Origin of the sequence: Methylocystis iwaonis (assembly GCF_027925385.1) — a bacterium.
Taxonomy (GTDB): Bacteria; Pseudomonadota; Alphaproteobacteria; order Rhizobiales; family Beijerinckiaceae; genus Methylocystis; species Methylocystis iwaonis.
In genome coordinates this window covers 2,897,450-3,012,792 of record NZ_AP027142.1, presented here as the reverse complement: position 1 = coordinate 3,012,792, position 115,343 = coordinate 2,897,450, and the positions used below count along the sequence as shown (strand labels likewise).

Below are 115,343 nucleotides of genomic sequence, written 5' to 3'. Positions count from 1 at the left end.
AATGAGCTTGGCCTGCGCGATCTTGCGGCCGTCGGCCGGGGTCGGCTGATAGACATGGGCGTCGCCGTCGGGACCTACGAGGGTCGTCACCGTGACGCGATCGCCGCCGACCTGCCGGACGAAATCGCCGATGATCGAGAAGCTTGCGACGACGGGGAGGCTCTCCGGTCCCGCGTAAGCCGGGACCGCGAGCGCAGCGGCGAAGGCGGCGACAAAGGCGCGGCGTGTCAGCATGAATATCATCCTTCGAGATGCCGGCGCGGCCGCTTGAGCCGCAGCGCGCCGCCGGCGGAGCCAAAAATAAGCGAAGCGAAATAAACGAGGCCGGCTGCGAGAATGATCGCCGGGCCGGTGGGCGCGCCCGTCTCATTGGAAAAGACGAGGCCCGCATAGACGCAGACCGCCGCGACGCCGGCGGCGAGCGGCAGAGCGACGGCAAGCTCATGGGTCCAGAGCCGCGCGGCGGCGGCGGGCAGCATGATGAGGCCGACCGCCATCAGCGTGCCGAGCGCCTGAAAGCCTGCGACGAGATTGAGCACGACAAGGCCGAGGAACAGGAAAGGGATGAATTCGCCGAGCCGGCTCGTCTGGCGCAAAAAGAGCGGGTCGAGCGTGTCCATGGCGAGTGCGCGATAGAAGACGGCGAGAGCGACGAGCGTCAGCGTCGAGACGCCGGCGAGCATGACGAGCGCGGAATCGTCGAGGCCGAAGACCGAGCCAAACAGCACATGCAGAAGATCGACGCTCGAGCCTTTCAGCGACACCAGAACGACGCCCAGCGCAAGCGAGACGAGGTAGAAGGCGGCGAGCGAGGCGTCTTCGCGCAATGTGGTGAAGCGTGAGGCGGCTCCTGTGGCGATGGCGACGACGAGCCCCGCGACAAGCCCGCCGAAGGTCATGGCCGGCAGTGAGAGGCCCGCGACGAGATAGCCGACCGCCGCGCCCGGAAGCACAGCGTGCGAGAGCGCGTCGCCGGCAAGCGACATGCGGCGCAAAATGAGAAACACGCCGAGCGGCGCCCCGGAAACCGCAAGCGCCAGCGAACCCACGAGCGCGCGGCGCATGAATTCATAGTCGAGGAAGGGCGAGACAAGGATCTCAGTGAGCATGAGCCGCTTCTTCGTCTCTCAGACATTCGCGCGCCTGCCGGTCATAGGCTTCCGACATGGCCCGCGCGCGGGCGAGGTTGTCGGCGCAGAGCGTCGCGCCGGTTTCGCCCCAGGCGATGCGCTCGCGGGCGAGCAGCAGGGTCTGCGGGAAGGCGCGGCGGGCGAGATCGAGCTCATGCAGCACGGCGACGATGGTGCGCCCCTCGCCGCGCCACTGCGCGATGAGGCCGAGGAGATCGTCGGTCGTCGCTTCGTCGATGGCGCCAAAGGGCTCGTCGAGCAGAATCACGCGCTGGTCCTGGACGATGAGCCGGGCAAACAGCACGCGCTGCATCTGGCCGCCGGAAAGCGTGTCGATCGGGCGATCCTCCATGCCGGCGAGGCCGACGCGGTCGATGGCCTGCGCGGCGCGCTCCCGCTCTCCGGCGTCGAGGCGGCCGAACAACCCGACCCGACGCATGGCGCCCATGGCGACGAAATCGCGCACATTGATCGGGAAGGAGCGGTCGATGTCGACGAGCTGCGGGAGATAGGCGATCTCGCGCGCCGTTGCGCCGCCGCGCTCGATGCGCCCGCCAAGCGGCGGGAGGAGGCCCGCGAGGGCTTTCAACAAAGTGGATTTGCCTGCGCCGTTCGGGCCGCAGACGGCGAGCGCGGCGCCGGGCGCAATCTCGCCTTCGAGGTGATGGACGGCGGGGCGGCGGTCATAGCCGAGCGTGAGATTGACGAGGCGAATCGGCCCCGGCGACGCCATGCTCCTCAATGGAGCGCCCAATAAACGCCGGCCCAAAGGGCGGCGATGGCGAGCGAAACGCCGGAAAGACGCGCGACGGCTGAAGCTTCGAGCAGCGACGCGCGCGCGGGGGGCGCGCGGTCCGCCGATTGGGCAAGCCCTTGCGCGCGCAGGACCGCGTGGTCGTGGGCGTGGCGGTGGCCTTGGGTCGCGTCGGTCATGCTTGATGTTATAATATAACGCCTGATAAGAACAAGGGCTGCTTTCGCTTTGCGCCTGGTTTAGCGCAGATGATGAGCACTCCTTCTCCCGTTTACGGTCGCAAGCGGGGAGAGGAGTCGCAGTGTGTTTATGAGCAGCGTGCAATCCACCCGTCATTGCGAGCGAAGCGAAGCAATCCAGGGCCGCAGTAGCTGCTCTGGATTGCTTCGTCGCTACGCTCCTCGCAATGACGACAGTGGTCGCCCTGGCTTCCCGGTCGGTGAGGGCCGTTGGGTGGAGCGTCGTCACTCAACGATCACCCGCACCGGGCGCGACGCCACGGGGGCCAGAGCCAATCTCGCCTGAATACGATGCGCGCCGGGCGTCATCGGCCAGAAGACGGTCTCATCCGCCTGCGCAACCGTGAAAGGCGCGCCGTCGACCAACCAGACGATTTGGGCGTCCTTTCCGCCATCAGCGAGCTTCAAAGCGAGCTTGTTCAAGGGAGCCGGCTGCTCCGGATTGCGCCAGATGTGCATATTGTGCTCGGGCGTCGCGATGACGAGCGCGCCGCTCTCCGCTGCGAGCGCCTCTTCGACGGCCGCCGGGGCGTGCGCGGCGGGCCGGGCGGAAATCTCGTCGGGCCGCACCCATTCGCGCAGCGTCTGCGGGCACTCCGGCCCGGCGTCCGCACGGCAGAGATCGATGGCGACCCGCCCAGGCGGCGGCGCGAAAGCCTCGGGCGCGAGGTCGCCGGGTTTCGTCCCATGCAGCTTCGTCATCATCGCATGCGCCAACCGCGCCGCTGAGCTGGCGCCCGTGAGGGCGCGCATGCCGCTCGCGTCGCCGCGTCCGATCCAGACGCCGACAATGAATTTGTGCGAGAAAGCGAGCGCCCAGGCGTCGCGATAATTTTGCGAGGTGCCGGTCTTCACGGCGACGGCGAAAGGATATTCGAGCGGCCCGTAGCGCGGGAAGGAGGGCAGGCGCGCCTGTGGATCGGCGAGGAACGACGTGACCAGCCGCGCCGTGTCGAGCGACATGACGCGGCGCGGGGGCGCGCGTTCTTCGTCGCGCGCGAAAGAGAGATCGCGCATCACGCCGTCGTCGGCGAGCGCCGCATAGGCGCGCATCAGGCGTTCGAGCCGCGTCGGCAAGGCGCCGATCGCCATGGAGACGCCGAAGCTTTCCGGCGTCGCTTCGAGATCGTGCAGGCCGAGCTCGTGCAGGAACAGGAAGTTTGCCTCGAGACCCACGCGGCGCAGCAGGTTGGTCGCCGGCACATTGCGCGAATTGGCGAGCGCCTGGCGCGGCGTCAGCGGCCCGAGGTAGAGGCCGTCGGCGTTGGAAACGCCCGAGGCGCCTTCGGGAAGATCGTCGAGAAGGTCGGTGGGCTTCAGCGCGCCGCGCTCCAAAGCGAGCGCATAGATGAACGGCTTGAGCGTCGAGCCGGGCGAGCGCGGCGCGCGGGTGAAATCGAAGGCGCCGGCGCGCGGATCGTTATAATCGGCGGAGCCGACATCGGCGATGATGGCGTTGGAGCCGCGCTCCGCCACCATGATCGCTACCTGCCGCGCGCCGGCGTTGCGAAAGATGGAGAGGTAGCGGCGCGCGAGCTGCGTCGCCTCGCGCTCGATGGAGAGGTCGATGGTCGCATGGATGCGCGGATCATATTGCGAGGTCGCGCGCACGCGGCCTTCGCGCGCAAGGCGTTCGTAGCGCAAGGCGAGATGCAGCGTCTCCGGGCGGCGCTTGGGCGCGAGCGGCCGCATGGCGGCAAGCTCGCGCCGCGCCAATTCGGCCTGGGCGGCGTCGAGCGCGCCCTCTTTTTCGAGCTGCGCAATGGCGTAGCGCGCGCGTTCGACGGCGAGCCGCAGGCCGCTCTCGCGCGTGACGTTCATGCGGCCCGGCGATTGCGGAATAGCGGCGAGCAGCGCCACCTGCGCCCAGGAGAGATCATCGACCGGCTTGTCGAAATAGAAGCGCGCAGCGTGCGAAATACCGTGGCTGCCGAGCCCATAGGGCGCAAGGCGCAGATAATGGGAGAGCGTCGCCTCGCGCCCCTGGCGCGCAACGATCGCGAGCCCTGTCGCCGCTTCCCAGAATTTGTTGGCGTATGTGCGCGGCCCCGGCCGCTGCATGCGCGCGACCTGCATGGCGATGGTCGAGGCGCCCTCCATTTGGCGGCGATGGGCGAGATTGTTCCACAGCGCCCGCGCCACGGCGCGCGGATCGACGCCGGAGTGCGCGTAAAAGCGCCGGTCTTCGAGAATGAGCGTCGCGCGGGCGACGCGCTCGGGGATGCGCTCCAGCGGCCAATAGCCGTAGTCGACGCGCTTCTCGCCTTTCTCGCCCTGGGTCGCGTTGCCGATCTGCGTGAGAAAGGCGCCGTTGCGGTCATAGACGATCTGGCTCGCGGGCGGCGCAGTAAGATCGGCGCCGCGCGCGGCCTCCTGCCAGATCATGAGCCCGCCGCGTAGCGCCGTCGCGACGAAAGCGAGCGCGACGAGAAGCGCTAGGCGGCTCATGGCTGCTTGGCGATTTCCACGCGCGCGCCGGCGCTCTGGCCGCGCAGGCCTTTCTTGTACATCGTCTCCACAAGCGCGGGCGGTTGCGTATAGGCCCCCGCCGTTTGCGCCTTGAGGCGGAAGGCGAAGCGGTAATTGCCCTTGGGCAGCGAGTCATACGCATAGAGCACGCGATCATCGCCATACGAGACCCAGGTCGGCGCGAGCGTTGGCGCGCTGGAGGGCTGGGCTTCGGCGGGCGCCGTCGCGATATTGGGATTGAGCGGCTCATAGCCCGCCGCGAGCGGCAAAGAGATCGCGACATAAGTGCGATCTTCAGGGTTCACGACTTCCGCCGTCTCCTCGATGACGTCGCCCTGGTTCACGCGCAAGGCGCCATTGGCCGCCTCTAACTTCTCCGGGGCCAGCCCGTTTTTCACGCGCCAACTCTGCCGCGTAATGACGAAGCCTTCGCTTGCAGCCTGCGCTTTGGCGCCGGTCTCGGCGGGCATGTAGCGCGTCTCTACGAGCGCGATCAGTGGCGCGTTCGATGTGTTGGCGATGGTCAGCGGCGCGTCCTTGTCGCTCGCATGGCGCGCCACGGGATTGTTGGCGTCAATCGTGACAGTCTCGGGCGCGCCGCCTTGCGCGAAGGCGACGGTGATCGGCGTCACGGGGCGGCGCCAACCTTCGGCGAGCGCTTCGATGGCGCTGGCGTTGGCGTTTGTGCTGCCCCAGCCGTCGCCTTCGCCCAGCCGCAGCAGCGCGTCGCGTAGCACCGGCGCGCGCGGATCGGAGGGCGCGGCGAGCGCCGCCGCGCGCAGCATCTCCGCGAGGCTGCGCGTCTCGGAGGGCAGGATGACGTCGGAAGCGCTTTCGCCCGCCATGCCCGCATAGACTTGCGCGCCGCCGCGGTTCGCGAATTTCACGCGGCCCCACATGGTCTCCATGAGAGAAGCGAGAATGCGCTGATCGACATTGGCAAGGCGCGCAGCCGCCGCCGCCATTTCGGCGACGCTTTCATTCGGCAGGAAATCGGCGCGGCGCGCGAATTCCGCGACGTAAGATTCGTCGAGCTTGCCGCCTTCCGCAAGCGCTGCGAGCGCCGCCGCGCGCTCGCGCATTTCTTCGCCGCCGAGCAGGCGCGCATAGTCGGAACGCAGCGAGAGTTTCAGAATGTTGGCCAGCCGATCCATCAGAGTCTTGTCGACCGGCTCGCCCGCGCGATCGGCGTGCGCGAGGAAGGCGTAGGCCCAGGCGGTGAGCAGCACATTGCCGCGCGCGCGCGGCCAGAAGGCCACGAGCCCGTCGCTGTCGACCGATTGCTCGATCTGCATCGCCGCGTTTCGCACGCTCGCGGAGACGCGATCCTGCAGGCCCGCCGCCGAGAGGATTGGCGAGAAGCCCTTGAGCGACAGGCTGGCGCGCGCCAGCGCAAGCCGCTGCTCGGTGCAGCCGTAGGGATAATCGACGAGCATGTCGAGGCCGGCGACCAGCTTGACGATCGCCGGATCGGCTGCGACGACGATGTTGCGCGAGAAGGTCTTGGGGCGGCTTGCTTCGCCCGTTACGGCAAGCGTCTTGGTTTCGCCCTGTGCGATTTCGACAACCTCATAGCGGCGCGTGGGCTCGCGATCGGGCTTCACGGGAAGGTCGATCTCGACAGCGTCTTTCGCACGGTCGACGTCGCGGTCGATACGGAAGTTGAGCTTCACGCTGTCTTCGAGCGAAGCCGGCGCCTCCGCGCGCAGATCGACGCGCACCGGCTTGTTCTGCGCCCACTCGATCTTGCGGCTCGTCTCACCTGCGAGTTTCAGCGTCGGCGCAAAGATCGCCGCCTTGCCGGCGCCGCCGGGGCCCTCCACGACGCGCGCCACGAGGCCGATGTCGAAAGAATCGCCGGGGCGGATGAAGCGCGGCAAAGCCGGCTGCGCGACGAGCTCCTGCTGGATGAACATCTCGCCGCCCGCGGCGCCGAAACGATCCGGCCCGCTCACCGCCTTGGCCCGCAGCTTGAACACGGTGAGCGTATCGGGCAGCGCAACCTTGATTTTTACGACGCCGTCGTCGCCAACTTTCACGCTGGGCAGATAGATCGGCACGGGCGTGAAATTCTTGCGCACGGAGATGTTGTTCTCCGCGCCCCATTCCTGAAGCTCGGCGTCGCCGCCCGCAATCTCTTCGAGCGGAATGACGCCGAAGGCCATGTTGCGCGTGTCACGCGCCGCCATTTTCGTCTCGCGCGCCACGATGAAATCCGGCAGCGGATCGAGCGGGCGCTCCTTGGCGAGCGAGAGCACCGCCTGATCGACCATCCAGAAGGTCGCTTCGCCCGCGATCGGCTTGCCTGTGTCGTCGGCGAGCTTCAATGTCACCTCGACCTCCTGGCCGGGGCGCGCCTTTGCGGGGGCTTCCAGCTTGACGTTCACGATGTTTTTCACCGGCGTCACCTCGACCCATTTGGTCGCGGCGATGGTGACGGGCTTGCCCTGATCGAAATTGCTAGAGGGCAGCGGCGCGCTGTCCTTGAGGCGCCCGCGCATGATCAGGAAATGCACGGCGAGCTTGGGCGTCTGCTCCTTCTTCACCGGCAAAGTAAAGCGGCCGAAGCCATTGGCGATGTCGACGTAGCTGTAGTCATAGACGCCGTTCGGCTGCTCGACGATGGCGAGCGCGCGCGCGTTCTGAAACGGCGACTGGATGACCAGCGTGGCCGTCTCGCCGGGCGCATATTTCTCCTTGTCGGTGGTGATCGTGGCCGAGGCGGCCGGCGGGCGCGCGAAGGTGACGGGCGTGTCGCCGCCGACGAAGAAATCGACGCTCACCTGCTGGCGGCGCTTCAATTTGTCATAGGCTTCTAACTGCACGACATAGACGCCCGCGTCCTTCGTCGTCAGCTCGATCTTCTGGGCCTCCTTGGCGCTCGTCACCTTGCGCTCGAAGACGGTCTCGTCCTGCACCTGCGTGACATATTTTGCGGCGCCTTGCGCGAAGTCGCTCGCCTGCAGCGTCGAAATCCAATTGCGCTTGATGAGCCGCAGCGTCATCTCGACGCCCGCGATCGTCTCTCCCTTGCCGTCGACCGCGATGAGCTCCGGCGTCACGGCGCCGGGCTTTTCGACGTAACGCGGCGTCTTCACGCCGAGCACGAAGGGCGGCAGTGCGATGACGTTCTGGACGTTGCGCACTTCGATTCCATCATCGCCCGTCACCGTTGCTTCGATCGAGTAGCGGCGCGGCTGCGCGGTTGGCTCGATCGTCGTGTCGAAGGTCATGCGCGCGGCGCCGCCGGCGTCGGTGCGCGCGTCGCGTTCCAGCACGGCCGTCGATTTGAATTTGCCGTCGCTCGAAAAGCGTGCGTCAGTGGAAAAGAGAAAGCCCTCGCGGTTCGGCGGCGTGAACACATGCGGGAATTGCGCGGCGCGCCATTTGATGGGCCGATCCGCCGCGAGGCCGCCGGCGAAATAGCGTGCGAGAAGATCCACGTCGAAGGTCCCGTCGAGCGCGACTGTCTGCGGCGCGTTGAGCACGACCTCGAAGGTCGGCAGGCGGTAAGCCTCCTTTTTGAAGGTGAATTGTCCGCAGGACGTATCCTGCGCGACTTCCGCCGTTTCGCCCTCGGCGGAGTCTGCCTCTTCGCTCTTCTCAGGCTTTTTTGCTTTCGGCGCATCGGGCTCGAACTTCACCGAATAATCTCCGGTCGCCTGCGTCTGCGCGTCGAATTTGTGATAGAAGCTGCCGCTGGCGTCGAGCTTCACCGGCACGCGCCATTCCTGATTGTTCGGCGCCGTGACGACGAGCGTGCCGCCGGTTTTCGTGAGCCTCAACGCGCCACCGACATAGCTGCGCACAAAGCCCTTGATATGGGCGGGCTCCTCCGGCCGATAGATCGGCCGCTCCGAAAACACATGGCAGAGCGTGCGCGGTTTCTCGGCGCGCTGCGAATCTGTTTCGGAAACCCAGGAGAGCCATTGCGCCTCGGGCTTCGACCATAGTTCCCTGGAATATTCCGATGGCGCGCTATCTGGATCGATCACCAGCGTGTCGAGCCCCTTGCTCACGACCACGCGGCGCAATTCGCCGTCGCCGCGCTTGATCGGACTCCATGAGAAAAAGCCGTTCGCGTCGGTCACGCCGTTCGCGAGCGTAGTGAATTTGTCGTCCTTCACGCCTTCGACGCGGATTTGCGCGCCGCTGATCGGCTGCGCCGTGGCGAGCGACGTCACGGCGAAACGCACGCGCGTGGGCTCCTCAATGGCGGAAAGCGAAAGATCCGTCACCTGCACGCGCAGCCATTTGCGCTTGTCGCTGTCGACGGCGCGAAGCCCGACGAGATAGGTTCCCGGCTGCTCGCGGCCCGCAACGCGCGCGAAGTCGTCTTTCAGATCAACGCCGAATTTGGCGTCCACGCCATTGCGCTTGATCGGCAGATCGACAAGCCGAGAGACCGCCGGCGAGCCGAACATTTTAATCCGCTCCTTGATGGCCTCGGCTTCGATATTGCCGCTCTCGCTCCAGCGCGAAGGCTCATTGCCGGGAAGCGGCGGCGTTTCGGCGTCGATGGTTTCGGCGCCATGCTCCGGGAAGGGCCAGAAGTCGCGCGCGAGCGGATCGATAGCGTGGATGCGGATGTCGGCGCGGTCATAGCCGCGACCGCGCAACGGCAGGAGCTGCGCGCCGAAACGCTCGACGACGCCATAGCCCGCGTCCCATTGCAAAGCCGGATTGTCGCGCGTGAAGGCGAAGCGCTGCGTGAATTGCGCGGCGAGCGGACGGCCGCGCTTGTCCTTGATGGCGCCGGGCGCGATCGACAGCTCATAGGCTTTGTCGGAGAGGAATTTGCCGGTGATCTTGAGATGGCTCGAGTCGGATTCAACGGCAAGATCGTCGACCGGCGGCGTGATGCGCAAGGCGTCGCGCGCGCGCAAAATATCAAGCGTCTCGGGCTCGGCGTTGAGGCTCAAGGTGAGGCGGCGTCTGGCTGTGGGATTATAGGTCGAAGCGGCGTCGCCGCCTTCCTCGTCGCCGCTTTCGGGCGCCGGCGCATCGCCATTCGCCGCGCAGCGCAGCACGCCGCCGAGCCTCTCGTCGCTCCAGCCGCGCCCGCATGTCGTTTCCGTCACGGCGAAGGGAAGGGCGGTGCGAATGCGCAGCTCGTAAATTTCGTCGTCGAGACCAGGCTCGTCAGAGAGCTTCAGTCGCAAAATCGCAACGCGGCCATCATTGATGCTGTCGCGCAGCCGCAGCACATAGGTCTGTTCGGCGGCGGCGCCTGCACGCTCCAGGGGGCGAATATCATAGGCGGAGGGGCTTAGAATCTGTCCGCCCTGCGCCGAGACGCCGGGCGCGGGACGCAGCTCGACCGTCATGAGCCGCGCGAGCGCGGCGACATCGACGGGTTGCGCAAAAGTGAGGGCGACCTGCGTCAATTCGGGCGTCGGATCGTCGCTCGCTGAAGGATTGTTGGAAACAGGCGTCGGCAGCAATGCGACGAGCTTCTGCTCGGCGCCGCCGCTTTTCACTGTGATATGCGAGAGCGGCTTCCAGGGCTCGGCCGGGCGGAACTGCAGGGCGCGCGCGCCAATCCAGCGCCATTCGCCGGCGGGTTGTGGCGTGATGGAAGCGTATTTCGCGGGCAAGTCCTCGGGGCCGCCGGCTTTGGGGCCGACGTCGCCGGGGAAAAAGATCGTCAGCGGATCATAGGCGCGCAGGAAACGGTCGGGCGTAATGCGGGCGCCGTCGGCGCGTTGCGCGCGGTCGAAAACCGGCGGCGCTTCGGCGCGCAGCGGCGCAGCGAAAGAGACCGCCGCCAAAAAGCACAGAGCAAGAGTCTTTTTCATCGCTGCGACTTTCATTGGCTCAATCATGCAAAAATTGGGTTGAAGGACGGGCGTTCGGCGCGAGTTGGACCGCGAGCCTTCAGGCTCGCACCTCTCCGGCGAGCCTGAAGGCTCGCGGTCCAAATGTTCGGCCGACTCATTTGCTCTTCCTCATGCCGGCCTTGTCGAGGAGGTCGGCGACGGCTTCTTCCGGCGGCGTCGCAGGCGGGGGCGATAGGCCAACAATCGCAGCGCGAATGGTTGTCGCGCTGGCGTCGGCAGGGACGCGCGCTTCCACGAAATAGCGGCTCGGCGCGAGCTTCGTGATTTGGTTGACGCCTTCGGAGAGCGTCTTGCCGCTCGCGTCGAGAAGCCGTGCGCTCACGCGGTCGGGCTCGGCGCGTATGCCAATGCCGACGTCGGCGTCGCGTTTCGTCTCGAAGGAGAAAAGCGCGCTGGCGCCGGGTGCAACGGCGATGGCGTCGTTCACGCCTTCATGCGCCTCAATCACCTTCTGTGCGGCGAGGTCGAGCGCACCCGAAAGCGCGCCCTCATTCGGCGCATAGATGTCGAGCGCAGCGTCGCCCGCCGCCGCATAGTGGCGGAATTCGACGCCCGCGGGGAAGGCGAAGGTTTCGCGCTTGCCGTTCTGCGTGAAGGAGATCAGCGCGGGGGAGCCGCTCGACGCGGTGAGCATCGCGGGCGCCTCGCGCTTGATCGCGAATCGCATGGCCTGGCCTTCGAGCGTGACGCGTTGCGGCAAGTCGATCGCGTGCGCAGTTGGAAGCGTCCAAGGCGCGGCGCCGTTGCGTTCGATCCAGGCGGCGACGAGGCCGGGCTTGTAATCGAGTATGGCTTCGCCGGCGCCGTCGAGTGAGAGGTCGCGCCCACGAAGAATGCGCCCGCTCTGCGAGACGAAGGTCGCGTCGGCGCCGATAACGATGAGGCGATCGCCCTTCTGCGCGTCGGCCGGGAGAGAGAGCTGGCCGGCGACGCCGAAGAAGCGCTTGAGTGCGGTCTTCGTGTTAAGAGTGACGCTTGCTTCGGTTGCGCGCGCAATGCGGGCGGGCAGCGGCGCATTCGTCGTGTTGACGAGCAGCACATGCGCGCCGGCGCCGTGGATCGTTCGCGAGACGGAGGCGCCGTCGCCGAAGACGCCGCGTTTGTCGATGAAGGCTGCGAGGCCGCCGGCGAGGTCGAGGGCGAGCGGCGCGTCGGATTTCTCCATGTCTACAGGCTGCGCGCTCATCGGCGGAATGACGCCCGCAAAGAGCGCGCCGCCATTCAGCGCCGGGCGCGTCTCCACGTCCATCGCCGAAAGCGTGGCGCGCATCGCGCTGGCGTTGCTCGCGTTCCACAATTGTGGGGCGGCGTCGCTTGCAAGGGCCAGCGCGGCGCCCTCAGCGACGCCCATGCCGTTTGCGGCGTCGATCGCCGACTGCGTGAAGGTCGAGCGCGTCAGCCACAGCCGCGTCTTGCCGCGCGGCGCGCCGAGCGGCGGCAGGAAGGCGCGTTCGCCTTCGCCGATGTCGAGCGCGATCTCCTCGCCGAGCCATTCGAAGGCGGCGACGCGGGGTTTTGTCTTGCAGTCGCGCGTCATCAGCCACAGCGCCTGCGATTGCGGCGCGAGCGCGCCCGAGCGCACGGGGCGCAGCAGGCGGCCTTGCGTCGAACCGGCGATAAGGGCGTCGGTCGTCGTCACGTCGACGAGCGCCGCGCTGGGCGTGTCGATCTTGGCGACGCAGAGCTGAGGCGCGACGTCGCTCACCGTTTCGAAAGCAATGTCGCCGGGGCTGCGCGCGCGGCGGTCGATGGCGCGCGCCGCAATCGTGATGGGCTCCGCGCCGCCGCCGACGGGCCATGCGGTCACGCGCCATTCGCTCTTGTCGCCCGTAGACGGCCATGCGGCGACGGGCGCGAGGCCGCGGTCGGCGCCGATCACGTGCCACTCGCCATTGGTCTCGCGATGCTCGATGGAAATGGCGACTTCTGCGGTCGAACGCGCGGCGACAAGCGCCAGCGCGCCGGCGGGCGTGGCGGGCAAAGCGAGCCGCTGCGCGCCGGCGCCCGTCAGAACCGCCTCGCCACTCGCGGCAAGCGGCGCGCCATCCGTCTCGCTCATGATCGCGAGACGAACCTCGACGCCGCTGTCATCCTCTTCGCTTTCCGTCTGCGTGTTTTCGTCGGAGGCGGCGTTGTCAGTCGAAGCGGATTCCTCGCCCGAATCCGCTTCCGAATCGTCGGACGCCTGCGTGTCGCTCGCCGCGTCCGACGCGGCCTTGCGCGTTGCGCCAAGTTCCTCCAGCTCCAGCTTGTAGGCGCCGGCGGGCAAGCGGCGGGCGAGCGCCACATTCCAGTCACTGGCGCGCGGTTCGAGGCGCTCCACCAAGTCGCCTGCGGCGGTTTTCAGAACTCCGATCGTTTCCTTGTCGCCGAAAGTCGAGAGATCGACGACGCTTTCCTTGGCCAGATTGAAGTCGAGCGTCGCCGGCAGGTCGACGCGCTGCGGCGCGCCGGGCTGCAACTGATCGGACGACAGCGTGATCTCGTAATCGAGCCGGTCATCATGCGCGAGGCTGCGCGCCTCGACCCGATAATCGCCGGCGCCGAGCTTGCCCTTGAAGGGACGGTCGCCCACCACTTTGCCAACGTTCTCGGCGTCGCCCTTCACGATATCGCCGATCATGCCTTCGCCGATCGAAAGCTCGATGTCGGAGTCGCCCAGCAGGGTGAAGCGCCAGACGTCCGGCGCGCGCGGCGCGTCCTTCGCCTGCGGCTCGCGCCATTGCAGCTTCTGGGGCTTCTCGAAGGGCAGGGGATGCGGGCCATGGCCTTCGAGCGCCGCCTCGGCGACGATCGGCGTCACGCGCGCGATCATTCTTGCTTCGGCGTCGGCGGGGCTCACCACAAGGCGATAGGCGCCGGGCTCCAAATGTTGGGTCTCGCGCTTGAAGGCGCCGGGCTTGGTCAGCGGCCAGCCGTCGGCGTCTTCGAGACGCGCCTGCCATTGCTGCGTCAGGCTGAAAAGCTCCAGGCGATAATCGCCCGCGCGGGTGATCTCGATCGGAACGATGGCGCCGTTCGCCGGCGCGAGTGTCGCGCGCGCAACGCCCTTGTCGGTGATCTTGGGGGTTGGCGTCAGCGACGCCGGCGCGACCGAAAGGCCAAGATGGCCGGCGGAGTCTTTTGCCGTGACGACGGCGCGATAAGCGCCTGCGCGCAGAAAAGTGGTGACCAGCGCATTATTGCCGGGGCCGTTGGCTTCTCCTTCGGCAAGCTTGGGCGACATGATCGCGCCGATGCGCAGCGCCGTCTTCATGCGTCCGAGCGTTTCGAGCCGATAGAGCCCGCCCTGCGCGACATCGAAGGGGACGTTTTTTGTTTCATCCCGCTTGAGATCGAAGAAGGCGGGGCGACCAGAAGCCGCGCGCGTCTTGGCGATCTCGGCGCCATCGGGCGTCTCCGGCATGGAGACGAGCGTCTCGGGCAGATAGATGATGGCGAGCGCGCGCTCCTTGGCGGCGGGGGCGATCGTCGCCGTGAGGATGCGGTAATCCCGTTCCGCCTTTTCCTGCGGGAAGGAGAGAGGCACATCGGCGCCGGTGGCGTCGCGCGCGACGATCTTTCCGCCATTGGGCGCGCGCAGCGTCACCGAGATTTCCTGCCCGGCCGCTTGATGCAGCGCGAGCGGCGCTTTGGTCAGATCGGCGGGCAGCGGGACGACGCGCGGGCCGGTGAGAAGCTGCGGCGCGACATTCGTGAGGATGAGATAGGCGCCGTTCGAATCCAACGTCTGCTCGCCGAAGGAGAGAGACGCGCGCGAGGGCAAAGCCGTGGGCTGGGGCGCGGTGAGGCCGGGGGGCCCGAGCGTGACGTCGACCACGCCGCCGGCGCCGTTCACGGGCTCCAGCGTGAGCAGATAAAAGCCCGCGACGAGATCGTAGACGTTCGAATCCTTCGCTGTCGCGTGTGGGGCGAGATTGCCCAGCGCCGGCTCGACGCTCGCATGCAGCCGCACGCCCTTTGCGTTGATCGCGACCTGGCCGTCGCGCGTCGCCTCGAAGAGCAGCGACACGGGACCGAGCAGATTGAACTTGCCGCGCCACGCCTTACCGGCGCCGATGCGCGGCATATCCGAGGCGAGAACGCGCGTGCGCCCGTCTCTCTCGATGCGCGCGAAGAGCGCGGTGAGAGGCGCCTCGTCGCCGCCTTCTCCGGCGACGTCGATCGAGACGAGATGCGGGCCGGCGCCCTCGAAAGTCTCGCGGTTCGATTGATGAACGGCGTGCAGCGTGTAGGACTGGCCCTCATAGCCGGTCACTTCCAGGCGCGCGGGCGAGACGCTGTCGCCGGCAAGACGCAGCGTGGCGACGGGCGCACGGCTGGATTTGCCGATCGAGGCGACATCGCGCGCGCCGCCGCGTTTCGCTTCGAGGCGCGCCGAGGCCTGTTGCGGCAGTTCGAGACGGAAGGAATCATAGCTTGCCGGCGCCTCGAAGCGCGCCGAGCCGGAGGGGCCGATCACGCCCTCGGCGACGCCGGCCGCAAGCAGCGCGGGCTCCGCCATGTGCAGCGCGAAGGGTTGCGCAGGGGAGCCGTCCGGCCAGACGAGCTTCTCGCCGCCATAGGCGGTGACGACATAGCGGCCGGCGGGGAGCTTCCCTTCGAGTCGTACGCGGTTCACGGAATGGCCCGGCCGCGTCTCGATCGTCGTGCGCTCGAAGGCGAGATCGGCCAGCGCGCCATCGGCCTGCCAGACGCGAAGATCCTGCAGGGCGCGACCGACGGCCTCCAGATAGACAGGCTTGTCGGTCGTTACGTTGAGCTCATAGGAGCGCTGCTGCAGATCGCCCAGCTCGCCGCTCTGCGTCACGCCGGGGCCCAGCGTCGGGCGCGCGGTCTCGACTTCGGCGAAGGGCTCGACGGCGACGCTCGCCTTGCCGCTCGCGTTCTTCACGGCGCCGATGCGCAATTTATAGACGCCCTTGTCGAGCAGCGCATCGATCCGCCCGTCGCGCAACCCCGCCGCGCCGGCTGATTCCAGCGGCCCTGCGATCATGTCGACGAGCTCGATGCGCGCGCCTGTCGGGCTTTTGGCGCGGATGGAATAGCGGCCGGGCGCGGGGATCGTCAGCAGGCTGGCGCCGTCCTTGTCGAGCGCAACCTCTTTTGGCGAGACCGTTATGGCGGCGGCGGCAGGCCGGACCTCGGCAATTTTGTCCTTGGCGAGGGAGAAGCTGGAGGAGAAGAAATAGGCTGCGCCCGCAGCCAGAAGGGAAAAAGCAATGCGCCGCATGAGGCCACCATAATAAACGCGCGCGGCGCAGCCGCCGCGACAGGAAGATAGGACCAGCTTTGCGCAGGAGTCGAGGCCGTCCGACGGCTTGTTCCCCATTGCCATGACGCGCTCCTTCGTCCGAATTTGAGACGAGCCGTTTTTCTTCTAGACTATGTGAGGAAGAGAGAAGTTGCGCTGGCGCACAGGCCGGCGTCCTGGTGCGTCGTCCGCGTCATTGGTCCGCGTGCGCCGCCCGGTTGCACACCGTTGTCATTCCCGACGCTCACGAAGCGAGCGATCGGGAATGACGGCGCCCGACGAGCCGTTCGAAAGGGAGCGGTTGTCAGTTTTTGTTTGACGACGCCTTAGGAGACAATATGCGGCGCTTCATTTGCACACTGGCTTTTATTGTCGCTCTCATCGCCCCGATAAGCGCGGCTTTCGCGGGGGCGCTGACGCTTCATGACCCTGTGGATTTGCGAACGCGGCCGGGCGCCAGGCGTCCCATTGCGCTGACCGTCCCCGCCGGCGCCGAACTCATTATACTTGGCGAGGGCGACAAATGGGTTCCGGTCGCATTCGAGGGACGGCGTTTCTATGCGCCCTACGCGCAGCTCGTCGCTGCGTCGCCGAGCGATCAGCCGTCGCCGGATCCGACCTGCGACTATGGCTATCCTTATTCGGGCAGCAATGACTTCTTCACGCGTCCGCTCGCGCAATTGCGCCATAGCGAGCCGCTGGGGGCGCTTCTCGGCTACCACCGATTCTACCCCTGCTGAGCGGGCCGATTCCGGCCTCTCGCGGCTGCGACATATAGGCACAAAGCGTTGTTCAGGCGCGTTGGCGAAATGTCGCCATCGCAGTGTTTGCTGCACGAAAATGCTGGCGCGCCTGAGACAATCGCCTTTACATAGATTTGATCTGTGACAATTGCGCGCAGAAGCTGTTCGACTTGAGTTTTTTTGACGCCCGTCAAATTCGGGCGATTGTTGCGCAGTACAATACCCAATGTGAATCGATGAAAGCGCAGTGAGACTTTGTCACGCCCTATTGGCGTCGGCGAGTTCTCGCAAACGCGGAAAACATGCGGAAACCTCCAGAGGACAAGATCATGGAGCGTACCCTCCCCATCCCCAAGCAAATGACTTTCGGCGAGATATCTCTCAGCGCCGTTTTCGTAGCCTTGGCCATTGCCTCGGCCTTCATCGCCGTCAAGGCTTATACGCCCGCTTACGCTTTCCACGCGGCGCTTTTCGCGGTTGGGTCGCTCGGCGCCGTCGTCGCGATCGTTTTGCGTTTCCGCGCCAGGGACGCGGCGCCGCCGCCGCTTCTGATCAACGGCCGGCCGAACTATAATTACGGGCCGATCAAATTCACCTCGATCGCCGCGCTGTTCTGGGGCGTCGCGGGCTTTCTCGTCGGACTCTATCTCGCTCTGGAGCTCGCCTATCCGGCGCTCAATCTCGATTTGCCCTGGACCAATTTCGGGCGTCTGCGGCCGCTGCATACGTCGGCGGTAATCTTCGCTTTCGGCGGCAATGTGCTGCTCGCGACGTCCTTCTACATCATGCAGCGCACGAGCCGCGCGCGCATCGCCGGCGATCTCGCGCCCTGGTTCGTCGTGCTGGGATACAACTTCTTTATCCTGATCGCGGGCACGGGCTATTTGCTCGGCGTCACGCGCGGGCATGAATATGCCGAGCCCGAATGGTACGCGATCCTCTGGCTCGTCGTCGTCTGGGTGGTTTATCTCCTCGTCTATCTCTTCACGCTCGCGCGTCGCGCCGAGCCGCATATCTATGTGGCGAACTGGTTCTTCCTCGCTTTCATCGTGACGGTCGCCGTGCTGGTGCTCGGCAACAATGTCGAGATTCCGATCTCGGTCTTCTCGCCGAAATCGGTCATCGTCTGGGCCGGCGTGCAGGACGCGATGATCCAGTGGTGGTACGGCCACAACGCCGTGGGCTTTTTCCTCACCGCCGGCTTCCTCGGCATCATGTATTACTTCATTCCGAAGCGCACGGATCGGCCGATCTATTCCTACCGGCTGTCCATCGTGCATTTCTGGGCGCTGATCTTCCTTTATATCTGGGCCGGTCCGCATCACCTGCATTACACCGCGCTGCCCGATTGGGCGCAGACGCTCGGCATGGTGTTCTCGGTCGTGCTGTGGATGCCCTCCTGGGGCGGGATGATCAACGGCGTGATGACGCTTTCGGGCGCCTGGGACAAGTTGCGCACGGACCCGGTGCTGCGCATGCTGGTCGTGTCGGTGGCCTTCTACGGCATGTCGACCTTCGAAGGCCCGCTAATGTCGGTGAAGGCGGTGAATTCGCTGTCGCACTACACTGACTGGGGCATTGGCCATGTGCATTCGGGCAGCCTCGGTTGGGTCGCCTTCGTGTCCTTCGGCGCGCTCTACTGCCTCATTCCCTGGGTGTTCAACAAACGGCTCTATTCGCTCAAGCTCGTGAACTGGCACTTCTGGATCTCGACGATCGGCATCGTCTTCTACATCTCCTCGATGTGGGTGGCGGGCATCATGCAGGGGCTGATGTGGCGCGCCTATACGCCGCAAGGCTTCCTCGAATATTCCTTCGTCGAGACCACTGAGGCGCTGCATCCTGAATATGTCATCCGCGCTATCGGCGGCGGGCTGTTCCTCATCGGCGCGCTGATCATGGTCTACAACATCTGGCGCACGCTCGCCTCGCCCGCGCTCGAATCCGCGCAAGACGTCGCCGCCTCTCCCCTGCCTGCCGAGTGAGGACGAAAGCCATGTCGCAATCCGCTCAACATGCGCCCGCCGGCGGCGGGCTTCAGAAAATCTTAGAGACCAATTCGATCCTGCTCATCGTCGGCATCCTGCTTCTCGTGTCGGTCGGCGGCATCGTCGAGATCGTGCCGCTGTTCTATCTCAAGAACACGATCGAGCAGGTGGAAGGCGTGCGGCCCTATTCGCCTCTGGAGCTCGCGGGCTACAATATTTACATCCGCGAGGGCTGCTACACCTGCCACTCGCAAATGATCCGACCCTTACGCGACGAGGTCGAGCGCTACGGCCATTATTCGCTCGCAGCGGAGAGCATGTACGACCACCCGTTCCAATGGGGCTCGAAGCGCACGGGGCCCGATCTCGCGCGTGTTGGCGGCAAATATTCGAACGATTGGCATCGCGATCATTTGCGCAACCCGCGCTCGGTGGTGCCGTCCTCGATCATGCCGGGCTACGCCTTCCTCTCGCAGACGCCGCTCGACGGCGAGCATCTCGCCGAGCAGATGCGGACGCTGCGCGTCGTCGGCGTGCCCTACACCGACGAACAGATCGACAACGCGCCGGGCGATCTCGCCGCGCAGCTTTCCGCTGACGCGCAGGGCGCGAGCGAGATGCAGAAGCGTTATCCCAACGCCGCCTTCACGGACTCGCCGTCGAAATCCGGTGTGACCGAGGAGGATGCGCTCGTCGCCTATCTGCAGCATCTCGGCGTCTCGGTCGATTTCAAGATCTACGACGATAAAGCGAATGTCAGGTGATCCGATGAACGCTGGAAACGCCGAAGTCATCTCGACCTATGAAAGCTTGCGCGCCTTCGCGGCCTCCTGGGGTCTGATCTTCTTCGGCCTGATTTTCCTGGGCGTCATCGTTTACGTCTTCTGGCCGTCGCGGCGGAAGCAATTCGAACATGACGCCCGAATTCCCTTTCGAGAGGATGACGACGATGTCTGACGACACGTTTGAGAATGGCCAGGCAAGAACAGGCAAGGTCAGAATCGACCCGGCGAGCGGCGTGCCGACCACGGGCCATGAATGGGACGGCATAGAGGAACTGAACACGCCGCTGCCGCGCTGGTGGGTGTGGACCTTCTGGATCACGATCATCTGGGGCGTCGGCTATACGATTGTCTATCCCGCCTGGCCGACGTTGTCGGGCGGAACACAGGGTCTTTTCGCCTGGAGCTCGCGCACACAGGTGGCCTCCGACGTCGCCGATCTGCAAACAACGCGTGGCCCCGTCCTCGGAAAGATCGCCGCTGCGCCGCTCGACAAGATCGAGTCCGATCCCGAGCTTCTCGCTGCCGCGCGCATGGTGGGCAAGGTCGCATTCGCCACGAACTGCGCGTCGTGCCATGGCGCCGGCGGGCAGGGCGCCAAGGGCTACGCCAACCTCAACGACGACGATTGGCTGTGGGGCGGCAAGCTCGCCGACATAAAGCAGACGATCGAGCATGGCGTGCGCTGGGACGCCGATAAGGCGACCCGCTCCTCCGCCATGCCGGCCTTTGGGCGCGACGGCATTCTGACGCCGGAGCAGATCGCGATCGTCGCCGATCACGTGCGCACCTATGCCGAGACGCCGGATTCGGATGCGCCGACGCCGCAGGGCGAGAAGCTCTACGCCGAGAACTGCGCGAGTTGCCACGGCGTCGAAGGCAAGGGCAATCCCGAGATGGGCGCGCCGGCGCTTTACGATCAGGTCTGGCTCTATGGCGCCGACAAGCCGACCATCGTCGCGCGCATCGCCAATGGCGGCGGCGCGGTGATGCCGGCCTGGAAAGGCAGGCTCGACGACACGACGATCAAAGCGCTCGCCGTCTATGTGCATTCGCTCGGCGGCGGGCAGTAAGGGAGGATTCTCCTTCTCCCCCTTGCGGGAGAAGGTGTCGCCGCGAAGCGGTGACGGATGAGGGCCCTCACCCAACCCTCGCTCACGCGAGGGCCGCCCTCTCCCGCAAGCGGGAGAGGCCGCCCTCTCCCGCAAGCGGGAGAGGGGGAGCCCGATCATCTGAACCAGTGAGTTGAAGCCATGTCCAGCGCGGAAACCCAATCAATTCTTCTCGACGACCCCATCGTCGAAGCGCCGCACAAGGTCTATCCCAAGAAGGTCGACGGACAATTCCGCCGCATCAAATGGGGCATTCAATTCGCGACGCTCGCAATCTATTATTTTCTTCCCTTCGTGCGCTGGGATCGTGGGCTCAACGCGCCGAGCCAGGCCGTTCTCGTCGATTTCCCGCACCGGCGCTTTTATTTCTTCTTCATCGAGATCTGGCCGCAGGAAGTCTATTACGTCACCGGCCTTCTGATCCTCGCGGCGCTGGCGCTTTTTCTCATGAACGCCGTCGCCGGCCGCATCTGGTGCGGCTATATGTGCCCGCAGACGGTGTGGACCGATTTCTATCTGACGACCGAGCGTTGGATCGAGGGCGATGCGCGCGACCGCGTCACGCTCGACGAAAGTCCGTGGACGCGCGATAAAATCCGCAAAAAGGTTTCGAAGCATTTCTTGTGGCTGCTCATCGCCTGGTGGACCGGCGGCGCCTGGGTGCTCTATTTCACCGACGCGCCGACAGTCGTGTGGAAATTGGCGACATTCCGAAACGGCGCCTTCGACACCTATCTCTGGATCGGCATTCTCACCTTCACGACTTACGTCTTCGCCGGCGTGATGCGCGAGAAGCTTTGCCTGCACGCCTGCCCCTGGCCGCGCATTCAGGCGGCTCTGACGGACGAATATGCGCTGAATGTCACTTATCGCTACGATCGCGGCGAGCCGCGCATGTCGCTTAAGCAAGCGACCGCGGCACGCGCGGCCAATCTGCCGTCGGGCGATTGCGTGGATTGCGGCCAATGCGTCGCCGTCTGTCCGACGGGCGTCGACATCCGTAAGGGGTCGCAACTCGGCTGCATTCAGTGTGGCCTCTGCATCGACGCCTGCGACGCGATCATGGAGAAAATTCATCGCCCGGCGCGGCTCATCGGCTACGATACGGAGATGAACGTCAAGCGCCGCCAATGCGGCGAGAGCGCGATCTACAAGCCGTTCCGCGTGCGGACCGTGCTTTACGTCCTGCTCATTCTCGGCGTCGCCGGCTTCATGTCGGTAACGCTCGCGACGCGCGACGACATGCATGTGAGCGTGCTGCACGATCGCAATCCGCTCGCCGTGCGTCTGAAAGACGGCGGCGTGCGCAATGGCTATACGCTGCGCTTCGCCAATAAGAAGGCGGAGGCGCGGAGCTTCACCATCGCCGTCTCCGGCGTCGCGGGCGCGCAGTTGGAGATCGTCGGCGTGACGCCGGGCAACAAAGGCAAGGCCGTGATCGAGGTCGGCCCGGATCAAACCCGCGAAGCGCGCGTTCTGCTCTCGACCCACGGCGCGGGCGGGAGCAAGGGACAGGCCCCCGTTACCTTCACCACGACCGACGCCGTAAGCGGCGAGGCGACGCAGGTGACGGACGTTTTCATCTGGCCGTGAGGAAGCGACATGAGCATGGTCATGAGCAATCCGCGCAATATGAAATCCGACTACGAGGCCGGCGGCAGGCCGCTCAGCGGGCGGAAGGTGCTGGCGATGATGGTCGGCTTCTTCCTCTTCGTCGGCGCCGTCAATGGCGTGATGATCTACAAGGCGCTGAAGACCTTTTCGGGCGAAGTGGTGGCGCGTCCTTATGAGCGCGGCCTCGCCTATAATCGTGACATTGCGCATGCGAGAGAGCAGGCGATGCGCGACTGGAAGGTCGACGCGCGGCTGTCGCGCCTGGCTTCCGGCGAGACGGAAATCCGCGTCGTCGCGCGCGATGGCGACGGGGCCGACGTGTCCGGCGCGCAGATGACAGCGCTGTTCGCGGCGCCCGCGGATCTCTCGAAGGATGTGCGCGTGAAGCTCGAGCAGACCGCGTCGGGGCGCTATGCGGGCAAGGCCGTAATCCCCGCGGGGCAACGCGATCTCGTCTTGACGGCGTCGCGGGGCGGCGATGAAGTGTTCCGCTCGAAGAACAGGATCGACGTGGAGTAAGGGTATTGGCGACGGTGGGCGTGAGCCCATCCCTTCCCTTTACGGGGAGGGTGGCGCGCGTAGCGCGACGGGTGGGGCCCGCCCCAACCCCAGCCGTAGCGGCGAGAACCCCACCCGGCGGTCTACGACCGCCGACCTCCCCGTAAAGGGGAGGTAGAGGGGCTCACCCCCAGTCTGGTTGATTCAAAGAGGCTCGCATGACCGCCGCTTTCGATCTCGACTCTCTCGTCACCCGCAGCGAAAATGGCGCGCGCCGCTTCGAGGCGGCAATCGACGGCATGACTTGCGCCGCCTGCATCGGCGAGATCGAGCACGGCTTGAGCGATCTTCCCGGCCTCGATCATGCCCGCGTGAATTACGGCAACCGTCGTCTGGCGTTGGAATGGCGCGGCGACTCCTTCGATCTCGCCGCCGCCTTCGAGCGCCTGCGCCGCATGGGCTATACGCTGCATCCTTTCGAACTCGCGCAGAGCGAGCGCGAGGAGATCGAAACCTCGCGCTTCCTGTTGCGCTGCCTCGCCATCGCCGGCTTTGCGGCGATGAACATCATGCTGCTCTCCGTCGGCGTCTGGGTCGGCGGCGACATCGATCCGGCGACGCGCGATCTTTTCCACGGCGTTTCGGCGCTCATCGCGCTGCCGGCGGCGGCTTTCGCCGGCCAGCCTTTCTTCAAGAGCGCTTTCGGCGCGTTGCGTGCCGGGCGGCTCAATATGGATGTGCCGATCTCGCTCGGCGTGTTGCTGGCGCTCGGCATGTCCGTCTATGAGACGCTGACGCATGCCGAGCACGCCTATTTCGACAGCGCGACCATGCTGCTGTCCTTCTTGCTGCTGGGCCGCTTCCTGGATCACGCCATGCGGCGCAAGACGCGCGCGGTTGCGGCCAATCTTGCGGCGTTGCGCGCGCCGCTTGCCTGCCGCCTGTCCAGCGACGGCGCCGAGACGCTCGTTCCGCTCGCTAAAATCGCCGCCGGCGACATCGTGCGGGTGAAGCCGGGCGAGCGCCTTCCCGTCGACGGCGTGATCGAAACAGGCGCGTCGCAACTCGACGAAAGCCTGATCACCGGCGAGACGAAGCAGCGCGCGGTTCTATCGGGCGACCAAGTCTACGCCGGCAGCATGAATTACGACGGTGCGCTCACCATCCGCGTTGAAGCCGGCAATGGCGAGACATTGCTCGACGACATCGAGCGGCTCTTGGAAAAGGCGACCAATGCGCGCTCGCGCTATCGGCGCCTCGCCGACCGAGTGTCGCGGCTTTATGCGCCCATGGTTCATCTCGCGGCGCTGTCCACGGCGCTCTTTTGGATGTGGCATGGCGCAAGCCTGCATCATGCGCTCATTACGGCGATCTGCGTGCTCATCATCACCTGCCCCTGCGCTCTGGCGCTCGCCGTGCCGGCGGTGCAGGTCGTGGCGAGCGGCGCGCTGTTTCGCGCCGGCGTGCTGCTCAACAGCGCTGACGCCATCGAGCGTCTTGCAGAGGCCGACACGATCGTCTTCGACAAGACCGGCACGCTGACCACGCCCGAGCCGCGCGTTGTCAACGCTCGTGAGATCGATGCGGGAGTCATCGACCTAGCGGCGCGTCTCGCGCGGGCGAGCAGCCATCCGCTCGCGCGCGCCGTCGCGCAGGAGCGGCCACGCGCAACGGCGCTCGACGCGCGCGAGGATCATGGGCAGGGCGTCTGCGCCATGGTCGCGGGCGTCGAGGCGCGGCTCGGCTCGCCGCATTTCTGCGGGCTCGATCACGAGGCTGCGCGTCTCGATGCGCTCGACGGGGATGTCTCGCTCGTCGCCTTCCGGCATGGCGACGCGCAGGCGCTTTTCCAGATCCGGCAGGTCTTGCGCAGCGACGCCGTCGAGGCCATTACGGCCCTGAAAGAGCGCGGCGTCGCGATCGAAATCCTGTCCGGCGACCGTGTTGAGGCTGTCGAAAAAATCGCCCGCGCGCTCGGCGTCTCGACCTGGTCCGGCGCCTTGAAGCCGGCCGGGAAGGTCGCGCGGCTCGAAGCCTTGCGCGCCGAGGGCCGCAAGGTTTTGATGGTCGGCGATGGATTGAACGATGCGCCGGCGCTCGCATCGGCCTATGTGTCCATCTCGCCGATCGACGCCACGCAGATCACCCAGGCGGCGGCCGACGCCGTGTTTCTCGGCGAACGCCTCGCGCCTGTCCTCACCGCGCTGGAGGTCGCGCGTCGGGCGCGCGCCTTGATGCGCGAGAATCTGGCGCTCTCGGTGATCTACAATGTTTTGGCTGTGCCGCTCGCCATGGCGGGGCTTCTCACGCCTTTGATCGCGGCGGCGGCGATGTCGGGATCGTCGATCCTGGTGACGTTGAACGCCTTGCGGGCAGGGGCAGGTGGCGAACGATCGCCATCTCCCCAAGCGCCCCCTCTCCACCTCTCCCCCGCTTCGCGGGAGAGAGAGCAGGATGTCGCCTCCGCCGATGCGCGGGAACACGTGACCAGATTGGAGGCGGCGGAATGACGGTGCTTCTCTTTCTCATCCCGCTCGCATTGTTGCTCGGCTTGCTTGCGCTCGTCGCCTTCATGTGGTCGCTCAAGCGCGGGCAGTTCGACGATCTCGATGGCGCGGCGCATCGCGTGCTGATGGATGACGACCTCGAGGGTAAAAAGTGAGTGTTAATCTCGATGATCTCGTTCTGGGGTCGGCTTCGCAGGACGAAGACGGCGCAACGGCCATGCGCGCCGGCCAGATCGTCTGCGCCTGTCCGGCCTCGCTGCCGCGCGCCGACATCACCGATCATCGGCTGACGCTGGCAATGGGCTTCGGGCTCGCTGTGCTGGCGCAGGCGCTGGTTCTCACCGTTCTCCCCGAGCAAAGTCGCCTCATCGCGCCGAGCGCCGAGCGCGTTGGCTGGCCCTTCACGCTCCTCCTCATCGGCGCGGCGATGGCAAGCTTTCCCGCTGCAATGCTCGTCGACTCTTTCGGGCGGCGCGCGGCTTTCGGACTTGGCGCGAGCCTTGGCGCGGCAGGCGGGGCGCTGTGCGCTTTCGCCATCAGCAAAGGCAATTTCTTCGGCCTGTGCCTCGGCGCCTTCTGGCTCGGGCTCGCGCAGGGCTTCGCGCTCTTCTACCGCCATATCGCCGCGCAAGGCGCGCCGCGCGACGGGCTGATCGTACTAGCCGGCGGCGCCGGCGCGGCGTTGCTGACGCCGCTCTTCGTGTCGCTCTTAGAGAGTCCGGGCGCCATGCTGCTGGCCGCCGCAGGCCTGCATATCGCGGCGCTCGCGCTCTCGGTGCGCATGCCGCATGCCCGCTTCGGCAAGCCGGGCCCAGTCGAAAGGCGCCTCTCGCGCGCTTTCGTGATTGCGACGATCGCGGGCGCTCTCGCCTGGTTCGTGATGTCGGCGGGCATGTTGCACGGGCCGCTGACGCTCGCCGTCTGTTCGGCCGCGCCTGCCTTCATCGGCGGCGCCATGGGCTGGCATCTCTTCTCGATGTATGGACCGGCGGCGCTTGCCGCGCGTTGGCCGGCGCTTTTCCCGCCGCTGCCGATCGTTGGAATCGGGCTTGCCGCCATGCTTTTGGGCGCCGCCGCAGTGCTTTCTGCCGCATCGGTCGCGAGTGTGACTGCGGGGCTGCTTGCGATCGGGATGGGATGGGGCGCCGTGAATGTTGCGGCTCTGCGTCTTCTGCATGAAGGCGCGCGCCCGTCGCGGCTTGCGCTCGCATTACACGATGTATGCCTGCTTGGCGCGGCGGCCGCAGGGGCTTTGGTGTTTTAATGGTCAAAGTACAGTAAAGCGCCACAAGCAGACTCCGGTCGCGGGTTTGCGCACGACCGCTTTGGACATAGCGTAGGGACACGCGCGTGCGTAGCGCAGCCGTGTTGACGGTGATTATGGAACGGCCCACCCCTCGCCTCGGGCGATGTAGTCTCGCCGGAGACTCGATGAGAGGGAGGGAAGGCTCGTTGAGTTTTTACAGGAATTTCTTATGCTTTCAGGAGGACGGCAATGTTGAACCCAAACCAAATTGGTGAGCTCGTTAAGAACAATATCTCTCCACTGATCGGATCATTAAAAGATCCAGAACCGAATAAATCCGTAGGGATCCTCGTCGGCGTGACCTATGGCGGCGTTCGATACTACTACCACTACGGTCAAGTTGATCTGGCAAGCGGAAGCGCCCAAATAAGGGAGAGCGTCCACATCAAGGATATCGTGTTTTTCATTGGCTCGAACAGCAAGGTCTTTACAGCGACCTTGCTGGCGCTCGCGGCTTCGTCGGCGAATAATCCCGTCACACCCTCAACATCTGTCGCGAGCCTTCTGCCATCGAATGTCAGCATCAACCAACCGTATGGCGAAATTCTCCTTTGGCACCTGGCCACGCACAGCGCCGGATATCCGGACGGGACGTGCGGCGCTCACCCGTTCGGCGACTATTCATTCACATTGATGGGGCGATTTCTGAGTAACTTCGAGCCGTCTTATACGCCGGGCAAATATTGGGTCTACAGCAATCAAGGCTTCGCTCTTCTGGGCGTTTTGCTGTCACATGCCTATGGCGGCGGCGCGAGCTCGGACTGGGACGCCACATATCAGAACTGGCCGGCAGTGGTGGTCGACAACATCTCCGCGCCGCTCGGGATGGCAAGTACACAAGTCGACTACAGCAATGTATCTGGGCGGGTGGCGCAGGGCCATATCTATACCGACGCTGCCGGCGGGCCAGCGTATAATCGCGTCGATCCGCCCAATTGGGCGCTGACGTCTGCGGGCCTCGGCGCGGGCGCGCTGTCATCGACGCTTGAGGACATGCTGACGTTCTTGGAGGCTTCCATCAGCCCGCCGCCCAATCCCCTCGGCGCAGCAATGACCGAGACCCAGCAAGCCTACGCCGGATCCGAGGGACTTTCCATGGGCCTTGGGTGGCAATTGTCGAATGACTACCTCGACAAGAACGGCGGCCTCAGCGGCTATGAAACCTACATGGCCTTTGATCAAGGCGCCAAAATCGGCGTTTTCTTGTTTGGCAATACGAGTGGTGGGAACAAAGCCGCGCACCCAGGGACCGCTCTCGATCAAGCAGGACGTCGTTTGCTGGGCGCGCTCCGCGAAAGCGTGGCCAATCCCTCGAGATTCCCGCGCCCGCCAACGACTCCCCAGTGCCCATAGGATGGGGCAGGCAAGTTGCGCGGACATTGAGGCCCCTGGGATGTCTCCTGGGGGCCCATACGATACCGTCCGGCAGGACGTCCATTTGATTGGACCAAGATCCCCTTCCCCAATGCTGAACTTTAAACTGAGACACTGCCAATGGCGGCTTCCGGGTCAAGAGCAGCCTTCCGCACTGGACCGCGTGGCGCCAAAAATGGCCCCTCCTATGAAAGGCTTGATCGCGACTGCAACCAAGATGTGCGTCCGAGAACTTGTGTAACGAGATTGTTCGGCGCGGAAGCGGATTCTTCACAAATTCGCCTGGTTTGCTTCTTCCTTTCTCCAGGTAGCAGCTTTCGATCTGAGTAATGAAAGTTGAGAAGCGCTCTCCGTGTCCGACGGCGGCGGAAGTTGTTCCGCGTCTGACAGAGACGTAGAGTTGATAGGAGCTCCAACTGCAACGCCAGCGCTTTGCATCTTGCGGGGCAAAAAAGCCGGAAGTTCAATCTGGCAAGTCATAAGAAACTGACGAACGGGAGTGACGCATGAAAAAAGCTTTCCTCAGCGACTGGACTCTCGACGCTTTCGAACAAAGAGAGGAAGAGCGCCGCAGCAAGGAGCGGGACGAGGCGGCTCACGTCCGGTCGAGCGAGGAAAAGCAGCGCGGCAATGAAATACTTTGCGGCGAGTGGACCGTCGCCGGTCTACAAAAAAGATTCGCTTCTATAGAGCAAAGGCTCGCAGCTCTGGAAAAAAGAGAAGAAGAGCGGCGTCAGAAAGAACAGCCCGAGCCGCCTCAGGCGGCGCGCCCCCAATTGCTGGAGGAAAAGCACGGCAACAGGGAGGCGTTTCTCAACGACTCGACTGAGCTTGGCGAAGCGAGGATCGTGCGCCAACAGGCAGAAGCCGTCCGCCACGCCGATGAGCGAGGGCTCGAGCCAGAGGCGGCTGCAACTGTGACGCTCGACGAACAAGTCAGGCTACAGAGGGCTCGTTTGAAAAACCGCACCCTCGAGGAGGCGGAGAATGTTCGAGTTGGAGACGCGCATAGTATGCTGCGCGGTTTGTTTTCTTTCGTGATCATTGCTTCTATTGCCGGAGCGATCGGTTTTGGGATTGGCCTTTCCATAGTGCCGATCGACAAAGCCGTTCAATTTCGCTCTCTGGTAGAGCGGGGGCTCGACTCCATCCATGGAACGATAGTGACCTTCGAAGAACGACTTCGGCAGATATCCAAGTGAACTGAACCGGCAGGCTTTCACAGACGCGTCATCCGAAATCCGCTTGATTGGTTCGGTGTCATACCATTTGCGTTTGAACAGCTCGCATCGGGCGCGTGTCATTCCCGGCGGGCAGCCACAAGAGCGCTGGTTTTGCCCAGAGCCCGTCATTGCGAGCGAAGCGAAGCAATCCAGGGCGGCGATGCGGCCCTGGATTGCTTCGTCGACTCCGCCTCCTCGCAATGACGGCTGTTCAAATGGAATTGCTCACAGCCGCACGCCCGCATGCGCGAGCTCCACCTGCGGGGCGCGCGTGTCGCGGTCGCCGAATTTGGCGCGATAGACCACGAAATTCTCCATCACGCGTTGCACGTAATTGCGCGTCTCGGAGATGGGGATGCGCTCGACCCAGTCGATCGGATCGACGCCGGGCTTGCGCGGATCGCCATAGGCGTCGATCCATTGCTTCACACGGCCGCCGCCGGCGTTATAGGCCGCGAAGGTAAGGAGATAAGCGCCTCTATATTCGCCGAGCAGAATGCCGAGATGCGCCGCGCCCAATTTGGCGTTGAAGGCGGGCTCGCTCAGCATGCGCGGGAGATCGAAGGCGACGCCATGCGTATAGGCGGTGTGGCGCGCGGTCGAGGCGATCATCTGCATCAGGCCCATTGCGCCGGCGGACGAAACCGCTTTCGGATCGAAGGCGCTTTCCTGACGCGCGATGGCGTAGACGACCGAGCGCGGCGCCGAATTCGGCAGCGCGTCGAAATTCGGGATGCCATAGGAGGGGAAGGCCACGTCGTCGAGCGGCACGCCGCGGTAGGAGGCGCTCTTGCCGAAGACGAGGGACATTTTCGCGTCGCGTTGTTTCGAGACGACCTCGCCGAGCGCAGCGACCTGCGCGATGTCGCTCATGTTCTTGGCGGCGTCGAGCGCGAGCGGCGCGGCGACGTCCTTGTCGCCGGTGGCAAGCAGCAGCTCCACCACTCTCACGGCCTCGTGGCGGTCAGTGTCCTTTGCCGCCGTGGGGGCAGGGCGCAGCGGGCGATCTTCCGCGCCGAGCTTGGCGCAGGCGAGCTGGCCGTAGAAGGTCGTCGAATGGGCGGCGGCCCGGCGGTAGAAGTCGCGCGCGCTCGCGTCGTCGTCCGGCGTGCGATAGGCTTCCGCCGCGCGGCCGCGCCAATAAAGCGCGCGTGACTTCTGCAGCGGCGTTTCGGCGACCTGCTCGAGCGCCGCGAAATGGCGGGCGGCACGGGAGGGATCGTCCAGGAAGCGCAGGGCAATCCAGCCGGCCTGGAACTCGGCTTCCACCTTGTTGCTGGTCGAACGGGCGTTGTGCTGGGCGGCGACGATATAAGCGCTGTCCGCATCGCCGAGGTCGAGCAGCTTGCGCGAAGTCTGACGCCGCTCGGCCCACCAGGCGTCGCCGTCGATCACCTTGCCGGGATCAGTGGGCGCCTTCTTCAACAGCGCGCCCGCGTCGGCGAATTTCTTGGCGTTGTTGAGCATGCGCGCGCGAGAGAACAACAGGCCGGGATCGTTCTGCAGCGCCGGCGGCACGGAGGCAAAAACCTTGTCGCCGGCGGCGCCGACATTCGCCGCGATGCGGGCGCGGGCCAGCAGGGTCACATCCTTGCCGGCCAGCTCCGCGGCGCGCAGGGCTTGGGCGTTCTTGCCGGCGTAGAGCAGCCGGTCGGCGCGATATTTATGGTCGGTGGGGGTGAGAAGCTCGCCGAGCTCTTTGAGGAACTGGTTTTCGAAGCCGCCGAGATCGTCTTCCCGCCAAGCGTCGCGGGCGTAGAAGGCGGCCGTGTCGAAATCGCCGTCGCGGCCGAGCGCCTTGGCCAGCGCATATTTGCCGTAAGGCGTGAGCGGCGGCTTGTCCTCGAACCAGGATTTCGCGACCTTGTCGGGCTGGTGCTCGGCGACGAGGGCTTCTTCGGCGCGGCGGCGCAGCCAGTCTGCCGCCGGCCAATCTGGATGCGTTTCGAGAAAGGCGGTGATCCGCTTGAAGCCGGCCTCGCGCGGGTGGCGCTTGAGCGCCGTCCAATGAACCGCCGTATGGGCGAGCCCGCTCGTGAGATTGGCGGCGGCGGCGTCGCCCGCCGCGAAGTCGGCGCTCTTGAAGGCGGCGAGCGCATGGGAGAAGGCTTCCCAATCGCCGCCGAGGATCGTCGCCGGGTCGAGCGCGGCCGTCGTTTCGCGCAGCCAGCCCTCCGGCGGCGCGTAATCGGCGAGGGGCGTCGATGTGGGGTCGTCGGAGCCAAAGAGCGCCGGCTGCGCGGGATGCGCCGCCTCCGTGTGTGGCGGCGCGCCCGTGACAAATCCGCGCAGCGTTTCTTCGAGATTGCCGACGCGCGTGCGCCAGGCGCCGAGGCTGAAGGGGATATAGGGAACCCAGCGCGCCGTCCTTGGCGCCGCCTCCTTGTCGCGCAGGGCGTCAAGACCCGTGAAAGCAGGCGTGATGACGGCGATGGCGGTCGCCGTCGCGAGAATATGGAGGCGGATCGAGACGCGTGGAGGCAACGTCATCAGCGTGGGTCCCCGTTGCGCAGAAGCTGCTCTCTAATCATTTACGAAGCGTCAACCATACTTCCCGCCGCCGCGCTCCGGCCTCGCCCGAGACATGTAGGGCGCAGGTGGGGCTTTTCTCCCAAGCGCCCAGCGGCTATGAAGGGCGCTTCCATGATACGGACGCGAATACGGCGGCTGTGAGGCGCAGGGAAGTTCCTGATTCTATGAGAACAAAGCCTATTTTTCACGGGTCGAACACCGCTCTCGTCACGCCATTCGCCAATGGAGAGGTCGATTTCGAGGCGCTCCGGGCTCTCGTCGAGTGGCAGATCGAGCAAGGGACTCACGGGCTCGTGCCGGTCGGCACGACCGGTGAAAGTCCGACGCTCTCCCACGAAGAGCATGGCCGCGTCATCACCGAGACGATCCGCGCCGCGCGCGGGCGTGTGCCGGTCATCGCGGGCGCCGGCTCGAATAATACGCGCGAAGCGATCGCCATCGCCGGCCATGCCGAGCGCGCCGGCGCCGACGGCTTGCTGATCGTCACGCCTTATTACAACAAGCCCAATCAGGAAGGGCTTTATCAGCACTTCAAGGCGATCAACGACGCCGTCTCGATCCCGATCATCATCTATAATATCCCGCCGCGCTCGGTGGTCGATATGAGCGTCGAGACGATGAAGCGGCTCTCCGACCTCAAGAACATCGTGGGCGTGAAGGACGCGACCGGCAATATCGGACGCATTTCCCTGCAGCGCGACGCGATGGGGCCGGAGTTCATCCAGCTCTCTGGCGATGATCTCACCGCGCTGTCCTGCATGGCGGCGGGCGCGCATGGCTGTATTTCCGTGGTCTCCAATATCGCGCCGCGGCTCTGCGCCGATCTGCAGAACGCCTGCCTGGCCGGCGATTACGCCAAGGCGCTGGAAATTCAGGATAAACTTGTGCCGCTTCACGTCGCGACCTTCCTGGAAGCCGGCGTGACGGGCGCCAAATATGGTCTGTCGCTGCTCGGCAAGGCGCGCGAGGAAGTGCGTCTTCCGCTCGTTCCCTCGACGCAGCCGACGAAGGACCGCATCCGCGCCGCAATGATCCACGCCGGCGTGCTGCCGGCTTGAAGGTAATCCGTGGCCGCTAAGCAAGAGCCAAATCACAAGGTCGTCGCCGACAACCGCAGAGCCCGCTTCAATTATGAAGTCGGCGAGACCTTCGAGGCCGGGCTTGCGCTGACCGGCACGGAGGTCAAGTCGCTGCGCAGCGGCAAGTCGACGATCGCCGAGAGCTACGCCCATGTCGACCGGCATGGCGAAGCCTGGCTGGTGAACGCCAATATTCCGGAATATCTCTCGGGCAATCGTTTCAATCACGAGCCCAAGCGGCCGCGCAAGCTGTTGTTGAAGACGCGTGAACTCGCCAAGCTGTCGCAGGCCATTGAGCGCGAGGGCATGACGATCGTGCCGCTCAAGCTCTATTTCAACGACAAGGGCCGGGCGAAGCTGCTGATCGCGCTGGCGCGCGGCAAGAAGATCCACGACAAGCGTGAAGTCGAGAAGAAGCGCGATTGGAGCCGCGAAAAGGGTCGGCTCATGCGCGAGAAGGGGTGAGCCCCTCTCTTCTCTCCCAATAGGAATGCAAAAAGCCCGGCCTAAGACCGGGCTTTTTTGATGAGAAATCCGTTTGCTGGTACTTTCCCGGTCGGGCCGCCGCTTGCCCGCCCGGAATGACGCGGCTCGAGTGAGCCGCTCACGCGAAAACAGGATTACTCCTCGTCTTCCTCGTGTCCGACCGGAGCCGTCGCAGGCATGGGGCGGCGTTCCTGATAGCGCTGCATGCGCTCGGCGCGCTCGCCGGGATCGCGGCCGATCTTGCCGACGAGATGGATGAGGTCGATGAACTCGTCCGCCTGGCGGCGCAGCTCGTCGGCGATCATCGGCGGCTGGGTTGTGATCGTCGAGATCACCGAGACGCGCACGCCCTTGCGCTGCACGGCCTCGACCAGGGAGCGGAAGTCGCCGTCGCCGGAGAAGAGCACCATGTGGTCGATGTGCTCGGCCATCTCCATCGCGTCGACCGCGAGCTCGATGTCCATATTGCCCTTGACCTTGCGGCGGCCGAGAGAGTCGACGAATTCCTTCGTCGGCTTGGTCACGACGGCATAGCCATTATAGTCGAGCCAGTCGATCAGAGGACGGATCGAAGAATATTCTTGATCTTCGATCAGCGCCGTATAGTAAAAGGCGCGGATCAGGCGACCCTTGCCCTGGAATTCGCGTAGGAGACGTTTATAGTCAATATCGAATCCCAGCGATTTGGCGGTCGCATAGAGATTCGCGCCGTCAATGAATAGCGCAATTCGTTCGATATCTGCCATTTTTTTCTCGCGTTCAAGCTGTGTGTAACATTGCCTGATCTCTGTCGCCCGCCACGCGACTTTCGAGATCGTGGTGAGTGTTGGGCGTCCAATTTCAGCGCAACTGGCTCGGCTCTCGGGCCGACTTCAAATCTTTTAGGTTTGAAAGCGGCTTACCGTCGACTCACGTCGCCGGCGCGACCGCCATAGCGATTATTTGTCGAAGTCGAGACGCCAAAGCGTCATGTTCGATAAATTGCCGCTCTCGGGCGCGAGGTCAAGAGGATAGATACACTTTTACCATAAATGATTGCCCAAAAGGCGAAAAACTTCCAGCCTCGCTACAGTCGAGTTCGATTTCAAATGAAGGCGGGCGATCCGGAAGCGGCGCAAATGTGATTGATTAATCTGCATAGCTGTTGTAGCAGCGCTCTTCCCCCTCTTCAAGTAGGAGCCAGAGAAAAATGGCGCGCGTCACAGTCGAAGACTGCATCGACAAGATTGAAAACCGCTTCGATCTGGTTCTGCTCGCGGCGCATCGTGCGCGGCTGATCTCCTCCGGCCAGCCGATCCTGGTCGATCGCGACCGCGATAAAAATCCCGTGGTCGCCTTGCGCGAAATCGCCGAGACTCATCTTTCTCCGGAAGATCTGTCGGAAGATTTCATCCATTCGTTGCAGCGCCATGTCGAGGTCGACGAGCCGGAGGCCGAGGCCGCTCCGGCGCTCACCCCCGCCGTCGGCGGCGATATCGAGGGCGAGGCGCAGTTCGACCGCATGACCGAGGAAGACTTGCTGCGCGGCCTCGAAGGCCTCGTTCCGCCGGCCGAAGTCGAAGAGGACGGCGAGTAAGTCGCGTCTTCTTCAAGACAATCGGGTCAATAGCAATTGGCGTCGCGCCCAACGATGGCGGTGGGGCGCGAACCTCACCCGACCCCGCTGACGCGGGGCCACCCTCCCCGTAAAGGGGAGGGATGGGCTCATGCCCGGCGCTCGCCCGATTGCCCACCCTCTTTTTGCGCCGCACTAGAGGCGGCGGCGAAGCTGGGTTACACTTCTTCTTGGATCCCTGCGGCCTCGCGCCGCTTTGTCGGGCGAAGCCGCGCGCTGAGCGCGCCATGCGGCGCCCGCGTTGCACTGCCGTGGCTCTCGCCCATGATGCGTCAATACGAGCTCGTCGAGCGCGTTCGGAAATATAATCCGAACGTCGACGAGGATTTGCTGAACCGCGCCTATGTCTACGCCATGAAGGCGCATGGCCAGCAGACGCGCGCCTCCGGCGACCCCTATTTTTCCCATCCGCTCGAAGTCGCCGCGATCCTCACCGATCTCAAACTGGACGACGCGACAATCGTCGCCGCGGTTTTGCACGACACGATCGAAGATACGGAGACGACGCGCGAGGAAATCGATCGTCTCTTCGGCGTGCAGATCGGCAAGCTCGTCGACGGCCTCACAAAGATCGAGAAGCTCGACCTCGTCTCCAAGCAGGCGCGGCAGGGGGAGAATTTCCGCAAGCTCCTGCTCGCCGTCGCCGACGACGTGCGCGTGCTGCTGGTGAAGCTCGCCGACCGTCTCCACAATATGCGCACGCTGCATTATGTGCCGCCGGAAAAGCGCGCGCGGATTTCGCAGGAGACCCTCGATATTTACGCGCCGCTCGCCGGGCGCATGGGCATGCAGCGCCTGCGTGAGGAATTGGAGGGCCTGGGCTTCCGGCATCTCATGCCGGAGGCGCATCGCACGATCGAACAGCGCCTGCATGATCTGCGCACGAAAAACGGGCGCATCATCAAGCGGATCGAAGAAGAGCTGACGGGCGAGTTTTCTCAGCGCGGCATCGAGGCGGCGGTCACCGGCCGGCAGAAGACGGCCTATTCCGTCTGGCGCAAGATGGAGCGCAAATCTATCTCCTTCGAGCAGCTTTCGGATATTTTCGGCTTCCGGATCATCGTGGGTTCTGTCGAGGACTGCTATCGCGCGCTGGGCGTCATCCACACCAAATGGCCGAGCGTGCCGGGCCGCTTCAAGGATTACATCTCGACCCCCAAGCAGAATGATTATCGCTCGCTCCACACCACGGTGATCGGCCCCGGCCATCAGCGCGTCGAGCTGCAGATCCGCACCGCCCAGATGCACGAGATCGCGCGCTTCGGCATCGCTGCGCACGCGCTCTACAAAGACGCCACCGGAGACGAGGGGCGCGAAGAGCTCGCCAAGGAGAGCCGCGCTTTCCGCTGGCTGCAGGAGACGCTGGAGCTGCTCGCCCATGGCGACAGCCATCCCGAAGAATTTCTCGAGCATACGCGGCTCGAGTTGTTTCAGGACCAGGTCTTCTGCTTCACGCCCAAGGGCGGGCTCATCGCCTTGCCCCGCGGCGCGACGCCGATCGATTTCGCTTACGCCGTGCATACGAAACTCGGCGACTCGGCGGTCGGCGCCAAGATCAATGGCCGGGTCGCACCCGTGCTGTCGCATCTTCAAAATGGCGACGAGGTGGAGATCATCCGCGCCGAGGGCCATGTGCCGCCCGCCGCCTGGGAGGCCGCAGTCGCGACCGGCAAGGCCCGCGCCGCCATCCGCCGCGCCACGCGCGAGGCGGTGCGTCAACAATATGCCGGGCTCGGGCGTCAGATCGTGGAGCGCGCCTTCGAGCGCGCCGCCCGACCCTATTCGGAGGACAAGCTGAGGGCGGCGCTGACGCGTCTGGCGCGGCCTTCGGTCGAGGACGTTCTGGCGGCGGTCGGGCGCGGCGAAATCTATTCGGGCGATGTCGTGAAGGCGGTTTATCCGGATTTCACCGAGGAGCGTAAGGCGCCGATGGCGCCGATTGCGCCGGGCGAGCCCGGCTGGTTCGGCGTGAAGGCCAACGCCAATGTCGTCTTCAAGGCGCCGGGCGCCGTGGGGGACGGCGCCGCCGGGGCCATCCCCATTCGCGGGCTGCGAGGGGATTCGCCGGTGCGTTTCGCGCCCGAGGGCGGCGCCGTGCCGGGCGACCGCATCGTCGGCATTTTCTCGCCGGGCGAGGGGATTACGATCTACCCGATCCAATCCCCCTCGCTCATGGCCTTCGACGATCAGCCCGAGCGCTGGCTCGACGTGCGCTGGGACGTCGACCCCGAAACCCGCGCACTGTTCCCGGCGCGCGTCATCGCCACCGCGATCAACGAGCCGGGCACGCTCGGCGCCCTCGCGAGCCTCATCGGCGAGACCCACGCCAATATCGACAACATCACTTTCCGGGCCCATTCGCCGGATTTCCGAGAGATGACCTTTGATCTCGAGGTCGCGGATCTGAAGCATCTGACGGAGGTGCTCACCCGGCTGCGAGGATCCCCGCTGGTGAGCAAAGTTGAGCGCGTGATCGGATGACGCGCGCATTATAGGCTGAGAAGCGACACCCGCCGTCATTGCGAGGAGCGTAGCGACGAAGCAATCCAGAGCTACGCTACGGCCCTGGATTGCTTCGCTTCGCTCGCAATGACGAGTTCCTATTCGACAAGAGAAGAGCGCCCGCTTAGCGAGCGGACGCTCTCATCATGCTCAGCGCTCAGCGCTCATACGGCCCCGGGTCATTGGACGACACGCGCGGATCGCGTCCCCAGATTGGATAGCCGTCGGTCAGCGTTTTCAGAAATGCGACGATCGCGGCTTCCTCTTGCGCGGTGAGACCAAGGTTTCCGATCGAACTTGCGTTGACGTTTTGGGGAACCTCGGGAAGCGGCCAGCCTTTGATCCCGAAGCCCGGGTCGCGGTTGTCGGCCACGCGCCCGAGCGTGTCGCGCGTGTTGTAGAAATGCGTGATCTGCTCGAGTGACTTGAAGACGCCATTATGCCCATAGGGCGCCGTGATGGCGATGTTGCGCAGGGACATTGTCTTGTGCTTGCCGATTTCGAGCCCCTGCGGATCGCGGGCCGCGATGTCGGGCCGGCCGCCCAATCCCTTATTGGGTTCGGGATTGCCGGGGATGTCCAGATTTCGCGGCGCGCCGATGTTGTCGTAGCCGTAGTCGGTGAACAGCGCCGGCGTCCACGTCCCCTCGCGGTTCTTCTTGGGCGCGCTGACATGGCAGCTCGCGCATTGGGCTTTATTGTTGAAGAGATCGAGGCCGAGCCGTTCTTGCGGCGTCAATTCGATTCTGCCGGCCAAGAAGTAATCATATTTGGACGTGAACGGACCGAAGGAGCGCGTCCGCTCGAAAGCGGCGATCGCCTTCCCCATGGCGTTATAGGCGACGTCCGTTTCCGCAGCGGATAGCAGGCCGGCGATATTCAGCCGATAGGCGGCCCAGAAGAGTGCGCGATAGGCGGCGTTCTCCTTCAGCCGCTCGATGACCGCGGCTTTGCTGGGCATCGCCATTTCCGCCGGATTGAGCGGCGGCCCGCCGGCTTGTTCGGCGGGCGTGGAGGCGCGACCGTTCCAGAATTGGCCGCCGACATAAGCCTTTTGCGTCTGGTCCCAATGAAACGGCGGGGTGAAGGAGGCGTAACCGGCGCTGGGCGCATTGAGGGCGCCGAAGGCTCCCGCAACCGAGCCATCTGATACGGGCGTGCCTTTCTCGACATTATCGGCGTCGACAAACCCAGGCGCCTGGTAGGGTTGCCCGGTCTCCGGATTGATTGCCGGCGTGATCTGATGACACGTCGCGCAGGACTGGTTTCTTTGGAGGGAAAGATTGTTGTCCGAATATAGCTTCTCGCCGAGAAGGCGCTCCGGCCAGTTTCGCGTTTCTTTGTCCGGGTTGAAGGGCAAATGCTGGAGGTCGTCCTGAAGCTCATGCCGGATCGATTCAAATTCGCCCGGCGTCAGCAAACGCTCCAAAGCCGCCGCGGGTTGCGAGGATGTTGCGGCGAGAATTGTCCACAGCTTGAGCGGGAAGAAATACGCTTTATATTTCGTCATAATACGCCTCCGCTAGTCGGCGTTGCTTCGAAAAGGCTGCTCATAAAACCTCGAATGATGTCGAATCTTGAAAAAGATCAAAAAGAGGCTCTTAAACGAGCAACCTTGCGTGATAATGCAACTTTATGAGGCGGAGTCATGGCGGATCGCCGTCGTTTTATTCGACGACAAAGAACTGCTGCGCTTTTAATGCACATTATTCTGAGACGCCGGCCCAGTTCGACTTGATCTTTCTCAATTCGAACAGTTCCGGCGCCCATGCCTTCGAGCAAAAATGCTTTTAGGCTTCTATCTCGACAGCATCGCCGCGCTTCAACGCGCCGCCCGAGAGCACTCTCGCATAGACGCCCGCCGAGGGAAGCGCTTTGCCGGCGAAGGGGACATAGACCTTGTTCTGCAAGACCCCCTTGTGAAGGATGCCCAGGTCCTTCGGCAGATCGCCCTGGGCGAGCGTCGGCATGACGCAGCGGGGGCAGGGGTCGGTGATCTGCAGGCGAACCTCGCCAATGCGGATGGTTTTACCGACCCAGTCATTTTCGACAAATTCAGCCGCCGCGCCGGTGTCGATAACGATATTGGGGCGAAAGCGCCGCGCTTCGAAACGGCCTTCGGGATAAAGCTCGCGCAAGCGATTGATCGTTCCGGTGGTCAGCAGATGCACCGTGGCGTAATCGAAAAAGGTGCCCGCCGGTGCGTCTGCGGCGACGGCTTCCTCGCTCACTTCGTTGGCTTCGCCCTCATTCTCAGGCCAATATTGCTCCAGCGTCGGTTTCTGATGCGCCGAGGCGCTGAGACGCACGCGGCGCGACAAGGCCGCCGAGAGCACGTCCTCGACGTCGGGAGCGTCGGTGCGGACCATTTGTCCGGACGGCAGGCTGATCCAGACCGGCGGAATGGACTGCGCATCGAGCGGCGACGCATAGGCGGCCCGGTAGAAGAAGAAATCCGGCCATTTCTTGGGATTTTTGGCGCTGACCACCTTGCCGGTCTCGACGTCGACGAGCGCGAAGGCGTGATCGCCGAGCAGGCCCGCGGGCGTGACGACGGAAGCGGTCAGCTCCTCGCCCATCATGGATTTGACCGGATATCTCCAGACGGTGGAAACGGATAATGAGGGGGAAAGAGTCATGGCTGTCGCCCATCTTAAGTTGAGGCCGTGGGCGTCAATTGAAGCGACTTCGCTCGAACTCCTAGCGCCACACAGGGTAATTTCGGTTGGTCCAGCAGGGAGTTTGGCGCGCCAATCACGGCGCGGGCGCTGGCTCCGAGAGCGGACGCCCGTTCCGCTTGGACAGCGCGCATGGGGATTTGTCATTCCCGACGGGCCGAAGGCCCGATCGGGAATCCAGAGCCCAAAAGAGCGATGGTTGCTCTGGATTCCCGATCGCCCGCTGCGCGAGCGTCGGGAATGACAACGAGCCATTCGAGCGCAATGATATTACTTGAGAGGCAAATAAATTTCGGTCAGATGGCTCTGCTCTGGCGTATCGTGGTCGAGATTGAGATAGTGGAAATAGACCGGAAAATCGCGAAGCTCCTCGCCGCTTTTCGGTAGCCACTCTCGATAGAGCGCATAGACGCTGTCGCTGATCCGCTCCCGCGAGCCGGCGTGGATGGTCAGGGCGCAGCGCCCGCCCGGGATTGTCTTCGTTACGATCCCTTGCGGATTGGCGGGCGCGGGTTCCGTCAGCGAAGCGCAGATGTCGAAACGGAATTCGTCTGGCGGCGTGACGTTCGGGTCATTGTACGGAACGCCGTAGGTTTCGCATTCGTTGATCGGGGAGAGGCCGAAGGCCTTCCGCCATTCGATGAAACGCTGCACCGAGGCGTTGAGCAAAGTGTGGGGGCCGCGATGTTCCAGCGCCGCGACCAAGACAGGTTCGACTTCAACGATTTTGACCTCCATTTCATTGGTCCTTTCACGAGGGGGGAGGGGAATGCGATAGCGTTCGCTCCACGAGGCCCAATCGGGCTTTTTGCGGAACGCGCTTGGGGTTTGGCCCAGACTGTTCTTGAAGGCGCGGGAGAAGGACTCCGGATTTTCGAACCCGGCGTCGAGCGCAATGTCGATAATCTGCGCGTGCGGATTGAAGGCGAGCCGATAGGAGGCGCGCTTGAGCCGCATGAGCTGAACGTAGCGGGAGAGGCTTATCCCGCAATATTCGGAGAATTGCCGGTGAAAGTGGAATTTCGAAAAATTGGCGACCGCGCTCAGGCGGTCGACCGAAAGCTTTTCATCGAGATGCTTGTCGATGTAATCGAGCACGCGATTGATGCGTCGCGCATAATCTCGTTCCTGGCGGGTCGCTTCTTGTTCCATACGCATACAGTAATGGAACCGGGCTTTCGCTTCCTGACCGAGATTGCTTTTTGCGTAGCAGGTTGCCAGCCCAGATGGACCTGCGATCCACTCAGTTGGCCGCTGTCATTCCCGACGCTCGCGCAGCGAGCGATCGGGAATCCAGAGCAGAAGCAGCGCTTCTGTGGCTCTGGATTCCCGGTCGGGCCTTCGGCCCGCCGGGAATGACAGGAGCCCGATGCGGGCGGTCCAAATGGATTGATTCCGCCTGCGTCTACTGCGTGAGGATCGAAGGATAGAGTGATTTCCAGAAGCCGCATTTATGCGCGCTCGACGCGTCGAAAAGTGCTGTCTCGCCGGGCGCGAAGCGCATCACGTCGCTGTCCGCGGTGAAGAGTGGCCAGGTTGGCGCGTTGCCCGCGACCGGACGGCCGGTCTTTGCGAAGCTCGTCCAATAGGCGGTCATCTGCTCGGCGATCAGCTTCGACCCGCCTTGGAGGTCCGGCCCCGCGACTTGGCGCGTGTTGTCGAAATGCGGGAAGAGATAAGGCAGCTCCGACGAGTGCACGGCGCCCATCTCGAAACCCGGATTGGTCGTGACGGCCGGCGCGTTGCGGTCGGCGAAAACGAACTCGTAGACGGGGACGGACTTTCTCAAAAGCTTCGCGGTCTGGAGATAAATGCAATTGTTGATGCCGACATCCGGGCGGAAATCCGACCACACCGTGCCGAGAGCGGCAGGGGCCGAGGAGTAGTCGGCGAGCGGATATTTGGCGGCGATCGCGTCTGCGTTCTTGCCATAGGTCTGCGTGAGCTCAGCGACGTAATTGTCTTTCGTCACGGATAGGCCCGCCTGAATTGCGTAAGCGACATAGAGGCGAAGCTCGTCGCGCGTGCCGCCCATTATCACCGGCACATGCACGAATTTCCCTTGAGGGATCGCTTCGGCGCCTGGCAGGGGCACAGTCTTCGTGCCGGTGACTGGCAGGAAGGTCACGATATTGCCGCCGGCGATCGTCACGCCGGCGTCGAGTAAATCCTTCACGGGCTTCTTTCGAAGGCAGGCAAGGGCGGTCGACTCGTCCTTGCAGTCGACGAGATCGGACATCTTCTTGCCGATCTCCTTGCCTTCCGCGACGGTCGGGAGCGGCGTGACGCAGCCCGCGCTTTGAACGATCGCCTTGTTATAGAGGCCCGTCGTCTCTTCGGGCGCGAGAAGATGCATGCAGACGCCCGCCCCGCCGGCGGATTCGCCGGCGACGGTGATATTATTCGGATCGCCGCCGAAGGCCGCGATATTGCGCTTCACCCAACGGAGCGCGGCGCGCTGATCCTCCAACCCATATCCGCCGTTGTGATCCGGTGCGAAGGCGGGATGGGCGATGAAGCCGAAGACGCCGAGCCGGTAATTGAAGGACACGACGACCGCGTCGCCGGATCGCGCCAGATGATCGAGCGGATAAAGCGCGCTCGATCCGCCCACAAAAGCGCCGCCGTGAATCCACACGATGACCGGGCGCTTGCGCTTGTCGGCCTTTCCGGCCCAGGGCGCCGTCACATTGGCGTAGAGGCAGTCTTCGTCGTCGCTGGCTTCGGGGATGCCATAGCGCGCCGCCTGCGGGCAGGCGCTCTTATATTTGGTCGCGTCCAGAATTCCGCTCCAGGCGCGCGCCGGCTGCGGCATCGCCCAGCGCAGCTCGCCCGTGGGCGGCGCGGCATAGGGGATTCCCTTGAATTCGCGCAGCCCGTCATGCACGACGCCGCGCACGCCTCCTTTATCGGTTTTGACGATCGCAGGGTCTTGTTGTGCCGCGAGCGCGCGCGGAGCCGGCGCGGCGGCCAGGAGTGAAAAAGCGATAAGGCTCGCAAGCCGACCGAAGGTAAAATTCATGCTGACCTGCCGCTGATTGTCTGGAGACTTGCGCGGCATTCAAGGCTGAAAGGATGCAGATTCGGTAAAGCTGACGTTGTCGCTATCTGGCTGCTGTAAAGCGGCTGTCAGGCGAGCGGCGCGACCCATGGTTATAAAGTTGGAGGGCGGTTGTTCCGGCGCGTCGCGCTCCACCCACGCCCCAATGACAAGCGCGCCATCCCTGCGCTATGAAAGCGCATGAGCGCCAAACCCCTCCGTCTCGGAATCAACGTCGACCATGTCGCCACCATCCGCAACGCGCGCGGCGGCCCCAGGCCCGACCCCGTGCGCGCGGCCTTGCTCGCGATCGAAGCCGGCGCCGATGGGATCACCGCCCATCTGCGCGAAGATCGCCGTCATATCCTCGACGCCGACATGGCGCGGCTGAAGGCGGCCATCTCCAAGCCGCTCAATTTCGAAATGGCGGCGACCGGGCAGATGCTCGACATCGCCCTCGCAACCGCCCCGCACGCCGTCTGCCTCGTGCCCGAGAAGCGCACCGAGCGCACGACGGAGGGCGGGCTCGACGTCGTCGGCGGGCATGATTACCTCGTTCCCTATGTCGACCAGCTCGCGCGCGGCGGCATTCGCGTGTCGCTCTTCGTCGAGCCGTCGATCGAGGCGATTGACGCTTCCGTCTCCATCAAGGCGCCGGTCGTGGAGCTGCATACGGGCGCCTGGTGCCATGCGGTCGAGGTCGGCGATGCGGCGCTGGCCGAGCGCGAGTTTGCGCGGGTGACGGCCGCCGCGGCCTATGCGGGCGAGCGCGGGCTCGAAGTCCACGCCGGTCACGGCCTCGATTACGAGACCGCGCGGCAGGTCTCCGCGCTGCCGCAGGTGGTCGAACTCAATATCGGCCATTTCCTGATCGGCGAGGCGGTATTTGTGGGCCTGGTCGAGGCGATCCGCCAGATGCGCGAGGCGATGGACGAGGGGCGGGCGGGCTGCTGACAGAGTGGCGTTGACGCCCCTCGTGCTTCGAGACGCCTGCTGCGCAGGCTCCTCAGCATGAGGGGCTTCTGCATCTATGCCAAACACTTAGGCCTCATCCTGAGGAGCGAGCGAAGCTCGCGTCTCGAAGGACGAGGCCGCCTCGGGAGTTGGCCAACAAACTGGCGCGCCTGAAGGCGCGCGGTCCAAGCGCGCGGCCCCGGACCGCGCGCCTTCAGGCGCGCATTGATCACGCCGCGATCTGCATCAGCTCCGCTTCGAACGCCACGAGATCAATGAGCGGCGCCGAACGGGCCGGCACGCCGGAGAAGGCGGCGGGCGCCGTAATCTCGGGCGCTTGCGCCTCGGCGGCGATGCGCGCGGCTTCCATCCGGGCGTCGTCGAGCGCCGCTTCCATCTCAAAGCGGCGCAGCAGCGCCATCAGCCGATCGAGTTCGCCGCCGTTGATTTCGTCGCAGGCGGTCAGCACGCGTTCGATCATCATGAGCGAGAGACGCGTCTCGCCGCCATGGATATCGGCGTATTCGCGCTGGGCTTCGAGCGCGGCGCGGAAGGCCGGCAGGAATTTCTCCGGCAGCCCGGCGCGAAGGTAGAGCGCGGCGAAGCCGGCGCCACGGAAGTCGCGCAGCAACCCCGCGACTTTTTCCTCGCGCAAGCCGGAAAGCTCAACGAGCGCCGCCTCGAAGAGGTCGCGATTGCCGCTGAGCAGCGCGCGCAGCACAAGGCCGGCGGTAAGCTGCTGCGAGGCGCGCAGATGTGAGACGAGATCGCGGACGCCCTGACGGCCGTCGCGCTCGGCGGTCTGCGTGACGATGATGACATTGGCCTTGTCGCGCTCCTCCCGAGAGAGGCGCTCGGCGCGCTCATGGGTGAGCCAGCCGCAGTCGACGACAAAGGCGGAAAGGCTCGCCGCTGTGGCTTTGACGAGGTCGTTCCTCACTGTCGCCGGCAGCCAGGGGCGGGCGAGCAAAGCTTCACGCATTTCGGCGTCGTCGCCGAAGCGCTCGATCATGCGGCGCATGGAAAATTCCGGGAGGTCGGCGCCGGGGTTGACCGCGAGCGAAATCGCCGCCTCGCGCGCGCCGACTTCCGCCAGCGCCGCGCAGACGCCGGCCGGCACGCGGGCGCGCAAGGCGATGGCGCTCTGGGCGAAAGCGTCGCCGATGGCGGCGCAGTCGATCAGCTCGGCCTCGGTGAGGAGCGGCGAGCGTGACAGAATCGGCGCGGCAATATCCGACTGGTCGGCGGCGAGCGCGGAGACGATGGCGTGGGGCGCGTCGACGGCGCTCGCGAGATTATCGGCGAGGGCGCGGCGCACCAGCGGCGAGGGGTCGTCGAGAAGCGACATCAGCGCGATTTCCGCCGCGCGCCGCTCCTGGGGCTCGATGTCGCCGTAGAGATAGGCCCGCGCCAGCGCCCCGGCGCCCTCGGCCCGCTGCGCCGCATTCGCCGTCTGCGCCCAAGACAGGAAATTACGCACGATCATGGACGCCTCGGACCTCCGTTAACGCAGCGGCTTACGTAAACGAACAATGGCGATTTATGGTAAATTCTCGCTTAAACCTCGGCCTCGCTTCTGAAAAATCTTGGCAAATGCGCTCTGTGCTCATTCTCTCGGCCGATGGGCCGCTTCCAATGCGCGCGCTGGAATGCGGCGCTGCCGCGCTGCTGCTGCGCCTCGGCGGCGCGCATTCCCGCGACGATGCGCGGGCGCGGGCGCGGGCCTTTGTCGAGGCGGCGCGGATGCGCGGCGAGCGGCCGAGACTCTTTGTTCAAGTCGCGCCTGTAGAGAGCCGGGAGATCGACGGCGACCTCGAAGCAATCGTATGCGCGGGCCTCGACGGCGTTTTCCTCGAAGGCTGCGAGGGGCGCGGCGACGTTCAGGGGCTTTCCGTCAAGCTTTCTGTCAGGGAGGCAGAGGCCGGCTTGCCGGCCGGCGCGCTGGCGATTGTTGCGCTGGCTGCGCAGACGCCGGCCGCCGTCTTTCAGCTTGGCTGCTACAAGGGCGCCTCGCGCCGTCTTGCCGCGCTGGCGATGGACGAGAGCGCGCTGCCGGGCGGCGCGCAGGCCCGGGCGGCGGCGCGGGCGCTTCTTGCTCTCGGCGCTGCGGCGGCGGGCGTTTCCGCCCTCGATATGGCGCCAGTGTCAGGCGAGGGCGCGCTCGCGGCTGCCCGGCGCGAGGGGTTTGCGGGCGTCATCGCCTTTTCCGAGGCGGAGATCGCAGCGATCGAGGCGATCTTTGGGGGCGCAATCGACAAAAGGCCATGATCGGCGCAATAGAACGGGCGATGAGCAAGAGAGACTTCCGCAGGATTGGCCCTATTCTCGCCGTGGCGCTTGCCCTGCCGGCCGCGACCGATCAGGCGCTTGCCCGGCGCGGGCAGCTCCCGCCCGCGCCATCGGCCCCGTCGCAATCTCCGGCGCCGGCGGCGCCCGCGAATACGGAAGGCTTAGCGACGCTGCGCTTGAGCGCGACGCTCGGCGCCAATGATTCGCAGACGATCCGCTCCGGCATGGTGTGGCGCGTCTTCGAGGAGGCGGCGCAGCCGGACGGCTCCCACAAGCTCATCGCGCAATCCGACGAAGCGACGCCGACCCTGCCACTGCCGGACGGCGCCTATGTCGTGCATGCGGCCTATGGCCTGGCGGGCGCGACGCGGCGCGTCGTCGTGGAGGGCCACAACGTCGCCGAGCGGCTGCCGCTCAACGCCGGCGGCCTGAAGCTCGTCGATATGCTCGGCGAGACGAAGATTCCGTCGCAGCGCCTGGCGATCTCGATCTATGTGCCCGAGCGCGGAAACGCAGAAGCCAAGCTGGTGGTCGCCAACGCAAAAAGCGACGAGGTGATCTGCCTGCCCGAGGGGGCCTATCATATCGTCTCGACCCTGCTCGATACGAGCCAGGGCGCGCAGGGCGGCAATAATACGACAAACTCCGTCGTCACTGCCGATCTGAAGGTCCCCGCCGGCAAGCTGATCGAGGCGACGCTCAAGCATCACGCCGCCGCCATCACCCTCAAGCTCGTGAAGGCGCCGGGAGGCGAGGCGCTGGCCAACACCAGCTTTTCTGTGCTGACGCCGGGCGGCGACGTCATTCGCGAATTGATCGGCGCTTTTCCCTCGCTCGTCCTGGCGGAAGGCGAATATGTCGCCATCGCGCGGCACGACGGTAAAACCTATCAGAACACCTTCCGCGTTCAGTCGACCAAGGACGCCGACGTCGAGGTCGTCATGAAGGAAGAGGCCGCGCCGCAGGATGAGCGGCCGCAATAGCGAACGAGGTCCGCTCGATTGGTTCGGCGCCATTCCCGACGCTCGCGCAGTTTGGACACACAGGAAACCACCGTCGTCATTGCGAGGAGGCGGAGCCGACGAAGCAATCCAGCGCCGCATCGCCGCCCTGGATTGCTTCGCTTTGCTCGCAATGACGGGCTCTGGGCAAAACCAACGCTCTTGTGGCTCTGGATTCCCGGTTGGGCTTTCAGTCCGCCGGGAATGACAAATGGCGATCCGAGCTGTTCAAACGGAAACGATAATCACTTTTGAGGAGCGACCATAGCTCGCGTCTCGAAGGACGAGGCCGCCGCGGAGATTTGTCAAAAAACAAGGCCGGCGACCGAAGGTCGCCGGCTGATTTTTTGGTGTCCCCGCCGCTCGCTTCACGAGCGCCGGGGGAGGCCTCTCGCTCAGAGCAGCGAGAAGGGGATGATCACGTCCATGTTGAACATGCCCTGCGAGGAGCTGCGAGCGATCCCGTTGCCGGTGTTCTGGCCCCGGAAGAACGGCTGCGTGCCGTTGACCGAGGTGTCCCAACGGAATTCCGGACGCAGGATCAAGCCGGTGATGATCGGCAGCTTCGGCAGCTCCGGGGTGATCGTCGCGCCGAGGGTGAGCGCCAGATAGCTGGTGCCGACATTGGCGGGCCCGAACTGGCAGGAGTAGCAGGGGTAGCCGTGGAGGAAGTTCGCGGCGTCGAAGTAGCCGGGGAAGCCCGCGACGAAGAAGTTCTTATTGTCGCGGTAATATTCGATGCGGCCGTTGATCTTGAGGAGGTCATTGACCTTGTAGGACGCATATTGCGCGATCGCGTAGGACTCGGCGCCCTGCGGCTTCTGCGGGAGCGCAGCGAGGCCCGGCCACGCCGGATTCACGCCGGCCGCGAGGGTGTCGAAGCTGCCGTAGAGATTCTGCGGGATGCCGGTAACCGTGGAAATCGGGTTCCAGCCGCTTTCACGATTATACGCCATATCCGTGATGAGCGTGAGGTTCTCCGTCACCTTCCACGTCGTCGTGAGGTTGGTGTAGGTGCGGTTCGCCGTATTCGGATCGCAGACGCAGGCGATCGGCGTGTTCGGCCAGGTGAGCGGCGTCATGCCGGGGAGGGGCGCGAAGGCAATCGCGGGATTGCCACGCTGCACGGGGTTTTCCGGGCCATGGTGAACAATGCCGAGGATGGTCAGATTGCCGTCGAGCAGGTTGAGGCCGAAACCGCCATGGAAGGACGGCGAGTTGTTGTTGTCGCCCGGCCAGCCGATGAAGGTGTTCACGCCCGTGGTGACGCCCGCATAAACATCGAGCCAATCGCGCACATGCGTCGTGGTCATCAAGCCGGTGTGAAGGAAGGGCCCGAAGTTGAAGATGTACGAGTGCGAGTAGAAGAGGTTGTCCTTCGCATACATCACCTCGGCGCCGTTATACGTCGGGAATATGCCGGCCTTTACGTCGACGCCGCCCTGCGAAATGTAGCTCGTCCAGGGAAGATGCGCCTGGACGTTGGCCTCCAGGAAGCCGAACTGCGTGCGGTCGTGGATCCAGTAATCGGTCGTGCCGATGGTATGGTTGTAGCGCATGTCCTCGCCGATCTGGGCTTGGACTTTAAAGCCGAAGTCATAGGACGTCGCTTTGGGGTCGATCGGGCGCTGCACGGTCAGAACAGCGCCGTTGAACGTCGGCCAATTGGCGCGATCGGTGTAGAGATGGCCCCAGTTCAGCTTGTTGTAGGGCTGGTTGAAGTTGATGGCGATGCCCCCCTCGACATAACCGTCGATGGTGAGCGTATCGAGCCATGCCGGAGGCGGCGCGGGAACTACGGCCGCTTTCTTGTTCGGCAGGTCGGCCGCGAGGGCCATGCCGGCCGCGAGCGACGCCGCAGTCACAACGGGAAGACTATACCATTTCATGCCAGGAACTCCGGTCTGGATAAAAAACCTGCATGAATATCAGCTCCGGCGAAGACTTCGTTCAAGCTTATCCAAATTGCATTTGCCTAATGAATAGGCAAAGCTGACGGATTGTCCGGATATGTTGCTGTGATGTCACATTTTGACAGGACTGCAATCTTGAGAAATTTGCCTTTTGTTAACCGGCGTCGCTGCGGCAATGGCCTCGACGACGCCGAGACGCGCTTCTTAATGATTGATTCGGCGAGGCGATTACAAAGGCTCGCTTGCCGGCCTGCTTCGCCGTCCCACTTTCCCTTATGGGCGGCCACGTTCAGGTCCGCGCAAAAGGGAGGCACAAAATGTCTGAAAGCGGACAGCCAGAGCAGCCGGATTTCGCCAAGGGCGTGGCGCTGAGCGCGCTCGATGAGGGCGTCCCGTTATCCGGCTCTATCGACGGCGGTGCTGCGATCATGGTCCGCAAGGGGGCGGATGTCTTCGTCGTCGGCGCCGAATGCACGCATTATCATGGGCCGCTCGCCGAAGGGCTCGTCGTCGGCGAGACGATCAGATGCCCCTGGCACCATGCCTGTTTCAGCCTGCGCACCGGCGAAGCGATTCGCGCGCCGGCTTTCGATTCGCTGCCGCGCTGGCGGGTGGAAGAGGTCGACGGCAAAATCTTCGCCCGCGAGCGATTAGCCGCCCCGATGACCAAACCCGCTCCAACGCGCGCGCCCAAGAAAATCGTCATCGTAGGGGCTGGCGCGGCGGGCTTTGCGGCGGCCCATAGGCTGCGCGCGGAGGGCTATGACGGCGCGCTGGAGATGATCGGCGCCGATTTACTTGCGCCCTATGATCGGCCCAATCTCTCCAAGGACTATCTCGCCGGGTCGGCGCCGCCCGAATGGCTGCCGCTGCGTGAACCCGCCTGGTATCACGACAATGGCGTCGTGCTGCATCTGGGACGGCAGGCGACGGCGCTCGATGTTTCGCAAAAGCTGCTTACACTCGATGACGGCTCCAGCGTCGGTTTCGACGCCTTGCTGCTGGCGACGGGCGCCGACCCCGTGCGCCTCCCCATTCCGGGCGCCGACCGGCCCAATGTCTTTTACCTGCGCCAACTCGCCGACGCCGACCGAATCGCCGCCGCTTGCGGCGGCGCATCCCGCGCTGCGGTTGTGGGGGCGAGCTTCATCGGCTTAGAGGTCGCCGCGTCGCTGCGCACGCGCGGCCTTGCGGTCGATGTGATCGCGCCGGAGGCTGTTCCTATGGCGCGCATCCTCGGCCCCGAGCTTGGCGCGCATATCCAGCGCCTGCACGAGTCGCATGGCGTCGTCTTCCATCTCGAGGACACGGTGACGGAGATCGGCGACGGCGCGTTGACGCTGAAGAGCGGCGCTGCGGTCGCCGCGGACTTCGTCGTCATCGGCATCGGCGTGCGGCCGAACCTCTCGCTCGCCGAGCGGGCCGGGCTCGCCGTGGATAAAGGCGTGCTGGTCGACGAATATCTCGCGACGAGCGCGCCGGGCGTCTATGCGGCGGGCGATATTGCGCGCTGGCCAGATCGGATCACGGGTGAGCGCATCAGAGTCGAGCATTGGGTCGTGGCCGAGCGCCAGGGGCAGACCGCGGCCCGCAATATTCTGGGCTTCAACGAGCGTTTCGACGCCGCGCCCTTCTTCTGGAGCCAGCATTACGATCAGACCATCTCCTACGTCGGCCATGCGCCGCAGTGGGACCGTTGCGAGGTCTCGGGCGATCCGGCCTCCGGCGATTGCGCCGTCGCCTATTGGCGGGGCGCCCGCAAGCTCGCGGTGGCGACGCTGGGGCGCGATCTCGACAGCCTGCGCGCCGAGGCGGCTTTCGAAAAAGCACTCGGCTAGGGCGGGCAATAAAAAAGCGGCCATTAGTTGGAGCGAATGGCCGCTGGGGGCAAAGTGGCGATGACGCCCCTCCTGCTTCGAGACGCCTGCTGCGCAGGCTCCTCAGCATGAGGGGCTTCTGCATCTGCGCCAAACACTTAGGCCTCATCCTGAGGAGCGAGCGAAGCTCGCGTCTCGAAGGAAGAGGCCGCCTCGGGCGTTTGTCGACAACCGAGCCGGCCGCTTGGAAACGCTGGCGCGGGCTGTTCCCCGCGCCGCGCCGTTTTAGTCGAAGCGTCCGGCGGCGTGGCCCAGCATGGTGTAGACCTTGCCGGCGTCGCCGGTCAGCAGATCGAGCGCCTTGGCGCCTTCGCGGTCGCCGCGGCTCGTCTCCACCAGAAGCTCCTCGAAGTGGCGGACATAATGATCCACCGTCGCGCGGAACTCCGGATCAACGCTGTAGCGGCGACGGATTTCCTCGAAGGTCTGATGGCCTTGCGCGGTGTAGAGGCGTCGCCCGAACAGGCCGCCCTTCTCGCCGCGCTGATAGCGCCGCCACAGCTCCGCGACCGCTGCGCTGTCGACCATGCGCGCGATGTCGAGCGTGAGGCTGTCGAGCGCGCCGCCGTTCTGCTGGCGCGTCGGCCGTAGAGAAGCCGTCTGGGCGGGGGCGGCGGGCTTTTGCGGCGCTTCCTCGCGCGATGCGCGGGCGAGGAGGTCCGTCAGCCAGCCGCCTTGCCCGTCGCGCGCCGGTTGGGCGGTGCGGGGAGCCGGGGCGGGGGCGGGCGCCGCCGCGAGCCGCGGCTTCGGCGCTTCGGCCTGTTGCGCCGGCTCGAATGTCCGTCGACCGGCGGGGGGCGCCTGCTCGGCGACGTCATAGACGCGGCCCGAACGCGCGACGATGTCCGTCAATTCGTTCAGCGCCTTCACCTGATCGCCGACGACGCGGCGGAGCGCCGCGGCCTGCTCGGCGGTCTCGCGCGGCAGCTCGGTGGCGCCGCGCCGCACTTCCTCGCGCGTCTCCTCCAGCTCGCGATGAATCTCGCGCGACAGGTTGCGGATGTCGGCGGCCGTCGACTGGAAGCGCGCATTCGCTTCGGAGAACAGGCGGTTGATCTCCTCATTGGCGTTGCCGAAGGCGGCGCGCAGCGCCTGTTCGGTCTCCGTGCGCTGGCTTTCCGCGGTGGAACGCAGATTGGCGAAGCGCGTCTCGACGAGATTGGCCGTCTCATTGGTCGCGGCGGACAAAGCGCCGCCGATCTCCTGCGAGCGGTTTTCGATCGCCTCGAAGGTCTGCTCCATCTTCTGCGCGAAGGTCACCATCACATTCTCGACCTCGCTTCGCTTCTGCTCGACGAGGGACATGACGCTCTCCAGCGACCGCTGACGCGCGTCGAAGGCGGTGTCGAGCGCCTGCTGGGTCCGCGCGAGCCGCTCAGTGCTCTGCGCCAGCGCCTGCTCGCGTTCGCCCAAAGCGTCGACGAGATCGCTTGCATTGTTGACGGTCCCGCCCGCCACGTCGCCCATCCGCCGAACCTGGTCGGACACGGCTTCGACGGCCTGCTGGAATTCGCCGACCCGGGCGCCGAGCTCGCGCTCGAGAGCGACGAGATTGCCGCCCGTCTTGTCGATGATGGCGTGCAGCGACGTGTTGGTCTGGCCGAGCTTGTCGAGCAAGGTCGGCAGCTCGGCGCGGATCTTCTCGTTCATTGCGACGAGGGCGCCGATCGAGCTCTCCGCGCCGGCGTCGAGCGCCGCCGTCAGCGAGGACGTCGATTGGTCGATCGCCTGGGTCAGCTCCTCGCGCTTGTCGCCGAGGTGGCGCACGATGGCGGCGCCGCGCGTCTCGATCGTCTTGGCGACCAATTCGCCGACGCTCGCCAGCTCCTGCGTCACCGCGCCGCCGCGTTCGCCGAAGGTGGTCTCGATCTGCGCCATGCGCGTGTCGAGCGCGGTCTGAATCTGCGTGAGCCGCTCATCGAGGGCGCCGCTGATCTCGCCGACCCGTTCTGCGAGCGCCTGGCCGAGGTCGCCGGTGCGCGCATGCATGGTCGTGTCGAGCTCGCGGCGCGCTTCGGCCAGCGTGTGGTTGATGTCCTGCAGACGCGACGTGACCGACTCGATGACTTCGCGGCCGCGATCGTCGATTTCGGACGACACGGCCCCGAGACGCGCGACGACATTCTTCTCGAACAGTTCGATGCGGCCGTCGAGCGTGTTGGCCAGATCCTTGGCGCGGCCGTCGAGCGTCTCGTTGATCTCCGACGCCTTGGCGGACAGCGTCTGCGCCATCTCGCTGGAGCGCGCGACGAGCGTCGAATCGACGTCCTTGATCTTCTCGTCGAGCGTCCTGACGACCTCGCGGCCGCCTTCGCCCATCACGCGGGCGATCTCGAGCGCATGATTGGCGAGCGATTCTTGCAGCTTTTGGCCGCCGACGCCCAGGCCCGCGTCCATATGCTTGACGAGTTCCTCGATGCGCTGGGCGGCCTCGCGGGTGCGCGCGTCGCTGACGGTCTCGAAGGCTTCGATCTTGCTCGACATCGTCGCGGCGATGTTCTCGGCGCGCGCGCCGAGCTTCTCGACGAGCTGCTCGCCTTTCTCGCCGAGCGCATTGTCGATGGCGTCGAGCTTGGAGGTGACCTCGTCGGCGAGCTTGCCAACCTGCTCGCTGAGCCGCGAGAAGGCCGTGACCGTGGTCGAGTCCAATTCGCTGAGCAGCTTGCCGCCGCGCACCGAAATAGCGTCGTCGATCGTCTCCAGGCGCGTGTCGATCTCCGTCGCGAAGTGGTGGGAGTTGTCGCCGATGCGCGCCGAGAACTGGTCGATCTGCTCGGCGATCCGGTCGGCAAAAGCGCCGCCCTGGGCGTTGACCGTCTGGTCGAGCTCGCCGAGCTTGGCGTCGATCTGCCGCGCGAGCTGCTGCGAGGTCTCGCCGATGCGGGCCGTCATCTCGTTGGACCGCGCGGCGATCTGCTCGACGAGCGCGGCGCCGCGCAAGGAGACGGCGTCGTCGAGGGCGCTCAGCCGCGCGTCGATCTCCGCTGCGAAATGGCGCGAATTATCGCCGATACGGGAGGTGAACGCATCGGTCTGCGCCGTGAGGCGATCGACCAGCGCGCCGCCTTGCGTGGCGATCGTCTGGTCGATGGCGTTGAGGCGATCGTCCACACTCGCGACGAAGCGTTCGGTCTGCGCGCCGATGCGCGCGTCGGCGTCTTCAGCGCGCGCCGCGAGATGTTCGACCAACTCGCCGCCGCGCGCCCCGATGACTTCCTCGATGGTCGTCAGCCGCGCCGCGACGTCCTGGCTCAGTTTAGCGGCATGATCGGCGACGCGATCGGCAAGGACGCCGCCGTCGCGCAGCAAAGCGCTCTCGAACTGACCGAGCTGGTCGCCGAGCGTCGCGGCGATTTGTTCGCTATGCGAGGCAAGTGCGCCGACGACTTCCTGGCCTTGCGAGAGGACCGAGTTTTCGAAGGCCACGAGGCGCTCGGCGAGCGTTTCGTTGAGGCGCTCGCCCTGCACGGCGATGGCGAGAACCGCGTCGCTCGCGGTCGTCGTGAAGCGTTCCTGTATCGCGTCGGTATTTTCAGCGAGAACCGTCGTCGCCTCCTGGACGCTACGCTGCAAATTATCGCGCAAGGCGGCGCCATGGGCCTCGAACGCCTCGACCGCGCGCTCCCGCGTTTCGTCCATGCTTCGCGCCAGGAACTCGCCGGCGTTTTCCAAAGCGCTCATCCGCTCCATGAGCAATTCGTCGACGCGCTTGGCATGTTCGGCCACCAGCGTGGAGACGCTGTCGCTATGGCGCTTCACAGTGTCTTCAAAAGCGCCGACGCCTGACGTGAGCGTGCCGGAAATACGGGCGCTTTCCTCTTCGAGGCGCCGGGCGGTTTCGGCGTTTGCCTGCTGCACGGCCGTCTCGAAGGCCTGCAACTGCGCGGCGAGATTGTCGCCTGTCGCCGCGGTTTGATCGAGCACGCGGCGGGCGATCTCGTCCTGGCGCAAGAATGTGTCGTCGAAGGCGGCGAGCCCCTGTGCGAAGGCCGAGCTGACCTCCTCGCTCTTCGAAGCCACGCGCGCGGCGGCTTCGCCGCTCAAGCGGGTCACGGCTTCCGCGAAGGCGGCGAGGCCTTCGGTGATGGCGGCGGCGGCCTGGCCGCCATGCTGCGCGACGCTGGCCGTCACATTCTCGCTCTGGCGCAGTATCGCGTCCTCCAGAGACGCCAGGCCGACCGATAGATTGTTCAGCGCGCGGTCGCCATGTTCCGAGACGCGCGCCGCGGCCTCTTCGCTCCGACGGACGAAGGTCTCTTCGAAGGCGGCGATCTGCCGTCCGAGCTCGCTCGTTGCGAGGTCGCCATGCGAGGACACGAGAGAGGCCAGTTGCTCGCTGCTGCGGGCGACCGTCTCCTCCAGCGCGGCGATCTGGCGGTTGAGTTCCGACGACGCCTTCTCGCCATGCGCCGCGGCGAGCGCCGTGGCCTCTTCGCGGCTGCGCTCGACCGTTTCCTGGAAAGCGGCGATCTGGCGGGTAAGCTCCTCATTGGCGCTGTCGCCATGCAGCGCCACAAGAGCGGAAATATCCTGCGTGCGGCGCGCGACGCTTTCCTCGAAAGCGGCGAGGCGATCGACGAGAATCGTCGTGGCGCGCTCGCCATGCTCGGCGACGCGGGCGGCGACATCCGCGCCATGATGGGCGACGGCGGCCTCGAAGGCGGCGATCTGCTCGGCGACCTCGGAGGAGGCGCGGCCGCCCTGTTCCGCAAGACGCGCGGCGATCGCTTCGCTACGCTGGAGCACGGCGTCCTCGAAAGCGGCGAGTCCGACCGACAGATTGCCGAGCGCGCGATCGCCATGCTCCGTGACGCGGGCGGCGACTGACTCGGTCTGAGCCGCCACCGCTTCCTGGAAAGCGGCAAGTCTTTCGGCCAGCGCCGCCGTCGAGCGCTCGCCATGCTGCGAAACGCGCGAGGTCAACTCCTCGCCATGCAGCTCGACCGCCGTCTCGAAATTCGCGAGCTGCTCGGCGATCGTCGCCGCGGCGCGCGCGCCATTCTCGGAGAGGCGCGTGGCGGCCTCGTCGCTGCGCTCGGCGACGGCGGCCTCGAAGGCCGCAAGGCGATCCGACAAAGTCGTGGTCGCATATTCGGCGCGTTCGGCGACGCGGGCCGCCATGTCTTCCGCGCCCCGGGCAATGGCGCCCTGGAATTCGTCGAGCTGCGCCGTCAACGCGCTCGCAGCGCGGTCGCCATGTTCGGCGATATGGGACGCAAGCTCGTCGCCGCGCGTGGCGAAGACCTCTTCGAACGCCGCGAGCCGCTCGGAAAGCGCAGCGGCGTTTTGCTCCGTGCGCTCGGCGATGCGGGCGGTCATTTCGTCGCCCTGGCGCGTGAAGGTCTCCTCGAAAACCGTGAGGCCCTCATTCAGGGCGGCGCTGACGCGGTCGCCATGCTCGGCGACGCGCATCGCCGCCTCGGCGCTGTTTTTCACCACGGCGTCTTCGAAAGCCGCCAGCCGCTCGGCGAGCGTTGTTTCGAGCTGGCCGCCGCGTTCGGAAACGCGGTCAATCATCTTCTCGCCGCGGTCGAGCACCATGCGCTCGAAATGTTCGAGCCGCTCGGCGAGCGTCTCGTTCACTCGGTCGCTATGCGCGCCCAGCGCAGAAACCGCGTCGCCCGCGACGCCGATGAAGCGCTGCTGCAGCGTTTCGGCCTGTTCTGTGAGCGTCGCCGCGGTCTCGCCGAGGCTCTGCGTCAGCGAGTCGTAGAGCGCCTTGCCGCGCTCCTCGAAGGTCTCGTGGGCCCTGGCGTTGGTTTCCTCCAGCAGGGCGACCAGACGGGTTTCGGCGCCTTCGAAAGTGGATCTCGCTTCGTCGACCTGTTGCGAGACGTTGGAGGTGAGACGCTCAGTGGTCTCCGCCAGCGATTTGTCGAGCGCGCCGCCCTGAACGCGGATCGTTTCCTCTATGGCCGAACCGCTCTCGGCGAGACGAATCGCCAGCCGGTCGCCCTGATCGCCGATCGACTCGGCGAAATGCACGCCCAGCTCCTCGAAACGCTCCAGAAGCGCCGCGCTGCGCGCGCCGAAATCGATCGCCAGCGCGTCGCCCGTCGTTTGCAGCCTGACGCCGACGTCTTCCACGCCTTCGGTGAAGCGCCGGGTCACCTCGTCGCTAGCGCCTGCAATCTTGAGAGCGACGACGTCGCCGGTTTGGGTCAGGACGCCGACGACCCTGTCGCCATGGGAGGCGAGCGTCGATTCGAAATTGTCGCCCGCATTCTCGAGCGCGAGTTTGATTTCCTCGCCCTTCGAACCGAGCGAGGAGGTAACGCGCGCGCCGGCGTCGCTCACCGCCTCGGCGAGATGCGCCGATGTCGCGGCGAGTTCCTGCGAAAGCGCATCGCGCGCGCCGAAAAGGGCGGTGCGGGCGTTGTCGGCGTTGACGACGATGGCTTCGCGTTCGCGCGTCAATTCGTCGATGAGCTGGCGGAGGCGGCGCTCGTTTTCGGTGTAGGAGCGTTCGAGGTTGGTGACCTCAGTGCGCACGATCACTTCGAGCTCGCCGGCGCGCGCCAAAGCGCGCTCGATGCCGTCGCCCATGGACGCCGCCTCGCGACGGATCGCCTGCGACAGCGACACCACTTGCTCGGTGGCGATGGTCTCGGGCTCGATCAGGCGGATGGCGACTTCCGTCATGGAATTGGCGATCAGCCGCATTTCATGGGCGCGGCGCGCCATGAGGCCGGTGATGAAGAGGAAGATCGTCGGCCCGAGAAGCGCTGCGATGGTGAGAAGCGGCTTGGGCGCGAAGAACGAGCCGTCGGCGTCGAGTATCTCGCCGCGATGGAAATAGACATAAAGAGTCCAGCAAACCGCCCAGAGCGCGATCGACATGAAGGTCATCGCCAGAATGCCGCGGTTCGGCTGAATCTGCAGCGCGGCGCGCAACTCGCCCACTGTGCGGCGGTCGTCATTGGCCGGCGCGATGGCGGGCGCAACGGGCGAGGGCTTGGGCGGCTCGCTGCGCTCGGGCTTGCGCGACGACATGGCCAAGGCGATGTCGGCGGCGCTGGCGGTCGCAGGCCGGTACTCGCTCGTGGCCGATTCCGTCCTCGCGTCGATCTTGGCCGTTTCGATCCTGGGCGTTTCAATCTTGGGCGCCGCCGTCTTGGGCGCAGCGCTTTCCGCGGCCGGGGGCGCGCCCAGGTCGAGCGCCTCCTCGATCGCGGAAAGAGCGGCGGCGGCCGCATCCTGAATCTTGCCCGATTTCGACATCGTCCGTCTCTCCGAGCAGCCACCGAGGCGGCCGCCCCCTGCCACGCCCGATCGCCCGGGCGCCAAAAAGAATTAACCAAACATTACAGCCCATCACCAGCAATTGAAACACGGCCTGCAGGCGTAATCCGAAACTTCGTTAACGCCGGTTTCAGAACTGCTGGCCAATCTTCTTTGCCGGACCCTTGGGAAGCGATCTTCGGTCTCGACGGATTCGCCTTAAAAGTGCGGCTTTTCAGCGGCTGGAAAGCATAAGCGAGCAAAAGCGGAGCCCAAGCGAATGCCCAAGTCTGCGGCCGTTAACCATGTGGACAATCGCCAAGAGGGCGATGACGCGGCGCCGGCGCTCGATCTCGTCCATCTTTCCCGCCAGACGCTCGGAGATCAAGCGCTCGAAACCGAACTGCTTAAGCTTTTCGATAGCCAAAACGCGCAATTCGCGGCCCGCCTGCGCGCGCCGCGCCAGCCGGGCGACGCGCGCGCGCGGGCCGATCTGGCCCATACTTTGAAGGGCTCCGCGCGCGCCGTCGGCGCTTTTGCGCTGGGGGAGGCGGCGGAAGCCTATGAGGAGGCGCTGCGTCGCGGCGATGTTAGAAGCGCGGCGCTATGCGAAAGGCTCGTGGCCGAGATCGAACGCACGCATCGAGAGATCGGGGCTTTGCTCGATAACGCCGAACGCTAATACTTGGCCAGACAGTATTCGAAATCGAAATCGCCGCGTGATGCTTCCACGATCCAAGCCGCGTTCAGTCCCGGATGTTGGTCTGGATCGAAAAAATGTCGTAAGGCGGGGCGTTTTCGCCATTGGCGTAGCCGAGCGGCGGCGAGGACGTTCCGTCCGGCGCGAGCTGGCGGCGGCTGAGCCCGCCAATCGCTCCGCCATAGACGTGGATCGCGATCGAGAGCTGATCGTCGAGTGCGTTGGACAGACGTGAGGCGTCGCCGCCTTTCGATCCGAGCGTTTCCGCCGACCCCGCCCGCAGAAGCCGGCCGCCGCGATCGATCGCCCCCGTGAGCACGCCCATGATCTCCCAGGCGGCGGGTTGCGCGATCGAGAGGGCCGCGCCGCCCGCCAGGATCGTGCTCACGACGCAAAAGCGCTCCATGGCGTCGCTGTAGAGCTGGAATTGGCGCGCCGCGCCTGGAGGCGTCGCGGAAAAGGCTGCGGGCAAGGCGTCCGCTTCGCAGATGAGGCGGGCCATCAGATCGCGGCCGATAAGGAGAATCTCACGCTCGCTGTCGGCAAGCTCGACCATGGACTGAATGTCCCAAATGAAACGCTTCAGCGCCGACGGGATCGGGCCCCGTTCGTCCGTTGGCGAAATCTGTTCGGCGGCGCTCATTGCTGTCCCGGCGTTGATTCTTCGCCCGGTTAAAAAGCAAGCATCGCGCCAAGCTGCGTCCTCAGGCCGGCGGCACGAGAATTGATGGGCGCTCAAAACGTGCGGGCGGAGCGTGGCGACATTGAAGAAAGACTACATTCCCGAGCTCAGCGAGGTCCGCATGGTGCGCCGCGCGCCCGAGCGCCCCTTCGCCCTGAGCGGCGAAGACGCCCGTTACATCGAGGCCTGCCTGCGGGACGTCGAGGCGTCGTTCGGCTTGGAGGCTTTTCCGGGCGTTCCCTTCACGAGAATACCGGGGCGGGCGTTGATCGGCCGTTTCATCGATTGGTGGCGCGCCCTGGCGCCCGCGGATGAGCGCCAGCGCGACGCCCATGCGCGCCTGCCCGCAGCGATCCGCTTGCTGGACACCGTCTCGTCGCTGATGGAGGAGAGAGCGCAGCGCGAGAGGACGAGTTCATCATGAAGACTGCCGCGCGTGCGTAAGGATCGCGTGAGAGATGAGACACTCATGCCTGATCGCGACTAGCCGGGGCCTTGCCATCGACCATATTTCCACTATATTCGAAATATGGAAAAGAAAGAAGCCATAACCGCCTTTGTCGCGCTCGGCCATGAGACGCGTCTCGATATTTTTAGACTGCTGGTCCAGGCCGGACCCAAAGGGCTTCCTGCGGGGCAAATCGGCGAACGGCTGGGGCTTCCGCCGGCAACGCTGTCTTTTCACCTCAACCAGCTCAAACACGCGAACCTCGTGACCTTCCGTCGCGAAAGCCGGTCGCTGATCTACTCGGCCGCATATCCGGTCATGAACGCCTTGCTCGCCTATATGACCGAGAATTGCTGCCAGGGCGACGCCGATGGATGCTGTTCTTCAACCTGCTAGCCAAAGGAACGCCATGAAACGCTTGCACGTGCATGTCTCCGTTGACGACCTCGCGGCGTCCATCAGCTTTTACAGCGCGCTTTTCGGCTCCGAGCCGACAGTCGCGAAACCTGACTACGCCAAATGGATGATGGATGATCCGCGCGTAAACTTTGCGATTTCGGCGCGCGGCGGAAAGGTGGGCGTCGATCATCTCGGGATTCAGGTCGAAACGCCTGAAGAGCTGAAAGAAGTCTATGGCCGCCTGCAACGGGCCGAGCGGCCTGTGCTGGAAGAGAACACGACAACCTGCTGCTATGCCGAGTCCGAAAAAGCGTGGACCTCGGACCCGCAAGGGCTTTTGTGGGAGTCGTTTCTGACCACCGGCGAAAGCACAGTCTTTGGCGATGATACGAGGCTCGCGGGATTTCGCACCAGCGGCGGGAAGGCGGCGCCTTCGCCCTGCTGCGGCTCGAAACCTGCGCCTGTCGTTGAAGCCGCTTGTTGCTCTGGCGCGGCGCGCCACGATGCGGAGGCGTGAAGGTGTCGGTCACGATCTATCATAACCCCGCCTGCGGCACCTCGCGCAACACGCTGGCGATGATCCGCCAAAGCGGCGAGGAGCCGGTCGTCATCGAATATCTGAAAGACCCGCCGACGCGCGCGCAGCTCGTCGAGTTGCTCAAAGCCATGGGCATTTCCGCGCGCGAGCTGCTGCGGCAGAAGGGAACGCCTTATGAGGCGCTCGGCCTTGCCGATCCCAAATGGACGGAAGACGAGCTGATTGGCTTCATGCTCGAACACCCGATCCTCATCAATCGGCCGATCGTCGTGACGCCGAAGGGCGCGCGCCTCTGCCGCCCCTCCGAGGCGGTGCTCGATATTTTGCCCAATCCGGACATTGGCGAATTCACCAAGGAAGATGGCGAAGTCGTCATCGGCAAGACTGTTCAACCTCAATCCTGAAAGGACTTCCATGACAACCATTCACGTTTTCGATCCCGCCCTTTGTTGCAGCACCGGCGTTTGCGGCGTCGAAGCCGATCAGGCGCTTATCACTTTCGCAGCGGATGTCGATTGGGCGAAAAAGAACGGCGCGCAAATCGAACGCTTCAATCTCGCCCAGCAACCGACGGCCTTTGCAGACAACGCCACGGTGAAAGGCTTTCTCGAGCGCTCGGGGCAGGAGGCGCTGCCGCTGATCCTCGTCAACGGCGATATTGCGCTTGCCGGACGCTATCCCAGTCGCGCCGAGCTGGCGCGCTGGGCGGGCGTCAAGGAAGCCGCCGAAACCGCACAGGGCTCGTGCTGTGGTGGCAAGACCTCCTGCTGCTGAGATGACGCAATGAAATTCCTCGACAGCGCGCCGCGTTTCCTCTTCTTCACCGGCAAGGGTGGGGTCGGCAAAACCTCGCTGGCCTGCGCCACGGCGATCCAGCTCGCCGAAGCGGGACGCCGGGTGCTGTTGGTCAGCACCGATCCGGCCTCGAATGTCGGCCAGGTTTTCGGGGTTTCTATCGGAAACAAAATCACCCCGATCAGCGACGTTCCCCGGCTGTTTGCCCTTGAGATCGACCCGGAGGCGGCGGCGCAAGCCTATCGCGACCGCATCGTCGGCCCGGTACGCGGCAAACTGCCGGAGACCGTGGTCAAAGGCATTGAGGAACAGCTTTCGGGAGCCTGCACGACGGAAATCGCCGCCTTCGACGAATTCACAGCGCTGCTGACTGATTCCCAGATCGCCTCGGCTTATGATCACGTTGTTTTCGATACCGCGCCAACCGGCCACACCATCCGGTTGCTGCAACTGCCCGTCGCCTGGTCCGGCTTCCTTGAGGCGGGAAAAGGCGACGCCTCGTGCCTCGGGCCGCTGGCAGGACTCGAAAAACAGCGCGCGCAATACAATGCCGCCGTGCAGGCGCTCGCGGACGGGCGACGCAGCCGTCTTATCCTCGTCGCCCGCGCCCAGAATTCAGCGCTGCGCGAAGCGGCGCGCACGCATGGCGAGCTGGCGGCGATCGGCCTCACCCAGCAATTCCTGATCGTCAATGGGCTGTTGCCCGAGACGGAAGCGACGCTCGATCCGCTCGCCAAGGCGATTTATGGACGTGAGCAAGCGGCCTTGGCCGCGATGCCGGACGAACTGCGCGCCTTGTCCCGCGATGATGTGCCGTTGAAGCCGTTCAACCTCGTCGGCCTCGCCGCCCTGCGCCAGCTCCTTGTTGAAACCGCGCCTCAGCCGGACGCGGCGGCGGGGGAGTCGGTCGCGCTTCGTGCGCCAAGCCTCTCCGATCTCATCGATGACATTGCCGCCGAAGGCCATGGGCTGGTCATGCTGATGGGGAAGGGCGGCGTCGGCAAGACCACACTGGCGGCGGCGGTCGCCGTCGAGCTGGCGCGGCGCGGGCTGCCGGTTCACCTCACAACCTCCGATCCCGCCGCACATCTCACCGAGACGCTGCACGGCTCCATGGCGCATCTGACAGTCAGCCGTATCGATCCACACGGCGAAACGGAGCGCTATCGGCAGGAAGTGTTGCGGACGAAAGGGGCGCATCTCGACGCCCAAGGGCGCGCGCTGCTCGATGAGGATTTGCGCTCGCCCTGCACTGAAGAAATCGCGGTCTTTCAGGCCTTCTCGCGCGTCATTCGCGAGGCGGGCGAGAAATTCGTGGTCATGGACACCGCGCCAACCGGCCATACGCTGCTGCTGCTGGATGCAACGGGAGCTTATCACCGCGAGGTCGCACGCATGCTCGACGCCAAAGGCGCGCATTACACGACCCCGATGATGCAGCTTCAGGATCCGAAGCGGACGAAGGTCCTTCTTGTCACTTTGGCGGAGACAACGCCCGTCCTCGAAGCCGCTAACCTGCAAGCTGATCTGCGGCGCGCCGGGATCGAGCCATGGGCATGGGTCATCAATAACAGCGTGGCGGCGGCGCGCCCGCGCGCGCCCCTCTTACGCAAGCGCGCTCAAAATGAGCTGGCCGAAGTGGAGAAGGTGGCGACGGTCCATGCCCGCCGCTACGCCGCCGTGCCGCTGCTCGAGGAAGAACCCGTCGGCGTCGAACGCCTTCTGAAACTGGCCGACCACGATCCTTGACGCCCATCACCAGCGCTGCGGCCCGGAGCTTGGCGAGGGCGCCATTCGAAAGTTCGAACAGAGAATAAGAATTCCCGACGGTCTTATTGGCAAGGAAGAAAGCGCAAGGAAATCAGTGGCTGGGGGACCTGGATTCGAACCAAGATTAACGGAGTCAGAGTCCGCTGTTCTACCGTTGAACTATCCCCCAACGGTCGGCGTGTCGCCGTGACCGGACGTGATCTAGAGAGAGCGGCGCGCGCTGTCAACAGCTTGTCGCGTGGTCCAGCGAACTTGTCTATTCGAGCGGCGCATATCGGACGACGCGCGCGCGTGTCTCTCGCAAGCCATCACATCCCGCCGCCGTTCGCAGCGGGGGAGGGGCGCTAGAGGCGGTCGATCGTGTCGAAAATTGCGGCGGCGCGCTGTCGGTCGAACTCCGGCGCCGAGGCTGGCGCGAGCGGATCGCCCCCGGCCAGCCATTCGCGCGCGGCCATCGGGGCGTCGCGAACGATTCGCAAGCCTGCGGCGATCTCGTACAGACCCCAGGACATCCCTTCGTAACGAAGCGCATTCATCATCGCGTTCTGCACCAGGCTACGCACGACGAGATGGGGCTTCGAGAGCGACGCTTCATTGTCTTCGCCGTTGTCGGCGGCGCAGGCGAGCTTGTCGCAGTCGCGCGCGCCGAGACAGGCGAGGCCGCGACAGGCGAGCGGGCGCAGCTTATGGGCGCGGCAGAGGCGGTTTTCGACGAGGGGGCAATGCGAGGGATGGTCTGGGCGTTGCGCCTCGTCATCGCTCTTGGCCGCGCCGCCACGCTCCACGCCGTAAAGGAAATGCGCCAACAGAAATATCTCCGGGCCCGTGGCGACGGCGCGCAGCCGGCTGCAGCCTGAACACTCCCTTTCACAGGCAAGCCCCGCAGCGTGCGGCAGCGCCGGGACCGTCTTGTCGAAACTCTCGAAAGCCTGCGCGCAGAGGACGCCGATGAGGCCCGCCTGGCCGCGACGGGCTTCGATCGCATCGCGGAAGCGTCGAGAGGCCGCCCTGAAAAAGGCGGCAGGACCATTTTCGCGCATGGCAAAAGTCCTTTCTCGCGATTGCTGAATCAAAGAAGTCGGACTCTGAACAGATACGGCAGTCGGAAACCAACAGAAGCTTAACAGAAATGCGTCTCTCGGGCGAGACCCTTGCCGCGGACGACGTTCGACGCGCCGCCGTAGGCCGTGAAAATAAAAATGCCCGCCAGGAAGACCCGGCGGGCAAGTCGCACCAACACGCGGAGAAGAGGAAGAGTAGCCGCGTGAAGAGCTGTTCAGCTTAGAGCGCAGCGCCAAGCTGGAATTTCGGGATCACCGGACCGCCGATCTCCACCTGCTTACGCTCGCCCGACGGGCTGAAGAGGAAGAGGAGGCCGCCGAACTGGCTGTCCGTGTCGTAGGCCAGATCCGACAGACGCTCGACGTCGAAGCGGGCGTCCTGCACGGTGACGACCACATTCTTGGTCTCGCCGGGCTGGATCGGCGTCGAGTCGTCGAGCGACAGGCCGCGATCCGCCAACAGATAGTCGGGGAAGTCGGGACGGCTGGTGAACACGTCGGGGTTGAGGAAGCGCAGACCCGCCGTGGTGAACTCACCGATCCGCAGCGGCTCCTTGCCATTGTTGGTGATGCGGAGATTCACGGTCAGCTCGCGGCCCGGCACCTTGTAGGAGCCGCCCGAATAATGCGCCGTAACGGTGTCCTGTCCGAGGTAGAGCGGCGAGATGCCCGTGAGCAGACCGGCCTGCATCGGCAGCGTGCGCGGGAACTGGCTGTTGGCTTGCGCATAGAAGAAGAGCAGCGCGAGCATCGAGCCGGCGAGCCACAGACCGCCGAAGCGCTTGTCCGCCGTCGTGATGATCTCGTTCTTCTTACCGGCCGCAACCTGCCAACCGCGGACGATGATGCCCTTCTGCATGAACCAGTAGAGGATCCACACAGCCGCAGCGCCCATCCACAGGAAGTGGTATGCGTACGTCCAGTTGATGCCGTAGGATTCGAGGTCGATCGTCGAGCCGTCGAGGAGCGTCACCGGATTGGTGAAGTCCTTCATGTCGCCCTTGATCTCGATCCACTGGCCGGGGCCGACGATCGGACCGCCGTCCTTCACATTGACCTGGACGTGGACGTGGAAGCGGCCGGGACGGCGCGCCTTCAGGACGATTTTGTAGTCATAGTCCTGACCGACATCCAGCGAGAAGGTGCGCGGCACCGGCACTTCGCCGACGAAGGCGCTCTTGCGGATCAACACCGGGCCGGGTTCGCCGACGTTGAGGAAGGCTTCCTGCGGCTTCGCGACGGCCTGCGGCCAGCCGGAGAAGACGTGGACCTTGCCGGTGAGCTCCATCTCTTCATTGACGTTCAGCGTCGTCTTCGACCACTTCACGTCATACCAGTTGAGCGTGCGCATGCGCAGGAAGGCCTGCTGCGAGCGTTCGCCATGCGCCGCGGCCGGCGTCGCGGCGAAGGTCGTGGCGGCGACGATCGCAGCCGCGCCGACGGCGAGCAGACGGCCTGCGCGGCCCGACGCCGTTCTTGCCAGTTTCTGGAAGAAAGATTGTTTCATCTGTATTCGACTCCCTTTGTCGTCTTCTGCGCCGGGGCTCTGCGCCCCGGCCGTTGTTCGGTGTTTCGATTAGATGTCGTCGTTCTCGAGATACTTCGTCGTGGAGAACCAGCCGCCGACCTTCCACCAGAGGAAGTAGACGAGCATGGAGACGAAGCCGGAGAAGAAGGCCGCGACCGGCACGACGTCCTTACCGAAGGTGCGCAGCGTGCCGCGCTCGATCATGCGGATGTATTCCGGCGTGCCCGTGCGGACGTAGTTGAAGCCGATGAGATCCGCGAGCGTCAGCAGAACGCCGTCGACCTCGGTGGCCTGGTGGAACTGCGCCAGAACCGGCCAGTTGCTCGGATAGAACAGCAGACCCCAGCCCATCGCGCCGAGCACCGCCGTGACGATCCAGCTCCCCGAGAGCAGCAGGATCACATCGAGCCAGAAGCCCATCGGGATCAGCGCGGACGGGAAGACGAGATTGATCGGGAAGAAGGTCCAACCCCAGAAGTTGTCGTAGCGGTTGATCCATTCGCCGACGAGCAGCGCAAAGCAGGCGACCGTCGCGCCGAAGGGCAGGCGGAACTTCTGCCAGAAGAAGGACTGCGCGGCGGCGGCGAAGCACATGGCGACGATCGGCGCCACGGTCGGCCACATACGGCGATCCTTGAAGTCGATCCAGAAATCCCAGTCGCCGGCGAGCAGCATGTAGTGGATGTGGAACGAGCCGAGCAGCACCAGGAAAAGGACGAGAAGCAGGATCCAGTCGGTCAGCTTGACGCAGCCGAGGAATTCCTCCTTCGACGCCCAGGCCCGGCCTGCCGCCGGAGCCGTTTCATTCGAAATAGACATATCTTGTCTCTCCTTGATTGTTCCTCCCGGCGATGCCGCCGGGTTTTGTTTTTGCCGAGCGCTTTTCTGCGATCGGGCCGCAGCGCTCTTGGCGTCGGCCGGAAGCGGCCGCTCGCGACATCAGAGGGAGAAATTGTCGAAAGCGGCCGCTTCTTCTTCGGTCTCGCGCGCGCCCTGGGAGCGATGCGCGCGCCACCGAGAGCGACACTCGCGATCAGATCGCGAGCACGTCCTTTTCGTACTCCTTGCTGAGCTCGATCACGCGGCCGAGGATCTGCAGCACGGTGCCGAACATGGCGAGGCCGAACCAGCCGAAGAACACGAAGCCCCAATGCAGCGGCGCCGTGAACAGTTCTTCCATGAACCAGAAGGTGTGGCCCCATTCATTCAGGCCGACGTTCGGGAAGATCATGAACGGACCGGCGAAGAACAGCAGGAAGGCCAGCGAGATGCGGTTCGCGAACTGCGGAATGCGCGTGCGGCCATACATGAAGGCGCCCCAGCCCGCGATGATGTAGATCGGGTAGCTGAGGTAGAACTCCAGGATGTGAGACGGCGTGAAGTCCGTGTCGCGAATGACGGTCTGATGCCAGGTGCCGTCCTGCTCGGTGAAGTAGCTCGCGCCCCAGTAAACCGTGAAGGCGTAGACGAGCAGCCAGCCGATCAGCGTGATGAGGCGACGCATTTCTTCGCGCGGCGCGACAGCGTTGATGTTGCGGTCGCGGGTCTTCCAAAGATAGCCGCCGACCGCACAGAAGGCGATGAACTCGAGCGGCAGCTCGGTCCACATGATGTTGAGCCAGTAGGTCTGAAACTCCGGCGCGAAAGAATCGAGGCCGGCTTTCCAGCCGAAATACTGCTCATAGATTCGGATGCCGACGTAAAAGGTGCCCAGCGCCGCCATGGCGAGATAGGCCGGACGGTAATTCACGATCGAGTCCGTCTGCGCCTTGGCCGCTACCCCTGCTTTTTCTGTTAGTGACATTCCTCTCCTCCAGTTTTCAGTTTGAACTGGGTTCGCGCACCCACGCGAAGCTTTCGCGCCGTTTTTGGGCGAAAGATTCCCGCGAAGTTGCGTGTCCTTTCATGTCTATCAGGCAGACTTTCAATGCTTTCTAAGCACTTTAGGCTATGGAGAAAGCATTCCTGACAGGGTCGAAAGCTATCATGGACAGGATGAGCAACGTCAATTGCCCAGTTGATGCCAAAACTGCGTCAATTGAGCGCATTGCATTGAATTGTATCAAATACATGTATTTTAAACTGAGATTCTTGCGTGTGCATTTAAATATGAGACTGATGTATATTATGATGATACTTGTGAATCGCGACTTTCTGCCGCACCAAAGTCTGTTGATTTGAAGCTTCGTCCGACGATTATGTGCGCTTGGCTGAACAACGGCCTTAGAAACTAGGGAGGCGCCAAGCAATGAAAACATTTCACTCCGCCAATGAACTCGGCTGGGTCGCGTTCTGGATCGGATTCATCATCTTCCTGTTCGCCGTCTTCATCCCGACGGTGAACCGCATGCTCAATCTCTGAGCGCGCAAACCAACCCTTTCTCCCAGCGATTTTGTCCCGGCTCGAGAAATCGAGTCGGGACATTTTTGTTTGTGCGACGCAATGGCGGTAAAAGGTCCGGCATTTCAGCGAGAGTCCACTGAATGTAAAAATCGCGCCTGTGGATGAGTCCGGCGTGCGACACTTTGAAGCAGAGCATGTATAAAATTGTCTCACTGCACAAAAATCGTCGGTTCAACTTTTGAACATTTCTATTTTTGGCAAGAACCCCTTGAATATTCGACATCCGTTCCCGTTGTTGCAGGGGGCGCGGGTGAGACGCTGGCCCCCCGGTTCTGGCGCGCGGCCCGTCAGGGGCGGAAAATCAAACATTCCCTTAGCTTTGTATTTATGAGAGAAATGATGGCCTGGCTTCCGGTTGCCACTCCTGGAGCCGATATCGGAAAAGCCCTAAATCGCTCCGTCAGGCACACGGCCGCCGTTGAAATGTCAGAAAATCACAAGAATAAACAAAATGTAGACGACGCCATGGATAGTAGAGAAGACAGGCAAAATCTCACGTTGCAGCGCAGGCGGGAAGACGCGCTGCGCTGCCTTCTGGCCCATGTGAATCGTGCGCCGACGCGGACGATCGTCGATGAGCTGAAGAAAGATTTGGGCGTCTCCCGCGCGACGGCCTATCGCATGATGAAGTCGTTTCGCACCTGCGGCGCCATCGCTCCGTCGTCCGCGCGCTCCGTGGGGCGCCCGAAGGGCACAAAGGGGCTCGATCCCAAGCGCGAGCGCATCATAGAAACGGCGTTGGCGGCCTTTGTCGCCGAGCCGGAGCGGCCGCGATTCAGCACGCTCGTTCAAGAGATTGCGCGCCAGTGCAAAGAAGAGGCGCTCCCTGTCCCCAATTGGCGAACGATTCGGGCGCGCCTTCGCGAACTCGAAAATCAGCAGGCCGGCGGCGGCAATTAGCCAGCCCTTGCGACCATCAAGTCATACGAGATCCGCTTGATTGGTTCGGTGTCATTCCCGACGCTCGCGCAGCGAGCGATCGGGAATCCAGAGCCAAACCAGCGCTTTTGTGGCTCTGGATTCCCGATCGGGCCTTCGGCCCGTCGGGAATGACAAGCCGCAATCCGAGCAATTCAACCGGAAACGGTATCATTCCAGGTGCTCGCGACGCGAGCCGTAGAGCAAAACCAGGGTCATTGAGAGCGACGCGAAGCAATCCAGGTCCCTGATGTGGCTCTGGATTGATCCGCGTTCTGGACGAAGGCCACGCTCTGCCCCCTCTCCCGACATAGGGCGTCGAAAGACGCCCGTCTTTCGACGGGCTTTGGCGGGGGAGGGTTGGGGAGGGGGTCTCTCAATCCGCCGCGAGAATTACATTCTGCGGCGCGAATTGGGCGACGACATTGCCCCCTTCCGAGAGTCCCATCGCTTCGACGTCCTGTCTCGGCAGGACAGCGGTCATCGTCTTTCCAGAGCCGATGTCGATCAACAGCTCGCAGTTGCGCTCGGCGTCGATGCGGCGCGTGATCACGCCGGCAAAGCGGTTACGGGCTTCCTTGGGCGTTTCCTGCGGCGCGCTCAATTCGATAAAGGAGGATTTGACCAGAGCGGCGACCTTACGGCCGGGTTTCAAATCGAGCTCCTCAGTCGCTTCATTGGTGATGATGGCGAGGAGGGTGTGCTCGCCGGAGATTCGCAAAGTGACCTCGACGTCGACGGGCCACTTCTTGATCGAGACGACCTCCGCCTGGAAAACATTGCGGGCCGAGATGCGCACCGCGACGCCCCACAGCAGAAAATCCTCCTGCCCGTCGAGGCCCACTTCCGCAATCATCGAGGAGATGCTCGACAATCTGTCCTCGAGCCTGTGAAAGGTCTCGATCAGCTTGCGGCCCTCGGGCGTCACTTCGGCGCCGCCGCCGCTCTTGCCGCCGGCCTTCGTAACGAAGGCGGGGCTCGGCAGCAGATTGTTGATGGCGGCGACGGCGTCCCACGCCGCTTTGTAGCTGAAGCCGGCCGCTTTCGCCGCCTTGGAAATGCTTCCATGCTGCGCAACGGCCTCGAGCACCTTGATTCGGTCCCGCCCGATGAGAAATTTGCCCTCGCTGCGGAGCGCAAGAAGCGCGTCTATCTTTTTGGCTGTCGTCATCCGTCTCGCGCCCGCTGACAAGTTTCACGTCACGTCTATCATATCCTCGGTCGACGCCTCACTCATAAAGAAAGGCGGCGACGCGCGCCGGCGCGGCGGAGGCGCCCTTCAAACGCAGCGGAAAGATCGCCACGTCGAAGCCATGGCTCGGCAATTGGTCGAGGCCGCGCAATTGCTCCATCTGCCAATAGGGCTTGCGACGGCCGACGAGATGGCCCTGCCAGAAGAGATTCTCGTCGTTTTTCTCTTTGGAGACGCGGATTTGATGATGGAACGGAAGATCCCAGCCCCATTGATCGATGCCCATCACCAGAACGCCTTTGTCGATCAGCCATTCGGTCGCCGGCGCGCTCATGCCGGTTCCGCGTTTCCAATAGTCTTTCGTTCCCTGCAGGCGGTCGCGGCCAGTGTGGATCAGGGCGATGACGCCGTCGCCGAGCGCCGCGCCGCTGTCGCGCAGGTTTTGCTCCATATCGGCGACAGTGATCTCCTCGCCGTCGGCCTTGTGGCGCATGTCGAAGACGACGCCGGGGCCGAAGCACATGTCCAAGGGCATTTCATCCACCGTCGCGGGGCGGCGGCCGTCGGAAAGCTCCGGGCCGTAATGCCACGGCGCGTCGATATGGGTCGTGGAATGGACGCCCATGCGCGTGATCGTGTCATCGGCCCAGCCGGCGAAATCCTTGGGGAAAAGCCGGAAGGGAAGCCCGAGCGCCCGCACCAGCCAACGCGCCTTGCGATGGCCGTGGTGTTTGATCTTCACGCGCATGAAGAAGGGGTCGTTCGGGTTATCGACGATTTCCTTGGACAGATCGACGATGCGCTTTGGTTTGAGACGGGTCATGGAAATTCTCTATGCAAATTCTCTGAGGCGTCGTGGACCGCGAGCCTTCAGGCTCGCCAAACGATTGCGAGCCTGAAGGCTCGCGGTCCATGCGCGGCTCTAGTGGCGCTAGCCCCAGTCCTCGAAGGAGAAGGGCTTGATTCCCTCATTCTCCAGTTCGATCGCGAAGGAAGCGGCGCGCGCAACGAGTTGACTTCGGCGGCTGACGCCGGCGACCCGCGCCGTCACATTCTCCGCGATCTCCGCGATGGGCGCGCCTTCGGCCACCGCCTGCTCCCTGCGGGCAATGCCGACGATGCGTCCGCCGAGCGGCGCGGGAATCGGCGTTTCCCCGATATATCCGATGGGCGCGCCCTGCGTCGCCAGCGCGCCGATCGGCATGTCGGCGCGAAACTGCCCCGAGACGGGAGCCGAGACGACGCTATGTTGCGTTTCCGGCCATTCCTTTGGCCAGCCGTCGCCGGCGCGCAGAATCGCGCCTGGGTCGGGTCCGTGGGTGGCGATGGCCACGTCGCAATCGACGCCCGGCGAGAAGCTCGATCCGAGGCCGATCGTGAACTCCGCGAGATTGAGGAAGGAGCCGACGTCATCTTCCTTGTCTTCCCGCGCCGCGATGATGACGTGCCAAGGCCAGCGCTCGATCACATCGGCGAGCTGCCCGCGCAGCAAGGGGATGAAGGCGCGGCTTTGCAGTCCGAGCATAAATTCCGACGCCACATCGGCGCGCCGGGCTTCGACGCCGTCGAGGACGGCGTAGCCGTCGTACCAGGCGTCGGCGAAGCTCATGCGGCGTCGCAGGGTGAGCGGGCTCGCGCATTTGTGCAAAGCGACCGCATAGCCTTCGCCAAAAAGCCCACGCGCCACGGCCGAGGCGTCTTCGCCGATGCCGCACACCAAGACGGTTAATTCACTGGACATTGGACCCGCTCCCCCGCCTGATTAAGCCCCGTGTGGCCCGAATTGGCAAGATTGGGCCGACGCATCGCTCGACCGCTCGAGGGATTCTCAGGGGCCGTTGAAGTGGACGGTTCCGAGGTTTGCGCAATCATAGCCGCCGAGAGCGGCGGCCCGGTCGCGGAAGGCGTCGCTGGCGCAAAAGCGGATCAGCTTCTGGAACGGCGGGTCGAAATAGGCCTTGCGCCACACGAGGATATCGAAACGCTCGACCACCAGCGGCGCAAAAGCGAGCTTGAACTGATTCGCCGCGGCTTCGATCCCGAGCCCGACATCGGCGCGGCCAGAGGCGATCGCCATGGCGAGGTCGGTCTCCGACCGTTCGATCGCCTCGATCGCGTTCAGGTCGGTTTTTCGCATCTTCTCCTTCGCCAGCAGTTGCGAGAGCACCAGCTCGCTGCCGGCCTCCGGCTGGCGCGACTGGAAGCGACGATCGCCGATATCCGCGAGCGATGTGATCGACTGGCCGGGGGAGGGGCGATACATGAGGCCCCGACTGCGCTTGGCCCACTCCAACAGGACGACGGGCTCGCGGCCCATCGCCTCCTGCACGGCTGCGACGTTCCAATCGTCGAGGCGCGCTGAGGGAATATGCAACCCCGCCGCGACGCAGTCTTTCGACTTCAACCGGGCAAGACCATCGAGCGCGCCATCGAGCAGCGCCGCAATGCCCGACCGCGATTCGCGCAGCGCCCATTCGAGGAGCGGGTCGTGTCCGCCCGCCATGACGAGCGGGAAATGTGCCGCGGCCGACTCTCGCTCCATCGACGCGCTCTCCTCGCCGCTGCCGGCGATCCAGGCCTCGATCTCCTTTTTCGGGAAGAGCAGCTTTCCCGTCACGCGCCGCACCGGCAGCGCCTTTTCTGAAACCAGATCGTAGACCTTGCGCTCCTTCACGCGCAGCAGCGCCGCAAGCTCGCGGGTCGTGAAGTAATCGGACATCCGCAAATTCCTTTCCGCGATTCGCGGAAATTTTGCATAGATTAGACAGGCGGGAAACGTCCTGGCGCCGTTCGGAGTGCATAAAAATACAGCACGTTTGGGGGTGCGGGGGGCAGAGGATGCGCCGCGACGTTTTGAAATAAAGACGCATGATTGCAGGGCGAGTCGGCCGAGGTCGCCTCCTGGCGCTAGCTTATTACCGTTTCCGTTTGAATAGCTCGGATTGGGGCTTGTCATTCCCGACGGGCCGAAGGCCCGATCGGGAATCCAGGGCCACAAAAGCGCTGATTTGGCTCTGGATTCCCGATCGCTCGCTGCGCGAGCGTCGGGAATGACACCGAACCAATCAAGCGGATCTCGGATTACTTATTTTGATGCCCGATCGCCCAGACATAGGCCGCCACAGCCGCCACGTCCGAGTCGCTCAGTTGTGCGCCGCCTTTGGGCGGCATGGGGCTGCGATATTCCTTCGGCTTGGCGACGCCTTGGGCGATCACCTCCCGGATCGACTCCAGACTCCCGTCCGACCAGAGCCATTTGCCGCTCGTCAGGTCGGGCGCCAGCGGCGCCCCCTTGCCGTTCGCGCCATGGCAACTGGCGCAGGTCCCGCCCGCCGCATGGCCGTTGAAAATGCGCTCGCCCAAAGCGACTTGCGCGTCCGTTGCGCCCGGCGGGACCGGCAGGCTTTTCCCTTCCAGGGCCCCGGCTTCCGGATTGACGCCCTCCGGCGGGCCGGCTTCCTTCGCGCGCCCTGCGGTCTGCGCGGGCGCGGGCGCGGCTTCGAGGCCCTGCGCAATGTCGCCATGGTAGGTGATGCGCCAGATGCGGCCATTGGTGTCGTCGGAGACGTAAAGGGCGCCGTCCGGCCCCTGCGCGAGACCCGAGGGCCGGTGCGCCGCGCCGCCGGGCTCCTTGGCCCCGCCCGCGAAACCATCGGCGAAGGCGATGAAATCGCCCGCGGGCTTGCCATTCTTCGCGGGTTGGAAAACGACATTGTAGCCGCTCTGGGGGAAGGGGGCGCGATCCCACGAGCCATGAAAAGCGATGAAGAAGCCGCCGTGATAGGCGGTCGGGAATTGCCCGCCGCGATAGGCGAGCAGCGCATTCGGCGCCCAATGGGCCGGAAAAGCGGCGATGGGCCCTTGCTTATCCGCGCAGACGCCCACCTTCTTGCCGCCGTCGCCGCCATATTCGGGCGCGAGCACGAGCTTCTTCTGAAAGCCGTCATAATAGCATTCGGGCCAGCCGTAATCGGCGCCCTCACGCAGCTCGAGAAGCTCTTCGGCGGGAAGATCGGCGCCTTGCTGCGGCGTGTAGAGCTTGGGCCAGTTTTCCGCGAGCTGATCGCGTCCGTGCTGGGTCGCGTAGATGCGATCCCCTGCAACAGTAAGGCCCTCGGCGTTGCGGATGCCCGTCGCGAAGCGCTCAGTGGGCGAAAATTTCTGGTCGCGCTTCTTGGCGTCTCGAGCTCCTTGCAGGGCGAGAGGCCCGGCGACTCCGGCATGCGGTTTTCGGCTTGGCAGGAATCGGTCGCCGAGGCTGAACTGAGATAGAGATTGCCGCCCGCGTCGATGACGAAAGGATGCATCGGATGGTCGCCGGTAACCGGCAGGCCGGAGATCACTATTTCGGGCTTGGCTTTCGGCGCGATCTCGCCGGTCGACAGCGCGTAACGGACAATGCTGTCGCGTTCTTCCGCATAAACGGCGCCGTCATAGAAGCCGACGCCGGTGCCGCCCGAGCCGCCGCTCTCAGGCGTCTCGCCGAAGCGCTCGATAACATCCGCTGCGCCGTCGCCGTTCTTATCCTGAAGCGCAACGAGGAAGCCGCCCTCATGCGTCTTTCCCCGCTTCCCGTAATAGCGCCCGCTCCATGTATTGACGTAAACGACGCCGTTGTCGGCGACGGCGATGTGGCGGGCGTGGCCGATCTTATCGGCGAAGATCGTGGCGCAGAAACCCGAGGGCAGCGTTATGCCGGGGTCGCCGCCGGGGCAGGCAGGCTTGTTCTCGCTTTGCGCGGCGCGCGCGCCAAGCGCCGGGAAAGACGCCAAAACGGCCAGGGAGATTGTACCGAGCAATCTTCGACGCATCGACGCCTCATCGGTTTTCATGCTGAAAAATTTGCGCGCTGCGCTACCTCATTTAGAGCGACACTGGCGTGCGGCTAGCTGGGTGGGCGACAGGCGCGCGCCTGTCCGTCACTCTCTAGCGCTTGTCATTCCCGATCGCTCGCTGCGCGAGCGTCGGGAATGACAACGGGGCCCCACATGAAACGCTTTAGACGCCCTCAGGGCCAGAAAGCTCGCGCCAAAGCGCCATCAGCGCCGCCATGACGGCGGGGCCGATGAAAAGCCCGAGTAGCTGAAAACTCTCCGCGCCGCCTAAAATGCCGAGCAGGACCCAGATGAAGGGCAGCTTGATGGCGCTGCCGATGAGATTGGGCCGGACGAAATGGTCGGCGGCGAAGACGACGACGACTCCCCAGGCGGCGATGATGAGCGCCGGCGCCATGCCGGCGGTCGCCGCCGCCAGCAGCGCCGCGAGGCCGATGGCGAAGGCCGCCGCGAAGGGGATCATGGCCGCGAAAGCCGTCAACACGCCCAGCAGAATCGGATGCGGCGTATGGGTGAGCATATAGGCCGCGCCCATGAGGACGCCTTCGCCCAAGGCGACGAGCACGAGCCCGATCAGCGTGCCATGCACGGAGGCGATCATCTGCGCCGCCAGCAACTCGCCGCGCGCGCCGAAGAGTTTCGTCGAGGCGATGCGGCATTGGGAAACAAGGCTCTCGCCGCTGCGGAACAGGAAAAACAAAGTCAGCAGCGAAATCGCAAACAGAATGGAGCGATGGGCGATATTGGCGGAGAGCGACGCGCCGATCTCCCGCGCCGAGGACGTATTGAGCTGCTGGGCAAGCTCCTTCGCCCAGCCCGCATGCGAGAGATGCTCCGCCCACCATTGCGACGCCCAGGCCCCGACGCCCGGCAGGCGCGCGAGCGCGTCGGGGACCGGCAGGCCGGTTTCCTCGGCGGCGCGGGCGTAGTCGAGAAGCTGGCGGACCTCTGCGGCTGCGTCGACCGCGAGCCCGGCGATCGGCGCCAATATGACGAGCCCGACAAGCAATGCGAACAAGGCGGGCGCAAGCTCTTTCGAGGCCGAAGGGCCGAAACGGCGTTTGAAGCGGCCGTAAAGCGGCCAGACGGCGACGGCGAGAACCAGGGCCCAAAGCAAAGCGTGGAGATAGCCCGAGAGGATATAGACGCCCAGCCCCAGCAGGATCGCGCTGGCGGCAAGGGACGCAACGCCTTGGCGCCAGGACAAGGTTTCGAGAGGGGCGGCGCTGTCTTGCGGTCTCGCGGGCTGGTCCATGCGGCAATTCTCCGTGGGCGAGATTATCGCCGAGTTTCTTTGCGCGCCAATAGACCGGCAGTCGGTATAATTTCCGCCATGACCAGGCGCGAGGCGGATAGCGGGAAGATCGAGGAGACGGGCGACGCCGCCCGGCCGCGCAAGATCATCCATATCGACATGGACGCCTTCTTCGCCTCCGTCGAGCAGCGCGACAATCCGGAGCTGCGGGGCAGGCCGGTGGCGGTCGGCGGCGCAAGGGAACGCGGCGTGGTGGCGGCGGCAAGCTATGAGGCGCGCAAATTCGGCGTGCGTTCGGCCATGGCTTCCGTCACCGCGCGGCGCAAATGCCCCGAGCTGATTTTCGTGAAGCCGCATTTCGACGTCTATCGGCAGGTCTCGCTGCAAATCCGCGCGATCTTCTCTGAGTATACGCCGATCATCGAGCCGCTCTCGCTCGACGAAGCCTATCTCGACGTGACCGACAATCTGAAAGGAATCGCTTCGGCGACGCAGATTGCAGAGGAAATCCGCGCCAAGATAAAAGCGGCGACACGCCTGACGGCCTCGGCGGGCGTCTCCTACAACAAATTCCTTGCGAAGATCGCCTCGGACTATCGCAAGCCCGACGGGCTATTCGTCATCACGCCGAAGATGGGGCCGAGCTTTGTCGAGACGCTCGAGGTCGGCCGCTTTCACGGCGTGGGGCCGGCGACGAAAGAGAGAATGAATCGCTTAGGCATAGAGACGGGCGGCGATCTCAAGGCGCAGACGCTCGACTTTCTGCAAAGGCATTTCGGCAAGGCCGGCGCCTATTACTATTGGATCGCGCGGGGCGTGGACGAGCGGCCGGTGCGCGCCAATCGCATCCGCAAGTCGATCGGCGCGGAGAATACATTTGCGGAAGATATTTTCACCTATGAGGCCGCTTGCGCGGCGCTCGCGCCGATTGTCGCCAAGGTCTGGCGCGCGATCGAAAACGGCCCGGTTCGCGCACGCACGCTCACGCTCAAAGTGAAATACGCGGACTTCCGCCAAATCACCCGCGCGCGCACCCATGCGAGCCCGATTGCGTCTCTTCAGGAGTTCGAAGCCCTTGCCTTTTCGCTGCTGGGGCCGGTCTTTCCCCTGGAAAAGGGGATCAGGCTGCTCGGCGTGAGCCTGTCGTCGCTGAGCGCTGAGGAGACGAAGGGTGATGGGCAGTTGAAACTGGAAATTTGAACGCGCCGGTCGATCCACGGTGTCATTCCCGACGCTCGCGCAAGCGAGCGATCAATCCCAGAATCCAGGTCAACAAACCCTGCGCAACCGCGTCATGCCCGCGCTTGTCGCGGGCATCCACGCCGGGACATTGCGACACGGGGGAAGAAGAAGCGGCGTCGTTGCGCTCATGTTCTCAGCTTTCCGCGTCGGCGCGGCGTGGATGGCCGCGACAAGCGCGGCCATGACGCTGGAACTTGTCTACGCGAGCTGGTCAAACGGAGACGGTGTTACTCCTCGAAGACGCCTTCGAGCGCATAATGCGAGATCGTCTTGCGATTGGCGATCAGCTCGTCGATCGTCGGCTCGCCCTTCAGCGCGCGGGAGATTGCGAGCTTCGTCGCCTCGTAATTGGTGCGGTAGAGGTCTCTCTTGTCGAGGTTCTCGTCCTTGGCGCAGCGCGGGTCGAGCCAGACCATGATGATCATGCACAGCTCATTGGTTTTATCCTTGGGGATAATCCCTTCCGCCACGCAATCGACGATGGCGTCGGCGGTCGCCGCCTGCAACACGCCGCCGAGCAGCTCGACGTAATCTTCCGACTTCACCGTCATCTTGGTGGTCATCATGGTCGCCGGGCGAACCTGCTGGTTCAGATCGCGGATGACAAACATGCGGGGATGGCCGGCGACCTGGCCGGTCATCGAGGCGAAAGCCTGGCCCACCGGACCCTTGACGCTGCCGATCAAGACTTCCGGCATGGCGTCGGTGTATTGCCCGTCCGCCGCGAGAACCGTCGCTTCGCCGGTCGCAAGCCAGATTTCGTCGCTCATCTCATGTCCTTTGGTTACGGTATGGCGCGGGGAATAGCATTCGCGCGCGGCCTGCGAAAGTGGCGCGCCAGTCTATGGGCCGCGCCGCGTCAACGCGCGTCGGCGGCGATGTAGGTCGAGGTCAGCGAGGCTCCCGACCACTCGGCCGTCATCGACAATTCCAGCTCGTCGCCGCGCGCTCTGAGACGCACCTGCAGAGGGCCGCCCCATGCGCCTTGCGTATTCCAGGAGCCGCCGCCAACCGCGCCATGCGGCCCGCCGATCACTCTAGCCGACCAGCCGTTGCTGCTCGAGACCAGATAGCCGTCGCCATCGCGGCGGATGGCGATCGAGCAGGTGGGGCATTGGCCGGCGGTGGAATAGGTTTGGAGCCAGGTTCCCGTCAGCGGACGGCCGCCGCCGTAATCGCCATAATCTTGCGCTGCCGCGCCGAGCGGCGCGGAGAGGCAGGCGAGAAGACCGAGCGTCCGCAGGATTGATCGCATATTCAGGAAGCCTTCGCTTAGGTTTGCGCCGTGTGGGCACGGCTCCGCCTAAGTATGCATTTTCCACGGCGGCGCAAAAGCGCCGGACCCGTGCCTGCGGCTTGGGCTTCAACCGCGCGCTGCAAACGCCTCGGCCTTGCGCCCGACGAGCGCGGCGAGGGAAATATTTTCCTGTTCGAGCCGCAGGATGAGGCCTCTTTTGATACGCTCGACGAGGCCGGGGCCTTCATAGACCAGCGCCGAATAGAGCTGCACGAGGGTCGCGCCGGCTTCAATTTTCTTCCACGCGGCGTCGGCGCTGTCGATCCCGCCAACGCCGATCAGCGGGAATTGCCCTTCGACGCGCAGATAGGTTTGTGCGAGCATCGAGGTCGAAAGATCGAACAATGGCGCGCCGGAGAGGCCGCCGGTTTCCTTAGCGAGCGACGAGCGCAGCGTGGGGGGCCGGGAGATCGTTGTATTGGAGACGATCATCCCGTCGATCCGCCGCGCACGCGCTACCCGCACGACGCCGTCGAGCTGCGCGAGAGAGAGGTCCGGCGCGATCTTCAGGAGCAGCGGCCGCCGCACGGGCGCGGCGTCGCGGGCCTCGATCACGCGTGCGAGAAGATCGGAAAGCGCTTCCGGCTCCTGCAAATCGCGCAGGCCCGGCGTGTTGGGCGAGCTGATGTTGATGGTGAAGTAGCTGGCGACATCCGCGAAGGTCTTGGCGCCTTCGACGTAATCGGCGACGCGATCGGCGGCGTCTTTATTGGCGCCGATATTCACCCCGACAATCCCGTCGTCGCGGCGCTCCTCGCAATGGCGGGCGGAGAGGCGCGCCAGCGCCGGCGCGTGGCCTTCGTTGTTGAAGCCGTAGCGGTTGATGACGCCGCGATCTTCCATCAGCCGAAAGGCGCGCGGGCGCGCATTGCCCGGCTGCGCGCGCGGCGTGAGCGTGCCGACCTCCACAAAGCCGAAGCCGAAACTGAGCATGGCGTCGGCGACCTCGGCGTTTTTGTCGAAGCCGGCGGCAAGGCCAACCGGGTTGGGAAAATCGAGGCCGAAGGCGGAAACGGCGAGGCGCGGGTCGTTCTCGGGCGGTCGGCGCGCGGGCAGCAGCTTCAGCGCCGCGATGGTGGCGCGATGCGCGTCTTCGGCGTCGAGCAGGCGCAGAAAGGGGAGGGCGAGGCCGAAGACGTCGATCACAGCAGTCCCCTGAAGTCATGGCGCCCATCGGCGCCGAGCGGCAGCGGCGCCACACGCGTCACGGCGTCGAGCGACAGCGGCGCATAGAGATGCGGAAACAGCGCGCCGCCGCGGGAGACTTCCCATTTCAAGGCGTCGCCCAGCCTATCGGCGTCGATGGAAACGAGCAGCAGGTCGGCTTTCCCGGCGAAATGTTTCGCGGCGGTCTCCTCGACCTGTTCGGCGGCGGAAAAATGGATGTAGCCGTCGGCGAGGTCGATGGGCGCGCCATGGAAGAGGCCTTCGGCCTCGGCCGCGCGCCATTCGGTAGCGGAGATGATTTTGTAGATGATTGTCATGATTTCAAAAGGCGCGCTTCGCCTCTCGCTTTTTCGATTGTTTTAACAGCTTTGCGATCGAAGCTGACAAATACGTCGCCGCCTTTGCGCCTTCCGTCGAAAGCAATGACGCCATCCGCGAAATCGCCACCCGACTCGAGCATGGCGAGGCCGGCTTCCACTGCGGATCGATCTGTGACCACGATCGGGATGTCAATGAGTGTGCGAATGGCCTCGGCGATATCTGCCCTCGATCGCTTATAGCCCCGGCTCAATACCCAGCCGAACTCGCACGGGGTTGGAAGGGTTACAGCGATCAATTGGGCGTCTTTCAGAATGGCGACCGCAGCGGCTTGCTGCCGGGGATCGTCGCCCACTGCGATGCGGACGAGGACGTTCGTGTCCGGCGTTATCTTCACGCGTCGTCCGGCTCGTCCAGTTCGCCAGCCCAACCCTTCGCGATGAGAGTGTTCATCTCGTCGATCGACAGCGCGCGCATCCGGGGTTCGTGCAGGCAACCGATGAATTTATCGAGGGCTCCCTCCAGCTTCGCTGGTTTCAACTCGGCGCGCCCTGGCTCGACGACTTCGACGGTGATCTTGTCGCCCGGCTGCACGCCGAGTTCGTCCATCATCTTCTTGCGAAGCGTAACCTGGCCCTTCGACGTGATCTTCAGCGTGCTCTTCATGGGCGTGAAAGTAAGGCGCCGGCGCCTTACTTTCAATTGCTTTACTCCGCCGCCTGAGCCTCTTGCAGATCGGCTCTGCGCGGCAATCTCGCGATCATGCCGATCAGCGCGCGATCGGAGAGCGCCACGACACGCTCGCCGCGATTGAGCCACGCCACGGCGTCCTCGATCGTTTCGGCGTCGGCGATCTTGGCTTCGGCCACGGCGCGATCGGCGGTGATGGCGCCGCGCTGGCGCGGCTTGCGGGTCGGCAGCCAGGCTTCGTGCAGCGCGCGCAGCTCCGGGTCGGAGTGGATCGCGACGATGGCGTTCACCTCGTCCTCCTCGCCGCGCGCCAGCGCCTTGGAAAGCGCCTTGCCGCGCTTGGCGATCGGCGGCGTCGTCGTTTCCTCTGGCGTCACCAGCACGCCGGCGCGGCGGAAGACGAGGCCGAGCCAGCGCTGGCTCGTGAGCCAGGAGATCGGAATGGCGAGGATGAGGCCGGCGATGGTCGGCGACATCCAGGCGACGAGCGAGGGCGAGATCAGGAGGCCCGCGACAAGAGAGAGCGCGCCCATCGCCATATGCGAACGGTGGCGGCGCACGATATCGATCAGCGGCACGGAGCCGTCGTCGCGACGCTGCGGGTCCCAACCCGTGTCGAAGCCGAAGACGATATGCACGACATGGCCCGTCTGGATCAGCATCATGATCGGGGCCAACAGCGCCGACAGCACGATTTCGAAAAGGGTCGAAATCAGCAGCATGATCACGCCGCCCGAGCCCCTTCTCGTCTCCGGCTCGTAGATCGCGACGAGCAGGCCGAAGAATTTCGGCGCGAGCAGAATGCCCATGGTGAGCGCGAAGAGCTCGAGCGAGCGCTCCGCGTCGAAGCGCGGGAAGGTCGGGAAGAGCGCGAACTCGCTGGTGAAATATTCCGGCTTGAAATAGCTCGCCTGGAACACGATCACGATGCCGACGAGAAGCTGCAGAAGCCACAGCGGCGAGGTGAGATAGCCGAAAATGCCGGTCAGGAAGTGCTGGCGCGACGCCCAGCTCATGCCCCGTCCGAACAGCACGCGGGAGTGCTGCAGATTGCCCTGGCACCAGCGCCTGTCGCGGATCGAGAGGTCGATCAGCGAGGGCGGGCTTTCCTCATAGGAGCCGCCGAGCCTCGGCAGCATATAGACGGCGTAGCCGGCTCGGCGGATCAGCGCCGCCTCGACGAAATCGTGGCTCATGATGTGCCCGCCCCACGGCGGACGGCCGCGCAGGTCGGGCAGGCCGCAATGGCTCGCGAAAGCCTCCGTGCGGATGATCGCGTTGTGGCCCCAGTAATTGCCGTCGCGGCCCATCCAGCAGGCAAGACCCGTCGCGATCACCGGGCCATAGATGCGCGCCGCGAATTGCTGCACGCGGGCGAACAGCGTGTTGCGGTTGATGATGAGCGGCAGCGTCTGGATAATCCCTGAGTCCGGATCCGCCTCCATGGCGGCGGCGAGCTTCACGATCGTCGGGCCGGTCATCAGGCTGTCGGCGTCGAGCACGACCATATGCGCGTAGGCGCCGCCCCAGCGCGAGACGAAATCCTCGATATTGCCGGCCTTGCGGCCGGTGTTCTTCTCGCGTCGGCGATAGAAGATGCGGGCGCCCGGCCCGAGCCGGCGGCGGATGGCGATGAAGGCGCGCTCCTCGGCGATCCAGATGTCGGGATTGGTCGTGTCGGAGAGGAAGAACCAGTCGAAGCTCTCGCCCAGTCCCGTCGCCTGCACATCCTCATAAATCGTCTGCAGCGCCGCAAAGACGCGGCTCGGCGCCTCATTGTAGATCGGCATGACGACGGCGGTCTTCTCGCGCAGCGTCTCCGGCAGGCCGGCCGACGCGCGGCGCGAGAGCAGCGCCACAAAGCCGACGACGCAGCTCGCGAAGCTCAGCGCGATCCAGGAGAAGTTGAGGATGAAGAGCGCGAGCAGCGCCCATTTCAAGGTCGTGACGCCGCCGACGTCGATGACCTTGTACATCTGCCAGCCGCCATAGACCGTGAGCGCGAGACCGCCGCCGAAGGTCACCAGGCGCGCGAGCCAGGGCGTGCGCCACAGCGACGGCGCGTAAAGTTTGCGCCGCTGCCGCTGCTCGAACTTGAAGAGATTTTGCGCCGGCATAGCGAGCCGGTTTTCGATCGGCGTCGGCGGCGCGGCGGCCGGGTCTTTGAACGCCGGCGCCGGCTGGGCGGAGTCGACGGGCGTAAGCGTCAGGGTGTCCATCTGTAGAGCCACGTTTCGCTGATCGGCTGCTCGTCCGCGCGCAGGACGAGACGAATTTCACAATAGTTTTCGCCGGCGGGATCGACGTCGAACACGACACGGCAGGTTTTCGCCTGCGGATTGAGAAACGTGCGCACGTTCGTCGCTGATCCGGGCGAAGTGGTCAAAGCCGCCGAAAGACGCGCCGTTTTTTGCGGGTCGCCCAGAACCTCGCCAGAAAAAACGACAACAAAACGGCGCAGCTTGGCGCTTGGGACTTTACCCGAGCGGGACTGAACGGCGACCGCCAGCGGCGGACGGCTCGGCGGCTCCCAGCACCAGAACTGGCGATAGGCGAAATTGGCCTGCGCGCCGCCGACCAGGGGCGCCTTCGGGCGCCAGTAAGCGACGATGTTTTCGTTGTTTTCGGACTCGGACGGGATTTCGACGAGCTGCATGGCGCCGTCGCCCCACTCGCCGAGCGGCTCGATCCACAGGGAGGGGCGGCGCTCCCAATGCTGGTCGTCATCCTGATAGCTGGAGATGTCCCGATCGCGCAGCAGAGCGCCGAAGCCCTTGGGATTGACGTCGACGAAAGACGAAAATTGCAGCTCCTCGCGATTGGCGACCGGCCGCCAGAGCCACTCGCCGGAGCCGGTCAGCATCTGCAGGCCATTGATCGCGGTCACCATCGGCCGCAGATCGTCGTTGCGGCGGCGGGGATTGAGCGGCGCGTAGAGCGAGGCGGCGGCAAAGCCCGCGACCCCATAATGATCGACATTGGTGCGCGGGAAGAGCGTCAGCTCGGTGTCGATGATCGTCGCTTCGCCCGGGCGCAAGGTGAAGTGATAAACGCCGGCGACGCTCGGCGAATCGAGGAGCGCATGGATGACGAGCGCATTGGCCCCGAGAACGGGCTTCTCGATCCAGAAGCTGCGGAAGGCCGGGAATTCCTCGCCGCGCGGGTCGGCTGTGCGGATGGAGAGGCCGCGCGCCGTCACCCCGAGATTCTGGCCGGCGGCGACCGCGCGGTAGAAGCTCGCGCCCTGGAAGATTGCGAGCTCGGCTTCCTGGCCGCCGGGCGGCGCGCGTAGCACGCGAAAGCCGGAATAGCCGATGTCCGGCAGCTTTTCGGGGACTTTCAGGCCGCCATAGTCGAAGCGGCTCTGGTCATAGGCGATTTTGACCGCCGCGCCATTGTCGATAACGAAGAGGTCGACGGCCGCGGTAAAAATATTGCCGCGATGCAGCGGCTCGATCGAAAAGCCCTTGTTTTCTCCAGCCCAAAGGGCAGACCCAGGCTTGGTCTTGATGCCGACGAATTGCTCATAGGTGAGGCTTGCGAAAGGCTCGCGCAAATCGGCGGGCGGCGCGGCGTAAGGGCGGGAGGCCAGCGTGCGCGCGAGCTCGACGATCACATCTCGCGAGAAGGTCGCCGGCGGCGCCGGGGGCGTCGGCTCGGCATGGAGGATAGAAGGCGAAATGCCCGACGCAAGGGCGCCGAAAGCCGCTTTGAGAACATCTCTACGTTCAAACATTGAGCAACCGGGAGCGAGGTCGGACGTCGGTCGGGATGGCGCGTCGCTCCTCTATAGAAGAATTTCTGGGAACAAAAAGGAATTCTTGCGGCGCAAGCGCGCCTCTCGCGAGCTGCCCCTCATTTGCCTCTCCCCCGCTTGCACCCTTGCCCTCGGCGCTTCGAATCTGCAACAAACGGGCCGAAATTACGCGGCCTCGCCGCGCTGCACATAACTAAAGGCGCCTCATGTCGAGCTCCCGCAAAGCGCTCGCGATCGTCCTCGCCGCCGGCGAGGGGACGCGTATGAAGTCGGATACGCCGAAGGTTCTGCATCAGGTCGCCGGCCGCTCGATGCTGGCCCATGTGCTCGCCGCCGTCGCCGAGGCCGGCGTCGAGACGATCGCCGTCGTGGTCGGGCCGGGCAGGGAGGACGTTACGGCCGAAGCGCTGAAGCGCGCCCCGCATGCCCAGACCTTCGTCCAGGCGGAGCGCCTGGGCACGGCGCACGCGGTTCTCGCGGCGCGCGCGGCGATCGCCGCCGGATGCGACGACCTCCTCGTTCTTTTCGCCGACACGCCGCTCGTGACCGGCGCGACGATCCGCGCGCTGCGGGAAGCGCTGGCGGCCGGCGCCGGCGTCGCGGCGCTGGGTTTTTCGGCGGCTGACCCCTTCGGATATGGGCGGCTGCTGCAGGACGAGGCCGGGCGCCTCGTCGCCATCCGCGAAGAGAAGGATGCGAGCGCGGCGGAGCGCGCCATCCGGCTCTGCAACGCCGGGCTGATGGCGATCGATGGGGCGGCGGCCGCCGATTGGCTCGGCCAGATCGGCAATAGCAACGCCAAGGGCGAATTTTATCTGACGGACATCGTCGAAATCGCCCGCGCGTGCGGGCGCGAGGCGCGCGTTGTCGTCGCTGACGAGACAGAGGTGCTCGGCGTCAACGACCGCATTCAGCTCGCCCAGGCAGAGGCCGTAGCGCAGAACCGCCTCCGCCGCGCCGCGATGGCCGCGGGCGTCACCATGATCGCGCCCGAGACGGTTTTCCTGTCGGCCGACACGGTTTTGGGCAGAGACGTGACGATCGAGCCCCATGTCGTCATCGGCCCCGGCGTCTCGATCGCCGACAAAGCCGTGATCCACGCCTTTTCGCATCTCGAAGGCGCAAGCGTCGGGCAGGGCGCGACGATCGGGCCTTTCGCTCGGCTGCGGCCGGGCGCGGCGCTTGCGGAAGCGGCGAAGGTCGGCAATTTCGTCGAGATCAAGAACGCCAATGTCGCCAAGGGCGCAAAGGTCAATCACCTGACCTACATCGGCGACGCCGACATCGGCGCCAACGCCAATATCGGCGCGGGCACGATCACCTGCAATTACGACGGCTTCTTCAAATATCGCACGGAGATCGGCGAGAACGCCTTCATCGGCTCCAATTCTGCGCTGGTCGCGCCGGTGAAGATCGGGGCGGGGGCCTATGTGGGCTCGGGCTCGGTCGTCACCAAGGATGTGCGCGGCGACGCGCTCGTCGTGGCGCGGGGCCGGCAGATGGAGAAAGCCGGCTGGGCGGCGTCTTTCCGGGCGATACAGGCGGAGAGGAAGGCTGCGGCCAAGAAGTCGTGACTGTTGTTTAGAGCGCCTTGGGAGGGCGCTGATCCGCACGGGTTACGTCCTAAGGGGAGCTAACGGTCCTCTCAATGGTTCCCTTAACCTTGAATCAAACCCAAGCGTGCTGCAGCGCTTTTGCTATGATCCTTTTTCGGAGGCAGCCCCATGTGCGGAATCGTCGGAATTCTCGGAAAAGGCCCGGTTGCCGGACAGCTCGTCGAGGCGCTGAAGCGGCTCGAATATCGCGGCTATGATTCGGCCGGGATCGCCACCCTCGAAGAGGGCCGCCTGACGCGCCTTCGCGCCTCCGGCAAGCTGAAGAATCTCGAAGAAAAGCTCGCCGCGAGCCCCATGCGCGGGAGCGTGGGCATCGGCCACACGCGCTGGGCGACGCATGGCAAGCCCAATGAGGACAACGCCCATCCCCATGCCAACGCCCGCGTCGCCGTGGTTCACAACGGCATCATCGAGAACTTCCGCGAGCTGCGTGAGGAGCTGATCGCCAAGGGCCATGCCTTCACCTCGCAGACCGACTCGGAGGTCGTCGCCCATCTTGTCGCCGACGAGATGCAGGCCGGCGCCGCGCCGCAGGCGGCGGTCGCCGCGGCTCTGAAAAGGCTCAAGGGCGCCTTTGCGCTTGCTTTTCTCTTCAACAATGAGCCTGACCTGCTCATCGGCGCGCGGCGTGGCTCGCCGCTCGCCGTCGGCTGGAGCGAGGAGGGCGCTTATCTCGGCTCCGACGCGCTGGCGCTCGCGCCCTTCGCCACGTCGATCGCTTATCTCGACGAAGGCGACTGGGTCGTGCTGCGCCGCGCGGGTGCGCAATTCTTCGACGCGCAAGACGCGCCTGTCGAGCGGCGTCGCCTGCCTTTGCAACAGGGCTCGTTCCTGGTCGATAAGGGCAATTACCGCCATTACATGGCCAAGGAGATTCACGAGCAGCCAGAGGTCGTCGGCCGCACGCTGTCGCATTACCTCGACCTTGCCGAGGGCGTCACGCGCCTGCCCTTCGAGCTGAACTTCGATCCCAGCAAGCTGACGCGGGTGACGATTTCCGCCTGCGGCACCGCCTATTATGCCGGGCTCGTCGCGCGCTATTGGCTGGAGCGTTTCGCCCGGCTGCCGGTCGAGATCGACATCGCCTCGGAGTTCCGCTACCGCGACCCGCCTTTGGCCGAGAACGGGCTCATGATCGTCGTCTCACAGTCGGGCGAGACGGCCGACACGCTCGCGGCCTTGCGCTACGCCAAGGCGCATGGCCAGCACATTCTCTCGATCGTCAATGTCGAGACCTCGACCATCGCCCGCGAGAGCGACACGGTGGCCAAGACGCTCGCCGGGCCGGAGATTGGCGTCGCCTCGACCAAGGCGTTCACCTGCCAGCTTGCGGTTTTCGCCTGTCTCGCCTTGGCGCTCGGGCGCGCGCGGGGCGTGCTGACGAAGGAACGCGAACGGGAGCTGGTCTCGGAGCTTATCGCCGCGCCGGGCCAGATGGCCGAGGCGCTGTCCCGCGAGGCGGCGGTCGAGCCGGTGGCGCGCGATGTGGCGCGGGCGTCAAGCGTGCTCTATCTCGGGCGCGGCCCGTCCTTTCCGCTGGCGATGGAGGGCGCGCTCAAGCTCAAGGAGCTGTCTTATATCCATGCCGAGGGTTATGCGGCGGGCGAGCTGAAGCACGGCCCCATCGCGCTCATCGACTACGCCATGCCGGTGATCGCGCTGGCGCCGCCGGACGCGAGCCTCGAAAAGACGGTGTCGAACCTGCAGGAAGTCGCCGCGCGCGGCGGGCATCTGATCCTGATCGGCTCGCCGCGCGCCCGGCAGGAGGCGGCGGCGGAACTGGCCGGCTATATCGAGATGCCGGAGACGGTCTCGGGGCCCTTCGCGGCGATCGTCTACGCCGTGCCGGCGCAGCTTCTCGCCTACCACGTTGCAACTTTCATGGGCAAAGACGTGGATCAGCCGAGGAATCTCGCAAAGAGCGTCACGGTGGAGTAAGGGCCGCCTTGCGCCCCTCAGTTTGTTGATAAACCTCCGAGGCGGCCTCGTCCTTCGAGACGCGAGCTTCGCTCGCTCCTCAGGATGAGGCCTAAGTGTTTGATGCAGAAGTGTTTGGCGTAGATGCAGAAGCCCTTCATGCTGAGGAGCCTGCGTAGCAGGCGTCTCGAAGCACGAAGGGCGTCACCGCCACTTTATCAACGCTTTGCCCGCATTCACTTGCCCTTGATGATGGCGGCCGCCCGATGCGCCTCGGTGATCGCGCTCTCGACGGCCGGCATGCCCTGGCCGTCGGAGTGGGCCAGCAGGACATTGCCATAGCGCTTCGGCAGCGTCCGCATGGTTTCGACGATCCCGGGCGCCGGGATGAGATGGTGATGCCCCCAGCGCGTCAGCCGCACCTGGGCGAGGCGCTTCCCTGAAAAGGCCTCGGGCAGGAAGCGTCGCAGCTCCGCCACGATCGGCTCGGCCAGCGCCGCGCCGTCGCCCGCCAGCAATTGCGCGCGCCCCATCTGCGGGTCTCGGAACGGCGCGTAGACCGTGAGAACCCCGTGGTCCTTCGGCCGTCTCTCGCCAAGCGCGGCGCCGGCGTCGATGGCGTCGGTGACGCGCTCGGCTTCCGGGGTCCAGCAGTCAAAGGCGCCGGGCGCCAGGGCGCCCTCGAAGCAGCAATTGGCGACGAGAAAGCTTCCCTGTCGCAGGCGCGTCATCGCCGCTTTGGCGACGGGGTCGATCCCGCGCAGGAGTCGCGCCGCAAAGAAAAAGGGCGCGGCGAGCACGACCCATTTGGCCGCCACGCAGCGGGGCTCCCCGGGGTTTTCAGCGTCGAACCAGGCCACCCGGGCCTCGCCCCCGTCGCCCGACGGCTCGACCGCGAAGACCGCCGCGCCGGTTGCGATACGGCCCGCTCCGGCGCTCGAAACCCGCGCCGCCATCGCCTTTGCAAGCGCGGCGTTGCCGCCCGGAAAGGCGTAAATCCGGCCGGCAAGCTCGGTGAGGAAGTTCAATCCCACATAGGCCGAGACTTCGGCGGCCGGCGCGCCCATGGCCGAGCGGCTGAAGGCGTCGAGATAGGGGAGGAGGGCGGGGTCGATCTGCTCCCGAAGGAGAAACTGGCGCAGCGTCAGCCGGTCGAGCGCCAGCGCCGCGGATGGCGCCGCCTCGATCGGCGTTTTAGGGAGGTCGGGGCCCGCCACGAGCTTTTCCACTAAGCCGCGCAGTCTCTCGAAGGGCTCGCGCAGCGGCCCGGCGAGAGCGTCGGCAGAGCCGTTGGCGATGACGCGATTCTCAGGCTGCGGGACGGGACGCGGCGTCAGTCCCAGCGCCTCGTAGAAGGGGCCGAAGGGTTCGGCGACGTCGACGAAATAAGCCGAGCCCAGCGCATAATCGATGTCGCGCCAGCGCCCGGATTTGGCGGCGCCGCCGGGCTCCGTCTCGCGCTCCAGCAGCAAAATGTCGCGGTCGCGCAGCAGGGTCGCGGCGGCGAGGCCCGCGAGGCCGCCGCCGACGATGGCGACCTCGACCCGCCGCTCGGGCGCGGGCGCCGGCCGGTCCCAAAGACCGTCGCGGATGGCGTGCATGGGCGCGAAACTGTCGCCCGTCCATGCGCTGATCCGGTAATCCGGCTCGGCGGCCACGCGCCGCGGCGCAAGCGCGGCGGCGCCCAAGAGTCTCATGGTCTGCCGGCGAGTCAGCATTTGCGCCTCCCAGGCGAGCATAGGCCCGCGCGGCTCGCCAGTTAACCCTCGGCATTGACAGGGCGCGGCCGGAACTGGTCTATGCAGGCGACCGGCGCGCCTCATGGCGCTCGCTTTCGTAAAGGATGCTGAGACTGTTGCTCGCCTCGATCCCGCCCGCCTATATCGCCCCTTTCGAGCGGGCCTGGCGTCACCGGGAGCTCATTCGCGCCGTCGTGCGGCGGGAATTCATCTCGCGCTTTCGCGGCTCTTTCCTGGGGCCGGCCTGGGCGGCGCTCTCGCCGCTGGTGATGCTGCTCACCTATACGACGCTCTTCTCGATCACCGTGCCGCAGCTTTCCGCCGGCATGAGCGTGACGGATTACGCCAGCGGCATCTTCATCGGGCTGATTGTCTTCAACCTCTTCAGCGAGCTCGCCTATCGCGCGCCGATCCTGCTCCATGAGCATGTGAATTTCGTCAAGCGCTCGATCTTCCCGAGCGAGACCATCGCCTGGACGGCGACGATCCGCGCTTTCACCTATGCCGGCGTCGCCTTCGGCGTTTATATCGCCTTCCGCCTGCTGACGGCGGGGAGCGTGCCGCTCACCATCGTGCTGACGCCGCTGCTCGTCGTCCCCTTCTTCCTGTTCATCCTGGGCGTCGTCTGGTTTCTGATGGCGCTCGGCGCCTTCACGCGCGACGTCGCGCATATCATGGCGTCGATCGTTCCGGTGCTGATGTTCGCGACGCCGATCTTCTACCGGCTCGACCAGATTGCGCAGATGTCGACCTCGACGGCGATGTGGCTGCGCCTCAATATCGTCGGCGACTATATCGAGATGCTGCGCGCCGTCGCGCTCGACGGCTATGTGCCGAACGTCTTCGGCTATCTGCTCGTCGTCGCCGTCTCCTACGCCGTGTTCATCGGGGGCTACCAGTTCTTCATGCGCTACAAATCGGTCATCGTCGATGTCATCTGAGCCGGCCATTCGCTGCAAGGGCATCGGAAAAGCCTTCCAGCTCTATGCGCATCAGAACGACCAATTGAAGCAGATCCTCTTCGGCCTGTGGAAGACCTTCTACAAGGAGAAGTGGGTTCTGCACGACATGACCTTCACGGTCGAGAAGGGCGGGCGCGTCGGCATTCTCGGGCGCAATGGCGCCGGCAAGACGACGCTGCTGCAGATCATCTGCGGCATCACCATGCCGACCAAAGGGGAATTCGAGGTCAAGGGGCGCATCGCGCCGATCCTGGCGTTGGGCTCCGGCTTCGACGGGCTGCTGACGGGGCGCGAGAACGCCCGCATTGGCGCGGCGATCCTTGGCCTGTCGCGCAGGGAAGTCGACGAGTGCATCGAGGACATCGCCGCCTTTGCCGACATCGGCCCCTTCTTCGAGCAGCCGATGCGGACCTATTCCATGGGCATGATCGCGCGCGTCGCCTTCGCGATTTGCGCCCACGCCAAGGCGGATGTGCTCATCGTCGACGAGGCGCTTTCGGTCGGCGACGAGATCTTTCAGCGCAAATGCGAGAAATATATCGCTGACTTCAGCCGGACCGGCACGATCCTGATGGTCTCGCATGATCTCGATTTTCTCGAGAATCTCTGCGATCGCATCCTTTGGCTGGAGCAGGGCGTGGTCAAGGAGATCGGCGAGCCCAAGCGCATCATCGCCGATTATCGCGCCGCAATGCTGGCCGAGGAAGCTCAGGCGGCCGGCGCGGCGTAGCCAGCCGTCGTCGCCGGCGCAGGAGCGTCGAAGCGCTTGGCGCGCGGGCTGTAATTCAGCCTGCCGATGAGCCAGGCCGAGACGCCGATCTCGACGCCCACGGCGGCCACCAAGGGGATCGCGAACCAGGCGCTGATGCGCAGCAGCGATTCCAGCCCCACCAGAAAACCGATATGCGCCGCCGGAATGGCGATGATCGGCAGGCTGCCGGCCGCGCCGCGCCGACCTGTGATATTGCCGAAGGTCAGGGTCAGCGCCATGGCGAGTAGCGCGTGCGCGAGCGCGAGCGCCGGCGCGCCGAAGCGTTTCGCCGCCTCTGCCATCCACTCGCCGAACTGGCGATGATCCTGCTTTGCGAGCTTCATGCTGGCGAGGAATTCTCCCGCCGACAACTCGTAAACGCCTTTCCAGCCGCGATCGGGCAGGGAGCTGCTGCCCTGCATAGGAAGCGCCATGGCGTATTCGTCGAAATTGGCGATCCGCACCTCATTGCTCGTGACCGAGCGGGTCTGGATGCTGCCGTTGGAGAGCGCGACGATGACGCCCGAGTCGTTGCGGCGGAATTCCGCGCGCGCGGCGGTGATCGTTTCTTCTTCCATCTTCTCGATGGAAATCTGCCGGATGAACAGATTGGCGGCGATGTCGGGCGTGATCCAGCGCTCGATGTAGAGCGTCTTCACGCCATTCGAGAAAGTGTAGAAATGCGCCGCGTCGAGCATGCGGTGGTTGAGCGAATTGCGGACGACGTTCAACACGTCCTGCATGTTGCTCGAATAGTGGGGGGCGATGATGTTGGCGAGAATATAGCCGAGCACGACGACGCCCGCGGCGAGCGATAATGTCGGACGGCAGATCGACCAGACGGAAAGCCGCAGCGCATAGAGCACGGCGATCATGCCTTCGCTGGCCATGCGCGAGAATTCGAGCGCGGCGCCGACGCCGATCGCCATCGGCAAGGTCATATAAGCGACTGTCGGCGTCACGCCGACCAGCGCCGGGATAACGAGCCCGCCGCGCACGGCCGCCGGCGGCAATTGATAGAGCAAATAGGAAAGAACGACTGGAACCGACAAGGCGAGCTGAACGATGAGGACGCTGAAGCCCACGCGCTTGAAGAGATAGAAAAAGAGGAGGCGGGGCATGGGTTATTGCCGCTTTGGCGTTGTGCCCGTCATTGCGAGGAGCGTCAGCGACGAAGCAATCCAGAGCCACATCGCGGCCCCTGGATTGCTTCGCGTCGCTCTCAATGACGGGTAAAAAATCAAGGCGCGTGGTCCTGCAGCGCTATTTCTTGAACCGCGCCCAGGCGGCCTTGGAATATTGCGTCCAGGCTGGATCGAAGACGCCGCGCGCGGGCAGCGCGACCGCGCCGGCCCAGTGGGCGAAATAGATTTCCTTGCCTTCGTAATCCACCGGCTTGCCGTCCACGAAGGTCACGCCCGGCGCCTTGTAGAAGCTCTCATGCGAGGCTTTCTCCACCACATTGGGCAGCAGCTCGATCTTGATCCCGCGGCGATGGGTGACGAAGTTCACCAGCGGCTGCGCGAAAAGCTGGCCGCGCTTGCGCACGTCGTGGAAAATCTCGGCGTCTTCCTTCATCGTTTCGATGAAGTCTGAGAGCTTGAGATATTTGTTGGACGTGACCCAGAAGCCGTCGTTGAACAGCAGCGCGTCGTTCAGGAAGGCGTAATTGCTGCGCCTGTCGTTGTAGACATATTCGAAGCTCGGCGAGGCGACGATGAATTCCCTTTTGCCGGCTTCGAGCCTGCCGAAAATGGGCGTGAAGTCGCGAAACAGAATGACGTCCACATCCACATAAGCGACTTCGTCGAGCGGCAGGGCAAGCGCCTGGAGCTTGCGCAGTCGGCGGCGGTTATTGTTGAAAAAACCCGGATAGAGCTCATGGGAGAGCTTGTCGATCTCGACCGGCTCCTCGTCCACATAGGTCGCGCCGTAAACATCGGCGGCGCGGCGGGTCATTTCGACGTTGTCGTCATAGGGGATGAGATAGATCGGCAGCGACGAATTGGTGTCGCGGTAGCTCTCCAGGAAGGGCAGCAGCCAATCGATGATCTTGTCGTTGCCGACGATGGCGATGCCATAGCGCTTGGCGGGCGCGGCGGCGCCGGTCTCTGACTCCGGGGCGCGCAGGGGTGGATTCGAAGGTCGAAGGCTCATATAGGGGGTGTACTTGTAAAATTCGGGCAAAAGCAAGGGGGCGGTCGATTGGGGCAGATTTCGGAGACGCCGCCTCCTGCGCGGCCGCTCGCCGGGAAGACCGTCGCCGTCGTCCACGCCGCCTGGCACAGTTGCGGCAGCTATCAGGTCAACGTCAGTCAGATCGCCGCCTATCAGGCGCTCGGCGCGCGCGTGCTGTCCGTTGCGATGATGGACGCGCTGACCCCGCCGGCGCCCGATGGCGGGCGCTGGCCGTCCTATCTCGCCGCCACCCGCGACATTGGGGCCGATCGACGCTATTTCTGCGGCGCGCCGAACGCCGCTCTGGCGTCGCGGCTGCTCCTTGACGGCTGGTGGCGCCTCATCCATGGCGATCAGGCGTCATGGCTGATCGAGATCGCCAAGCGGGTTCCCGTGCCGGACGATCTCGAAGCGATCGATCTCTTCCACGCCAACCACTATATCACGTTGCCCTTCGTCGAGCGATTGAAGCGGGGCAGGCGGGTTCCTGTGATCTTGGAGACGCAGGACATCCAGGCGCGGCAATATGTGCTGCGCAATCAGGGCGGCTTTTTCATCCCGCCTTACGTCGGCTACGATGAGATGTTGGCGGTCGAACTCGATTGGATGCGCCGCGCCGATCTCTGCGCGCATCTCAATGAGGAGGAAGACCGCGACTTCCGGGCGCTTTTGCCGCAGGCGCGCCATGCGCTGATCTACCCGGCCGTGCTCGACGTTCCACGCGCGGCGGGCGGCGAGATCATCATCGTCGCGAGCGACAATTACGCCAATTACAAGAGCCTGCGCTGGCTTTTGCAGGAGGTCGTCCCGCGCGCGGACGGCGCCCGAGTTGCGATCTACGGCAATATTGACGCGGGCGTGAAGCAGCGCGATCCCGCGCTTTACGAGGCGCATCGCGCGCTATTCCGAGGGCGGGTCGAGAATATCGGCGCGGTCTACGCCAATGCGGGCTGCGTCCTGCTGCCGACGGTCGAGGGGCATGGCCTCTCCATCAAGGCTGTGGAGGCGCTCTCCTGCGGCGCGCCGCTCATCGCGACGCCGCTCGCTTTTCGCGGCATGAAGGTCGATCCGTCAGCTTTCTCGAATGTCTCTCTGGCCGAGGACGCCGAGCAATTCGCCCGGCTTTGGCGCGAGGCGCAGGCGCGCGCCGACGCCGGCGAAACGCCCGCGGCCGCAAGCGACACACGCAAATATTACGAGGCAGTCTTCAGCCCCGCGGCCTATGCGCGGGCGCTGGCGGCGGAGCTGGAAACCCTTCCCGCATGAGCGCGATCGATCTTACCGGCCGGCGCGTGGCGCTCATCCATCCGGCCTGGCATTCCTGTGGCACCTATCGCGTCGTGCTCGGACAGATCGAGGCTTACCGGGCGCTCGGGGCCGAGGTGCTGCCGATCGCCATCAGCGCCGACCCCGGTTTCGTCCCTGGCCGCGCCTGGATCTGGAAGAGCTTTACCGAGGCCACACCCGAGCTCGAGTCCGGCCCGCGCTATTACGGCGGCGCGCCGTTCCACGCCATGCTCGGCCCGCGGTTCCTCGCGCAGACTCTCTGGCCCTATATCCATGGCGATCAGGCGGCGATTCGGTTGGGGATGGCCGAGCGCGCCGAGCTGTCGCCGCTGGTCGAGGCGCAAGAGTACGACCTCATCCATTGCAACCATTTCTTTCTGATGCCGGTGGCGCGGCGGCTGGCGCGCGGGCGCGCGCCGATCTTGCTCGATACGCATGATCTGCAGGCGCGGCAGTTCGCGCTCATCAATGAGCGCATGCACTGGCTTTCGCCGCGCGCGACCTATGAGGCGATGTTGGCGCAGGAGCTTTCGGCGATGCGCGGCGCCGATCTTCTGCTGCATCTCAATGCGCAGGAGGCGGAGGATTTCCGCGCCCTTCTGCCCGAGAAGCGCCATGCGCTGCTCTACCCGCCGACGCCCGCCGCGCCGACGGGCCCTGGCGGGTCCGACATCGTCATCGTCTCCAGCAACAACACGGCCAATGTCGAGAGCCTGATCTGGTTCCTGCGCGAGGTCGCGCCGAAAGCGCCGGGCGTGACGGTCAAGATCGCCGGCAGCGTCGACGCCGGGGTGCGCGCCCGCGCGCCGGAGGAGTATGCCGCTTACAAGGACTGGTTCCTGGGCCGGGTCGAAGACCCCGGCGAAGTCTACGCCGGCGCCAGGCTCGTCCTGTTGCCGACGATCAGCGGGACGGGGCTGTCGATCAAGACGGTCGAGGCCATGTCGAGCGGCCTGCCGCTCATTGCGACGCCGCAAGCCCTGCGCGGCATGGATCGCGACGCTCTCTCGCTCCCTGGCGTGACGCTCGCCGAAACCGCGGAGGATTTCGCCGCCGCGCTGCGCTCGGCCGCCGCCATTCCGCCGAAGGACGATTCGCAGCGCAGCGTGAGCGCGGCCCGCATTTATTACGAGACCCGCTTCTCGCTTGCCGCCTATCAGCGCAACCTTGGCGCGCTGGCCGCTCCGCTCCTGGGGCGTCCTCTTAATGTTTCCTGATAAAAATCAGATGATTGTATGAAAGTGTGACTCCACGGCAACGCGGCCGGTAAATTCGCCGAACAGGGCGCGCGCGTAATTTCTTCATCAGTTATGCGGTGTTACTTTTGCGACATGTTGCTGCGCCGGAGACCGGGCGGCCTTGCTCTTGGAGACTACATATGAATTTCAAGGCTGCGGTTTTTGGCGCTGCCGCGTCGATCCTGTCTTTCGGCGTTGCGACCGCCGCGGATCTTCCGAGCTATAAGGCTCCGCCGCCGCCCCCGCCGGCAATTGGCTTCGACTGGACCGGATATCATCTCGGCATCAGCGGCGGCTATGGCGCCGGCTCGACCGGCTATCTGTCCAACGTCACCGCTTTTGGCCCGACTCCGGTCGTCAACTGGAACAATGTGGCGACCAACCTCGGCACGAGAGGCTATCTTGTCGGCGTGCAGAGCGGCGCCGATTGGCAATTGCCGAACCGTATCGTGCTCGGCTACGAGTCCGAGTTCAACTACGCCGATGTGAGCAGCAACGTCACCGGCGGCTGGAATTGGGGCAATCAGCTCTACAGCCGCCTGCGCTGGTACGGCGCCGAGCGTCTGCGCATCGGTTACGCCTTTGGCCGGTTCATGCCCTATGTTACGGGCGGCCTCGCCTATGGCCAGTTGCACGTCAGCGGCGTGGACAGCGTCGCGGGCTATCTCTTCCCAACCTCGGCCTCGAGCTGGCAGGCCGGCTGGACGGTGGGCGCGGGCTTCGAATACGCCCTGTTCGACAAGATCAGCGTCAAGGCCGAATATCTCTATTCGAGCCTGCAGGGCACGCATGGCTCGGGCCTGGGCTACCCCAACGCCTACCGCACCTTCACCGGCAATGGCTTCGACACGCATATCGCGCGCATCGGCGTCAATTACCGCGTCAAAAATCTGGGCGCTCTGATCGGCATGCCCGATCTGGGGATTTAATCCCCCGACGCTGCTTCGACGAGAAGCCCGGCCCAAGCGGCCGGGCTCAGTTTGTTGACAAACCTCCGAGGCGGCCTCGTCCTTCGAGACGCGAGCGTCGCTCGCTCCTCAGGATGAGGCCTAAGTGTTTGGCGCAGTAGCAGAAGCTCCTCATGCTGAGGAGCCTGCGCAGCAGGCGTCTCGAAGCGCTAGGGGCGTTACCGCTACTTTGTCAGCAGCCAGAGCCCGGCCCAGGCGGCCGGGCTTTTTTGATTCTCGACGCCGCGCGCTGATGCGTTATTCTTATGCCCATGATCCGACCATCGCCGATTGTTCCCTCCGCATCGGGCCTGTCGTTGCTCACCGACCGTTCGCGGGAAATCTTTCGGCAGCTCGTCGACAGCTATCTGGCCACGGGTGAACCCGTCGGCTCTCGGCAGATTTCACGCCTTCTACCGATGACCTTGTCGCCGGCCTCGGTTCGCAATGTGATGCAGGACCTCGAGGAGCTTGGTCTCATCTATGCGCCGCATACCAGCGCCGGACGCATGCCGACCGAGCTGGGTCTGCGCTTTTTCGTCGATTCGCTCTTGCAGATCGGCGATCTCGAAGAAGCCGAGCGCGCGCGCATTGCGGCGGAGGTCGAGGCCGCATCCAAGGATCACGATCTCGAAGGCGTGCTGGCGGAGGCGACGGGTCTGCTGTCCGGCCTGGCGCGCGTCGCCGGAGTCGTCGTCGCGAGCAAGGAGAATGTGCGCCTCAAGCAGATTGATTTCGTGCGGCTGGAGCCGGAGCGCGCGCTCGCCATTCTCGTCGCCGACGACGGTACTGTCGAGAATCGCGTCATTCCCGTCTCGCGGGATCTACCGGCTTCCGCTCTGATCGAAGCGGCGAATTATCTCAACGCGCGCATCATCGGCCGCACGCTGGCGGAGGCGCGCGACGGGATAGAAGCCTCGCGCCGCGCCGCGCAGATGGAACTCGACGAATTGACCGCGCGGCTGGTCCAGCAGGGGCTTGCGAGCTGGGGCGGCGCGCCGAGTGACAATCGCCAGCTCATCGTGCGCGGCCAGGCGCATCTTCTCGAAGATTTGACCGCCGCCGCCGATCTCGAGCGCGTGCGCCTGCTATTTGCCGATCTCGAAACCAAGACCGGCGTGATCGATCTTCTGGAGCGCGCCGAGCAAGGCGAGGGCGTGCGGATTTTCATCGGCTCCGAGAACAAGCTGTTTTCGCTCTCCGGCTCGTCGATGATCGCGGCGCCTTTGCGCGACAGCGAGCGGCGCATCATCGGCGCGCTCGGCGTCATCGGCCCGACGCGCCTGAATTACGCGCGCATCGTGCCGATGGTCGATTACACCGCGAAGATCGTCGCTCGCGTCGTCGGCGGCGCGTGACTCACTTCTTCAACGTCGCGCCAGCTCAATAAGCGGGTGTCATTCCCGACGCTCGCAAAGCGAGCGATCGGGAATCCAGAGCAGGACCAGCGCTTTTGCGGCTCTGGATTCCCGGTCGGGCTTTTAGCCCGCCGGGAATGACACGTCCCCATGCGAGCTGTTCAAATGGAAATTGTATCGGCGCGCATGCGTCAATCCTTCTTGGACTGTCCGCCGCGCTCCTTCATGCCTTGCTCTCTGGCTTCTTCGCGCGCGCTTTGCTCACGCTCGTGACCCTTCTCCATGCCCTGGCGCTCGCGATATTTGTCGTGCTCCATCTCGCGGCGTTCATGGTCGCCGCGACCATAGCGGCCATGATCGCGATATTCGCCGCGCTCCTCATATTCATCGCGATCATAATCGCGGCGGTAGCGATGCCCGTGATCATAATCCTCGTCATGGTAGCGATAGCCATATCGACCATGATCTCGGTCTTCGTCCCAATATCCGCCGCGATGGTGGCGGTACGACCACCAGCAATCGCCGTCGTCGTCGCAGATGCGAACGCCATGCGCTTGCACAACGCCGCTATCCTGACCGGCGGGCGCGAGCGGCATGGCCTTGGAGGCTGGCGCCGCAAGCGCGACTGCGCCGGCGGCCATGGAAGCGAGCAAGAGAAGCGTCTTCATAGATTCGTCCTTTCCTGCTGAAGGCAGGCCATTTCCTCCTCATGCGAAGAGGCGCCTGCTATCTGTCGCGCGCCTCCGCGCTTTCAACGCGCGCTGGGAGGACCGCGAGCCTTCAGGCTCGCTTCACAGTTGCGCGCCCGAAGGCGCGCGATCCAAAATAAAAAGGCTCGCGGTTGCGCCGCGAGCCATGTGTCACGCGCATTTCCGCGCTCAGCGCCAATCGTCGCGATCCCAGTCGTAGTCGCGATCGCGCCAATGATCACGGCGCCATCCGCCGCCGTAACCCCAGCGATCGCCGCGCCATCCGCTGCCGTAGCCCCAGTGGTCGCCTCCGTAACCCCAGTGATTGCGAGTCCAGAAGCAGCGGCCATGTTCGCAGATCATGACGGAGTGCACGTTTTGCGGAGTGACGCCCGGGGCCTTTAGCGGCGCCAGAGTCATGGCGGAAGCAAGCGGCGCAACGGCGACGACGCCGCCCGCCACGAGCGTAGCGAAGAAGACTGACCTGATTTTCATCTCTCATCCTTCCATGCAGGAAAGAGCAAAGCGCGCATAAGCGCTTTGTGGTCAGTGCTATCTGTCGCCGGGGTACGTAGTTTCAACGGCTGGCCCCCTCCCCAACCCTCCCCCGCCAAAGCCCGTCGAAAGACGGGCGTCTTGCAGACGCCCTATGGCGGGGGAGGGACAGGGAGGGGGCGATTCCTACTCGGCAATCTTCAGAGAAAACTCTGCGGATCGACGTCGATCTGCACACGCACGCCGCCACGTTCCTTCGGCGCCGCCGCAATGAGATCGCGCAGGAAGCATTGCACGTCGGCGCTACGCGGCGCCTTCACGAGCAGACGGTAGCGAAAGCGGCCGCGAATGAGCGCGATCGGCGCCTCGGCCGGGCCGAGCATCATGATTTCGTCAGCCTCGGGCAATCCGCCGAGCGCGGCGACGCGATAGCGCGAAGAGGTCGGCAATTCATGCGCGGCGCGCGCCAAGGCGCGCGCATGCGCTTCGGCCGTGGCCGCGTCCTTGCCGGAGACAATGAGCGCCGCAAGGCGCCCGAAGGGCGGCAGTCCGGCGCGTTCGCGCAGCGCGATTTCCTGCGCGTAGAATTTCTCGGCGTCGCCCGAGAGCAGCGCAGCAATGACCGGATGCTCGGGCTGGAATGTTTGAATAAGCGCGCGTCCCGGCTTGTCGCCGCGCCCGGCGCGTCCGGTGACTTGATTGAGCAATTGAAAGGTGCGTTCGGCCGCGCGCGGATCGCCGCTGCCGAGGCCCAAGTCTGCGTCGACGACTCCGACGAGCGTCAGATGCGGAAAGTTGTGGCCCTTGGCGACGAGCTGCGTGCCGATGACGATGTCAAACGCGCCTTTGGCGATTTCGTCCAGCTCGCGTCGCAGCCTCTCGGCGCCGCCGGGGAAGTCGGACGAGAGCACGAGAATGCGCGCGTCGGGAAAGAGCGTTGCGGCTTCTTCGGCGAGGCGTTCGACGCCGGGGCCGCAAGCCGTCAGCGAATCTTCGGCGCCGCATTCCGGGCATGTGTCCGGGCGCCGCTCGGTATGGCCGCAGTGGTGGCAGACGAGGGCGCGGCGGAAGCGATGTTCGACAAGCCAGGCGTCGCATTGCGTGCAGCGGAAGCGATGGCCGCAATCGCGACACAGCGTCAAAGGCGCATAGCCGCGGCGGTTGAGAAAAAGCAGCGCCTGTTCGCCGCGCGCTATGGTTTCGCCCATTGCAAGCGCAAGCCGCGGCGCGATCCAGCGTCCGCGTTCTGCGCCCTCAACGCGCATGTCGATCGGCTCGAGCAGCGGCATGGCGCGGGAGCCGGCGCGCGCATGCAGTCGCAAATGGCCGTAGCGTCCGCGTTCTGCGTTGACTCGCGTTTCGATCGAGGGCGTTGCGGAAGCCAGCACGATCGCAGCGTTCTCGATACGCGCGCGCACCACCGCCATGTCGCGCGCATGATAAGAGGCGCCGTCGTCCTGCTTGTAGGCGCCTTCATGTTCTTCATCGACGACGATGAGGCGAAGGTCGCGGAAGGGGAGAAACAACGCCGAGCGCGCGCCTGCGACGACGCTCAACTCTCCTGTCGCCGCCGCGCGCCAGATGCGCGCGCGCTTGCGCTCGGAGACGCCCGAGTGCCATTCCGCCGGCTTCTCGCCAAAGCGCGCGGCGAAGCGCTCCAGAAATTGCGCCGTGAGCGCAATCTCCGGCATCATCACGAGCGCCTGGCCGCCGTCCTTCAGGGCGGCGGCGACGGCCTCGAAATAGACTTCCGTTTTGCCGGAGCCAGTGACGCCTTCGAGCAGAAAGGGCTTAAACGCACGTGCGCGCACGGCCTCGGTCAAAGCGTCCGCCGCTTCGCGTTGCGCGGGCTCGAGTACGGGCGCGGCGAAATCAGGGTCGAGCGCGCGCGCGACCGGCTCCGGCGGCGCTGCAATTGTCTCCAAGGCGCCTTCATCGACGAGCCCGTCGATCACGCCTGTCGAGCAGGCGGCCGCCTCGGCGAGCGCTTTCTTGGAGAAAGCCATGCCGCCTTGGGCTGCCTCCAACACACGCGCGCGTGTGGGCGTAAGCCGCTCGGGCTTTTTCCCGCCCGCGCGATAGAGCGTGCGCAATGTATCGGGCGCGGCCTCCTCCGCGGCGCGGGTTGCGAGGCGCAGCGCCATGCCGCGCGGCGTCAGCGTGTAGCGCGCGAGCCAGTCGATGAAGTCGCGCAGCTTCTGCGAGAGCGGCGGGCGGTCGAGACGCGCGATGACGGTCTTGAGATTGCCGCGCGGTCTTTCGGCGTCGTCGACGAACCAGACGACGCCATAGGCCTCGCGTGCGCCGAGCGGAACTTTGACGCTGTCGCCCGGCTGCAATCCGAGGGCGGGCGGGGCGAGATAGGAATAGCTCGTGTCGACGGCGACCGGCGCCAGCACGTCGACGGTCTGGGCCCCTTTCGATTCATCCTGCGCCGCGCTCATGGCGACGGCTTAAAGCATCTCATGCGCCGCCGGAAGCCGCGGAACGAAGCCCGCTCCCTGTGGTTGCTCCTGCCGGAGACGTTCTCGGGAGGCCAGCATGACGAAGGTCCTGGACAGCAATTGGTCGCAGCTCGGCGTTTCGGCGGTGACGACGGGCACTGTCGCGGCGCTCGTCTCGGCGGCGGCCCTGGCGGCGCTCGCCAAGGCCGAGGGGAAGGGGGCGCTGCAGCCGTTGAACGCCACGAGTCATTGGGTTCAGGGCGACGCGGCGGCGAAAGTCGAGGCGCCCACCGCGCGCCATACGCTGGTGGGCTTCGCCACCCACCACCTCTCTTCGGTGCTATGGGCGGGGTTTTTCGAGGCCTGGCTGGCGCGCAATCCGCCGCGCTCGATGTGGGAGCTGCTGCGGGACGCCTTCGGTATGTCGGGAATCGCGGCAGCCGTGGATTATGGCGCGACGCCGCATCGCTTCACGCCGGGCTGGGAGTTGGCGCTCTCGAAGAAGTCGATGGCCGGTTCTTATATTGCGTTCGCGTTCGGGCTTGCGGCCGGGGCGCTGGTTTCCGCGCGGGCGCGAGAGGCGGCGCAGGCGGCATGGAGCGAGACGACGCCGCTCTTGCGCGGTTGAGCAAGCCGTCGCGCCTTGACCTTCCGCCTCCCGCTCCCTATCCCTAAAACGAGCCAGTCGGCCGGACGGCCGCTGCGTCATGCAGAGGAAAGTCCGGGCTCCACGGAGACACGGCGCCGGATAACGTCCGGCGGGGGCAACCCCAGGGAAAGCGCCACAGAAAGCAAACCGCCGGGCTTCACGCCCGGTAAGGGTGAAAGGGTGCGGTAAGAGCGCACCGCCTGAGCGGCAACGCTTCAGGGCATGGCAAGCCCCGCCGGGAGCAAAACCGAATAGGGGCGACTGAAGGCTCTCAAAGCTTTCGACCCGTCTCCGGGACGTCGCCCGGGTTGGTTGCTCGAGGCGGTCGGCGACGACCGTCCCAGAGGAATGGCCGTCACGCGGGGGTCGGGAAACCGGCCAACGCCATACAGAACCCGGCTTACAGGCCGACTGGCGCCCGGCTTTTTGGGGCGGGCTGTCATTGGGAGCGAAGCGAAGCAAACCAGAGCGGCTATCGCGGCCCTGGATTGCTTCGTTTCGCTCGCAATGACGGGGCAATCGACGCGAATTCTCGCGTGGGCCGGTAACCCTCTCTTAAGACTAACAAAGCTTAATGCTGTTTGGCGCCGGAGGCGGCGCCGCGGCTTGTCCGCCGCTCCGCCGACGCTTTGAACGAACCATGGCCCGCCAAACCGTTTCGCCGCGACGCCTTCGGACCGCGCGTGAGCCTCTCGAGGGCCCGGTCGCGCCAGTCCGCTGCGTCGGGGCGAAGGCGATGGCGAATGCGAGGGCGAGCGTGATGGGAAGGGACCGCGGCGCGGATGAGCCGCCGGCCGGCGAGGGGCCGGCCCGGCATGTGCCCGTGCTGCTCAACGAGGTGATCGAGGCGCTGCGGCCGCGTGACGGCGGGCGCTATCTCGACGGCACTTTCGGCGCTGGCGGCTATACGCGCGCTTTGCTCGCGGCCGCCGATACGAAAGTTCTGGCGCTCGATCGCGATCCGACCGCCATCGCCGGCGGCGCGGGGCTCGTGGCGAAGGCGCAGGGGCGGCTCACGCTTGTCGAGGCGCGCTTTTCGCAGCTCGAAGAGGTCGCGCGCGCGCAAGACTTCGTTCCCCTCGATGGCGCCGTCTTCGACATCGGCGTTTCGTCCATGCAGTTCGACCAGGCCGAGCGCGGCTTTTCCTTTCGCGGCGACGGCCCGCTCGATATGCGCATGGAGGGCAGGGGCGTCTCCGCCGCCGATATCGTCAATGAGGCCGACGAAGAGACGCTCGCGGATATTCTCTATTACTACGGCGAGGAGCGCGCCTCGCGCCGCATCGCCCGCGCCATCGCCCACGACCGCAATCTCGCGCCTTTCACTTCCACCAAGGCGCTGGCCGAGATGATCGCGCGCGTCGCGCCGGGGCGGCCGGGCGATATTCACCCGGCGACGAAGAGCTTCCAGGCGCTGCGCATTGCCGTCAATGACGAGCTCGGCGAATTGCTCGACGGCCTCGCGGCGGCGGAGCGCACGCTTGGCCCCGGGGGGCGGCTCGTCGTCGTGACCTTCCATTCGCTCGAAGACCGCATCGTCAAGCAGTTCCTCGCCGAGCGCTCGGGGCGCGGCGAGACTGGCTCGCGCCGCCTGCCCGGCGAAGCCGCGCCGCCGGAAACGAGCTTTACCTGCGAGGGCCGCCAGCCGATCGCGCCGACGCGCGCGGAAGTCGAGGCCAATCCGCGCGCGCGTTCGGCGAAGCTGCGCCATGCAACGCGCAACGCCTCGGCCCCGCTGCCGCTCGCCGACAAGCTCACGCGGCTCGTGCGCCTCCCGACGCGCGAGAAAGGAAAAGTCTGATGCTTCGGCTTCTCAACATTCTCGCGGTGGCGGCGCTGATCAGCTCGGCGGTCTACGCCTATACGATCAAATATCAGACGGCCTATCGCCTGGAGCAGATCACCAAGACAAAGCTCGAAATCAAGGCCGAGCGCGACGCCATCGCCGTTTTGCGGGCGGAATGGGCCTATATGACGCGCCCCGAGCGCCTGCAGCCGCTCGCCGACAAATATTTGCCAGAGTTGAAGCCGCTTCAGGTGTCGCAGCTCGTGCCGGCGACGGCCTTGCCGCAGAAGACCCGTAGCGACGCGATCGGGGCCAAGCTCAGCGAGATCGGCCTCTCCGCGCCCGCGACGCCTTCCGCGCAGCCGAGCGCGTCGACGACGACGCCGAAGCCCCAGGCCGCCAAGCCGAAGACGGCGACGCCCAAAACCGTCGCAACCAACAAGGCGCCGAGCGCCAATCCGCAGAGCCCGAGCCGCGAGCCCAAAAAGCCATGACAGAGCGTCAGCCCAACTGGGACACTCCGCCCGAGCCTATGTCGGATTTGCTCGAAACGCCGCCGCCGCGTCCGACCAGGAAGTCGTCGAAATATGCCGGCATGGTGCGCGCCGTTTTTTCGACGAGCCTTCAGACCAGCGCCTCGCGCATGCGCCTTGCCGCGCTCGGCTTCCTTGTCCTTTACGGCGTCATTTGCGCCAAGCTCGTCTATCTCGGCTTCAAGCCGGAGACAGTTCGTCATCCCGCCGCCGAAGCGGTTTCGGCGTCGCGTCCCGATATTCTCGACCGCAACGGCGAAGTGCTGGCGAGCGACGTCAAGGTGATGTCGGTTTTCGCGGAGCCGAGACGCTTGATCGACAAAGACGAGGCGACGGAGCTTCTCACCGCCGTTCTGCCCGACGTCCCGTCAAAAGAATTGCGCGAGCGTCTCGGCGCCTCGAAGAAGGGCTTTGTCTGGGTGAAGCGCGAAGTCACGCCGCATCAGCGCGACGAAGTGTTTCATCTCGGCCTGCCGGGCGTCGGCCTTATCGCCGAAAATAAGCGCGTCTATCCGAACGGACCGATCGGCGCGCATGTGCTCGGCTTCGCCAATATCGACAATCAGGGCATCGCCGGAATCGAGAAATATATCGACGGGCAAGGGCTCGCCGATCTGCATAATCTCGGCTTCGGCGCTACGCCCGACGAGCTTCAGCCGATCACGCTCTCGCTCGACATTCGCGCGACCCATGCGCTGCGCGACGAGCTGGAGAAAGGCGTCACCCGCTTCAAGGCGAAAGCCGGCGCCGCAGCCATTCTGGATGTGAATACAGGCGAAGTAATCGCGCTCGCGTCGCTGCCGGATTACGATCCGAACCATCCGACCGAAGAAAACGCCAACGCGCTCGACCTTACCCACATCAACCGCATGAATGTCGGCGTCTATGAGATGGGCTCGACCTTCAAGGCGCTGACCATCTCGATGGCGCTCGACTCGGGCAAAGTGAATCTCGGTTCGCGCCTCGATGCGCGCGGCGCGCTCTCCTTCGGCCGTTTCAAGATCCACGATTATCACGCGCAGAACCGCGCGCTGACGGTGCCGGAGGTTTTCACTTATTCCTCGAACATCGGCACGGCGCGCATGGCGATGGGGCAGGGCGTCGAGAAGCACAAGGCTTATCTGCGCAAGATGGGCCAGCTCACGCGCATGCGCACGGAGCTGCCCGAAAGCGCCGAGCCGATCTATCCGAAGAACTGGAGCGAGCTGAACACTATGACCATCGCCTTCGGCCATGGTCTCGCCGTCGCGCCGCTACAGGCGATGATGGCGGTCGGCGCGCTGATGAATGGCGGCTATCTTATCACGCCGACCTTCCTCAAGCGCTCGCAGGAAGAGGCGATGAAGAACGCCGTGCAAGTGGTGAAACCCGAGACGAGCGAGGCCATGCGCTATCTCATGCGCCTCAACGCCGAGATCGGCACAGCAAAAAGGGTCAATGTCGACGGCTATTTCGTCGGCGGCAAAACCGGCACGGCGGAAAAGGTCGTCGGCGGCCATTACAGCAAGACCCGCCTGTTCACGACCTTCATGGCCGTCGCGCCGTCGGACAAGCCTAAATATCTTTTCCTCACCATCATGGACGAGCCGCAGGGTCGGCCCGAGGACGGCGGCTACGCCACCGCCGCCTATAACGCCGGCTTCGTCACCGGCGAGATCATCGAGCGCACCGGCCCGATCCTCGGCCTCGCGCCGCGCTTCGAGCCGCCGCATATGCCCTTCCCGCTGCTCGCCAAACTCGGTTATGGCATGGCCAATGTTCCTGCTGCCGGAGGCCGTGGCCACTGATGCGTCTCTCTGAACTCCTCGCGTTGGGCGACCTCGACCCTTCCATCGGGAACATCGAGATCGCGGGCCTCTCGGCGGACAGCCGCGTCGTCAGCGAGGGCTTTGCCTTTTTCGCCATCCCTGGCCATGCCGGGGATGGTCTTGCTTTTGTGGGGGACGCCAAGGCGCGCGGCGCGGCGGTCGTCATCGCTGAGCGCGCGGCCGAATGCGCCTTGCCGCTGATCGTCGTCCCCGATGTGCGGGCGGCCGTGGCGCGCGCCGCGGCGCGCTTCTATCCGCGCCAGCCGGAAACAATCGTCGCGGTGACCGGCACGAGCGGCAAGACCTCCGTCGTCGCCTTTCTGCGGCAGATCTGGGCGGCGATGGGCCATGAGGCGGCCTCGCTCGGCACGGTCGGCGTCGTCGATTCCAAGGGCGCCCATTACGGCGCGCTGACGACGCCGGGGCCTGTCGAGTTGCACAAGACGCTGAATGAACTTGCCGCGGGGGGCGTGACACATCTCGCGATGGAAGCCTCCTCGCTCGGCGTCGACCAGCGCCGCCTCGACGGCGTGAGGCTGGCTGCGGCGGGCTTCACCAATTTCTCGCGCGACCATCTCGACCACCACCGCGACATGGAAGACTATTTCGCGGCGAAGATGCGCCTCTTCGATACGCTGTTGCAGCCCGGCCAGACGGCGGTGATCGACGCCGACAGCGATGTGGCTACGCGTGTCGCCGCGGTTTGCAACACCCGTGGGCTGAGCGTCTTCGGCGTCGGCGCCAAGGGCGAGGCCATCGTGCTGAAAGACGCGCGCCCGCATGCGCTGGCGACGAGCCTCGACATCAGCCACGCCGGCAAGAATTACAAGATCGAACTGCCGCTCGCTGGCGCCTTTCAGACCTCGAACGCGCTTGTCGCGGCGGGGCTCGCCATCGCGTCCGGTGACGATCCCGCGCGGGTCTTCGCCGCGCTCGATCATCTCAAGGGCGCTCCCGGGCGCCTCGAACTCGTCGGCGCCCGCAATGGCGCGCCGGTCTTCGTCGATTACGCCCATAAGCCCGACGCGCTCGAGAAAGTGATCGCCACGCTGCGGCCGCTGACCAAGGGTCGGCTCATCGTCGTTTTCGGCTGCGGCGGCGATCGCGACAAGGGCAAGCGGGCGCTGATGGGCGAGATCGCCGTGCGCGCCGCCGATGTCGCGATCGTCACGGACGACAATCCCCGAAGCGAGGACCCCGCGCTGATTCGCGCCGCCATCATCGACGGCGCCAAAGGCGCGGGTCCGGCGCAGATCATCGAGATCGCCGACCGGGGGGAGGCCATCTCCCAGGCCGTCGCGGGCCTTTGCGCCGGCGACGCGCTCGTGGTCGCCGGCAAGGGGCACGAGACTGGCCAGATCGTCGGCAATCGCATATTGCCCTTTTCCGACCACGAAGCTGTCACGAAAGCGCTGCAGGAGCACAGCTCATGAAGCAGGAACCTCTATGGTCGGGACTGGCGCTCGTCGGCGCCTTGCAGGCCCGCGTCAGCGGCGCGCTCGCCCGCCAGGCGACGGGCGTCTCGATCGACACGCGCACGCTGCAGCCCGGCGATCTTTTCGTCGCCATCAAGGGCGAGGCGCGCGACGGCCATGAATTCGTCAACGCGGCTTTCGAGAAGGGCGCCGCTGCGGCGGTGATCGACGAAGAGCACGCGCGTGAGCTTGCAGGCGCCGGGCCGCTTTTCGTCGTCAAGGACGTGCAGCACTCGCTTGAACTCCTCGGCATGCGCGCGCGCGACCGCACGGCCGCCTTCATCGCCGCCATCACCGGCTCGGTCGGCAAGACCTCCACGAAGGATATGACGCGGCTGATGCTGGCGCATTTCGGCGCCACGCATGCCTCTGTCGCCTCCTACAATAATCAATGGGGCGTGCCGCTGTCGCTGGCGCGGATGCCGGCGTCGTCGCGCTTCGGCGTTTTCGAGATCGGCATGAATCACGCCGGCGAAATCGCCGGTCTCGTCGCGCAGGTGCGCCCGCATGTCGCTGTGGTGACGCGCGTCGCGCCCGTGCATCTCGAGCATTTCGCGTCGCTCGAGGCCATCGCCGACGCCAAGGCGGAAATCTTCGGGGGCCTCGAAGGCGGCGTCGCCATCATCAATCGCGACGACGCGGAATATGAGCGGCTCGCAGAGGCGGCTGCGCCTTATGCAGGGCATGTTCTCGATTTCGGCGAGGCCGAAGGCGCGCAGGCGCGGCTGCTTTCTTATAAACAGATCGATGGCGGCTGTGAGATAGAGGCCGAGATTCTCGGCCGGCGGCTTTCTTACCTCATCGGCGCGCCGGGCAAGCACATCGCGCTCAATTCGCTCGCCGCGCTGCTGATCGCTGTTTCTTTCGATCTCGATCTCGAAGAGGCCGCCGCGGCGCTTGTCGATTTCGCGCCGCCCAAGGGGCGCGGCCAGCGTGAGACGCTTCCCGTCGACGAGGGAGATTTTACGCTCATCGACGAGAGCTACAACGCCAATCCGACGTCCATGCGCGCGGCGCTGGAGCTTCTTGCCGCGACGGCGCCCAGAGCGGGCGGGCGCCGTATCGCCGTGCTCGGCGACATGCTGGAGCTTGGACCAGAAGGCGGGAATCTACACGCGGCGCTGGCGGAGGATGTCGCGCACGCCAAGGTTGATCTGCTGTTCACGGCCGGGCCGCTGATGCAGCAGCTCTATTACGCCGCGCCGGAGGCCATGCGCGCCGCCCATCGCGCCACGGCGCTGGAGGTCGAAGAGCCCGTCCTCGCCGCAATTCGGTCGGGGGACGTCGTCATGATCAAGGGCTCCAACGGGTCGCGCATGTCGAAGATTGTCGCTGCGGCGAAAGCGAAATTCGCGCCCGAGATGGCCAGTTGAGGACTACTGTATGCTGACGCTGCTCGCGGATCTGTCTTATCTCTACAGTCCGCTCAACATCTTTCGCTACATCACCTTCCGGGCCGCCATGGCGGCGGCGACGGCGCTGTTCTTCGTCTTCTTCTTTGGCCCGAACATTATCGCGGCGCTGCGCCTCAAGCAGGGCAAGGGCCAGCCGATCCGCGAGGATGGGCCCGAGTCGCATCTTCTGACGAAAAAGGGCACGCCCACCATGGGCGGGCTGATGATCCTCTCCGGCCTCATCGCCGCGACGCTGCTGTGGGCCAATCTGCGCAACTATTATGTGTGGATCGTGCTCTTCGTCACCGCCTCTTTCGGCGCGATCGGCTTTTACGACGATTACCTCAAGGTGACGAAGCAATCGCACGCCGGTTTCTCCGGCAAGGCGCGCCTCGCGCTCGAATTCCTTGCCGCCGGCATCGCCTGCTATCTGATGATGAAAGTCGGCGGCGAGAATATGTCGAATCTCGCCATACCGATGGTGAAGGGCTACGTCGGCTCGCTGGGCCTGTTCTTCATCGTCTTCGGCGCCTTCGTCATCGTCGCCGCGGGCAATTGCGTCAATCTCACCGATGGTCTCGACGGCCTCGCCATCGTTCCGTCGATGATCGCGGTCGGCACATTCGCGATCTTTGCCTATCTCGTCGGCAATTCGATCTTCTCGAATTATCTTGGCGTGAATTACGTTGCAGGCGCGGGCGAGCTCACCATCGTCTGCTCCGCGCTGATCGGCGCCGGGCTTGGATTCCTGTGGTTCAACGCGCCGCCTGCGCAGATCTTCATGGGCGACACCGGTTCGCTCGCGCTCGGCGGATTGCTCGGCGCAGTCGCCGTCGCGGTGAAGCAGGAATTCGTGCTCGTCATCGTCGGCGGACTCTTCGTGCTCGAAGGCGCGTCGGTCATCATTCAGGTCGCCTATTTCAAGGCGACCGGCAAGCGCATCTTCCTGATGGCGCCGATTCATCACCACTTCGAAAAGAAGGGCTGGAAGGAGCCGCAGATCGTCATCCGCTTCTGGGTCATCGCCTTCGTTCTGGCGCTCATGGGTCTTTCGACCCTCAAGCTGAGGTGATCATGACGCCGGTCAGAACATTCAGAGGCAAGACTGTCGCCCTCTTCGGGCTCGGCGGCTCGGGACTCTCCACCGCGAAAGCGCTGATGGCGGGCGGCGCTAATGTGCGCGCCTGGGACGATGGCGAAGCGGGGCGACTCGCCGCCGCACGGAATGGCGTGCCGCTCGAAGATCTATCCGATAGCGACTGGTCGTCTTTCGCCGCGTTGGTTCTCGCGCCCGGCGTGCCGCTGACTCATCCGGAGCCGCATTGGACGGTCGCGCGCGCCCGCGCCGCCGGCGTCGAGGTCATCGGCGACATCGAGCTCTTTTGCCGCGAACGCGCGGCGCATGCTGGCGGCGCGCCTTTTGTCGCCATCACCGGCACCAACGGCAAATCGACGACGACTGCGCTCATCGCGCATATTCTGCGCGAGGCCGGCCGCGACGTGCAGCTCGGCGGCAATATCGGCGTGCCGATTCTCGATCTCGAGCCGCCGTCGGATGAACGCATCCATGTCATCGAGTGCTCGTCCTTCCAGATCGATCTCACGCCCTCGCTCAATCCGACCATCGGCATATTGATCAATCTGACGCCCGATCACATCGACCGCCACGGCACGATGGAGAATTACGCGGCGGTGAAAGAGCGCCTCGTCGCGAGCGCCGAGGTGGCGCTCGTCGGCGTCGACGACGCCTATACGCACGCAATCGGCGCGCGTCTCTCCGCCGATCCCAAACCCGGGCAGCGTATCATGCCGGTTTCCGCCGCGCGTCGTCTGGATTGGGGATTTTATGTCGAAGACGGCGGCGTCTATTTCCGCGAACAGGGCCATCCGCCGGAAGAAGCCGAGTTGCTCGGCTCCTTGCTAGGCGCACGCGCTTTGCGCGGCGCGCATAATGCGCAAAACGCCGCTTTCGCCGCCGCGGCCGCCTGGGAATGCGGGCTGGAGGACGAGGAAATCGCCCGCGGCCTGCTGAGCTATCCGGGCCTGCCGCATCGCATGGAGGAGGTCGGCCGCATCGAGCGCACGCTCTTCGTGAACGACTCCAAGGCGACCAACGCCGACGCCGCAGAAAAAGCGCTCGCGAGCTTTGCCGACATCTACTGGATCATCGGCGGCAAGGCGAAGGAGGGCGGCATCGAGCCGCTGCGGCCTTACTTCCCGCGCATTCGCAAGGCTTATCTCATCGGCCATGCGAGCGACGATTTCGCGCGCACGCTCGACGGCGCGCTGCCTTATGAGCGCTGCGAGACGCTCGACGTCGCGACGATGCGTGCGGCTTTCGATGCGCTGGACGGCGATGCGGCGGAGCCGATCGTGCTGCTCTCGCCCGCCTGCGCTTCGTACGACCAATTCAAGAATTTCGAGGCGCGCGGCGACGCCTTCCGCGCCCTCGTCAACGGATTGCCAGCCGTTATCGCCGCTCGCAGAGGAGAGCACCCATGATTTCGCGCGCCGAGCGAACACCAATCTCCGATTGGGCATGGACCATCGATCGTTGGCTTCTCGCCGGCATCGCGCTTCTCATCGTCGCGGGCCTCGTCTTCGGCATGGCGGGCAGTCCGCCGGTTGCGGAACGGCTGCATCTCTCGACCTTCCATTTCGTCAACCGACAGGTCGCCTATCTTCTGCCGGCGTTGGCGGTGATGATCGGCGCCTCCTTCCTGTCGCCGCGCCATGTGCGTCGCGCCGCGCTCGTCGTTTTCATCGTGTCGCTGGCGCTCGTCGTCGCGACGCTGTTCTTCGGCCAGGAAGTGAAAGGCGCACGGCGCTGGATCTTCGGCATTCAGCCTTCGGAGTTCCTCAAGCCGTCCTTTGTCGTCGTCGTCGCCTGGGCCTTTTCGGAAGGCGCGCGGCGCAAGGACGTTCCCGGCAACTGGCTCGCGCTCCTTCTCTTTCCGCTCACCATCGGGCCGCTCGTTTTGCAGCCCGATTTCGGCCAGACCATGCTGATCTCGGTTGTCTGGGCCGCGCTCTTCTTCATGGCGGGGCTGCATCTCATCTGGGTCGTCGGGCTTGGCGGCCTCGGCGCTACCGCCGCGCTGCTGGCCTACAAATTTGCGCCACACGTGCGCGCGCGCGTCGACGCCTTTCTCGAGCCGCCGCCGCCCGTCGCCGGCGTGCCGACGAACTTCCAATCCGAGACCGCGCTCGAAAGCTTCAAGGCGGGTTCCTGGTTCGGCAAGGGGCCGGGCGAAGGCACGGTCAAGCGCATCCTGCCCGACTCGCATACGGACTTCATTTTCGCTGTCATCGGCGAGGAGTTCGGCGTCATCGTCTGCATTGTGCTGGCGATGGTCTTCGCCTTCATCGTGGTGCGGGGGCTCTTCTCCGCCGCGCGCAACGAAGACCCGTTCTGCCGTTTTGCGACGGCGGGGCTCGTCATGCTCTTTGGCCTGCAGAGCTGCATCAATATGGCGGTGAACGTCCACCTCATGCCCGCCAAGGGCATGACGCTGCCTTTCGTTTCCTACGGCGGCTCGTCGCTCATCTCGCTGTCGCTCGGCATGGGCTTCTTGCTCGCCGTCACGCGCAAGCGCCCGCGCACGCGGGTCCTGACCGAGGTCGCCGCGACGAGCGGGCCTTTGCCGGCGGCGGCCTGACAATGAACGATCGGCCCATTCTTCTCGCCGCCGGCGGCACCGGCGGCCATCTCTTTCCAGCCGAGGCGCTGGCGCATGCGCTCGAAGCCCGCGGCGCTGCGGTGGAGCTCGTCACCGACGAGCGGGCGCTGGCTTATGGCGGGAGCTTTCCGGCGCGCGCGATGCATTGCATTCCCTCGGCGACGCCGCGCGGCGGCTCGCTGTTTGAGAAGGCGCGCGCCGTTGCGCAGCTTGCTTATGGCACAGCGCAGGCCGCGAAGGTCATGAGCCGGTTGCGCCCGCGCGCTGTGATCGGTTTTGGCGGCTATCCCACCGTGCCGCCGCTGCTCGCGGCGTCTTTCCTGAAAATCCCCACCGCGCTGCACGAGTCGAACGCCATCATGGGGAAGGCAAACCGCTTTCTCTCCGGCCATGTCGACAAGATCGCCGCAGGACTCCCCAATCTCGCCGTGCCGCCCGCTTTGCAGAGCAAGGTCGTCGTCACCGGCAATCCGGTGCGTCCGGCGGTGCTGGAGGCGGCGACGCGCGCTTATCCCGATTTCGCAGACGGAACCTTCCGGCTTCTCGTCACCGGCGGCTCGCAGGGCGCGCGCGTGATGGCGGATATCGTGCCCGAAGCGATCGCCGCTCTGCCGGATCATTTGCGTGCGCGCATTCGGCTCGTGCAGCAGACCCGCGCCGAGGACATCGCTCGCGTCGAGGCCATCTACGAGAGCGCCAAGGTGGACGTCGAGATCGCACCCTTCTTCAAAGATCTGCCGCTGCGCATTGCGCAGGCGCATTTTGTCATCGCGCGCGCGGGCGCATCGACCGTTTCCGAGCTTGCCGTCATCGGCCGTCCGTCGCTGCTCGTGCCGCTGCCGCAATCGCTCGATGGCGATCAGGCCGCAAACGCCGCCGTCATCGAACAGGCCGGCGCCGCGGAGACGGTGAAGCAGAGCGATTTCTCGCCGGCCTTCCTGACTGCGCGTCTCGCGCAGCTCATCGAGGCGCCGCAGGCGCTCGCGCAAAAAGCTGAAGCCGCCAAGCGCGTCGGCGTCGCCGACGCGGCCGAGCGTCTCGCCGATCTGATTTTGAACGTGGCCCAAAGCCGCGCGCCTTAAGGAGACACATTGGAATGAAACTGCCGCGCGATCTCGGCCCCATTCACTTTGTCGGCATTGGCGGCATCGGCATGTCGGGCATCGCCGAAGTGCTGCTCAATCTCGGCTACACGGTGCAGGGCTCGGACGCCGCCGAAAACGCCAATGTGAAGCGCGTCGCCGAAAAGGGCGCCAGGGTCTTCGTCGGCCATGACGCGAAGAATCTCGCCGAAGCCGCCGTCGTCGTGGTCTCGACCGCCATCAAGCGCGACAACCCCGAGCTTGTCGCGGCGCGCGAGAAGCGCCTGCCTGTGGTGCGC

The 115,343-nt window shown here is 64.8% G+C and carries 89 protein-coding genes, 1 tRNA gene, 1 other RNA gene and 1 pseudogene (2 of these 92 running past the window's edge); 50 read left to right on the top strand and 42 right to left on the bottom strand.

The annotated features are described in order from the left end of the window. From QMG84_RS14430 to QMG84_RS14400, 7 genes and pseudogenes are all read right to left on the bottom strand, one after another. Nucleotides 1-234 carry the 5' portion of a metal ABC transporter substrate-binding protein gene (locus QMG84_RS14430; protein ID WP_281928745.1) on the bottom strand. It extends 642 nt beyond the left edge of the window, so the window shows 234 of its 876 coding nt (coding positions 1-234); the start codon lies at nt 232-234; the stop codon falls past the left edge of the window. A gap of 5 nt (nt 235-239) precedes the next feature. Continuing rightward, the gene (locus QMG84_RS14425) at nt 240-1,109 is read right to left on the bottom strand and encodes a metal ABC transporter permease (protein WP_281928744.1); all 870 of its coding nucleotides are present in this window, start codon (nt 1,107-1,109) and stop codon (nt 240-242) included. Next, nucleotides 1,099-1,779: pseudogene (locus QMG84_RS14420) on the bottom strand (metal ABC transporter ATP-binding protein); the annotation flags it as partial. The pseudogene QMG84_RS14420 and the gene QMG84_RS14425, both read right to left, overlap by 11 nt. Before the next feature lie 89 nt (nt 1,780-1,868). Further along, on the bottom strand, nt 1,869-2,063 hold the full coding sequence (locus QMG84_RS14415; RefSeq protein ID WP_281928741.1) for a hypothetical protein: 195 nt from the start codon (nt 2,061-2,063) through the stop codon (nt 1,869-1,871). Nucleotides 2,064-2,348: 285 nt separating this feature from the next. Further along, nucleotides 2,349-4,571: a transglycosylase domain-containing protein gene (locus QMG84_RS14410; RefSeq protein ID WP_281928739.1), complete on the bottom strand. Its 2,223-nt coding sequence runs from the start codon at nt 4,569-4,571 to the stop codon at nt 2,349-2,351. After that, nucleotides 4,568-10,390, bottom strand: coding sequence for an alpha-2-macroglobulin (locus QMG84_RS14405; RefSeq protein WP_281928737.1), 5,823 nt, complete (start codon nt 10,388-10,390; stop codon nt 4,568-4,570). Before QMG84_RS14405 ends, QMG84_RS14410 begins: the two co-directional genes overlap by 4 nt. Before the next feature lie 136 nt (nt 10,391-10,526). Next, nucleotides 10,527-15,770, bottom strand: a complete 5,244-nt coding sequence (locus QMG84_RS14400) for a hypothetical protein (protein WP_281928735.1) — start codon at nt 15,768-15,770, stop codon at nt 10,527-10,529. Between the two features lie 254 nt (nt 15,771-16,024). Here QMG84_RS14400 and QMG84_RS14395 point away from each other — a divergent pair, with 254 nt between their 5' ends. The 12 genes from QMG84_RS14395 (at nt 16,025) to QMG84_RS14340 (ending at nt 28,812) form a co-directional block, all read left to right on the top strand. Continuing rightward, on the top strand, nt 16,025-16,426 hold the full coding sequence (locus tag QMG84_RS14395; protein ID WP_281928734.1) for an SH3 domain-containing protein: 402 nt from the start codon (nt 16,025-16,027) through the stop codon (nt 16,424-16,426). A gap of 332 nt (nt 16,427-16,758) precedes the next feature. Then, on the top strand, nt 16,759-18,414 hold the full coding sequence (gene ccoN / locus QMG84_RS14390; protein WP_281928732.1) for a cytochrome-c oxidase, cbb3-type subunit I: 1,656 nt from the start codon (nt 16,759-16,761) through the stop codon (nt 18,412-18,414). A gap of 11 nt (nt 18,415-18,425) precedes the next feature. After that, nucleotides 18,426-19,181 carry a cytochrome-c oxidase, cbb3-type subunit II gene (gene ccoO / locus QMG84_RS14385; protein WP_281928730.1) on the top strand — a complete coding sequence of 252 codons (756 nt, stop codon included), beginning with the start codon at nt 18,426-18,428 and terminating at the stop codon, nt 19,179-19,181. A 4-nt stretch (nt 19,182-19,185) separates the two neighbouring features. Further along, complete coding sequence (locus tag QMG84_RS14380) at nt 19,186-19,374, top strand: cbb3-type cytochrome c oxidase subunit 3 (protein ID WP_281928729.1); 189 nt, start codon at nt 19,186-19,188, stop codon at nt 19,372-19,374. Continuing rightward, on the top strand, nt 19,358-20,272 hold the full coding sequence (gene ccoP, locus QMG84_RS14375; RefSeq protein ID WP_281928727.1) for a cytochrome-c oxidase, cbb3-type subunit III: 915 nt from the start codon (nt 19,358-19,360) through the stop codon (nt 20,270-20,272). Before QMG84_RS14380 ends, ccoP begins: the two co-directional genes overlap by 17 nt. Before the next feature lie 180 nt (nt 20,273-20,452). After that, nucleotides 20,453-21,904, top strand: coding sequence for a cytochrome c oxidase accessory protein CcoG (gene ccoG, locus QMG84_RS14370; protein WP_281928726.1), 1,452 nt, complete (start codon nt 20,453-20,455; stop codon nt 21,902-21,904). A 9-nt stretch (nt 21,905-21,913) separates the two neighbouring features. Next, on the top strand, nt 21,914-22,444 hold the full coding sequence (locus tag QMG84_RS14365) for a FixH family protein (RefSeq protein WP_281928725.1): 531 nt from the start codon (nt 21,914-21,916) through the stop codon (nt 22,442-22,444). A gap of 197 nt (nt 22,445-22,641) precedes the next feature. After that, the gene (locus tag QMG84_RS14360) at nt 22,642-24,933 is read left to right on the top strand and encodes a heavy metal translocating P-type ATPase (RefSeq protein ID WP_281928724.1); all 2,292 of its coding nucleotides are present in this window, start codon (nt 22,642-22,644) and stop codon (nt 24,931-24,933) included. After that, nucleotides 24,930-25,085: a cbb3-type cytochrome oxidase assembly protein CcoS gene (gene ccoS / locus QMG84_RS14355; protein WP_165053556.1), complete on the top strand. Its 156-nt coding sequence runs from the start codon at nt 24,930-24,932 to the stop codon at nt 25,083-25,085. The genes QMG84_RS14360 and ccoS overlap by 4 nt, the downstream gene beginning before the upstream one ends. After that, nucleotides 25,082-26,194 carry an MFS transporter gene (locus QMG84_RS14350; RefSeq protein ID WP_281928722.1) on the top strand — a complete coding sequence of 371 codons (1,113 nt, stop codon included), beginning with the start codon at nt 25,082-25,084 and terminating at the stop codon, nt 26,192-26,194. The genes ccoS and QMG84_RS14350 overlap by 4 nt, the downstream gene beginning before the upstream one ends. A 231-nt stretch (nt 26,195-26,425) precedes the next feature. Then, nucleotides 26,426-27,589, top strand: a complete 1,164-nt coding sequence (locus QMG84_RS14345) for a serine hydrolase domain-containing protein (RefSeq protein ID WP_202072332.1) — start codon at nt 26,426-26,428, stop codon at nt 27,587-27,589. A 527-nt stretch (nt 27,590-28,116) separates the two neighbouring features. Continuing rightward, nucleotides 28,117-28,812: a hypothetical protein gene (locus QMG84_RS14340; RefSeq protein WP_281928719.1), complete on the top strand. Its 696-nt coding sequence runs from the start codon at nt 28,117-28,119 to the stop codon at nt 28,810-28,812. A gap of 246 nt (nt 28,813-29,058) precedes the next feature. Here the strand turns inward: QMG84_RS14340 and QMG84_RS14335 are convergent, their stop codons facing one another. Then, nucleotides 29,059-31,323, bottom strand: coding sequence for a lytic transglycosylase domain-containing protein (locus tag QMG84_RS14335; RefSeq protein WP_281928717.1), 2,265 nt, complete (start codon nt 31,321-31,323; stop codon nt 29,059-29,061). A 206-nt stretch (nt 31,324-31,529) separates the two neighbouring features. Between QMG84_RS14335 and dapA the strand changes: the two genes are divergently transcribed. After that, nucleotides 31,530-32,423 (top strand): 4-hydroxy-tetrahydrodipicolinate synthase, encoded by an 894-nt coding sequence (gene dapA / locus QMG84_RS14330; protein ID WP_202072338.1) that lies wholly within the window; start codon nt 31,530-31,532, stop codon nt 32,421-32,423. Nucleotides 32,424-32,432: 9 nt separating this feature from the next. Continuing rightward, nucleotides 32,433-32,909: an SsrA-binding protein SmpB gene (smpB, locus tag QMG84_RS14325; protein ID WP_202072339.1), complete on the top strand. Its 477-nt coding sequence runs from the start codon at nt 32,433-32,435 to the stop codon at nt 32,907-32,909. Nucleotides 32,910-33,064: 155 nt separating this feature from the next. On the opposite strand, the gene QMG84_RS14320 is transcribed toward smpB, so the two are convergent. After that, a complete protein-coding gene (locus tag QMG84_RS14320; protein WP_202072340.1) occupies nt 33,065-33,676 on the bottom strand; it encodes a LabA-like NYN domain-containing protein in 612 nt (203 codons plus the stop codon). Between the two features lie 443 nt (nt 33,677-34,119). Here QMG84_RS14320 and rpoZ point away from each other — a divergent pair, with 443 nt between their 5' ends. Continuing rightward, on the top strand, nt 34,120-34,506 hold the full coding sequence (rpoZ, locus tag QMG84_RS14315) for a DNA-directed RNA polymerase subunit omega (RefSeq protein ID WP_165053578.1): 387 nt from the start codon (nt 34,120-34,122) through the stop codon (nt 34,504-34,506). Between the two features lie 303 nt (nt 34,507-34,809). Beyond that, the gene (locus QMG84_RS14310) at nt 34,810-37,026 is read left to right on the top strand and encodes a RelA/SpoT family protein (protein ID WP_281928711.1); all 2,217 of its coding nucleotides are present in this window, start codon (nt 34,810-34,812) and stop codon (nt 37,024-37,026) included. Nucleotides 37,027-37,204: 178 nt separating this feature from the next. On the opposite strand, the gene QMG84_RS14305 is transcribed toward QMG84_RS14310, so the two are convergent. The 4 genes from QMG84_RS14305 to QMG84_RS14290 form a co-directional block, all read right to left on the bottom strand. Beyond that, nucleotides 37,205-38,557 carry a cytochrome-c peroxidase gene (locus QMG84_RS14305; RefSeq protein WP_281928710.1) on the bottom strand — a complete coding sequence of 451 codons (1,353 nt, stop codon included), beginning with the start codon at nt 38,555-38,557 and terminating at the stop codon, nt 37,205-37,207. A gap of 280 nt (nt 38,558-38,837) precedes the next feature. Beyond that, entirely contained in the window at nt 38,838-39,686 is an 849-nt protein-coding gene (locus QMG84_RS14300) for an MOSC domain-containing protein (protein ID WP_281928708.1), read from the bottom strand. Nucleotides 39,687-39,995: 309 nt separating this feature from the next. Beyond that, nucleotides 39,996-40,883 (bottom strand): AraC family transcriptional regulator, encoded by an 888-nt coding sequence (locus QMG84_RS14295; RefSeq protein ID WP_281928706.1) that lies wholly within the window; start codon nt 40,881-40,883, stop codon nt 39,996-39,998. 247 nt (nt 40,884-41,130) lie between these two features. Next, nucleotides 41,131-42,747: a carboxylesterase/lipase family protein gene (locus tag QMG84_RS14290; protein WP_281928705.1), complete on the bottom strand. Its 1,617-nt coding sequence runs from the start codon at nt 42,745-42,747 to the stop codon at nt 41,131-41,133. 219 nt (nt 42,748-42,966) lie between these two features. Here QMG84_RS14290 and QMG84_RS14285 point away from each other — a divergent pair, with 219 nt between their 5' ends. Continuing rightward, the gene (locus QMG84_RS14285; protein WP_281928703.1) at nt 42,967-43,719 is read left to right on the top strand and encodes a pyridoxine 5'-phosphate synthase; all 753 of its coding nucleotides are present in this window, start codon (nt 42,967-42,969) and stop codon (nt 43,717-43,719) included. A gap of 229 nt (nt 43,720-43,948) precedes the next feature. On the opposite strand, the gene QMG84_RS14280 is transcribed toward QMG84_RS14285, so the two are convergent. Then, nucleotides 43,949-45,205 (bottom strand): DUF2336 domain-containing protein, encoded by a 1,257-nt coding sequence (locus tag QMG84_RS14280; protein ID WP_281928701.1) that lies wholly within the window; start codon nt 45,203-45,205, stop codon nt 43,949-43,951. Nucleotides 45,206-45,312: 107 nt separating this feature from the next. Between QMG84_RS14280 and QMG84_RS14275 the strand changes: the two genes are divergently transcribed. Both QMG84_RS14275 and QMG84_RS14270 read left to right on the top strand, forming a co-directional pair. Further along, on the top strand, nt 45,313-45,987 hold the full coding sequence (locus tag QMG84_RS14275; RefSeq protein WP_281928700.1) for an aldolase: 675 nt from the start codon (nt 45,313-45,315) through the stop codon (nt 45,985-45,987). Between the two features lie 20 nt (nt 45,988-46,007). Then, a complete protein-coding gene (locus QMG84_RS14270; RefSeq protein ID WP_281928698.1) occupies nt 46,008-46,991 on the top strand; it encodes an RgsD C-terminal domain-containing protein in 984 nt (327 codons plus the stop codon). A gap of 413 nt (nt 46,992-47,404) precedes the next feature. On the opposite strand, the gene QMG84_RS14265 is transcribed toward QMG84_RS14270, so the two are convergent. Then, on the bottom strand, nt 47,405-48,898 hold the full coding sequence (locus tag QMG84_RS14265) for an outer membrane beta-barrel protein (protein ID WP_281928696.1): 1,494 nt from the start codon (nt 48,896-48,898) through the stop codon (nt 47,405-47,407). 341 nt (nt 48,899-49,239) lie between these two features. On the opposite strand from QMG84_RS14265, the gene QMG84_RS14260 reads away from it, so the two are divergent. Next, nucleotides 49,240-50,760 carry an FAD-dependent oxidoreductase gene (locus tag QMG84_RS14260; protein WP_281928694.1) on the top strand — a complete coding sequence of 507 codons (1,521 nt, stop codon included), beginning with the start codon at nt 49,240-49,242 and terminating at the stop codon, nt 50,758-50,760. Nucleotides 50,761-51,024: 264 nt separating this feature from the next. On the opposite strand, the gene QMG84_RS14255 is transcribed toward QMG84_RS14260, so the two are convergent. Continuing rightward, nucleotides 51,025-58,020, bottom strand: coding sequence for an apolipoprotein A-IV repeat region-like domain-containing protein (locus QMG84_RS14255; RefSeq protein WP_281928692.1), 6,996 nt, complete (start codon nt 58,018-58,020; stop codon nt 51,025-51,027). Between the two features lie 280 nt (nt 58,021-58,300). Between QMG84_RS14255 and QMG84_RS14250 the strand changes: the two genes are divergently transcribed. Next, nucleotides 58,301-58,702, top strand: coding sequence for an Hpt domain-containing protein (locus QMG84_RS14250; RefSeq protein WP_281928691.1), 402 nt, complete (start codon nt 58,301-58,303; stop codon nt 58,700-58,702). Nucleotides 58,703-58,766: 64 nt separating this feature from the next. On the opposite strand, the gene QMG84_RS14245 is transcribed toward QMG84_RS14250, so the two are convergent. Beyond that, on the bottom strand, nt 58,767-59,363 hold the full coding sequence (locus QMG84_RS14245) for a cysteine dioxygenase family protein (protein ID WP_281928689.1): 597 nt from the start codon (nt 59,361-59,363) through the stop codon (nt 58,767-58,769). Between the two features lie 121 nt (nt 59,364-59,484). On the opposite strand from QMG84_RS14245, the gene QMG84_RS14240 reads away from it, so the two are divergent. From QMG84_RS14240 to arsA, 6 genes are all read left to right on the top strand, one after another. After that, nucleotides 59,485-59,826 carry a hypothetical protein gene (locus QMG84_RS14240; protein WP_281928688.1) on the top strand — a complete coding sequence of 114 codons (342 nt, stop codon included), beginning with the start codon at nt 59,485-59,487 and terminating at the stop codon, nt 59,824-59,826. Between the two features lie 105 nt (nt 59,827-59,931). After that, nucleotides 59,932-60,246, top strand: coding sequence for an ArsR/SmtB family transcription factor (locus QMG84_RS14235; protein ID WP_202072355.1), 315 nt, complete (start codon nt 59,932-59,934; stop codon nt 60,244-60,246). A gap of 13 nt (nt 60,247-60,259) precedes the next feature. Next, nucleotides 60,260-60,766 (top strand): ArsI/CadI family heavy metal resistance metalloenzyme, encoded by a 507-nt coding sequence (locus tag QMG84_RS14230; protein ID WP_281928685.1) that lies wholly within the window; start codon nt 60,260-60,262, stop codon nt 60,764-60,766. Between the two features lie 2 nt (nt 60,767-60,768). Further along, a complete protein-coding gene (arsC, locus tag QMG84_RS14225; RefSeq protein ID WP_281928684.1) occupies nt 60,769-61,191 on the top strand; it encodes an arsenate reductase (glutaredoxin) in 423 nt (140 codons plus the stop codon). Nucleotides 61,192-61,201: 10 nt separating this feature from the next. After that, complete coding sequence (arsD, locus tag QMG84_RS14220; RefSeq protein ID WP_281928682.1) at nt 61,202-61,561, top strand: arsenite efflux transporter metallochaperone ArsD; 360 nt, start codon at nt 61,202-61,204, stop codon at nt 61,559-61,561. Between the two features lie 9 nt (nt 61,562-61,570). Next, nucleotides 61,571-63,331 carry an arsenical pump-driving ATPase gene (arsA, locus tag QMG84_RS14215; protein WP_281928680.1) on the top strand — a complete coding sequence of 587 codons (1,761 nt, stop codon included), beginning with the start codon at nt 61,571-61,573 and terminating at the stop codon, nt 63,329-63,331. A gap of 116 nt (nt 63,332-63,447) precedes the next feature. Here arsA and QMG84_RS14210 read toward each other — a convergent pair. The 5 genes from QMG84_RS14210 to amoC form a co-directional block, all read right to left on the bottom strand. Then, nucleotides 63,448-63,521 (bottom strand) — tRNA-Gln (locus tag QMG84_RS14210). A 175-nt stretch (nt 63,522-63,696) separates the two neighbouring features. Further along, nucleotides 63,697-64,392 carry a hypothetical protein gene (locus tag QMG84_RS14205; protein WP_281928679.1) on the bottom strand — a complete coding sequence of 232 codons (696 nt, stop codon included), beginning with the start codon at nt 64,390-64,392 and terminating at the stop codon, nt 63,697-63,699. 241 nt (nt 64,393-64,633) lie between these two features. Further along, nucleotides 64,634-65,920: a bacterial ammonia monooxygenase, subunit AmoB gene (gene amoB / locus QMG84_RS14200; protein ID WP_202072361.1), complete on the bottom strand. Its 1,287-nt coding sequence runs from the start codon at nt 65,918-65,920 to the stop codon at nt 64,634-64,636. A gap of 69 nt (nt 65,921-65,989) precedes the next feature. Continuing rightward, nucleotides 65,990-66,760 carry a bacterial ammonia monooxygenase, subunit AmoA gene (gene amoA / locus QMG84_RS14195; RefSeq protein ID WP_202072362.1) on the bottom strand — a complete coding sequence of 257 codons (771 nt, stop codon included), beginning with the start codon at nt 66,758-66,760 and terminating at the stop codon, nt 65,990-65,992. A gap of 214 nt (nt 66,761-66,974) precedes the next feature. Further along, nucleotides 66,975-67,745, bottom strand: coding sequence for a bacterial ammonia monooxygenase, subunit AmoC (amoC, locus tag QMG84_RS14190; protein WP_202072363.1), 771 nt, complete (start codon nt 67,743-67,745; stop codon nt 66,975-66,977). A 744-nt stretch (nt 67,746-68,489) separates the two neighbouring features. On the opposite strand from amoC, the gene QMG84_RS14185 reads away from it, so the two are divergent. After that, a complete protein-coding gene (locus QMG84_RS14185; RefSeq protein WP_246744789.1) occupies nt 68,490-69,245 on the top strand; it encodes a helix-turn-helix domain-containing protein in 756 nt (251 codons plus the stop codon). A gap of 394 nt (nt 69,246-69,639) precedes the next feature. On the opposite strand, the gene QMG84_RS14180 is transcribed toward QMG84_RS14185, so the two are convergent. The 5 genes from QMG84_RS14180 to QMG84_RS21440 all read right to left on the bottom strand — a co-directional run bounded on the left by QMG84_RS14180 (nt 69,640) and on the right by QMG84_RS21440 (nt 74,379). Beyond that, nucleotides 69,640-70,434 (bottom strand): TOBE domain-containing protein, encoded by a 795-nt coding sequence (locus tag QMG84_RS14180; protein ID WP_202072364.1) that lies wholly within the window; start codon nt 70,432-70,434, stop codon nt 69,640-69,642. Between the two features lie 58 nt (nt 70,435-70,492). Next, nucleotides 70,493-71,278 carry a cyclase family protein gene (locus tag QMG84_RS14175; protein WP_281928676.1) on the bottom strand — a complete coding sequence of 262 codons (786 nt, stop codon included), beginning with the start codon at nt 71,276-71,278 and terminating at the stop codon, nt 70,493-70,495. A 108-nt stretch (nt 71,279-71,386) separates the two neighbouring features. Beyond that, a complete protein-coding gene (locus QMG84_RS14170; protein ID WP_202072366.1) occupies nt 71,387-72,196 on the bottom strand; it encodes a hypothetical protein in 810 nt (269 codons plus the stop codon). Nucleotides 72,197-72,283: 87 nt separating this feature from the next. Then, on the bottom strand, nt 72,284-73,174 hold the full coding sequence (locus QMG84_RS14165; RefSeq protein WP_281928674.1) for a substrate-binding domain-containing protein: 891 nt from the start codon (nt 73,172-73,174) through the stop codon (nt 72,284-72,286). A gap of 362 nt (nt 73,175-73,536) precedes the next feature. Then, complete coding sequence (locus QMG84_RS21440) at nt 73,537-74,379, bottom strand: PQQ-dependent sugar dehydrogenase (protein ID WP_350356496.1); 843 nt, start codon at nt 74,377-74,379, stop codon at nt 73,537-73,539. Nucleotides 74,380-74,765: 386 nt separating this feature from the next. On the opposite strand from QMG84_RS21440, the gene QMG84_RS21435 reads away from it, so the two are divergent. Next, nucleotides 74,766-75,344, top strand: a complete 579-nt coding sequence (locus QMG84_RS21435; RefSeq protein ID WP_350356495.1) for a hypothetical protein — start codon at nt 74,766-74,768, stop codon at nt 75,342-75,344. A gap of 109 nt (nt 75,345-75,453) precedes the next feature. Here the strand turns inward: QMG84_RS21435 and QMG84_RS14155 are convergent, their stop codons facing one another. Beyond that, the gene (locus QMG84_RS14155; protein WP_281928672.1) at nt 75,454-76,545 is read right to left on the bottom strand and encodes an AI-2E family transporter; all 1,092 of its coding nucleotides are present in this window, start codon (nt 76,543-76,545) and stop codon (nt 75,454-75,456) included. Nucleotides 76,546-76,623: 78 nt separating this feature from the next. Here QMG84_RS14155 and dinB point away from each other — a divergent pair, with 78 nt between their 5' ends. After that, on the top strand, nt 76,624-77,745 hold the full coding sequence (gene dinB, locus QMG84_RS14150) for a DNA polymerase IV (RefSeq protein WP_281928670.1): 1,122 nt from the start codon (nt 76,624-76,626) through the stop codon (nt 77,743-77,745). 269 nt (nt 77,746-78,014) lie between these two features. Here the strand turns inward: dinB and fae are convergent, their stop codons facing one another. The 8 genes from fae to QMG84_RS14110 all read right to left on the bottom strand — a co-directional run bounded on the left by fae (nt 78,015) and on the right by QMG84_RS14110 (nt 84,995). Beyond that, a complete protein-coding gene (fae, locus tag QMG84_RS14145; RefSeq protein WP_281928668.1) occupies nt 78,015-78,557 on the bottom strand; it encodes a formaldehyde-activating enzyme in 543 nt (180 codons plus the stop codon). An 89-nt stretch (nt 78,558-78,646) separates the two neighbouring features. Further along, complete coding sequence (locus QMG84_RS14140) at nt 78,647-79,042, bottom strand: hypothetical protein (protein WP_202072373.1); 396 nt, start codon at nt 79,040-79,042, stop codon at nt 78,647-78,649. Between the two features lie 108 nt (nt 79,043-79,150). Continuing rightward, nucleotides 79,151-80,230, bottom strand: coding sequence for a quinone-dependent dihydroorotate dehydrogenase (locus QMG84_RS14135; RefSeq protein WP_281928667.1), 1,080 nt, complete (start codon nt 80,228-80,230; stop codon nt 79,151-79,153). After that, a complete protein-coding gene (locus QMG84_RS14130; RefSeq protein ID WP_281928665.1) occupies nt 80,227-80,568 on the bottom strand; it encodes a DUF952 domain-containing protein in 342 nt (113 codons plus the stop codon). The genes QMG84_RS14135 and QMG84_RS14130 overlap by 4 nt, the downstream gene beginning before the upstream one ends. Then, nucleotides 80,565-80,966 (bottom strand): type II toxin-antitoxin system VapC family toxin, encoded by a 402-nt coding sequence (locus tag QMG84_RS14125; protein ID WP_281928663.1) that lies wholly within the window; start codon nt 80,964-80,966, stop codon nt 80,565-80,567. The genes QMG84_RS14130 and QMG84_RS14125 overlap by 4 nt, the downstream gene beginning before the upstream one ends. Further along, the gene (locus QMG84_RS14120; protein WP_281928662.1) at nt 80,963-81,271 is read right to left on the bottom strand and encodes an AbrB/MazE/SpoVT family DNA-binding domain-containing protein; all 309 of its coding nucleotides are present in this window, start codon (nt 81,269-81,271) and stop codon (nt 80,963-80,965) included. Before QMG84_RS14120 ends, QMG84_RS14125 begins: the two co-directional genes overlap by 4 nt. Before the next feature lie 5 nt (nt 81,272-81,276). Beyond that, nucleotides 81,277-83,478: a glucans biosynthesis glucosyltransferase MdoH gene (gene mdoH, locus QMG84_RS14115; protein ID WP_281928660.1), complete on the bottom strand. Its 2,202-nt coding sequence runs from the start codon at nt 83,476-83,478 to the stop codon at nt 81,277-81,279. Beyond that, entirely contained in the window at nt 83,466-84,995 is a 1,530-nt protein-coding gene (locus QMG84_RS14110) for an OpgD/OpgG family glucan biosynthesis protein (RefSeq protein WP_281928659.1), read from the bottom strand. Before QMG84_RS14110 ends, mdoH begins: the two co-directional genes overlap by 13 nt. 227 nt (nt 84,996-85,222) lie before the next feature. Between QMG84_RS14110 and glmU the strand changes: the two genes are divergently transcribed. After that, nucleotides 85,223-86,590, top strand: a complete 1,368-nt coding sequence (glmU, locus tag QMG84_RS14105) for a bifunctional UDP-N-acetylglucosamine diphosphorylase/glucosamine-1-phosphate N-acetyltransferase GlmU (RefSeq protein WP_281928658.1) — start codon at nt 85,223-85,225, stop codon at nt 86,588-86,590. Nucleotides 86,591-86,740: 150 nt separating this feature from the next. Then, a complete protein-coding gene (glmS, locus tag QMG84_RS14100; RefSeq protein ID WP_281928656.1) occupies nt 86,741-88,570 on the top strand; it encodes a glutamine--fructose-6-phosphate transaminase (isomerizing) in 1,830 nt (609 codons plus the stop codon). 215 nt (nt 88,571-88,785) lie between these two features. Here glmS and QMG84_RS14095 read toward each other — a convergent pair whose 3' ends face one another. After that, nucleotides 88,786-90,267 (bottom strand): FAD-dependent oxidoreductase, encoded by a 1,482-nt coding sequence (locus QMG84_RS14095; protein ID WP_281928654.1) that lies wholly within the window; start codon nt 90,265-90,267, stop codon nt 88,786-88,788. Between the two features lie 137 nt (nt 90,268-90,404). Here QMG84_RS14095 and QMG84_RS14090 point away from each other — a divergent pair, with 137 nt between their 5' ends. Both QMG84_RS14090 and QMG84_RS14085 read left to right on the top strand, forming a co-directional pair. Then, nucleotides 90,405-91,229, top strand: coding sequence for an ABC transporter permease (locus QMG84_RS14090; protein ID WP_281928653.1), 825 nt, complete (start codon nt 90,405-90,407; stop codon nt 91,227-91,229). Further along, nucleotides 91,219-91,980 carry an ABC transporter ATP-binding protein gene (locus tag QMG84_RS14085; RefSeq protein WP_281928652.1) on the top strand — a complete coding sequence of 254 codons (762 nt, stop codon included), beginning with the start codon at nt 91,219-91,221 and terminating at the stop codon, nt 91,978-91,980. The genes QMG84_RS14090 and QMG84_RS14085 overlap by 11 nt, the downstream gene beginning before the upstream one ends. Here the strand turns inward: QMG84_RS14085 and QMG84_RS14080 are convergent. Together QMG84_RS14080 and QMG84_RS14075 are read right to left on the bottom strand one after the other, a co-directional pair. After that, nucleotides 91,959-93,122, bottom strand: coding sequence for an LptF/LptG family permease (locus QMG84_RS14080; protein ID WP_281928650.1), 1,164 nt, complete (start codon nt 93,120-93,122; stop codon nt 91,959-91,961). The genes QMG84_RS14085 and QMG84_RS14080 overlap by 22 nt on opposite strands. 142 nt (nt 93,123-93,264) lie before the next feature. After that, the gene (locus QMG84_RS14075; RefSeq protein ID WP_202072386.1) at nt 93,265-94,158 is read right to left on the bottom strand and encodes a hypothetical protein; all 894 of its coding nucleotides are present in this window, start codon (nt 94,156-94,158) and stop codon (nt 93,265-93,267) included. A gap of 48 nt (nt 94,159-94,206) precedes the next feature. Here QMG84_RS14075 and QMG84_RS14070 point away from each other — a divergent pair, with 48 nt between their 5' ends. The 4 genes from QMG84_RS14070 to hrcA all read left to right on the top strand — a co-directional run bounded on the left by QMG84_RS14070 (nt 94,207) and on the right by hrcA (nt 99,009). Next, nucleotides 94,207-95,445, top strand: coding sequence for a glycosyltransferase (locus QMG84_RS14070; protein WP_281928648.1), 1,239 nt, complete (start codon nt 94,207-94,209; stop codon nt 95,443-95,445). After that, nucleotides 95,442-96,683, top strand: coding sequence for a glycosyltransferase (locus QMG84_RS14065; RefSeq protein ID WP_281928647.1), 1,242 nt, complete (start codon nt 95,442-95,444; stop codon nt 96,681-96,683). The genes QMG84_RS14070 and QMG84_RS14065 overlap by 4 nt, the downstream gene beginning before the upstream one ends. Nucleotides 96,684-96,844: 161 nt before the next feature. Continuing rightward, nucleotides 96,845-97,633: an outer membrane protein gene (locus QMG84_RS14060; RefSeq protein WP_202072388.1), complete on the top strand. Its 789-nt coding sequence runs from the start codon at nt 96,845-96,847 to the stop codon at nt 97,631-97,633. Nucleotides 97,634-97,923: 290 nt separating this feature from the next. Further along, nucleotides 97,924-99,009 (top strand): heat-inducible transcriptional repressor HrcA, encoded by a 1,086-nt coding sequence (gene hrcA / locus QMG84_RS14055; RefSeq protein ID WP_202072389.1) that lies wholly within the window; start codon nt 97,924-97,926, stop codon nt 99,007-99,009. Between the two features lie 191 nt (nt 99,010-99,200). Here the strand turns inward: hrcA and QMG84_RS14050 are convergent, their stop codons facing one another. From QMG84_RS14050 to QMG84_RS14040, 3 genes are all read right to left on the bottom strand, one after another. Beyond that, a complete protein-coding gene (locus QMG84_RS14050; RefSeq protein WP_281928645.1) occupies nt 99,201-99,677 on the bottom strand; it encodes a hypothetical protein in 477 nt (158 codons plus the stop codon). A 210-nt stretch (nt 99,678-99,887) separates the two neighbouring features. Next, nucleotides 99,888-100,193 carry a hypothetical protein gene (locus QMG84_RS14045; protein ID WP_281928644.1) on the bottom strand — a complete coding sequence of 102 codons (306 nt, stop codon included), beginning with the start codon at nt 100,191-100,193 and terminating at the stop codon, nt 99,888-99,890. A gap of 200 nt (nt 100,194-100,393) precedes the next feature. Then, nucleotides 100,394-102,637, bottom strand: a complete 2,244-nt coding sequence (locus QMG84_RS14040) for a primosomal protein N' (RefSeq protein ID WP_281928642.1) — start codon at nt 102,635-102,637, stop codon at nt 100,394-100,396. Between the two features lie 97 nt (nt 102,638-102,734). Between QMG84_RS14040 and QMG84_RS14035 the strand changes: the two genes are divergently transcribed. The 12 genes from QMG84_RS14035 to murC form a co-directional block, all read left to right on the top strand. Continuing rightward, nucleotides 102,735-103,265, top strand: coding sequence for a hypothetical protein (locus QMG84_RS14035; protein ID WP_281928641.1), 531 nt, complete (start codon nt 102,735-102,737; stop codon nt 103,263-103,265). 53 nt (nt 103,266-103,318) lie between these two features. Beyond that, an RNA gene (gene rnpB / locus QMG84_RS14030) (RNase P RNA component class A) lies at nt 103,319-103,705 on the top strand. 341 nt (nt 103,706-104,046) lie between these two features. Further along, nucleotides 104,047-105,087, top strand: a complete 1,041-nt coding sequence (gene rsmH / locus QMG84_RS14025) for a 16S rRNA (cytosine(1402)-N(4))-methyltransferase RsmH (RefSeq protein WP_281932021.1) — start codon at nt 104,047-104,049, stop codon at nt 105,085-105,087. Then, nucleotides 105,087-105,566: a cell division protein FtsL gene (ftsL, locus tag QMG84_RS14020; protein ID WP_281928639.1), complete on the top strand. Its 480-nt coding sequence runs from the start codon at nt 105,087-105,089 to the stop codon at nt 105,564-105,566. The genes rsmH and ftsL overlap by 1 nt, the downstream gene beginning before the upstream one ends. Nucleotides 105,567-105,604: 38 nt before the next feature. Further along, complete coding sequence (locus tag QMG84_RS14015) at nt 105,605-107,392, top strand: peptidoglycan D,D-transpeptidase FtsI family protein (RefSeq protein ID WP_434085991.1); 1,788 nt, start codon at nt 105,605-105,607, stop codon at nt 107,390-107,392. Next, nucleotides 107,392-108,846 carry a UDP-N-acetylmuramoyl-L-alanyl-D-glutamate--2,6-diaminopimelate ligase gene (locus QMG84_RS14010; RefSeq protein ID WP_281928637.1) on the top strand — a complete coding sequence of 485 codons (1,455 nt, stop codon included), beginning with the start codon at nt 107,392-107,394 and terminating at the stop codon, nt 108,844-108,846. The genes QMG84_RS14015 and QMG84_RS14010 overlap by 1 nt, the downstream gene beginning before the upstream one ends. After that, nucleotides 108,843-110,261: a UDP-N-acetylmuramoylalanyl-D-glutamyl-2,6-diaminopimelate--D-alanyl-D-alanine ligase gene (locus QMG84_RS14005; RefSeq protein WP_281928636.1), complete on the top strand. Its 1,419-nt coding sequence runs from the start codon at nt 108,843-108,845 to the stop codon at nt 110,259-110,261. The genes QMG84_RS14010 and QMG84_RS14005 overlap by 4 nt, the downstream gene beginning before the upstream one ends. Before the next feature lie 10 nt (nt 110,262-110,271). After that, nucleotides 110,272-111,354 carry a phospho-N-acetylmuramoyl-pentapeptide-transferase gene (mraY, locus tag QMG84_RS14000; RefSeq protein WP_281928635.1) on the top strand — a complete coding sequence of 361 codons (1,083 nt, stop codon included), beginning with the start codon at nt 110,272-110,274 and terminating at the stop codon, nt 111,352-111,354. Between the two features lie 2 nt (nt 111,355-111,356). Further along, nucleotides 111,357-112,784: a UDP-N-acetylmuramoyl-L-alanine--D-glutamate ligase gene (gene murD / locus QMG84_RS13995; RefSeq protein ID WP_281928634.1), complete on the top strand. Its 1,428-nt coding sequence runs from the start codon at nt 111,357-111,359 to the stop codon at nt 112,782-112,784. Continuing rightward, a complete protein-coding gene (locus tag QMG84_RS13990; RefSeq protein ID WP_281928633.1) occupies nt 112,781-113,941 on the top strand; it encodes an FtsW/RodA/SpoVE family cell cycle protein in 1,161 nt (386 codons plus the stop codon). Before murD ends, QMG84_RS13990 begins: the two co-directional genes overlap by 4 nt. A gap of 2 nt (nt 113,942-113,943) precedes the next feature. Beyond that, on the top strand, nt 113,944-115,044 hold the full coding sequence (gene murG, locus QMG84_RS13985; RefSeq protein ID WP_281928632.1) for an undecaprenyldiphospho-muramoylpentapeptide beta-N-acetylglucosaminyltransferase: 1,101 nt from the start codon (nt 113,944-113,946) through the stop codon (nt 115,042-115,044). A gap of 14 nt (nt 115,045-115,058) precedes the next feature. After that, a protein-coding gene (gene murC, locus QMG84_RS13980) for a UDP-N-acetylmuramate--L-alanine ligase (RefSeq protein WP_281928631.1) crosses the window boundary here: on the top strand, nt 115,059-115,343 show its 5' portion. It continues 1,128 nt past the right edge of the window; only the first 285 of its 1,413 coding nucleotides appear in the window; its start codon is at nt 115,059-115,061; its stop codon lies beyond the right edge, outside the window.

Coding starts and splice junctions, on each gene's coding strand:
- QMG84_RS14425 (WP_281928744.1), bottom strand. CDS start 1,109: ATGCTCACTGAGATCCTTGTCTCGCCCTTCCTCGACTATGAATTCATG.
- QMG84_RS14415 (WP_281928741.1), bottom strand. CDS start 2,063: ATGACCGACGCGACCCAAGGCCACCGCCACGCCCACGACCACGCGGTC.
- QMG84_RS14410 (WP_281928739.1), bottom strand. CDS start 4,571: ATGAGCCGCCTAGCGCTTCTCGTCGCGCTCGCTTTCGTCGCGACGGCG.
- QMG84_RS14405 (WP_281928737.1), bottom strand. CDS start 10,390: ATGAAAAAGACTCTTGCTCTGTGCTTTTTGGCGGCGGTCTCTTTCGCT.
- QMG84_RS14400 (WP_281928735.1), bottom strand. CDS start 15,770: ATGGCAATGGGGAACAAGCCGTCGGACGGCCTCGACTCCTGCGCAAAG.
- QMG84_RS14395 (WP_281928734.1), top strand. CDS start 16,025: ATGCGGCGCTTCATTTGCACACTGGCTTTTATTGTCGCTCTCATCGCC.
- ccoN (WP_281928732.1), top strand. CDS start 16,759: ATGGAGCGTACCCTCCCCATCCCCAAGCAAATGACTTTCGGCGAGATA.
- ccoO (WP_281928730.1), top strand. CDS start 18,426: ATGTCGCAATCCGCTCAACATGCGCCCGCCGGCGGCGGGCTTCAGAAA.
- QMG84_RS14380 (WP_281928729.1), top strand. CDS start 19,186: ATGAACGCTGGAAACGCCGAAGTCATCTCGACCTATGAAAGCTTGCGC.
- ccoP (WP_281928727.1), top strand. CDS start 19,358: ATGACGACGATGTCTGACGACACGTTTGAGAATGGCCAGGCAAGAACA.
- ccoG (WP_281928726.1), top strand. CDS start 20,453: ATGTCCAGCGCGGAAACCCAATCAATTCTTCTCGACGACCCCATCGTC.
- QMG84_RS14365 (WP_281928725.1), top strand. CDS start 21,914: ATGAGCATGGTCATGAGCAATCCGCGCAATATGAAATCCGACTACGAG.
- QMG84_RS14360 (WP_281928724.1), top strand. CDS start 22,642: ATGACCGCCGCTTTCGATCTCGACTCTCTCGTCACCCGCAGCGAAAAT.
- ccoS (WP_165053556.1), top strand. CDS start 24,930: ATGACGGTGCTTCTCTTTCTCATCCCGCTCGCATTGTTGCTCGGCTTG.
- QMG84_RS14345 (WP_202072332.1), top strand. CDS start 26,426: ATGTTGAACCCAAACCAAATTGGTGAGCTCGTTAAGAACAATATCTCT.
- QMG84_RS14340 (WP_281928719.1), top strand. CDS start 28,117: ATGAAAAAAGCTTTCCTCAGCGACTGGACTCTCGACGCTTTCGAACAA.
- QMG84_RS14335 (WP_281928717.1), bottom strand. CDS start 31,323: ATGACGTTGCCTCCACGCGTCTCGATCCGCCTCCATATTCTCGCGACG.
- dapA (WP_202072338.1), top strand. CDS start 31,530: ATGAGAACAAAGCCTATTTTTCACGGGTCGAACACCGCTCTCGTCACG.
- QMG84_RS14320 (WP_202072340.1), bottom strand. CDS start 33,676: ATGGCAGATATCGAACGAATTGCGCTATTCATTGACGGCGCGAATCTC.
- rpoZ (WP_165053578.1), top strand. CDS start 34,120: ATGGCGCGCGTCACAGTCGAAGACTGCATCGACAAGATTGAAAACCGC.
- QMG84_RS14310 (WP_281928711.1), top strand. CDS start 34,810: ATGATGCGTCAATACGAGCTCGTCGAGCGCGTTCGGAAATATAATCCG.
- QMG84_RS14305 (WP_281928710.1), bottom strand. CDS start 38,557: ATGACGAAATATAAAGCGTATTTCTTCCCGCTCAAGCTGTGGACAATT.
- QMG84_RS14300 (WP_281928708.1), bottom strand. CDS start 39,686: ATGACTCTTTCCCCCTCATTATCCGTTTCCACCGTCTGGAGATATCCG.
- QMG84_RS14295 (WP_281928706.1), bottom strand. CDS start 40,883: ATGCGTATGGAACAAGAAGCGACCCGCCAGGAACGAGATTATGCGCGA.
- QMG84_RS14290 (WP_281928705.1), bottom strand. CDS start 42,747: ATGAATTTTACCTTCGGTCGGCTTGCGAGCCTTATCGCTTTTTCACTC.
- QMG84_RS14285 (WP_281928703.1), top strand. CDS start 42,967: ATGAGCGCCAAACCCCTCCGTCTCGGAATCAACGTCGACCATGTCGCC.
- QMG84_RS14280 (WP_281928701.1), bottom strand. CDS start 45,205: ATGATCGTGCGTAATTTCCTGTCTTGGGCGCAGACGGCGAATGCGGCG.
- QMG84_RS14275 (WP_281928700.1), top strand. CDS start 45,313: ATGCGCTCTGTGCTCATTCTCTCGGCCGATGGGCCGCTTCCAATGCGC.
- QMG84_RS14270 (WP_281928698.1), top strand. CDS start 46,008: ATGAGCAAGAGAGACTTCCGCAGGATTGGCCCTATTCTCGCCGTGGCG.
- QMG84_RS14265 (WP_281928696.1), bottom strand. CDS start 48,898: ATGAAATGGTATAGTCTTCCCGTTGTGACTGCGGCGTCGCTCGCGGCC.
- QMG84_RS14260 (WP_281928694.1), top strand. CDS start 49,240: ATGTCTGAAAGCGGACAGCCAGAGCAGCCGGATTTCGCCAAGGGCGTG.
- QMG84_RS14255 (WP_281928692.1), bottom strand. CDS start 58,020: ATGTCGAAATCGGGCAAGATTCAGGATGCGGCCGCCGCCGCTCTTTCC.
- QMG84_RS14250 (WP_281928691.1), top strand. CDS start 58,301: ATGCCCAAGTCTGCGGCCGTTAACCATGTGGACAATCGCCAAGAGGGC.
- QMG84_RS14245 (WP_281928689.1), bottom strand. CDS start 59,363: ATGAGCGCCGCCGAACAGATTTCGCCAACGGACGAACGGGGCCCGATC.
- QMG84_RS14235 (WP_202072355.1), top strand. CDS start 59,932: ATGGAAAAGAAAGAAGCCATAACCGCCTTTGTCGCGCTCGGCCATGAG.
- QMG84_RS14230 (WP_281928685.1), top strand. CDS start 60,260: ATGAAACGCTTGCACGTGCATGTCTCCGTTGACGACCTCGCGGCGTCC.
- arsD (WP_281928682.1), top strand. CDS start 61,202: ATGACAACCATTCACGTTTTCGATCCCGCCCTTTGTTGCAGCACCGGC.
- arsA (WP_281928680.1), top strand. CDS start 61,571: ATGAAATTCCTCGACAGCGCGCCGCGTTTCCTCTTCTTCACCGGCAAG.
- QMG84_RS14205 (WP_281928679.1), bottom strand. CDS start 64,392: ATGCGCGAAAATGGTCCTGCCGCCTTTTTCAGGGCGGCCTCTCGACGC.
- amoB (WP_202072361.1), bottom strand. CDS start 65,920: ATGAAACAATCTTTCTTCCAGAAACTGGCAAGAACGGCGTCGGGCCGC.
- amoA (WP_202072362.1), bottom strand. CDS start 66,760: ATGTCTATTTCGAATGAAACGGCTCCGGCGGCAGGCCGGGCCTGGGCG.
- amoC (WP_202072363.1), bottom strand. CDS start 67,745: ATGTCACTAACAGAAAAAGCAGGGGTAGCGGCCAAGGCGCAGACGGAC.
- QMG84_RS14180 (WP_202072364.1), bottom strand. CDS start 70,434: ATGACGACAGCCAAAAAGATAGACGCGCTTCTTGCGCTCCGCAGCGAG.
- QMG84_RS14175 (WP_281928676.1), bottom strand. CDS start 71,278: ATGACCCGTCTCAAACCAAAGCGCATCGTCGATCTGTCCAAGGAAATC.
- QMG84_RS14170 (WP_202072366.1), bottom strand. CDS start 72,196: ATGTCCAGTGAATTAACCGTCTTGGTGTGCGGCATCGGCGAAGACGCC.
- QMG84_RS14165 (WP_281928674.1), bottom strand. CDS start 73,174: ATGTCCGATTACTTCACGACCCGCGAGCTTGCGGCGCTGCTGCGCGTG.
- QMG84_RS21435 (WP_350356495.1), top strand. CDS start 74,766: ATGGTCGCCGGTAACCGGCAGGCCGGAGATCACTATTTCGGGCTTGGC.
- QMG84_RS14155 (WP_281928672.1), bottom strand. CDS start 76,545: ATGGACCAGCCCGCGAGACCGCAAGACAGCGCCGCCCCTCTCGAAACC.
- dinB (WP_281928670.1), top strand. CDS start 76,624: ATGACCAGGCGCGAGGCGGATAGCGGGAAGATCGAGGAGACGGGCGAC.
- fae (WP_281928668.1), bottom strand. CDS start 78,557: ATGAGCGACGAAATCTGGCTTGCGACCGGCGAAGCGACGGTTCTCGCG.
- QMG84_RS14140 (WP_202072373.1), bottom strand. CDS start 79,042: ATGCGATCAATCCTGCGGACGCTCGGTCTTCTCGCCTGCCTCTCCGCG.
- QMG84_RS14130 (WP_281928665.1), bottom strand. CDS start 80,568: ATGACAATCATCTACAAAATCATCTCCGCTACCGAATGGCGCGCGGCC.
- mdoH (WP_281928660.1), bottom strand. CDS start 83,478: ATGGACACCCTGACGCTTACGCCCGTCGACTCCGCCCAGCCGGCGCCG.
- QMG84_RS14110 (WP_281928659.1), bottom strand. CDS start 84,995: ATGTTTGAACGTAGAGATGTTCTCAAAGCGGCTTTCGGCGCCCTTGCG.
- glmU (WP_281928658.1), top strand. CDS start 85,223: ATGTCGAGCTCCCGCAAAGCGCTCGCGATCGTCCTCGCCGCCGGCGAG.
- glmS (WP_281928656.1), top strand. CDS start 86,741: ATGTGCGGAATCGTCGGAATTCTCGGAAAAGGCCCGGTTGCCGGACAG.
- QMG84_RS14095 (WP_281928654.1), bottom strand. CDS start 90,267: ATGCTGACTCGCCGGCAGACCATGAGACTCTTGGGCGCCGCCGCGCTT.
- QMG84_RS14085 (WP_281928652.1), top strand. CDS start 91,219: ATGTCATCTGAGCCGGCCATTCGCTGCAAGGGCATCGGAAAAGCCTTC.
- QMG84_RS14080 (WP_281928650.1), bottom strand. CDS start 93,122: ATGCCCCGCCTCCTCTTTTTCTATCTCTTCAAGCGCGTGGGCTTCAGC.
- QMG84_RS14075 (WP_202072386.1), bottom strand. CDS start 94,158: ATGAGCCTTCGACCTTCGAATCCACCCCTGCGCGCCCCGGAGTCAGAG.
- QMG84_RS14065 (WP_281928647.1), top strand. CDS start 95,442: ATGAGCGCGATCGATCTTACCGGCCGGCGCGTGGCGCTCATCCATCCG.
- QMG84_RS14060 (WP_202072388.1), top strand. CDS start 96,845: ATGAATTTCAAGGCTGCGGTTTTTGGCGCTGCCGCGTCGATCCTGTCT.
- hrcA (WP_202072389.1), top strand. CDS start 97,924: ATGATCCGACCATCGCCGATTGTTCCCTCCGCATCGGGCCTGTCGTTG.
- QMG84_RS14050 (WP_281928645.1), bottom strand. CDS start 99,677: ATGAAGACGCTTCTCTTGCTCGCTTCCATGGCCGCCGGCGCAGTCGCG.
- QMG84_RS14045 (WP_281928644.1), bottom strand. CDS start 100,193: ATGAAAATCAGGTCAGTCTTCTTCGCTACGCTCGTGGCGGGCGGCGTC.
- QMG84_RS14040 (WP_281928642.1), bottom strand. CDS start 102,637: ATGAGCGCGGCGCAGGATGAATCGAAAGGGGCCCAGACCGTCGACGTG.
- QMG84_RS14035 (WP_281928641.1), top strand. CDS start 102,735: ATGACGAAGGTCCTGGACAGCAATTGGTCGCAGCTCGGCGTTTCGGCG.
- rsmH (WP_281932021.1), top strand. CDS start 104,047: ATGGGAAGGGACCGCGGCGCGGATGAGCCGCCGGCCGGCGAGGGGCCG.
- ftsL (WP_281928639.1), top strand. CDS start 105,087: ATGCTTCGGCTTCTCAACATTCTCGCGGTGGCGGCGCTGATCAGCTCG.
- QMG84_RS14015 (WP_434085991.1), top strand. CDS start 105,605: ATGTCGGATTTGCTCGAAACGCCGCCGCCGCGTCCGACCAGGAAGTCG.
- QMG84_RS14010 (WP_281928637.1), top strand. CDS start 107,392: ATGCGTCTCTCTGAACTCCTCGCGTTGGGCGACCTCGACCCTTCCATC.
- QMG84_RS14005 (WP_281928636.1), top strand. CDS start 108,843: ATGAAGCAGGAACCTCTATGGTCGGGACTGGCGCTCGTCGGCGCCTTG.
- mraY (WP_281928635.1), top strand. CDS start 110,272: ATGCTGACGCTGCTCGCGGATCTGTCTTATCTCTACAGTCCGCTCAAC.
- murD (WP_281928634.1), top strand. CDS start 111,357: ATGACGCCGGTCAGAACATTCAGAGGCAAGACTGTCGCCCTCTTCGGG.
- QMG84_RS13990 (WP_281928633.1), top strand. CDS start 112,781: ATGATTTCGCGCGCCGAGCGAACACCAATCTCCGATTGGGCATGGACC.
- murG (WP_281928632.1), top strand. CDS start 113,944: ATGAACGATCGGCCCATTCTTCTCGCCGCCGGCGGCACCGGCGGCCAT.